This is a genomic window from Moraxella tetraodonis (assembly GCF_022359095.1).
GTDB classification, from domain to species: domain Bacteria; phylum Pseudomonadota; class Gammaproteobacteria; order Pseudomonadales; family Moraxellaceae; genus Faucicola; species Faucicola tetraodonis.
Map to the genome: position 1 here is coordinate 980,418 of NZ_JACSYB010000001.1, position 115,343 is coordinate 1,095,760.

At 43.1% G+C, this 115,343-nt stretch carries 96 protein-coding genes and 1 other RNA gene (2 of these 97 cut by a window edge); 46 read left to right on the forward strand and 51 right to left on the reverse strand.

All coding sequences use genetic code 11. The features are described from left to right. From H9W84_RS04425 to H9W84_RS04455, 7 genes are all read right to left on the reverse strand, one after another. Nucleotides 1-244, reverse strand: the beginning of a protein-coding gene (locus tag H9W84_RS04425) for a glycosyltransferase family 2 protein (RefSeq protein ID WP_239741909.1). The gene continues 476 nt to the left of window position 1, outside the view; the window shows 244 of its 720 coding nt (coding positions 1-244); the start codon lies at nucleotides 242-244; the stop codon falls past the left edge of the window. Nucleotides 245-258: 14 nt separating this feature from the next. After that, nucleotides 259-861: a class I SAM-dependent DNA methyltransferase gene (locus H9W84_RS04430; protein WP_239741910.1), complete on the reverse strand. Its 603-nt coding sequence runs from the start codon at nucleotides 859-861 to the stop codon at nucleotides 259-261. After that, the gene (locus H9W84_RS04435) at nucleotides 854-1,675 is read right to left on the reverse strand and encodes a PIG-L deacetylase family protein (RefSeq protein ID WP_239741912.1); all 822 of its coding nucleotides are present in this window, start codon (nucleotides 1,673-1,675) and stop codon (nucleotides 854-856) included. The genes H9W84_RS04430 and H9W84_RS04435 overlap by 8 nt, the downstream gene beginning before the upstream one ends. After that, complete coding sequence (locus tag H9W84_RS04440; RefSeq protein ID WP_239741914.1) at nucleotides 1,663-2,760, reverse strand: acyl-CoA dehydrogenase family protein; 1,098 nt, start codon at nucleotides 2,758-2,760, stop codon at nucleotides 1,663-1,665. Before H9W84_RS04440 ends, H9W84_RS04435 begins: the two co-directional genes overlap by 13 nt. A gap of 54 nt (nucleotides 2,761-2,814) precedes the next feature. Then, nucleotides 2,815-4,230: an alpha,alpha-trehalose-phosphate synthase (UDP-forming) gene (locus H9W84_RS04445; protein ID WP_239741917.1), complete on the reverse strand. Its 1,416-nt coding sequence runs from the start codon at nucleotides 4,228-4,230 to the stop codon at nucleotides 2,815-2,817. Beyond that, the gene (gene otsB / locus H9W84_RS04450) at nucleotides 4,218-4,949 is read right to left on the reverse strand and encodes a trehalose-phosphatase (RefSeq protein WP_239741919.1); all 732 of its coding nucleotides are present in this window, start codon (nucleotides 4,947-4,949) and stop codon (nucleotides 4,218-4,220) included. The genes H9W84_RS04445 and otsB overlap by 13 nt, the downstream gene beginning before the upstream one ends. 145 nt (nucleotides 4,950-5,094) lie before the next feature. Next, nucleotides 5,095-6,258, reverse strand: a complete 1,164-nt coding sequence (locus H9W84_RS04455) for a zinc-dependent alcohol dehydrogenase (RefSeq protein WP_239741921.1) — start codon at nucleotides 6,256-6,258, stop codon at nucleotides 5,095-5,097. 686 nt (nucleotides 6,259-6,944) lie between these two features. Between H9W84_RS04455 and clpB the strand changes: the two genes are divergently transcribed. From clpB to H9W84_RS04470, 3 genes are all read left to right on the forward strand, one after another. After that, a complete protein-coding gene (clpB, locus tag H9W84_RS04460; protein WP_239741922.1) occupies nucleotides 6,945-9,542 on the forward strand; it encodes an ATP-dependent chaperone ClpB in 2,598 nt (865 codons plus the stop codon). Nucleotides 9,543-9,648: 106 nt separating this feature from the next. Beyond that, nucleotides 9,649-10,224, forward strand: coding sequence for a dCTP deaminase (gene dcd, locus H9W84_RS04465; protein ID WP_007116249.1), 576 nt, complete (start codon nucleotides 9,649-9,651; stop codon nucleotides 10,222-10,224). 200 nt (nucleotides 10,225-10,424) lie between these two features. Beyond that, entirely contained in the window at nucleotides 10,425-10,667 is a 243-nt protein-coding gene (locus H9W84_RS04470; protein ID WP_050324225.1) for a hypothetical protein, read from the forward strand. 59 nt (nucleotides 10,668-10,726) lie between these two features. On the opposite strand, the gene H9W84_RS04475 is transcribed toward H9W84_RS04470, so the two are convergent. The 6 genes from H9W84_RS04475 to H9W84_RS04500 form a co-directional block, all read right to left on the reverse strand. Beyond that, a complete protein-coding gene (locus tag H9W84_RS04475) occupies nucleotides 10,727-12,511 on the reverse strand; it encodes an acyl-CoA dehydrogenase C-terminal domain-containing protein (protein ID WP_239741925.1) in 1,785 nt (594 codons plus the stop codon). A gap of 144 nt (nucleotides 12,512-12,655) precedes the next feature. Beyond that, a complete protein-coding gene (locus H9W84_RS04480; RefSeq protein WP_239741928.1) occupies nucleotides 12,656-14,449 on the reverse strand; it encodes an acyl-CoA dehydrogenase C-terminal domain-containing protein in 1,794 nt (597 codons plus the stop codon). 150 nt (nucleotides 14,450-14,599) lie between these two features. Beyond that, nucleotides 14,600-16,444 (reverse strand): putative bifunctional diguanylate cyclase/phosphodiesterase, encoded by a 1,845-nt coding sequence (locus tag H9W84_RS04485; protein WP_239741930.1) that lies wholly within the window; start codon nucleotides 16,442-16,444, stop codon nucleotides 14,600-14,602. 2 nt (nucleotides 16,445-16,446) lie between these two features. After that, the gene (locus H9W84_RS04490; protein ID WP_239741932.1) at nucleotides 16,447-17,301 is read right to left on the reverse strand and encodes a 16S rRNA (uracil(1498)-N(3))-methyltransferase; all 855 of its coding nucleotides are present in this window, start codon (nucleotides 17,299-17,301) and stop codon (nucleotides 16,447-16,449) included. A 276-nt stretch (nucleotides 17,302-17,577) separates the two neighbouring features. Continuing rightward, the gene (bioA, locus tag H9W84_RS04495) at nucleotides 17,578-18,969 is read right to left on the reverse strand and encodes an adenosylmethionine--8-amino-7-oxononanoate transaminase (RefSeq protein WP_338106433.1); all 1,392 of its coding nucleotides are present in this window, start codon (nucleotides 18,967-18,969) and stop codon (nucleotides 17,578-17,580) included. Nucleotides 18,970-19,352: 383 nt separating this feature from the next. Continuing rightward, nucleotides 19,353-20,528, reverse strand: coding sequence for a sigma-54-dependent transcriptional regulator family protein (locus H9W84_RS04500; protein WP_239741936.1), 1,176 nt, complete (start codon nucleotides 20,526-20,528; stop codon nucleotides 19,353-19,355). 196 nt (nucleotides 20,529-20,724) lie between these two features. Here H9W84_RS04500 and exaC point away from each other — a divergent pair, with 196 nt between their 5' ends. Next, entirely contained in the window at nucleotides 20,725-22,236 is a 1,512-nt protein-coding gene (gene exaC / locus H9W84_RS04505; RefSeq protein WP_239741937.1) for an acetaldehyde dehydrogenase ExaC, read from the forward strand. A gap of 236 nt (nucleotides 22,237-22,472) precedes the next feature. Here the strand turns inward: exaC and lldD are convergent, their stop codons facing one another. The 3 genes from lldD to lldP form a co-directional block, all read right to left on the reverse strand. Further along, a complete protein-coding gene (gene lldD / locus H9W84_RS04510; RefSeq protein WP_060994706.1) occupies nucleotides 22,473-23,621 on the reverse strand; it encodes an FMN-dependent L-lactate dehydrogenase LldD in 1,149 nt (382 codons plus the stop codon). 126 nt (nucleotides 23,622-23,747) lie between these two features. Then, on the reverse strand, nucleotides 23,748-24,521 hold the full coding sequence (locus H9W84_RS04515; RefSeq protein ID WP_239741939.1) for an FCD domain-containing protein: 774 nt from the start codon (nucleotides 24,519-24,521) through the stop codon (nucleotides 23,748-23,750). A 13-nt stretch (nucleotides 24,522-24,534) separates the two neighbouring features. Continuing rightward, nucleotides 24,535-26,241 carry an L-lactate permease gene (gene lldP, locus H9W84_RS04520; protein WP_239741941.1) on the reverse strand — a complete coding sequence of 569 codons (1,707 nt, stop codon included), beginning with the start codon at nucleotides 26,239-26,241 and terminating at the stop codon, nucleotides 24,535-24,537. A gap of 544 nt (nucleotides 26,242-26,785) precedes the next feature. On the opposite strand from lldP, the gene mdh reads away from it, so the two are divergent. The 3 genes from mdh (at nucleotide 26,786) to dld (ending at nucleotide 30,140) form a co-directional block, all read left to right on the forward strand. Then, a complete protein-coding gene (mdh, locus tag H9W84_RS04525; RefSeq protein ID WP_201664359.1) occupies nucleotides 26,786-27,958 on the forward strand; it encodes an iron-dependent methanol dehydrogenase in 1,173 nt (390 codons plus the stop codon). Nucleotides 27,959-28,099: 141 nt separating this feature from the next. Then, entirely contained in the window at nucleotides 28,100-28,399 is a 300-nt protein-coding gene (locus H9W84_RS04530) for a hypothetical protein (RefSeq protein ID WP_239741943.1), read from the forward strand. 37 nt (nucleotides 28,400-28,436) lie between these two features. After that, the gene (gene dld, locus H9W84_RS04535; protein ID WP_239741945.1) at nucleotides 28,437-30,140 is read left to right on the forward strand and encodes a D-lactate dehydrogenase; all 1,704 of its coding nucleotides are present in this window, start codon (nucleotides 28,437-28,439) and stop codon (nucleotides 30,138-30,140) included. 225 nt (nucleotides 30,141-30,365) lie between these two features. Here dld and metF read toward each other — a convergent pair whose 3' ends face one another. Both metF and ahcY read right to left on the reverse strand, forming a co-directional pair. Beyond that, the gene (gene metF, locus H9W84_RS04540; protein ID WP_239741947.1) at nucleotides 30,366-31,217 is read right to left on the reverse strand and encodes a methylenetetrahydrofolate reductase [NAD(P)H]; all 852 of its coding nucleotides are present in this window, start codon (nucleotides 31,215-31,217) and stop codon (nucleotides 30,366-30,368) included. Between the two features lie 158 nt (nucleotides 31,218-31,375). Beyond that, on the reverse strand, nucleotides 31,376-32,764 hold the full coding sequence (ahcY, locus tag H9W84_RS04545) for an adenosylhomocysteinase (RefSeq protein WP_239743659.1): 1,389 nt from the start codon (nucleotides 32,762-32,764) through the stop codon (nucleotides 31,376-31,378). A 476-nt stretch (nucleotides 32,765-33,240) separates the two neighbouring features. Here ahcY and H9W84_RS04550 point away from each other — a divergent pair, with 476 nt between their 5' ends. Both H9W84_RS04550 and H9W84_RS04555 read left to right on the forward strand, forming a co-directional pair. Then, nucleotides 33,241-34,050, forward strand: coding sequence for a hypothetical protein (locus H9W84_RS04550; RefSeq protein WP_239741949.1), 810 nt, complete (start codon nucleotides 33,241-33,243; stop codon nucleotides 34,048-34,050). A 159-nt stretch (nucleotides 34,051-34,209) separates the two neighbouring features. Further along, nucleotides 34,210-35,670 (forward strand): alanine/glycine:cation symporter family protein, encoded by a 1,461-nt coding sequence (locus tag H9W84_RS04555; protein WP_239743662.1) that lies wholly within the window; start codon nucleotides 34,210-34,212, stop codon nucleotides 35,668-35,670. Nucleotides 35,671-35,811: 141 nt separating this feature from the next. Here the strand turns inward: H9W84_RS04555 and H9W84_RS04560 are convergent, their stop codons facing one another. Continuing rightward, nucleotides 35,812-36,270 carry an Lrp/AsnC family transcriptional regulator gene (locus H9W84_RS04560; RefSeq protein WP_096488742.1) on the reverse strand — a complete coding sequence of 153 codons (459 nt, stop codon included), beginning with the start codon at nucleotides 36,268-36,270 and terminating at the stop codon, nucleotides 35,812-35,814. A gap of 164 nt (nucleotides 36,271-36,434) precedes the next feature. Here H9W84_RS04560 and leuA point away from each other — a divergent pair, with 164 nt between their 5' ends. From leuA to H9W84_RS04590, 6 genes are all read left to right on the forward strand, one after another. Further along, nucleotides 36,435-38,165: a 2-isopropylmalate synthase gene (gene leuA, locus H9W84_RS04565; protein WP_239741951.1), complete on the forward strand. Its 1,731-nt coding sequence runs from the start codon at nucleotides 36,435-36,437 to the stop codon at nucleotides 38,163-38,165. A gap of 206 nt (nucleotides 38,166-38,371) precedes the next feature. Further along, entirely contained in the window at nucleotides 38,372-38,692 is a 321-nt protein-coding gene (locus tag H9W84_RS04570; RefSeq protein WP_095355610.1) for a YcgL domain-containing protein, read from the forward strand. Between the two features lie 66 nt (nucleotides 38,693-38,758). After that, on the forward strand, nucleotides 38,759-39,214 hold the full coding sequence (locus tag H9W84_RS04575) for a hypothetical protein (RefSeq protein WP_007116910.1): 456 nt from the start codon (nucleotides 38,759-38,761) through the stop codon (nucleotides 39,212-39,214). A gap of 148 nt (nucleotides 39,215-39,362) precedes the next feature. Continuing rightward, the gene (locus H9W84_RS04580; RefSeq protein ID WP_239741953.1) at nucleotides 39,363-40,265 is read left to right on the forward strand and encodes an AAA family ATPase; all 903 of its coding nucleotides are present in this window, start codon (nucleotides 39,363-39,365) and stop codon (nucleotides 40,263-40,265) included. Nucleotides 40,266-40,317: 52 nt separating this feature from the next. Next, nucleotides 40,318-40,647 (forward strand): hypothetical protein, encoded by a 330-nt coding sequence (locus H9W84_RS04585; RefSeq protein WP_239741954.1) that lies wholly within the window; start codon nucleotides 40,318-40,320, stop codon nucleotides 40,645-40,647. Nucleotides 40,648-40,656: 9 nt separating this feature from the next. Further along, complete coding sequence (locus H9W84_RS04590; RefSeq protein WP_239741956.1) at nucleotides 40,657-41,844, forward strand: vWA domain-containing protein; 1,188 nt, start codon at nucleotides 40,657-40,659, stop codon at nucleotides 41,842-41,844. Between the two features lie 133 nt (nucleotides 41,845-41,977). Here the strand turns inward: H9W84_RS04590 and H9W84_RS04595 are convergent, their stop codons facing one another. Beyond that, entirely contained in the window at nucleotides 41,978-42,562 is a 585-nt protein-coding gene (locus tag H9W84_RS04595) for a septal ring lytic transglycosylase RlpA family protein (RefSeq protein WP_099833790.1), read from the reverse strand. A 426-nt stretch (nucleotides 42,563-42,988) separates the two neighbouring features. Beyond that, entirely contained in the window at nucleotides 42,989-44,134 is a 1,146-nt protein-coding gene (gene rodA, locus H9W84_RS04600; protein WP_050324246.1) for a rod shape-determining protein RodA, read from the reverse strand. Between the two features lie 378 nt (nucleotides 44,135-44,512). Here rodA and H9W84_RS04605 point away from each other — a divergent pair, with 378 nt between their 5' ends. After that, nucleotides 44,513-45,451: a D-Ala-D-Ala carboxypeptidase family metallohydrolase gene (locus H9W84_RS04605; protein ID WP_239741958.1), complete on the forward strand. Its 939-nt coding sequence runs from the start codon at nucleotides 44,513-44,515 to the stop codon at nucleotides 45,449-45,451. A gap of 32 nt (nucleotides 45,452-45,483) precedes the next feature. On the opposite strand, the gene H9W84_RS04610 is transcribed toward H9W84_RS04605, so the two are convergent. Both H9W84_RS04610 and H9W84_RS04615 read right to left on the reverse strand, forming a co-directional pair. Then, nucleotides 45,484-46,962 (reverse strand): M16 family metallopeptidase, encoded by a 1,479-nt coding sequence (locus H9W84_RS04610; protein WP_239741960.1) that lies wholly within the window; start codon nucleotides 46,960-46,962, stop codon nucleotides 45,484-45,486. Nucleotides 46,963-47,045: 83 nt separating this feature from the next. Next, complete coding sequence (locus H9W84_RS04615; protein WP_239741962.1) at nucleotides 47,046-48,560, reverse strand: M16 family metallopeptidase; 1,515 nt, start codon at nucleotides 48,558-48,560, stop codon at nucleotides 47,046-47,048. 320 nt (nucleotides 48,561-48,880) lie between these two features. On the opposite strand from H9W84_RS04615, the gene ftsY reads away from it, so the two are divergent. Genes ftsY through H9W84_RS04630 form a run of 3 tightly spaced genes read left to right on the forward strand, consistent with a single transcriptional unit; the run spans nucleotide 48,881 to nucleotide 51,752 of the window. Then, complete coding sequence (ftsY, locus tag H9W84_RS04620) at nucleotides 48,881-50,092, forward strand: signal recognition particle-docking protein FtsY (protein ID WP_420846646.1); 1,212 nt, start codon at nucleotides 48,881-48,883, stop codon at nucleotides 50,090-50,092. 3 nt (nucleotides 50,093-50,095) lie between these two features. Then, nucleotides 50,096-51,217 carry a DUF4268 domain-containing protein gene (locus H9W84_RS04625; protein WP_239741964.1) on the forward strand — a complete coding sequence of 374 codons (1,122 nt, stop codon included), beginning with the start codon at nucleotides 50,096-50,098 and terminating at the stop codon, nucleotides 51,215-51,217. A gap of 1 nt (nucleotide 51,218) precedes the next feature. After that, nucleotides 51,219-51,752, forward strand: coding sequence for a methylated-DNA--[protein]-cysteine S-methyltransferase (locus H9W84_RS04630; protein ID WP_065252492.1), 534 nt, complete (start codon nucleotides 51,219-51,221; stop codon nucleotides 51,750-51,752). A 19-nt stretch (nucleotides 51,753-51,771) separates the two neighbouring features. On the opposite strand, the gene H9W84_RS04635 is transcribed toward H9W84_RS04630, so the two are convergent. After that, entirely contained in the window at nucleotides 51,772-54,435 is a 2,664-nt protein-coding gene (locus H9W84_RS04635; RefSeq protein WP_239741966.1) for an AAA family ATPase, read from the reverse strand. A 303-nt stretch (nucleotides 54,436-54,738) separates the two neighbouring features. Between H9W84_RS04635 and glpK the strand changes: the two genes are divergently transcribed. The 3 genes from glpK (at nucleotide 54,739) to H9W84_RS04650 (ending at nucleotide 58,420) form a co-directional block, all read left to right on the forward strand. Then, on the forward strand, nucleotides 54,739-56,337 hold the full coding sequence (gene glpK / locus H9W84_RS04640; protein ID WP_239741968.1) for a glycerol kinase GlpK: 1,599 nt from the start codon (nucleotides 54,739-54,741) through the stop codon (nucleotides 56,335-56,337). Nucleotides 56,338-56,702: 365 nt separating this feature from the next. After that, entirely contained in the window at nucleotides 56,703-57,710 is a 1,008-nt protein-coding gene (locus H9W84_RS04645; RefSeq protein ID WP_404932301.1) for an endonuclease/exonuclease/phosphatase family protein, read from the forward strand. A gap of 20 nt (nucleotides 57,711-57,730) precedes the next feature. Then, on the forward strand, nucleotides 57,731-58,420 hold the full coding sequence (locus H9W84_RS04650; RefSeq protein ID WP_065252496.1) for a TetR/AcrR family transcriptional regulator: 690 nt from the start codon (nucleotides 57,731-57,733) through the stop codon (nucleotides 58,418-58,420). Nucleotides 58,421-58,513: 93 nt separating this feature from the next. On the opposite strand, the gene H9W84_RS04655 is transcribed toward H9W84_RS04650, so the two are convergent. Then, nucleotides 58,514-58,660, reverse strand: a complete 147-nt coding sequence (locus H9W84_RS04655) for an entericidin A/B family lipoprotein (protein ID WP_060994912.1) — start codon at nucleotides 58,658-58,660, stop codon at nucleotides 58,514-58,516. Nucleotides 58,661-58,950: 290 nt separating this feature from the next. Here H9W84_RS04655 and H9W84_RS04660 point away from each other — a divergent pair, with 290 nt between their 5' ends. After that, on the forward strand, nucleotides 58,951-59,475 hold the full coding sequence (locus tag H9W84_RS04660) for a tRNA (cytidine(34)-2'-O)-methyltransferase (RefSeq protein WP_239741971.1): 525 nt from the start codon (nucleotides 58,951-58,953) through the stop codon (nucleotides 59,473-59,475). A 9-nt stretch (nucleotides 59,476-59,484) separates the two neighbouring features. Here H9W84_RS04660 and H9W84_RS04665 read toward each other — a convergent pair whose 3' ends face one another. The 3 genes from H9W84_RS04665 to tusD are packed head-to-tail and all read right to left on the reverse strand — an operon-like array spanning nucleotide 59,485 to nucleotide 60,614. Then, nucleotides 59,485-59,805, reverse strand: coding sequence for a TusE/DsrC/DsvC family sulfur relay protein (locus tag H9W84_RS04665; protein WP_239741973.1), 321 nt, complete (start codon nucleotides 59,803-59,805; stop codon nucleotides 59,485-59,487). A gap of 5 nt (nucleotides 59,806-59,810) precedes the next feature. Beyond that, nucleotides 59,811-60,143 carry a hypothetical protein gene (locus H9W84_RS04670; protein WP_239741975.1) on the reverse strand — a complete coding sequence of 111 codons (333 nt, stop codon included), beginning with the start codon at nucleotides 60,141-60,143 and terminating at the stop codon, nucleotides 59,811-59,813. Nucleotides 60,144-60,173: 30 nt separating this feature from the next. Continuing rightward, nucleotides 60,174-60,614, reverse strand: a complete 441-nt coding sequence (gene tusD / locus H9W84_RS04675) for a sulfurtransferase complex subunit TusD (protein WP_420846665.1) — start codon at nucleotides 60,612-60,614, stop codon at nucleotides 60,174-60,176. Nucleotides 60,615-60,987: 373 nt separating this feature from the next. On the opposite strand from tusD, the gene H9W84_RS04680 reads away from it, so the two are divergent. Both H9W84_RS04680 and H9W84_RS04685 read left to right on the forward strand, forming a co-directional pair. After that, nucleotides 60,988-62,436, forward strand: coding sequence for a glycosyltransferase family 4 protein (locus H9W84_RS04680; protein ID WP_239741979.1), 1,449 nt, complete (start codon nucleotides 60,988-60,990; stop codon nucleotides 62,434-62,436). Nucleotides 62,437-62,560: 124 nt separating this feature from the next. Further along, a complete protein-coding gene (locus H9W84_RS04685; protein WP_239743667.1) occupies nucleotides 62,561-63,157 on the forward strand; it encodes a phosphatase PAP2 family protein in 597 nt (198 codons plus the stop codon). A gap of 32 nt (nucleotides 63,158-63,189) precedes the next feature. On the opposite strand, the gene truC is transcribed toward H9W84_RS04685, so the two are convergent. The 3 genes from truC to H9W84_RS04700 all read right to left on the reverse strand — a co-directional run bounded on the left by truC (nucleotide 63,190) and on the right by H9W84_RS04700 (nucleotide 66,426). Beyond that, a complete protein-coding gene (gene truC, locus H9W84_RS04690) occupies nucleotides 63,190-63,990 on the reverse strand; it encodes a tRNA pseudouridine(65) synthase TruC (protein WP_239741982.1) in 801 nt (266 codons plus the stop codon). A 70-nt stretch (nucleotides 63,991-64,060) separates the two neighbouring features. After that, on the reverse strand, nucleotides 64,061-65,449 hold the full coding sequence (locus tag H9W84_RS04695; protein WP_239741984.1) for an APC family permease: 1,389 nt from the start codon (nucleotides 65,447-65,449) through the stop codon (nucleotides 64,061-64,063). 251 nt (nucleotides 65,450-65,700) lie between these two features. Then, on the reverse strand, nucleotides 65,701-66,426 hold the full coding sequence (locus tag H9W84_RS04700; RefSeq protein ID WP_239741986.1) for a Smr/MutS family protein: 726 nt from the start codon (nucleotides 66,424-66,426) through the stop codon (nucleotides 65,701-65,703). A 175-nt stretch (nucleotides 66,427-66,601) separates the two neighbouring features. On the opposite strand from H9W84_RS04700, the gene H9W84_RS04705 reads away from it, so the two are divergent. Further along, nucleotides 66,602-67,132 (forward strand): hypothetical protein, encoded by a 531-nt coding sequence (locus H9W84_RS04705; RefSeq protein WP_239741988.1) that lies wholly within the window; start codon nucleotides 66,602-66,604, stop codon nucleotides 67,130-67,132. 119 nt (nucleotides 67,133-67,251) lie between these two features. Here the strand turns inward: H9W84_RS04705 and trpC are convergent, their stop codons facing one another. The 3 genes from trpC to H9W84_RS04720 form a co-directional block, all read right to left on the reverse strand. Beyond that, complete coding sequence (trpC, locus tag H9W84_RS04710) at nucleotides 67,252-68,064, reverse strand: indole-3-glycerol phosphate synthase TrpC (RefSeq protein ID WP_239741990.1); 813 nt, start codon at nucleotides 68,062-68,064, stop codon at nucleotides 67,252-67,254. Nucleotides 68,065-68,079: 15 nt separating this feature from the next. After that, entirely contained in the window at nucleotides 68,080-69,210 is a 1,131-nt protein-coding gene (gene trpD / locus H9W84_RS04715) for an anthranilate phosphoribosyltransferase (RefSeq protein WP_239741992.1), read from the reverse strand. Between the two features lie 127 nt (nucleotides 69,211-69,337). Beyond that, on the reverse strand, nucleotides 69,338-69,964 hold the full coding sequence (locus H9W84_RS04720; protein ID WP_095355595.1) for an anthranilate synthase component II: 627 nt from the start codon (nucleotides 69,962-69,964) through the stop codon (nucleotides 69,338-69,340). Between the two features lie 493 nt (nucleotides 69,965-70,457). Between H9W84_RS04720 and glnA the strand changes: the two genes are divergently transcribed. The 5 genes from glnA (at nucleotide 70,458) to H9W84_RS04745 (ending at nucleotide 75,300) form a co-directional block, all read left to right on the forward strand. Beyond that, nucleotides 70,458-71,867 carry a type I glutamate--ammonia ligase gene (gene glnA / locus H9W84_RS04725; RefSeq protein ID WP_065252507.1) on the forward strand — a complete coding sequence of 470 codons (1,410 nt, stop codon included), beginning with the start codon at nucleotides 70,458-70,460 and terminating at the stop codon, nucleotides 71,865-71,867. A 146-nt stretch (nucleotides 71,868-72,013) separates the two neighbouring features. Next, nucleotides 72,014-72,790, forward strand: a complete 777-nt coding sequence (locus tag H9W84_RS04730) for a DUF4124 domain-containing protein (RefSeq protein ID WP_239741994.1) — start codon at nucleotides 72,014-72,016, stop codon at nucleotides 72,788-72,790. A 44-nt stretch (nucleotides 72,791-72,834) separates the two neighbouring features. Then, nucleotides 72,835-73,515, forward strand: a complete 681-nt coding sequence (locus tag H9W84_RS04735) for a 4'-phosphopantetheinyl transferase family protein (RefSeq protein WP_239741996.1) — start codon at nucleotides 72,835-72,837, stop codon at nucleotides 73,513-73,515. Between the two features lie 272 nt (nucleotides 73,516-73,787). Next, a complete protein-coding gene (locus H9W84_RS04740; RefSeq protein ID WP_007116878.1) occupies nucleotides 73,788-74,000 on the forward strand; it encodes a cold shock domain-containing protein in 213 nt (70 codons plus the stop codon). Nucleotides 74,001-74,124: 124 nt separating this feature from the next. Next, on the forward strand, nucleotides 74,125-75,300 hold the full coding sequence (locus tag H9W84_RS04745) for a DEAD/DEAH box helicase (protein WP_239741999.1): 1,176 nt from the start codon (nucleotides 74,125-74,127) through the stop codon (nucleotides 75,298-75,300). Between the two features lie 82 nt (nucleotides 75,301-75,382). Here the strand turns inward: H9W84_RS04745 and H9W84_RS04750 are convergent, their stop codons facing one another. Both H9W84_RS04750 and ssrA read right to left on the reverse strand, forming a co-directional pair. Beyond that, entirely contained in the window at nucleotides 75,383-75,721 is a 339-nt protein-coding gene (locus H9W84_RS04750; RefSeq protein WP_065263503.1) for a septal ring lytic transglycosylase RlpA family protein, read from the reverse strand. A gap of 340 nt (nucleotides 75,722-76,061) precedes the next feature. Further along, nucleotides 76,062-76,422: a transfer-messenger RNA gene (ssrA, locus tag H9W84_RS04755) on the reverse strand. Nucleotides 76,423-76,687: 265 nt separating this feature from the next. Here ssrA and H9W84_RS04760 point away from each other — a divergent pair. After that, nucleotides 76,688-77,467: a hypothetical protein gene (locus H9W84_RS04760; RefSeq protein WP_239742001.1), complete on the forward strand. Its 780-nt coding sequence runs from the start codon at nucleotides 76,688-76,690 to the stop codon at nucleotides 77,465-77,467. Nucleotides 77,468-77,514: 47 nt separating this feature from the next. Here H9W84_RS04760 and H9W84_RS04765 read toward each other — a convergent pair whose 3' ends face one another. From H9W84_RS04765 to ilvA, 3 genes are all read right to left on the reverse strand, one after another. Continuing rightward, nucleotides 77,515-78,264 carry a YebC/PmpR family DNA-binding transcriptional regulator gene (locus tag H9W84_RS04765; protein ID WP_060994896.1) on the reverse strand — a complete coding sequence of 250 codons (750 nt, stop codon included), beginning with the start codon at nucleotides 78,262-78,264 and terminating at the stop codon, nucleotides 77,515-77,517. Nucleotides 78,265-78,409: 145 nt separating this feature from the next. Next, a complete protein-coding gene (locus tag H9W84_RS04770; RefSeq protein WP_239742003.1) occupies nucleotides 78,410-79,753 on the reverse strand; it encodes an ABC1 kinase family protein in 1,344 nt (447 codons plus the stop codon). Between the two features lie 212 nt (nucleotides 79,754-79,965). After that, nucleotides 79,966-81,516, reverse strand: a complete 1,551-nt coding sequence (gene ilvA / locus H9W84_RS04775; protein WP_239742005.1) for a threonine ammonia-lyase, biosynthetic — start codon at nucleotides 81,514-81,516, stop codon at nucleotides 79,966-79,968. 224 nt (nucleotides 81,517-81,740) lie between these two features. Between ilvA and rpiA the strand changes: the two genes are divergently transcribed. Beyond that, the gene (rpiA, locus tag H9W84_RS04780) at nucleotides 81,741-82,430 is read left to right on the forward strand and encodes a ribose-5-phosphate isomerase RpiA (protein ID WP_239742007.1); all 690 of its coding nucleotides are present in this window, start codon (nucleotides 81,741-81,743) and stop codon (nucleotides 82,428-82,430) included. Nucleotides 82,431-82,562: 132 nt separating this feature from the next. On the opposite strand, the gene phbB is transcribed toward rpiA, so the two are convergent. Next, the gene (gene phbB, locus H9W84_RS04785; protein WP_239742009.1) at nucleotides 82,563-83,336 is read right to left on the reverse strand and encodes an acetoacetyl-CoA reductase; all 774 of its coding nucleotides are present in this window, start codon (nucleotides 83,334-83,336) and stop codon (nucleotides 82,563-82,565) included. 596 nt (nucleotides 83,337-83,932) lie between these two features. Between phbB and glnE the strand changes: the two genes are divergently transcribed. From glnE to H9W84_RS04820, 7 genes are all read left to right on the forward strand, one after another. Then, entirely contained in the window at nucleotides 83,933-86,755 is a 2,823-nt protein-coding gene (gene glnE, locus H9W84_RS04790; RefSeq protein ID WP_239742011.1) for a bifunctional [glutamate--ammonia ligase]-adenylyl-L-tyrosine phosphorylase/[glutamate--ammonia-ligase] adenylyltransferase, read from the forward strand. Nucleotides 86,756-86,841: 86 nt separating this feature from the next. After that, on the forward strand, nucleotides 86,842-87,786 hold the full coding sequence (locus H9W84_RS04795) for a branched-chain amino acid transaminase (RefSeq protein WP_239742013.1): 945 nt from the start codon (nucleotides 86,842-86,844) through the stop codon (nucleotides 87,784-87,786). A gap of 94 nt (nucleotides 87,787-87,880) precedes the next feature. Then, nucleotides 87,881-88,708 (forward strand): glycosyl transferase, encoded by an 828-nt coding sequence (locus H9W84_RS04800; protein ID WP_239742014.1) that lies wholly within the window; start codon nucleotides 87,881-87,883, stop codon nucleotides 88,706-88,708. Nucleotides 88,709-88,718: 10 nt separating this feature from the next. Continuing rightward, on the forward strand, nucleotides 88,719-89,588 hold the full coding sequence (locus H9W84_RS04805) for a glycosyltransferase (protein ID WP_239742016.1): 870 nt from the start codon (nucleotides 88,719-88,721) through the stop codon (nucleotides 89,586-89,588). 15 nt (nucleotides 89,589-89,603) lie between these two features. Then, entirely contained in the window at nucleotides 89,604-90,701 is a 1,098-nt protein-coding gene (locus H9W84_RS04810; RefSeq protein ID WP_239742018.1) for a glycosyltransferase, read from the forward strand. Nucleotides 90,702-90,719: 18 nt separating this feature from the next. Continuing rightward, nucleotides 90,720-91,475: a glycosyltransferase family 25 protein gene (locus H9W84_RS04815; RefSeq protein ID WP_096488768.1), complete on the forward strand. Its 756-nt coding sequence runs from the start codon at nucleotides 90,720-90,722 to the stop codon at nucleotides 91,473-91,475. Between the two features lie 16 nt (nucleotides 91,476-91,491). Continuing rightward, nucleotides 91,492-92,589 (forward strand): glycosyltransferase, encoded by a 1,098-nt coding sequence (locus H9W84_RS04820; protein ID WP_239742021.1) that lies wholly within the window; start codon nucleotides 91,492-91,494, stop codon nucleotides 92,587-92,589. Here the strand turns inward: H9W84_RS04820 and H9W84_RS04825 are convergent. From H9W84_RS04825 to aspS, 5 genes are all read right to left on the reverse strand, one after another. After that, nucleotides 92,567-93,421, reverse strand: coding sequence for a hypothetical protein (locus H9W84_RS04825; protein WP_239742022.1), 855 nt, complete (start codon nucleotides 93,419-93,421; stop codon nucleotides 92,567-92,569). The two genes, H9W84_RS04820 and H9W84_RS04825, sit on opposite strands and share 23 nt — an antisense overlap. Further along, a complete protein-coding gene (locus tag H9W84_RS04830) occupies nucleotides 93,412-94,221 on the reverse strand; it encodes a hypothetical protein (protein ID WP_239742024.1) in 810 nt (269 codons plus the stop codon). The genes H9W84_RS04825 and H9W84_RS04830 overlap by 10 nt, the downstream gene beginning before the upstream one ends. 109 nt (nucleotides 94,222-94,330) lie before the next feature. After that, nucleotides 94,331-95,113: a glycosyltransferase gene (locus H9W84_RS04835; protein ID WP_239742026.1), complete on the reverse strand. Its 783-nt coding sequence runs from the start codon at nucleotides 95,111-95,113 to the stop codon at nucleotides 94,331-94,333. Between the two features lie 18 nt (nucleotides 95,114-95,131). Further along, nucleotides 95,132-96,076: a lysophospholipid acyltransferase family protein gene (locus tag H9W84_RS04840; RefSeq protein ID WP_239742028.1), complete on the reverse strand. Its 945-nt coding sequence runs from the start codon at nucleotides 96,074-96,076 to the stop codon at nucleotides 95,132-95,134. A gap of 22 nt (nucleotides 96,077-96,098) precedes the next feature. After that, nucleotides 96,099-97,919 carry an aspartate--tRNA ligase gene (gene aspS / locus H9W84_RS04845; RefSeq protein WP_239742031.1) on the reverse strand — a complete coding sequence of 607 codons (1,821 nt, stop codon included), beginning with the start codon at nucleotides 97,917-97,919 and terminating at the stop codon, nucleotides 96,099-96,101. A 250-nt stretch (nucleotides 97,920-98,169) separates the two neighbouring features. Between aspS and sohB the strand changes: the two genes are divergently transcribed. From sohB to H9W84_RS04865, 4 genes are all read left to right on the forward strand, one after another. Continuing rightward, a complete protein-coding gene (gene sohB / locus H9W84_RS04850; RefSeq protein ID WP_239742033.1) occupies nucleotides 98,170-99,162 on the forward strand; it encodes a protease SohB in 993 nt (330 codons plus the stop codon). Nucleotides 99,163-99,283: 121 nt separating this feature from the next. Further along, nucleotides 99,284-99,961, forward strand: coding sequence for a DUF1543 domain-containing protein (locus tag H9W84_RS04855; RefSeq protein WP_239742035.1), 678 nt, complete (start codon nucleotides 99,284-99,286; stop codon nucleotides 99,959-99,961). 134 nt (nucleotides 99,962-100,095) lie between these two features. Continuing rightward, entirely contained in the window at nucleotides 100,096-102,189 is a 2,094-nt protein-coding gene (locus tag H9W84_RS04860; RefSeq protein ID WP_239742037.1) for an AAA family ATPase, read from the forward strand. Nucleotides 102,190-102,217: 28 nt separating this feature from the next. After that, nucleotides 102,218-103,306 carry a type I glyceraldehyde-3-phosphate dehydrogenase gene (locus H9W84_RS04865; protein WP_239742039.1) on the forward strand — a complete coding sequence of 363 codons (1,089 nt, stop codon included), beginning with the start codon at nucleotides 102,218-102,220 and terminating at the stop codon, nucleotides 103,304-103,306. Between the two features lie 105 nt (nucleotides 103,307-103,411). Here H9W84_RS04865 and purH read toward each other — a convergent pair whose 3' ends face one another. From purH to mrcB, 5 genes are all read right to left on the reverse strand, one after another. Further along, a complete protein-coding gene (gene purH, locus H9W84_RS04870) occupies nucleotides 103,412-104,992 on the reverse strand; it encodes a bifunctional phosphoribosylaminoimidazolecarboxamide formyltransferase/IMP cyclohydrolase (protein ID WP_239742042.1) in 1,581 nt (526 codons plus the stop codon). Between the two features lie 151 nt (nucleotides 104,993-105,143). Further along, a complete protein-coding gene (locus H9W84_RS04875) occupies nucleotides 105,144-105,473 on the reverse strand; it encodes a helix-turn-helix domain-containing protein (protein WP_007116852.1) in 330 nt (109 codons plus the stop codon). A gap of 228 nt (nucleotides 105,474-105,701) precedes the next feature. Continuing rightward, on the reverse strand, nucleotides 105,702-106,880 hold the full coding sequence (locus H9W84_RS04880) for a DUF3426 domain-containing protein (RefSeq protein WP_239742043.1): 1,179 nt from the start codon (nucleotides 106,878-106,880) through the stop codon (nucleotides 105,702-105,704). A gap of 235 nt (nucleotides 106,881-107,115) precedes the next feature. Continuing rightward, nucleotides 107,116-108,024 carry a 50S ribosomal protein L11 methyltransferase gene (prmA, locus tag H9W84_RS04885; RefSeq protein ID WP_239742045.1) on the reverse strand — a complete coding sequence of 303 codons (909 nt, stop codon included), beginning with the start codon at nucleotides 108,022-108,024 and terminating at the stop codon, nucleotides 107,116-107,118. 188 nt (nucleotides 108,025-108,212) lie between these two features. After that, complete coding sequence (gene mrcB, locus H9W84_RS04890) at nucleotides 108,213-110,810, reverse strand: penicillin-binding protein 1B (RefSeq protein WP_239742048.1); 2,598 nt, start codon at nucleotides 110,808-110,810, stop codon at nucleotides 108,213-108,215. Nucleotides 110,811-110,997: 187 nt separating this feature from the next. Between mrcB and H9W84_RS04895 the strand changes: the two genes are divergently transcribed. After that, nucleotides 110,998-113,736 (forward strand): heavy metal translocating P-type ATPase, encoded by a 2,739-nt coding sequence (locus H9W84_RS04895; protein ID WP_239742050.1) that lies wholly within the window; start codon nucleotides 110,998-111,000, stop codon nucleotides 113,734-113,736. Nucleotides 113,737-113,756: 20 nt separating this feature from the next. Here the strand turns inward: H9W84_RS04895 and H9W84_RS04900 are convergent, their stop codons facing one another. After that, a complete protein-coding gene (locus H9W84_RS04900) occupies nucleotides 113,757-114,680 on the reverse strand; it encodes a hypothetical protein (protein WP_239742052.1) in 924 nt (307 codons plus the stop codon). Between the two features lie 352 nt (nucleotides 114,681-115,032). On the opposite strand from H9W84_RS04900, the gene H9W84_RS04905 reads away from it, so the two are divergent. Next, a protein-coding gene (locus tag H9W84_RS04905) for a DnaA ATPase domain-containing protein (RefSeq protein WP_239742054.1) crosses the window boundary here: on the forward strand, nucleotides 115,033-115,343 show its 5' portion. It continues 475 nt past the right edge of the window; only the first 311 of its 786 coding nucleotides appear in the window; it begins with the start codon at nucleotides 115,033-115,035; its stop codon lies off the right edge, out of view.

The window sequence follows — 115,343 nt, forward strand, 5'->3', positions numbered from 1 at the left end:
CTTTACCCACACAGCGAAACTCACAGCACAGCCAGTCTACGTGGGCGTTTTGTACTTTTGATAAGGTATCATCATCACAGCTATCTAGCACGACCACCGTTTGTACCGCTATGTCGCTTGATAGCTGAGCAATCGCCTGTTTTATCGCATCCAAACACGCGCTGATGCTATCGGCTTCATTATGGGCAGGGATGACTATGCCGATTTTCTTGGGTCGCCGCTGTGTGACTGGAGTATTTGCCATGATGTTTTTCTCAGTTATTCCACGAGATTTTCTTGCTCGGCAAGGCTTTGGGGATTAGCTTGCCAAATGGTCAACAAAAAATCTTGGTCAATTACATGGCTTTGCTGACGGTAGTGCAGCTGTTGTTGCAAATTGTCGTGGACTCTTTCGCCTGTCAGTTGAAACCCGTCAATCGGATAGCGCCAATGACAGGCTAAAATCACGCCATTGTCTGTCAATGCAGTGTTGAGCCAAGCGATGACTTCGGTTAGTGCGTCAGGCGCCAAGTAATATAAAATCTCACTGACTACAATCAAATCAAATCGCTCACTCGGCAAATCCTGCGGTATCAAGCCTTGCACAACTTGCACATGCGCCTGGTTTTGCAGACGCTCACTGGCAAGTTTGACTGCCTCAACCTGCCCATCCACACACCGCAAATCATCGCAGCGCTGGGCTAACTGCTCACTAAATACCCCATTGCTACAGCCTAGTTCAATCGCCTTGGCAAAATGTGGGTAGGGTAATAATGACAAGCAAATCGCGCGTTTTCGTACTTCATACCAGCGTTTTTCATATTGCCAAGGGTCGCTACTATCGGCATAAATTTGGGCAAAATACGCTGACACATCAGTCATGAAGATATACCTCAAACGGTTGGCTAAGCCTAGTTAACGTGGTATCTGACAAAATAGGCGCTGTTCCCGTTGTTGGGTCAGCATAGATTTGACTGCTAAAACAGCGCATGGCATAACTTTTTCGCTGCGTCTGCAATTCGCTTAAATCAAATCGCCATACCTTGTGCCAGGGAATACGGCTATCGCCAGGTTTTGCCCAATGCCATGCCCAAATCAGCACTTGATAGCAGGTTAAATTTAAGCGACTTTTAAACTCATGGGCAAAACGCTGTACCACTTGCCCTGTACCTTCGTGGTCGGGATGACCATCGTACGCAAATGGGGTGATTAAAATATCATCGGGCTGAATCAGCGATGTTAACTTATCAAAAAAATCTGCTTGCTGCCCAAAAACTTCGCCATCAGGAAAATTTAAGCTCGTCATCGACACATTGGGCAAATCCAAACTGCTACCCAACGTTTCAAGCGCAAGCTGGCTTTCAAGTGCTCGGATTTTTGCCAGTTTGTCGGTCGGATACAGCGGTGAGTTAGGGTGGCTTTTCTCGCCGTGGGTGACACTAACAATCAATATTTGATTACCTTGAGCCACCAACGCTTGCAGCAGCCCACCACAGCCCAAAATCTCATCATCTGGGTGCGGCGCAAAAATACACACACGCCGATGTTTGGGAAAATGGGTCGATATATCGAGTCTGGTGAGACTGTCTAACCCTTGCCACGCTTGCCAGTCTTGTGCAGATGTGCCGTCGCCAGCAATTAAACGGTCACCCACAATCGGATGCAGTGGGGCGGGCTTAGAATCTACAGTTGCCATAATGCCCCTTGTGAATCGCCTAGCTGTTCGGCAGTCAATTTGCCAATCGCTTCACTGTCAAATGCGCCATGGGTTTGACGGATAAATACCGATAAATCTGCCGCTAGCCGTGCAAAATGGGCGTTTTTGCAATAAGGCGTTGCGCCCAAGGCTTTACCAACTTTTTCAAGCACTAGCATGGCGGTAGTCTCCACTTGCGCTCTTAAGATACGGATGGCGAGTGCATGACTTTGGCTAGGCTCACTATCGATTAATTGCGCAACTTGATGAAAGTACGCTTGGGTGACACTGAGTGCTTGCGACACTTCGCCAAGATAAAGTGCTTTAAAGGCTTGGGGTTTTTGCTGATAACTGTCCAATAAAAACTGTGCCAACTGCGCTGCCGCGCCATACCAACAAGCCGCTACCCCTGCCGCACCCTGCCAAAATCCTGGGCGGTCGAGATAAGGGCTGCTACCTTTGGCAATCGCATTTGATATGACTTGGGTGGCGTTAGCGCCTTTTAGATGGAGGGTGGCTGTCGCCGTGTAGGGCATACCTACCGCATACCAACCGCTGTCATCAATGGTCACTTGCGGTTGGTTCATGGCTAACATCAGCAATTGGGCGTTATTTTGGGCATCTCGGAAACTAACCAAGCCATGATCGACAAAGGTTGCACCCGAACACCACAGTTTTTGTCCCGTGCATGTTTCGCCATCAAAACGCAGTGGGTCATTACCACCTTCTGCTGCCCATACGGCCCATAGGCCTTCAGCGATATCGTCCACGCCCAATTCTGCCAAAATCGCCAACGCATCAAGATGCGACTCAAAAAATTTGACCAAGTTCAAATCACAAGCGGCAACCTGTGCCAATACTTGCCAGCGCTGTAAAGTATTACCGTTTGCGGGCAAGGCAATTTGAGCGGACAAAAGCACCAACTGCGACAAAGTTTGCTTTAATTGTGTGACATAAGCGGCATCACTTAGTTTAGGTGATGTATCAACCGTTCTGCGAAAGTCTTGCAAAATAGTGGTGATTAATTTACTCAAGTCCGATTGGTGATAGTCGGTAGGTAAAGCATGATCCAACACTGGTGTCATTGTGAGTTTCTCATTGGCTGTTTTGTTGTCTATTTTATTATCTGCTTTATTGACTTATTTGGTTTTGTCCATGTGGGTCAAATCTGCCAAAAAATGCGCTCGCCACGTGTCAATATCGGTCTCATAAATGCCCTGTAGTAGCGATTGGTGACGTTGTTCCCGTTGTTGTTTGGTCATGGTCAATGCTTGGTGTAAGCCCTCTATCATGCTGTCGTTGTTCGTAGGGTCTACCAAGATAGCTTGCTGAAGTTGGTGCGCTGCCCCCGCATTTTTAGACAAAATCAAAATCCCTGCGTTTTGTTCATCCTGTGCAGCAATATATTCTTTTGCCACCAAATTCATGCCGTCTTTTAGCGAGTTAACCCAACAAATTTGGCATTGCCTAAATAACGGCATTAAATTGTCATGACTAACAGGGTCTTCTTGATAGATAATCGGTTGCCAACTGGCAGTAGCAAATTGGCTATTAATTTGCTCAACTAGGGTGTGTACTTGTTGTCGTAACTGTTGATAAGTCTGAATATCAAGACGGGACGGGCAAGCAATTTGATAGAGCTGAATCTGTTCAAGATATTGCGGATAACGCTGCAAAAAGGCGGCAAAAGCTTGTAAGCGTTCGGGAATACCTTTGGTGTAATCCAATCGTTCCGCCGCTAAAATCGTGGTGATGGTTGAAGTGAGATTTTTTAACACAGCTTGGTCGGACAGCGGTTGACTGGCAAGCTTATGAATATAGACAGGATTGATACCAATCGGATAGGCTTTTATTAAGGTGGTATGATTGCCATGGCGAATCAGCGTACGCCCATTTGTTTGCGTAATTTGGATGGCGTGGGGGAGTAGCTGCTCAACCACCGCGACACAATTTTGAGCGTCTTGTTGGGTTTGTAATCCAACCACATCATAATCGAGTAATTGCTGGATTAACGTTTGACCATAAGTCAAAAAATCCCACACCCATAACTGGGGAAATGGAATATGCAAAAAAAAGCCAATGCGCTGTTTCATGCCTAAGTCACGGCAATGCCTTGCTACCGCAAAAAAATGATAATCTTGTATCCAAATCATATCGTCAGGCTGCGCGATTTGCTGTAGTTGTTTGGCAAACATACGATTGACAGCTTGATAAACGCTAAAATCTTCACTACTTGATACAATTAAATCCGTGCGGTCATGCATCCCCGCCCAAAGTCGATTATTGGCGTAACCACAATAATACTTTTCATATTGCATGGGTGAAAAAGCCGTCGTGACATAGGTGACTTTATCATGCTGCTCAGTCGCAAATTGATTGACAGTATCGGGCATATCGCTGATATTTGTCACTACTTGACCGTTCCAACCGACCCAAATACCGCCATCTTTGGCAAGGGCTTCTTGAAGCGCTACTGCCAACCCGCCTGCCACGGCTTTAGGTGACTGTTTATTAGGTAAATTAACCCGATTCGATAACACAATCAACTTTGACATAGGGTCAATAATCCTTGAAGTAATGCGGTAACCGCTGAGACGTCGCTCACATAATAATGGGCATGGGTAGGTTCATAACCGACTTTGACACCAATTCCTTTAATATCACTACCTTTCTTATTTGATGTATCACCATAACTTTGTACAGCAATAAATCCTGCTTCATCGGTCACATCATCACCGATAAATATCGGACGGCAATGAGGGTGATAGTGGTTTAAAACATGGTTAATGGCACTGCCTTTATCGACACCTTGCGGCAATAGCTCATACACACATTTGCCTGCTTTAAGTTGCCAATCATTAAAATCATGCCCAATACCTTGCATGATAGTTAAAGCGTTATCGGCAAGTTCGGGATGCTCACGAAAATGCAGTGCCACACCAAAAGGTTTTTGCTCAATGCGCCAGTGTGGATGATTACCAGTGGCGTTAATGACGCTTTGATTAAGTTGTTGTAGCTGCGCTAAATCGATGTCCACCAAAGAATAGCTATCGATTAGCGTATCGCATTGCAAACCATGACTACCAATCACCGGCAGTTTTAACGGCGCTGTCAAACGTCTAGCGTCGGCAACTGAACGCCCCGTTACTAGCCAAATGGGTATATGATTTTGTAACTGCGCTAAAATTGCTAAATTATCATTGCTGATAAAACTTTGCTGGGGATCGGGGTGAAATTCACTCAGTGTCCCATCAATATCTAATAGTAGTAACAAACCAGAAACCCCTTGCACAACTTTGGCTAAATTATTAGCTAAAAGTTGTGAGGGGCTAGTGACTGAATGATTAATCAGGGTATGAAGGTGACTCACACTCATCTTATATTTTTATCATTCCAAATCTATCCATGACGAGGTAAAATTACGGCGTCAAAATCACTTTTCGACACTCTTCTTCACGTTTTTCAAAGATTTCATAACCTTTTGCCGCATCCGATAGATTCATACGATGGGTAATAATCGCTTCAGGCGATAAATCCCCATTTTCAATATGCTCAAGCAGTTGTGGCAAGTATTTATGTACATGAGTTTGACCCATTTTAAAGGTTAACCCTTTGTCAAACGCATCACCCATCAAGAAACCATGAATCGGACCTGCGTACACCCCAGGAATACTGACTGTACCACCACGGCGTACCGCTGCCATACACTGACGTAATGCCGCGCCACTTGAGCCTTCAAGCTTGAGCGTGGTTAATACGGTTTCAACTATGCTACCTTTTGCTTCGAAACCAACGGCATCAATCACCGCATCGACACCACGATGCCCCGCAGTTTGCTCAATAATGGCTTCTGCGGCATCAACTTTATCAAAATTGACAGGAATCGCGCCATACGTATCTTGTGCGTATTGCAGGCGATAGTCATTGTGGTCAACGATAAATATTTGTGCAGCACCTAACATTTTGGCACAGGCGGCTGATAGCAAACCCACAGGTCCTGCACCATAGATAGCCAAAGTCGAACCTTTGGTGACATTGGCATTCGTCACCGCTTGCCATGCAGTCGGCAAAATATCCGATAAGAACAAAACTTTCTCATCAGGCAATGAACCTGGGACTTTAAAAGGACCAAAATTGGCTTTTGGCACACGCACATATTCTGCTTGTCCACCGGGCACACCGCCATATAAATGACTAAAACCGAACAATGCCGAAGGTGGCGGAATTAGCTTTTTGTTCATCGCCGCGCCAGGACCTTCATTGGTGGTCTCACAGGCTGCCATCAAATCATTTTGACAAAAAAAGCAGCTACCACAGGCAATTACAAAGGGTATCACCACGCGATCGCCTTTTTTTACCGCCGTGACGTCAGCGCCCACTTCTTCGACAACCCCCATAAATTCATGACCAAAAATATCGCCTTCTTCGGTCGCAGGGATTTTGCCACGGTATAAATGTAAATCCGAGCCACAAATGGCGGTAGCAGTAACTTTTAAGATAATATCATCTTTGGCTTGTAACTGTGGGTCGGGAACATTGTCGACTCGAACATCTTTGGCACCGTGATAGGTTAATGCGCGCATGGGTATGACTCCTAGTTATTGTTTTGCTGTTGTTGTTTTTTGACTGTTATTTGACCAAATAAAGCAGCGCCACTGAACTAATATGATATGTTATTTGGCGTTATCATTTGATGTTTTGCAGAGTAACATGCGCCAGGCACGGTTGTTGTCTATTCATGTAGTAGATAGGTTAATATAATGTAAGCTGCCTTACAATAAACCATTGAAAATATTATATAATTTTAATTATCGTCCATAAAATTTTAGTATCAATTTTTAGCTATAGCTTAAACTTTAGTTCACGTAATTTTTTAAAAAATACGGTCAAGGTGGCTAATAAAAAACCAAAGTGCTCCTACGCTACTAATTTGCTATTAACTATTAAAAGGAAACGCATATCAGCCAACAAAAAAACTCAGTCAGTAAAACTGATTAGGTGTATCCCCTTGGAAGTTATACGATAAGCCAAAATTTATTGGTTTATGACTTTATCTACATTTTTATTGTCAATTTTTAATAGGTAACACGATAAATTTTGCAAGCTATTGATCCAAGTGAGGATTGAAAACAAACCTACATCCCATGATAAAGAAAATAACCATTGACAATTAAAAAATTTTAAAGGTGGATATTGAAACGATTTATCAAAACACCATATCAATTTTAGTTCAAAGCTAATTAGTTAAAAGCTAAAAGGAAAAATAATAATGCAATTTGATAAATTTACCAATGCCTTACAAAACGCAGTTCAGCAGGCACAAACGCTCGCTGTCACTCGTGATCATACCGCGATTGAGCCGATTCATTTGTTGTCAGTGCTACTCAATGAACCGAGTAATGCCAATGTGTATGAACAAGCAGGCGCAAACTTAAGTCAGTTAAAAACAGACGTGCAACAATCGCTAAACAACCAAGCGGTGATTGGCACACCCACAGGTGATGTCAACCTCAGCCCAAATACGGCTAAGATTTTAAATCTAGCCGAACGTCATGCGCAAAAAGCGGGCGATCAGTTTTTATCTACCGATTGGGTGCTGGTTGCCCTAGCAGAGACGGGCGACACTGCAAAACTGCTTGCAAAAGCAGGGGTCAATGAGCCAAAACTAAGACAAGTTATTAATTTTATTCGTGGGGGTGATAAAGTGGATACACAAAATAGCGAAGACCAACGTGATGCCTTAAACAAATATACCATCGATTTAACAGCACGTGCCGAATCGGGCAAACTTGATCCCGTGATTGGGCGTGATGACGAAATCCGCCGTACCATTCAAGTGTTGTCACGCCGTACCAAAAACAACCCCGTGCTCATCGGTGAGCCGGGTGTAGGTAAAACTGCGATTGTTGAAGGATTGGCACAAAAAATCGTCAATGGTGACGTGCCAGAAGGCTTGCGCAACAAACGCGTATTGTCGCTTGACTTGGGGGCACTGATTGCGGGGGCAAAATTCCGTGGTGAGTTTGAAGAACGCCTAAAAGCGGTACTTAATGACCTAGCAAAAAGCGAAGGGCAAGTTATTTTATTTATTGATGAAATTCATACCATGGTCGGTGCGGGTAAAGCCGATGGCGCGATGGATGCGGGTAATATGCTCAAACCTGCGTTAGCGCGTGGCGAGCTGCACTGCGTGGGCGCGACTACCCTTGATGAATACCGCCAATATATCGAAAAAGATGCCGCCCTTGAGCGTCGTTTTCAAAAAGTATTGGTTGATGAGCCTACGGTGGAAGATACCATTGCCATTTTGCGCGGTTTAAAAGAGCGCTATGAACTCCATCACGGGGTTGATATCCAAGACAGTGCGATTATTGCCGCCGCGCAGATGAGCCATCGCTACATCACCGACCGCAAATTGCCCGACAAAGCCATTGATTTGTTGGATGAAGCAGCTAGCCGTCTAAAAATGGAACTTGATAGTAAACCAGAAGCCTTGGGCAAATTAGAAAGCCGTTTGATTCAGCTTAAAATGCAACGTGAAACCTTAAAACATGAAGATGACGAAGGCGCAAAATCCCAGCTAAAACTGCTGGACACCCAAATCAGCGAGCTTGAAAAAGAATACGCAGATTTAAACGAAATTTGGCAAGCAGAAAAAGCCCTTGTTAAAGGTAGCCAACAGCTCAAAGACGAGCTTGATAAGGCGCGTATCGCCTATGAAAAAGCCCAGCGTGAAGGTGACTACGAGACCATGTCAAAACTGCAATACGAAACCATTCCACAACTGGAAAAACGTATTAAAGACTCTGACTTGGCTGAGCAAAAAGAGCAAGCAGGGCAAGCGCCAAGCGTCAAACTGCTACGTAACAAAGTCACCGAGAACGAAATCGCTGAAGTCGTTGCCGCTGCAACAGGCATCCCTGTTGCAAAAATGATGCAAGGCGAACGTGAAAAAATGCTGCATATGGAAGAAAAACTGCATGAGCGCGTAGTCGGTCAAGATGAAGCAGTACAAGCAGTCGCCAATGCGGTGCGCCGTAGTCGTGCAGGGCTGTCTGACCCCAATCGTCCTAGCGGTTCGTTCTTGTTCCTAGGTCCGACAGGGGTGGGTAAAACTGAATTGACCAAAGCGTTGGCAAGTTTCTTGTTTGATGATGAAAATGCCATGATTCGTATTGATATGTCTGAATTTATGGAAAAACACAGTGTCAGCCGTCTTGTCGGCGCACCCCCAGGCTACGTGGGTTATGAAGAAGGTGGGGTATTGACCGAAGCGGTACGCCGTCGACCTTACAGTGTGGTATTGTTTGATGAAGTAGAAAAAGCGCATCCTGATGTGTTTAATATCCTACTGCAAGTGCTAGACGATGGTCGCTTGACCGACAGTCAAGGTCGTGTTGTGGATTTTAAAAACACTGTCATTATCATGACTTCAAACCTTGGTTCGCATAAAATCCAAGAGATGGCAGGCGATAGCTATGAAGAAATCAAAGCGGCAGTGATGAATTCAGTCAATCAGCATTTCCGCCCAGAGTTTGTCAACCGTATTGATGAAATCGTGGTGTTCCATCCACTTGGGCAAGAGCAAATGGCGGGTATTGCAGATATTCAACTGTCACGCTTACGCAAACGTCTTCAAGAGCGCGACATGGATATTGTATTGTCAGATGAAGCCATGACTCAATTGGTCGCTGTGGGTTATGACCCTGTGTATGGTGCAAGACCGCTAAAACGCGCCATCCAGCAAGAAATCGAAAATCCGCTATCAGTCAAATTGTTATCGGGTGAGTTTGTGGCGGGTGATACCATCAAAGTGGATGTCGATGCCCAAGATAAATTGACCTTTGATAAATTGCGTATGAGTTAATTTTCTCACCAAAAAAAACGGCTCTCACTCGAAAGCCGTTTTTTTTCGCCTATGTGTAGCAAATTACAGTATAATTCTGCCTAAATTTGAAATTTGAGGAAACAAAATGTCGATCAAATCCGACCGCTGGATACGCCAAATGGCACAAGAGCATGGCATGATTGAGCCATTTGAAGCAGGTCAAGTACGTGTGGGCGAGCAGGGACAAAAATTGGTCAGCTACGGCACCTCAAGCTATGGTTATGATGTGCGCTGCGCGCGCGAATTTAAAGTATTTACCAATGTCCATTCTGCCATCGTTGACCCAAAAAACTTTGATGAGCGTAGCTTTATTGATATCGTGGGCGATGAATGTATCATCCCGCCCAACTCATTTGCCTTGGCTCGTACTGTCGAGTATTTTCGTATTCCCCGCGATGTATTGACCATTTGTTTGGGAAAATCTACCTATGCGCGCTGCGGTATTATTGTCAATGTCACACCGCTTGAGCCAGAATGGGAAGGGCATGTGACCTTAGAGTTTAGTAATACCACCAACTTACCGGCGCGTATCTATGCCGGTGAGGGCGTGGCGCAAATGCTATTTTTCCAAAGTGATGCTGATGATGTGTGCGAAACTTCCTACAAAGACCGTGGTGGTAAGTACCAAGGTCAAATGGGTGTGACCTTGCCCAAAGCGTAAACGGCAAACGATAAGCAATAAGCAGTCATATAGACCCACTTCGGTGGGTTTTATATTTTATGGCGAAAAATTGTTAATCGCTCAAATTTTACACGAGCTTACAACTGCTTTAAGCTTTCTATTTTTGAATATGTCATACTAACGATGCACTGACGCTATCGTTTTAAAATAATAATACCGCACATAAGAAGGATAACACCATGATTGAACTAAGTAATAACTATGTCGCGCTAAATTTGGCAAAATTCATCTATGAAGAAGAAGCCAAACTCACGCCAAATAAACACCAGCAAGAAAGTGATATCAAAGAATATATTTTTGAATTATATGAAGAGTGTGTTGCTGTCGTTGAAGAAAACGACTCAGCGGATTTTGAATATGAAGACTTCGATTTTGATGAAGATGAATCGTTGGCAGATGACGATGACGATATGCTTCGCTAACATGTTAATTCATAAAAAAATCGGCTCAAGTGGCCGATTTTTTTATGTTTAAGTAGGGATTAAGCAATGGTTGCCGCAAAATAATCGCGGTCAAACGCTGTGATGGGTTGGCTCGTTGCTTTTACCATCGCAATATGCGCATCTAAGCGTGGCAACATACGACCGACATAGTAGTCTGCTAATTTTGCTTTATTGGCATAGAAATCGCCTTCTTTGCCATTTGCCGCTTCAACCATCAAGCCAAACATATAAGCAAAGCTGACATAACCAAAGGCTTGTAAATAATCAACCGCACAGCCATTGATTTCGTCTTTGTTGACCGCTGCCGCCGCTACCACCGCTTTGGTTACGTCTTCAAGTTTATCCGCTGATGTTAAAATTGCTTGTTTGATGGCATGGTCTGCTTTCATGTTATTGGCAAAATCACGCATTTCTTGCACATACGTTGTCACAAACGCACCGCCGTTTTTCACCACTTTACGACCCAACAAGTCAAGTGATTGGATACCATTGGTCCCTTCATAAATTTGCGAGATACGGGTGTCACGTACGATTTGTTCCATTCCCCATTCACGGATATAGCCATGACCACCAAAGCATTGCTGTGCATCAATTGACGCTTCAAGACCACGGTCTGTTAAGAATGCTTTAGCAACTGGCGTCAAAAGAGCGACGCGGTCATCAGCGGCTTTTTTTGCTTCGGCATCATCGGTATATTTGTTGGTATCAAGCTGTTTGGCGACATACATTGCAAAGCAGCGTGAGGCTTCACTGATGGTTTTGGCATTTAACAGCATACGGCGAACGTCGGCATGAAATACGATTGGGTCAGCGGCTTTGTTTGGTTCTTGGATACCGCTATCGGCGCGGCCTTGGATACGGTCAAGGGTATAAGCTGTGGCGTTTTGATACGCTAACTCAGCGCCACCGATACCTTGTAACCCCATCGTCAAACGCTCATAGTTCATCATGATAAACATGGACGCAAGACCGGTATTTTCTGCGCCTACCATAAAGCCTTTGGCACCATCAAAGTTCATGACGCAAGTCGCTGATGCTTTGATACCCATTTTATGCTCGATAGAGCCGCAGCTTACCGCGTTACGCTCGCCCAATGAGCCATCCGCATTCACATGGAATTTGGGTACGATAAACAATGAAATCCCTTTAGAGCCTGCTGGGGCATCGGGGGTTTTTGCCAATACCAAATGGATGATGTTGTCCGCTAAGTCATGTTCACCTGCGGTGATAAAGATTTTGGTACCTGTAATATTGTAGCTACCGTCTTCGTTTGGCACGGCTTTGGTTTTGATGATACCCAAATCCGTACCTGCGTGCGGTTCGGTCAAACACATCGTACCTGTCCATTCACCTGAGTAGATTTTTTCTAGGTAGGTTTGTTTTTGTTCTTCAGAGCCTGCGTTGTAGATACACATGCACGCACCACCCGATAGGTTTGGATAGAGCGCAAATGATTGGTTGGCGGTAAATACCATCTCTTCAGCGAGCATAGTCACCATTTTTGGCATGCCTTGACCGCCATGATTTGGATCGCCGCCCAAACCAATCCAGCCGCCTTGTGCATATTCGTCAAATGCTGCTTTAAAACCAGTTGGGGTTTTTACTTTGCCTTCACCCAGATATTGTGCCGCTTCTTCATCACCCGAGCGGTTGATGGGCAGTAACGTATTTTTAGCAAATTTTGACATTTCTTCTAAAATCATATTGACCGTATCACTGTCAACATGGGCTAACTGTTCATTTTTTTGCCAAAAATCAGATGCATTGAATACATCATTTAAAATGAATTTCATGTCTTGAATTGGCGCATTATAAATAGGCATATTATTTCCTTTTATGGGTTAGCTCGTAATTCGAAATGAGACAAATCCTTAAATAGCTTTTGCTACCTAAGGATTGAATAAAAAATTATACTATCAATGATTCTATCATAATTTTATTACTACACTAGATAGCTTAGCAAAAAATTAGAATTGGAATTCGTCAACGTCCATGCTCATGTATGGCTCGAGACCTGTATCAATACGTTTGACGTAAGTTAAGGTGCGAGGCAATAGTTTTGCAAAGTAGAACTGAGCGGTTTTGATTTTGGCTTGATAGAATTTGGTCTCAGTGGTGTCGCCTTGGAGCGCTTGCTGAGCGACTAACGCCATACGAGCCCATAGGTAAGCTAGGGTGATGTAGCCACTATAGTACATGTAGTCAACCGCCGCTGCACCCACTGCATCAGGGTTTTCAGTAGCCTGCATACCAATGCGAGCAGTCAAATCGCCCCATTCTTTATTCAGACGTGCCAGTGGACGAATAAATTCACCCATCGCATCGTTGTCTTTGTTTTCTTCACAGAATTGATAAATGACTTTGCTAAAGTTAGCTAGCATTTTACCTTGTGAACCCAATACTTTACGACCTAACAAGTCGAGTGACTGGATTTCAGTGGTACCTTCGTATATACAAGCAATACGCGTATCACGTACGTTTTGTTCCATGCCCCATTCACGGATAAAGCCGTGACCACCATACACTTGCACACCGTGATTGGCTGCTTCATAACCTGTTTCAGTTAAGAAGGCTTTAGCAATTGGGGTTAAAAAAGACAACATTTGGTCAGCGTAAGCTTGTGATTCGCCTTCACCTTTAGTTACCACATCAGAGAATTGTGATAGATAGTAGACGAGGGCACGGCCACCTTCTGCAAACGCTTTACAAGTTAATACCATGTTACGCACTGCTGGATGGACGATGATTGGGTCAGCCACTTGTTCTGGCGCTTTTGCACCGCTTAATGCGCGCATCGCAAGACGATCTTTGGCGTAGCTTAAGCCACCTTGGAAAGCCAATTCCGCCGCAGTGAGACCTTGAATCGCAGTACCAATACGGGCGGTATTCATAAAGGTAAACATACAGTTTAGACCTTTGTTTTCAGGTCCAATCAAGTAACCTTTGGCTTTATCAAAGTTTAGTACCGCAGTTGCAGAGGCTTTAATACCCATTTTGTGTTCAATCGAACCACAGGTAACGGTGTTACGCTCACCGATAGAGCCATCTTCGTTGACATTGAATTTTGGTACGATGAACAATGAGATACCTTTGGTACCTGCTGGCGCACCCGGTAAACGCGCTAGTACGATATGGACAATGTTGTCTGCCATGTCGTGTTCGCCGGCTGAGATAAAGATTTTTTGACCGGTGATAGCGTATGAACCGTCTTCATTGGGTTCAGCTTTGGTGCGGGTAATACCTAAATCAGAACCTGCATGTGCTTCGGTCAGACACATGGTACCTGTCCACTCACCGCTGACGAGTTTCAATAAATATTTTTGTTTTTGTTCATCGGTACCGTGGTGTTCTAGCGTACGGATAGCACCTTCAGATAGACCTGGGTACATTGAGAAAGACCAGTTAGCCGTACCTACCATTTCACTGACCGCTGAACCCAATGATAATGGCATGCCTTGACCGCCAAATTCTTCATCGGCACATAAAGAAGGAAAGCCTAATTCACAGTATTGTTTATAAGCTTCTTTAAAGCCTTTTGGCGTATATACATTACCATTTTCAAAACGACAGCCTTCTTCATCGCCTGAACGGTTAAGGGGTGACAATTCTGCTTCAGAGAAGCTTGCACCTGCTTCTATGAAACTATCAATCGTTTCTTTATCCGTATGGGCATAGCTAGGAATGGTTTTGTAGTGATCTTCAAATTTTAGTAATTCATGCATGACAAATTTCATATCACGAAGCGGTGCTTTATATTGCATACGATATCCTTAATTAGTGTTTTAAAAAGACAAAAAAACCTACCCCATTATTAAGGTTTTATATTCCTAAGATAGGAAAATTTGGCAAAGGTGACAAGGTACTAACATGACTATAGGGTCATAAAAAAATCTAATTGGTCAAATTAAAACTTATAGCAAATAGTTTGGTTTATAGTTGGCTTTGAGCCACTCTGTGGTATCTTGACTAGACATGGGTTTAGCAAAACCAAAGCCTTGAATCGAATCACAACCAAGACTACGCAGATATTCGATTTCTTCACGGTTTGAGACGCCCTCAGCCAATGCTTGCATGGATAACGAGTGCGCCATCTCAATCACTGATTTGACAATCACTTGTTTTTTTGGGTCTTGTAAAATATTGGTGATAAATAAGCGGTCAATTTTGAGCATATCAATCGGATATTTAATCAAATATTGCATCGCGGCAAAGCCTGTACCAAAGTCATCAATCGATATGCTAAAACCATACTGGCGCAGTTTTGCTAGCATCGCTTGCGCTTTAAATTCATCATGAATTTTGCAGACTTCCGTGATTTCAAAGCTAATCAATTTGGCAAGCCAACTATATTGCTGTATCGTCCCTTCAATAAACGCAATAAATTTTTCACTAATTAATTGACGAGTATCAATATTGATACAGATGAGGCAGTTATAGCCCATCTCACGCCATGTCAAAATCTGCTCAATACAAGCTAAAACAATTTTTTCAAATAGCGCCTGCGCTGACTTATCGAGCACCTCCGCCAAAAAATCGTTGGGATAGAGGAGTCCAAGGGTGGGATGCTCCCAGCGCACCAACGCTTCAAACATCGGCAAATCAGGCTGTGCAAACTCTAACTTAGGCTGAAAGTAGGGCAAAATTTGCTGTTTTAATAACGCATTTTTAAAGGCGCTGAGCAAATGAATATCTTTAAAATTGCCTTTTTGCTGGTTGGCATCATACCAAACACAATCTTCATCACTGATGAGCCGCGCATGTTTTAACGCCGTGTCTGCTTGTAATAGCAATGTCTGAGCATCTTGGGTATGAGTGGGGAAAACCGAGGCGCCAATCGACAACCTTAAATAAATTGATTGGTCATCAATGCTAAAAGGTAAGTCAAATAACTGTTTGAGCGCTGCCACGTAGTGATGCGCGGCATCAAGGTGTTGTACCGAAATCATCGCCGCAAAACTATCACCCCCAAACCGCGAAAAAGTGACTAAACTTGCACCCGAAATTTTTAAGGATTTTACCCGTTTGACAAAACCTTGAATCAGCGTATTGGTATTTTCAATGCCAAGGCTGATGTTAAAAGACTGCAATTTGTCAATATTGATGCGTAGCAATACCCCCATACACTCGCGCTGATTATCGGCTGCCTGGTAATAGTCAATACAGCTTTTTAATTTGTCATAAAAAGTATCGTAATTGGGCAGACCCGTTAATTCATCATAATTGTATAGATGTAAGGTGTGGCTAAGCTGCGCATCTTTTTTGGTTAAATTGGTGAGTAGCCCGACATACACCACCCGATTATTATCGACTTCACACACGGAGATATCTAGCCAAACCGCCACTTCAGGTGAATTGTGATAAGAAAGCACTAAATTGGTCGAAATTGATTGTCGATTATCCAGTCTGGTAATGATGGCGGCAATCGCTTGCTGTAAGTGAGGCGCGTAGTTCTTATACGGATAAAAATAAAACGGACTACCTATCACCTGATTGCGTGGCAAGGCGGTAATGTTTAAAAATTGCTGATTGACACAGATAAAACGTAGCCGTTCATCAAGCATAAAAATGCCATCATGGATTTTTGAAAAAACCGAGGCAAACACCGCATTTTGATGTTCAAGCGAAATTTTTTTGTCAAAAAAATGGCTATCGACAATAAACCCATACTCACTTAACTGATCATGACACAACTTGTTAGCACCCATAAAGCAATCACGATGGTCTATCGGCAAGACTGGATCGTTATTCGATGACATGATTATTCCTGTGCAAGGGTCAAAGTTTGGTGTAGCGTCAACAATGAAGACAATGCGACAACAGGGGCTGTCTCAGTTCGTAGCACACGCTCGCCAATTTGCCAAGGCATAAAATCTCGCTCGATAGCTTGCGTTATTTCTTGCGCTGAAAACCCACCTTCTGCCCCAATGAGTAACCAAAATTGGGCTAAAGTACACTGTCTAAACTGGTTTGTTATATGGGGTAGTGGGTTGGCATATGGGATATATGGCGTGCTGGGTTCAATCTTATTACGTTCAATGTCATGACAAGGTGTCGCTACGCCACGGTCATTAGAAGGAACGGCTAAAATTAATTTGGTCACGTCGCTAGAAGTGGGCACACCTGCTGGCTCATCAATCCAGTCGCTAAAAGCTTTTGGTGCCAGCAATGTTGGCACAATATTAAGCCCACATTGTTCACATGCCGATACCGCAATCTGCTGCCAGTGGGCGAGCTTTTTATCGGCTTGGTCTGCTTTTAGGCGTACTTCACCATGTTGGCTTGTGAGCAGTTGAATCGATGACACCCCAAGCTCTGTGGCTTTTTGAATGGCATAATCCATGCGCTCGCCACGGCTCATAACCAAGGCAATGTTGACAATAAATGGCAAAGCTCGATTGATTGGATTAAAATCGTTGATGGTAACGAGTGCTTGTTTTTTAGTGATATCCGTTAAAGTGACGGTATATTCACCACCTTGACCATCAAAAAACAACGCTTGCTCGTCGACACTTGCTCTTAACACTTTACACCAATGATGAAAAATATCTTCGGTCAAAGGCAGCGTGCTACCAACTTGTAGCAAATTTGGTTGGTTATAAAAAAATCTACGCATAAATCATCTAAGTAAGTTTCACAATTGAGTTAAGTTAAGTTGGTTAAAATGCCTACAAAAGTTAAATATTTTTTTGACGATAATCTCATGGATTATACGTTAAACATGAGCCATGTAGGCATAAGCTGTGAATTCTAATACAATTTTTTATAATACTGTAAGAATTGAACGTTTGTAACAAATCCTAGCTTTTAAGGATGGATTATAATAACCAACATTTATTTACATTTAATTGGTTAATTAGTCAGTAAATTTCATAAGGCGTTAGTAAAGGCGTTAAGGCAAATCGATGGCCTGAGACGAGCCTTGGGGGATTTGAGGGATATGGTCACAAAGCTTTTGCAAACAACGATTTAATACGCCAAAGATGTGCCCAAGCTCTGCTGGGGTGGTGCAATAAGGCGGAATAAGATAAACATGGTTGCCAATCGGGCGAATCATCACGCCTTGATCAAGGCATAAATTGGCAAAAGCTTTGCCCAAATTTTGAGAAAAATCCAAGGTGAAAGCCGCAATCATGCCGGTTTGACGTGCAAACTTTATGGGTAAATTGGCATCAACTAATTGCTGTAAGCCATCAGCCATCGCTTGGATAAGGGATTGGTTGTGTAGCAAGACATTATCGCGTTCAAACAGTTCAAGCGATGCCAAAGCCGCGCTACAAGCCAATGGGTTGCCAGTAAAACTATGCGAATGTAAAAAGCCTTTTTCCACTTTATCATCATAAAACGCTTGATAAACATCATCGGTTGTCATGACGCAAGACATTGGCAGATACCCTGCCGTTAGACCTTTTGACAGACAGATAAAGTCAGGGCAATAATCGTCTTGTTTATCCGCATCTGCCAAGGCTAGCATTTGTTCTACCGCAAACATAGTACCGGTACGACCAAAACCCACGGCAATCTCATCATATATCACATGGATGTGATAATGGTGCGCAAGTTTGGCAACGCCAAGTAAATAATTAGCAGAATACATCGCCATGCCCGCCGCCCCTTGTACCAAAGGTTCAAGGATAATCGCACAGATATCGCGGGATTTTTCTGCCAAGATGCGTTCTAGTGCATCTAAGCTTTTTTGCTCATGCAGCTGCGCTGCGATAGCGTCAGTATTGAAAATATGCGCGGGGGAAGGAATACGAATTTGACTGACAATCAAATCTTTGTATTGCTCACTAAACAGCGGGATATCTGTCACCGCAAGACTGCCAACGGTTTCACCGTGATAACCGTGTTCCAATGAGATAAATTTGGTTTTTTGCGTTTGCCCTGATTGCTGCCAGTACTGCAAACTCATTTTAAGCGCGACTTCCACCGCCCCTGAGCCACTGTCGGCAAAAAAAGCTTTGGTTAGTGGTTTGGGCGTGATGGCAACCAATTTTTCTGCAAGCGTCAGAATGGGTGGGTGAGTGACACTAGCGATTAAAGTATGCTCAAGCGTATCGAGCTGCTGTTTTATTTTTTCGTTGATAAAGGGATGGCAATGTCCATGTAAATTGACCCACCATGAGCTAATCATATCGTAATAGGCGTTACCGTCCTGATCATATAATTGATTGCCTTGAGCTTTGACGAGGTGGAGTGGGGGAGTGTTTTCAAGGGCTTGCATCTGTGTGCAAGGAAGCCATAACGCGTTATTCATAAGGGTCTCAAAATTTTTTGTCACATTGTAGCACTTTTGACCCAAGAAAAAAGGCTTGAAATCGCAAGCCTTCTAATGCTATGAGCGATAATGATAATAATAGGAACGCTTAATAAATGAAATGCTTGAACAGAGGTTGAAGCAATCGCAATATCCATTGAGCTAAAACCATATTTTATCCCAACTTGGTTTAATACCGGCGACTTTTTTATCGTGATAGGTCGATAGTATGGCAGCAATTCTTGCACGGACAGCGGCTAGATAGGGTAGTAAAGCGGGAAGTCAAAAGTAAAACACAACCAACGGTTTGGTGAAGGTATCACCCATATCGAAAAAGCCTTGCAGCGGCTTTTTCAACGAAAAGTGCATGATTAGGGGAAAATTGATGGTTAAGTAAAAATTGATGGTTACCGATTTGACAGCACCTCTAAATGTTGGTGAATCGAAAGGTTATCTGGCATTAATTCAATCAATCTTTCTATAGCATCGCTAGCATCGGGGCAATTTGACAAATGCATGAGTAATAAGTCAACCTGATCTGAATGATAAATGGCTTGGCTCAACCGAGCTTCTAAACAGGTGCGCCAAGTGCATAAAAAAGGGCTTTCAGTTTTGCTAAAAAATATGCCTGTATATAATTTGATGGCCGCTTCTAAATAACCAGCATTTAATGATTGTTCAACCCGTAAAAAATCACCATCAATAGGCATTAACAGCCGGTACGGACGAGAACCCAATAAACCAGTAAGTGTATCACGTAACTGCGACATTTCAGTCTTTAGCGTACCTTGTGACACTTTACGCTCACCGTAGATCGCTTGGTGTAACGCATCTAAGCTCATGCCTTGGGGACAAAGTGCTAACACTGTCAATATCTCGACTTGCCGAGGGGTCAGCCGCAAGATTTTGCCATTGAATATGACACTGGGTTCGTTAAATCCTTGAATATACAGATAGTGTCTTTGGCACTCATTCAAAGCGGATTGTAAAATACTGGCACAGCGTTCAGCAGCAAATATGCCAAAATTATTGTGATTCTGCCAAGTGGTCGATAAATCCAGTACGCCAATGACCTGCTTGGTATGCGGTTCAATAATAGGCGTTGCATAACAGACCCATTCATGAACCGAAGGCATATAATGTTCATTAGAAAAAACGCAAGTTGATTGCTGCGTTTTTAGCGATAAAGCGAGCGCATTTGTGCCAACTTGGCTTTCCCCCCAGCATCCGCCTTCGATGAAGTTAACCGCTTCTGCCGCTTTTTGCATAGACTTGCTGGCAGTCGTCCAGATAATCGTACTACCGATATCAGCCACAGCCATCACCATGGAGGATTGCAACGTGATATGTTGTAATTGATTTTGACAATAGCCTAAGGCTTTTTTTAGATAATACGATTGATCGCTTTTGGTGACGTTAATGGGTGCTTGTTGGCGCTCAGTTGGAATGTTAGCACTGTCTGAGCGGTGCCATGACTGAACGATACTTTGTTGGATAAGATCTGCATTATTATCGGTAAAGGTAATGTTAAAACGCCTCTTATCAATCCGATGCCTTTGCTCTAACAGTCTATTTTTATTCATATTTTAAAATATCCTAATGCACTAACCAATCCTTGGTTTTTAAAATAAGCTATCTTCAATAGTATAATGTACATCCCTTATTGTAAAGGATAATTAAACACCTACCTTTTACCTACCGTTTCTGTAATAATATGAATGTGTAAACCCCAACTGCACGAAGCAGTTTATCTACCAACTGACAAAAGGAAATGTCATTATGCGTTATGCTGACCCTAATACTGACGGTGCTAAAATCAATTTTAAAGAAAAGTATGACAACTTTATTGGCGGCCAATGGGTTGCGCCTGTTAAAGGTGAGTACTTTGATAACATCTCACCCGTCAACGGCAAGCCCTTCGCCAAAGTCGCCAAATCAAGTCCAGAAGACATTGAACTTGCGCTAGATGCCGCCCATACTGCTAAAACTAAGTGGAATGCGGCTTCACCCACAGAGCGTTCTAATCTACTTTTAAAAATCGCAGATCGCCTTGAGCAAAATATTGAGTTATTAGCGGTAGCTGAAACATGGGAAAACGGTAAACCTGTCCGTGAAACCTTGGCTGCGGATATACCACTTGCCATTGACCATTTTCGCTACTTTGCCGGTGCGATACGCGCGCAAGAAGGCGGTGTTTCACCCATTGATGATGACACTGTCGCTTATCACTTTCATGAACCTTTAGGTGTGGTTGGACAAATCATTCCTTGGAACTTTCCAATTTTAATGGCTACCTGGAAAATCGCGCCTGCACTAGCCGCGGGTAACTGCATTGTCTTAAAACCCGCCGAGCAGACGCCTGTGAGCTTATTGGTGCTTGTTGAATTGATTCAAGATTTGCTACCAGCAGGTATTTTAAATATCGTGAATGGGTATGGCGAAGAGGTGGGTAGTCATTTAGCTAGAAGCCCACGAATCTCAAAAATTGCCTTTACTGGCTCAACCCCTGTCGGTCAGCTTATTATGAAGTATGCGACAGAGAATATTATTCCAGTTACTTTAGAGTTAGGCGGTAAATCACCCAATATTTTCTTTGCCGATGTCATGGATAAAGAAGATGATTACCTAGAAAAAGCGCTTGAAGGTTTTACTATGTTTGCGCTCAATCAAGGTGAAATATGTACCTGTCCTTCGAGAGCCTTAATGCATGAAAGTATCGCCGATGCCTTTTTGGCGAAAGCCGTAGAACGGGTAAAACGTATCAAAACAGGTCATCCATTGGATACGGAAACCATGATTGGTGCGCAAGCCTCTCAGGAACAACAAGACAAAATCTTAGGCTGTATTGCTACAGGTAAACAAGAAGGCGCCGAGCTTTTAACCGGTGGTAATGCAAGACATGAGGTGGGTGAAGGTTATTATATCGAGCCGACGATTTTTAAAGGCAACAATGATATGAAAATCTTCCAAGAAGAGATTTTTGGCCCAGTACTGTCTGTGACAACCTTTAAAGACTTTGATGATGCCATGCGTATTGCCAATGATACTATGTTTGGTTTAGGTGCTGGCGTGTGGGCACGTAGTGGCAATACTGCTTACCGTGCAGGGCGTGCTATTCAAGCTGGGCGAGTATGGACAAACTGTTACCACATTTATCCAGCCCATGCCGCATTTGGTGGTTACAAGAAATCAGGCATCGGGCGTGAAAACCACAAAATGATGCTAGAGCATTACCAAAATACCAAAAATTTACTGGTCAGCTATTCTGAAAAACCGATGGGCTTCTTCTAGAATTTGATAGGTCATAAACAACAAAAACCGCTCTCATAGAGCGGTTTTTTTATCGAAAATAAAAAATATCAATATTAAATTCATTTACCATCGCTCAATCAACCACTGATCATAAGCGGTTATTGCGCCATGAAGTTGATAAATTTATTGCACTTAGTTCAATCATCAAATCTTAGCATTTACCAAAATCAAAAATATCATGGAGACGCTAAGGTTGACTAGTCACTGTCAGTCTATCAAGTCACAGTACTAAAATCTACTAAACAGTCTCGATTGATATCTTGAATTCGGTTTGCACTGGTCAATGTCATTGCCACGCGCATTTCTTTGTCTATCAAGTTGAGTAAATTGGTTACCCCAGCCTCACCATCGGCGGCTAACGCATAGATAAACGCACGTCCTAACATACATAAATCTGCCCCCAATGCCAACATTCTCACCACATCTAAGCCATTACGGATACCCGAATCGACCAAGATTTTGATATCACCTTTAACAGCATCGGCAATTTTGGGTAGGGCAGTGGCAGTTGACATCACCCCATCAAGCTGACGTCCACCATGATTGGAAACCACAATACCATCAGCGCCAAAACGTACCGCATCTTTGGCGTCTTGTGGGTCAAGAATACCTTTGATGACCATAGCGCCATCCCAAAAATCACGAATCCATTCTAAGTCTTTCCAAGAAATCGAGGGATCAAAGTTATTACCAAGCCAACCGATATAATCTTCTAATCCGATTGCTTTACCAAGATATTTAGAAACATTACCCAAGTCATGGGGTCTTCCTAGCAATCCCACGTTCATTGCCCAGTGCGGATGGGTGCATGCTTGTAGATAGCGGCGCATGGCGGCATTGGGTCCACTCATACCAGAGTGCGCATCGCGATATCTCGCCCCAGGTACAGGCATATCGACGGTAAACACCAGCGTTGAGCAGCCTGCCGCTTTGGCACGCTCCAGCACATTTTGCATAAACTTACGGTCACGCAACACATACAGCTGAAACCACATAGGGCGATTGATTTTTGGGGTGACTTCTTCGATAGGGCAGACTGATACCGTTGACATGGTAAATGGAATGCCTTTTTTGTCGGCAGCCATGGCTGCTTGGACTTCACCACGGCGAGCGTACATCCCTGTCAAACCCACCGGCGAGAGCGCCACAGGTAAAGACAGCTGTTCACCAAAAATCTCAGTAGATAAATCAAGCTGCGTCATGTCTTTTAATACCCGCTGACGTAAGGCAATACTCGATAAATCTTCAACATTACGTTTTAGGGTGTATTCTGCATACGCGCCACCATCAATGTAGTGGAATAAAAAGGGGGGTAAACGGCGGCGAGCCGCTTCTCGGTAATCATTGGCAGAAGAAATAATCATAATATCCCTATCTTAACTATGTTATTAATGGTAGAAATAGCCACGTGCATTCAAAACTGTTTACACTAAAGTACGTTTATAAAATGCGCCTGCATTAACAGGCATCTGTATTAAAAAGCATCTGTATTAAAAAGCATCAGTGGCCAACCGGGAAACTCGCTGTCTGCGAGCCGTTGCCTCATCAATCTTGGCAACCTGTTTTATCACAAACTCAATATGTTCACCCACGGCTTTGCGAGCTAATTCACTATCACGCGCGATAATCGCATTCATCATTGCCATGTGCTGCGTATGTAAAGTTTCAAAGCCATAATGCTCGGTGTAAATTTTTCGCCGAGCTAATACCACGTTATGTCTCATTAGGTGAAAAACATTTTTCATCATCTGCAACAATACCGCATTTTGGGAAGCTTCGGCAATCGCTAAATGAAAATTGGCATCGGCAATAGCGGCTTGTTCGGTATCGCCATGTGCCTGACTATTTGCTAACTGCTCGTAGTAAAAGCGGATTTTCTCAATGTCTTGTTTTGTAGCTCTTTTGGCAGCGTACCAGGCTGTACCGCCTTCTAGTACAATTCTTGCTTCTTGCACATCAAGTCGATACAGTGGATCAGCATCCAATAGCGGGGTTAGGGTTTGTAATATCAGATTATCAGACAGCGCTACAAGGGGTTGGTTCTGTTTGATTTTTTGCACATCTTTGACAAACGTTCCCGACCCAATACGACTTTCGGTAATACCGACACTATTCATCTGCTGTATCGCTTCACGCAGTGCGGTACGAGATACGCCTAGTCGCTCACACAAATGGCGCTCGGCAGGTAATCTATCGCCATTTTTTAGCCCTTCACGGTCTATTAGCGAAATTAATTGTTCAATAACCTGCGTTGCAACCTTCATACCTTACCCATCATTATCCGTGTGGAATCATCCAAGGCACAACATACGCTTGTAGCGTGATGAGCACGCCCATCATAATGGTAAAAATAATACTATGTTTGACGGTAAATCTGAACAAATCTGACTCTTTACCGACCAAACCTGTAGCGGCACAGGCAATGGCAATGGATTGCGGGGAAATCATTTTACCGGTCACCCCACCCGAGGTGTTTGCTGCCACTAACAACACCTCAGGCACCCCAATTTGCTGAGCGGTGGTGGCTTGAAGTGCGGCAAATAACGCATTGGCTGAAGTGTCTGAGCCTGTCAAAAATACCCCTAACCAACCCAAAAATGGTGAAAAGAAGGTAAAAGCTTTGCCCGTGTGCGCCAATGCTAATGCTAATGTAGCAGATAAGCCCGAATAATTGGCGATAAACGCAAACGCTAACACCATACCAATAGAATAAATCGGGGTGCGTAGTTCTTTAACGGTCTCGCCAAACGTCGATAACGCTTCTTTGGGACGCATTTTTAGCATCACGATAGAGATAATCGCCGCGAGCACGATCGCAGTACCCGTTGCCGAGAACCAATCAAATTTATAAATGGCCGCATAGTCGGTAATTTTGGTGACGACTGGGGGCAATTTTTGTACTGCATTGTGCAAATACGGCACATTGATACTCATCACCATATCGACCAATGCGCCATCAGGATGACCATCTTTGCCTTTGATAAACAAATCTTTAAACGGCTTAATACTCCATAACGACACCATCGCTGTCAAAATGGCAAACGGCATCCAAGCTTTGATGATTTGAGCGGGCGAGTAATGGGTGGTTGGCAACGGTGCTGATACGCTTGTGGTATCACCCATCTGATTTTTGCCATCGACTTGATTTTCAAAACGGAACACATGCTTGGGCTGCCACACTTTAAATAGCAACGTCAAACTAATTAACGAGGCAATAGCAGCGGTAATATCAGGCAACTCAGGTCCAATATAATTTGAGGTCAAAAACTGCGCAATGGCAAATGACCCACCACCGACCACAATCGCTGGAAAGGTTTCACGAACCCCGCGCCACCCGTCCATAATCGCCATAATCCACACTAACACAATCGGCACAATAAAAGGCAACTGACGTCCGACCATTTGGCTGATGGCATGGGTTTCTACCCCAGATACTTGTCCTGCCACGATGATAGGAATACCCATCGCACCAAAGGCAACAGGGGCGGTATTGACGATGAGGCAAAGTCCAGCCGCATACAAAGGCTTAAACCCTAATCCTACCAATAATGCTGCCGTGATTGCCACAGGGGCACCAAAGCCTGCTGCACCTTCCAAAAAAGTACCAAAGGCAAACCCGACCAGTAACATCTGTAAGCGTTGGTCTTCGGTCAGCGATAAAATACTGGAGCGGATAATATCAAATTGCCCTGTTTTTACCGTGACTTTGTATAAAAACACCGCCCCGATAATAATCCAGGCGATGGGCCAAAGCCCATAGAAGAATCCATAAATCGCTGATGATAATGCTAACGTCACCGGCATTTGGTATAAGAATAGGGCAACAAGCAGCGCCAAAACAACGGTAATAGTGCCTGCAACACTACCTTTTAAACGAAATACCGCCAAGGCTAGAAAAAAGAAGATAATTGGGATGAGGGCAATGGCACTTGAAAGCCAAATATTACCCATGGGATCATAAATTTGTTGCCAATGTTGCATCATTATTTCCTCCGTGAAATAATTGGTATTACCAAAATAGTCGAGGTGTCATTAATGGGTGAAATAATAAAGAATATTACACCTTAATTCAATTAAATTCAAAAAAAACAGCGATATTTATAAGGTTTTTTGTAAATTGGTAATACCAATTTTGATAGTAATATGACTTGTTGTGTGACCGGATACAAAAAAGCTTTGTGTTGAAGTGAGCAGGGATTCAAGACTTTTGCTGTCAGGGTGCGTGATGAAAGCTACCCAATGTTTTGCTGTATGGTTGACAGCATAAGCCATGAGGGACATAGCGCAAGTAGCGTGCTTTATTTTTTCAAAAGACATTAACTCTAGTAACTTTTTGACTAAGGTAGGTTAATAGTAGGTAGAGCGCATTGGATGACTGAACTAAAATCAAGTCATAGTGATTTTATAAGAATATATTTTATAAAAATATATTGGTACATCTTATCTAGTTGTAATGATGACAAAAAACTAGGCGTGCGAATAAAATTACTATATACCCTAACCATAAAAGATTAAAAGGAATTTAATCATGGCTTATAAGCAAATCTCCGATCAAACCAGTGGCTTTTTTATTCCCTGCGTATCATTATTTGGACCTGGCTGTGTCAAAGAAGTGGGCTCAAAAGCCAAAGATCTAGGTGCTAAAAAAGCGCTTATTGTAACTGACCAAGGGCTGAGCAAAGCAGGTGTTCCAGACATTATCATTAAACATTTAAGCGAACAAGGTATTGATAGCTACGTATTTGCAGGCGCAGAGCCAAATCCAACTGACAAAAATGTCCACGATGGCGTCACAGCGTATCAGGATAACGGCTGTGATTTTATCATCTCATTGGGTGGTGGTTCGTCACATGACTGTGCAAAAGGGATTGGTCTAGTGACCGCAGGCGGTGGTCATATCCGTGACTATGAAGGTATTGATAAAAGTAAAGTGCCAATGACGCCATTGATTGCTATCAATACCACGGCAGGCACGGCATCAGAGATGACACGTTTTTGTATTATTACCAATACCGATACCCACGTCAAAATGGCGATTGTAGATTGGCGTTGTACCCCGCTTATTGCTATTGATGACCCTCGACTGATGACTGCTAAACCCGCATCTTTAACTGCGGCAACAGGTATGGATGCGTTAACCCATGCGGTAGAGGCGTATGTATCGACTGCTGCAAATCCGATTACAGATGCTTGTGCTGAAAAAGCCATTCGAATGATTCAACAATGGTTGCGTCAAGCGGTAGCGAATGGCGAAAACATTGAAGCGCGTGAGGCTATGAGCTACGCCCAATACTTAGCAGGCATGGCGTTTAATAACGCCTCGCTAGGCTATGTACATGCAATGGCGCACCAGTTAGGTGGATTCTACAATCTGCCACATGGTGTCTGTAATGCGATTTTGTTACCGCACGTCTGTGAGTTTAACCTGATTTCAACCCCTGAGCGTTATGCAGATATTGCACAATTTATGGGCATTGATATCAAAGGCATGACTCGGGCAGAAGCAGGTAAGGCAGGCATCAATGCAATTCGTGAGCTATCTCAATCGGTAGGTATTCCTACCGGACTCACTGAACTTGGTGTTAAACAAGAAGACCTTGCCATCATGGCAACCAATGCCCAAAATGATGCTTGTATGCTCACCAACCCACGTAAGGCAAATCATGAACAGGTCGTAGCAATCTTCGCAGCTGCGATGTAACATTGTAACAATCTAACATCAAACTAAAACAGACTCACAGCAGTGAAAAAGGGGACTTTAATAGTCTCCTTTTACATTGAGCGCTGATACAAAGCGCATAAATTTTTGCGTAAATTGATTAAAATATAGTAGCATAAAGGGATGAAACAAAAACCCATCACTCGCTTAGACCACTGCCAATACTTACGGGTAACCCAAGTAAACTACACACTTAGCCACTATGCCAAGCCTCATCTAGCACAAAATCTCGTAGTAAAAAATCTCCTAATAAAAAATCTAGTACCACAAATCAGCGATAACCGCCTCTACAATCGAGTCACCGATGGTAAACGCACACTTGACCATATTAACGCTATGCGTAGCTCTACTATCGAACACAATCCTATCTTTGATAAAACCAGACCGGTTCAACTATCGAAAATTCAATACAATCGCCAATAAAGCCTCATGACCCATTTAAGCAATAAGGATATTTATCATGTTAAAACAGTATAAGCCGACACTCGATAAATTAACGAAAATCGTAGGGAAGTCTTATGTACTCATCGATGAACAAGATACCCGTCATTATCGACAAGGTATACGGTTTGGTGAGGGAAAAGTGTTGGCTGTGGTATGTCCAGGTACCTTACTTGAACAATGGCAGGCACTACAAACCATTATTGAGGCAGATTGTGTGGTAATTATGCAAGCTGCCAACACAGGATTGACAGGCGGCTCTACCCCTTATGGGGATGACTACGATCGTCCAGTCATCATTATGAGTACTCGGCGTCTACAAGGCATTCAAGTGATTTTAGATGGCAAACAAGTCGTGTGTTTACCAGGCGCTACTTTAGATAATCTTGAGCGTACTTTAAAGCCTTATAATCGTGAACCGCATTCTGTGATTGGGTCGTCATGTATTGGCGCTTCAGTTTTAGGTGGGGTCTGCAACAACTCAGGGGGCGCGCTGGTACGTCGTGGACCTGCTTATACTGAAATGGCGTTGTATGCCCGTGTTAATGAATCGGGTGAATTAGAATTGATTAACCATCTAGGTATTGATTTAGGCACCACCGCCGAAGAAATACTCACCAGACTTCAAACACAAGACTATAAAACCAGTCAGATAACCACGCAAACCACTCAGCTGGCATCAGACAATCGTTATGCCCATGACGTTAAACAAGTCGATGCAGACAGTCCTGCTAGATTCAATGCAGATCCGACACGATTATACGAAGCATCGGGTTCAGCGGGTAAAGTCTGTGTGTTTGCGGTAAGACTCGACACCTTTGAAAAAGTTGAGAGTAGGGTTTTTTATATTGGCTCAAATGATCATGATGACTTAACGGCCATACGTCGTTATTTGCTGACATCGTTACCCAGCTTGCCGATTGCTGGAGAATATATTCATCGGGATGCCTTTAGTATTGGCGCAAAGTATGGCAAAGATACTTTCTTGTTTATTGAGCGTTTTGGCACGGTTAATATACCCAGAGCATTAGCCCTCAAAGATCGCATTGACGGCTGGTTGGAAAAAATCAAGATACGGGGGTTGACTGATCAAATTTTACAAGCTATCACTTTTTTCTTACCCAGTCATTTACCGCGGCGCATGCTAGCGTTTCATCAGCGTTTTGAGCATCATTTGATTCTACGAGTAGATGAGCAAAGCGCAGAACAGACACAGCAGTTTTTAAATGAGTATTTTGCCGTTCATTCTACTGGCTCGTATTTTGCCTGTACGGAGGAAGAAGGTCGCAAAGCTTTCTTACACCGTTTTGCTGTTGCCGGGGCGGCGATACGATATCGTGATACCCACCGAGCAGAGGTTGAGGATATTGTGGCATTGGATATTGCGTTACGACGTAACGATAGAGAATGGGTAGAAAAAATCCCAGCAGATCTCGAACAACATATGTTACATAAATTATATTATGGGCACTTTTTTTGTCATGTATTTCATCAAGATTACATTGTCAAAAAAGGCACTAATCCACTGGATATTGAACATCAGATGTGGCAGCTGCTAGACGAGCGTAGAGCAGAATATCCCGCAGAACACAATGTGGGTCATTTATATGTTGCTAAGCCAGCATTAGCCAATTTTTATCGCAAGCTAGACCCTACCAACACCTTTAATGTGGGAATTGGTCACACTTCAAAGTTAAAATATTGGCGCAAACCTAACGCATGAAGACATTTAACTAGGCAAGCATAATTAGGTAAGCATCCGACTATCAGGGCAATCGCACTATAAAATTTTATCGAACAGTAACTGCTCAAGATAAACTGTTCCAGATAAATTGTTTAAGATAAGCGTTATCTTGCGATGCCCCAATTTTACGATGTTGAACAGACAATTTAACATCGTCATGCTCATTTTTTTTGCTATCAGATAGTGCTTAAGGTCTATCCTCAATTAAACCAATCCGAGCGCTTCAATCAGTTGTTTATTTGGGCTGACTTGGTTCATGCTATAAAAATGCATGGATGGCACGCCTTCGGCAATCAAACGCTCACATAGATTGACCATCACTTCAAACCCAAATTGACGAATGGCTTTTTTGTCATCGCTATAGTCGGCAAGCTGTTTACGGATAAAACGAGGAATATCTGCCCCACAGCCATCGGCAAACCGGATCAAATTTGACGCATTGGTGATAGGCATAATGCCTGCGATAATTGGGAACTCATCTTGAGTCACCCCTTTTTTGGCAAGGGCATCCCGCAGATATAGATAGCTGTCAGCGTTGTAGAAAAACTGGGTAATCGCTTCAGTCGCGCCTGCGTGGTATTTATTGAGCAAGTTTTGGATATCGGCATCAAAGCTTTTGGCTTGCGGGTGCATTTCTGGATATGCAGCCACTTTGATACGAAAATAATCACCGCTATGCTCGCGTATGTATTTAACCAAATCGACAGCAAACGGCAGCTCGCCAAGACCCACCATACCCGATGGCAAATCACCGCGCAGCGCCACCAAGCGATTAATGCCTAACGATTTATAATAATCCAATAACTCGCCAATTTTGGCTTTATCATCGCCAATACAGGATAAATGCGGGGTAATGGGCGTGTCACTTTTTTCACTCAGTGCCTTAACAATGCCTAAGGTGCGCTCACGGGTTGACCCACCTGCGCCATACGTGACGCTAAAATATTTAGGTTTTAAAGCATTTAATTCATCAAAGGTTGTCAATAATTTGGTTTGACCGTCATCGGTCTTGGTGGGGAAAAACTCAAAAGAAAACGGCGTTGTCAGGGTGGTCATAAAAGTATCCAAAATGATAAAACATAGCACCATTATAACGGGTATAACAGTGAAAAAATTGAATTTTTTGGCATAAATATTGAGTTAAACTGCATAAAAAAAGCCATGTCCATTGGCATGGCTTTGATTGAACCTTTAACAAATAGTAGTTATAGCTATTAGTATTTATAGCTATCAGGTTTGAACGGACCTTCAATTGGCACACCGATATAATCGGCTTGTTGCTGCGTCAATTTAGTCAGTACCCCATTAAAGCCTGCGACCATGGCTGCTGCCACTTCTTCATCGAGTTTTTTCGGCAATACTTTGACATATAAATTGTCCGCTTTCTTATCCGCAGGCAAATCGGCAAATTTTTCTTTAAATAAATGCATTTGCGCCAATACTTGGTTAGCAAAAGAGCCATCCATAATACGTGATGGGTGACCTGTGGCATTGCCCAAATTGACCAAACGACCTTCAGACAATAAAAGCAAGTAATCGTTTTCATCTTCTGATCGATAGACTTGGTGTACTTGAGGCTTCACTTCCACCCATTTCCAGTTGTCACGCATAAACTGGGTATCAATCTCGGTATCAAAGTGACCAATATTACAAACCACTGCGGTGGCTTTTAAGGCTTTTAACATATCGCTATTACAGACATGGTAGTTACCAGTGGTAGTGACCACCAAGTCAGTATCTTGCATAAGGGTGTTGTTGACACCTTTGGCAGGGTCACCTTCCACAAATGGCGAAACCAATTCATAGCCATCCATACAAGCTTGCATACCACAAATTGGATCGGCTTCCGTCACTCGTACCACCATACCTTCTTGACGTAGGCTTTGAGCAGAACCTTTACCCACATCGCCATAACCGACAACAAGCGCACGACGACCCGCTAAAAGCATATCGGTACCACGTTTGATGGCATCGTTTAGGCTATGACGACAGCCATATTTGTTGTCATTTTTTGATTTGGTCACTGCGTCATTGACATTAATCGCGGGTACTTTTAAGGTGCCTGCATTGAGCATTTCAATTAGACGATGTACCCCTGTTGTTGTCTCTTCTGAGATACCGTGAATGTTGTCGAGCATTTGCGGGTAGTCGTTATGAATCAGCGCCGTCAAGTCACCGCCATCATCTAGAATAATATTGGCATCCCACAGCTTGCCCGTGGCTTCACCGCCTTCAAAAATCTGCTGGCGAAGACACCATTCGTATTCTTCCTCAGTTTCGCCTTTCCAAGCAAACACAGGAATACCGGCTGCTGCGATGGCAGCAGCGGCATGGTCTTGGGTTGAAAAAATATTACAAGAAGTCCAGCGTACTTCTGCACCCAGCGCCACGAGCGTTTCAATCAATACCGCTGTTTGGATGGTCATGTGGATACAGCCCACAATCTTGGCGCCTTTTAAAGGCTGCTCGGCTTGGTAGCGTTGGCGTAAGCCCATCAAAGCAGGCATTTCAGTCTCAGCCAGTTTGATTTCTTTGCGACCGTAGTCGGCAAGGCTAATATCGGCAACTTTATAATCAGAAAAATTTGAATCAGTAGAATTGATAGACAGGGACACTGCGTCCACTCCTTAAAACCGGTAAAAAAAGTTAAAGTAAAAACGCAGATGCCGTTATTTATTTTGGATTTATTTTGGTTAAAACACAAAAAACGAGCCTAGCGCAGGCAAGCGAATATAAATTAAGCAAACCTTAAGCTGCAGCATCTCTCGATAGACGTATTGTAAAAAAAATTAACATAAAAGTCATTCTCTTAATTGCAACATCAACTTAAGTCTTTTAAAAAAGCAACATTTTTGATAAAATATTACACTTCATACTATGTAATTACATAAACATATAGAAAAGTTATACAAAATTAAAAGACATTGCTGAAAAATTACGTTTTAATATACCTAAGAGAAACGTAACAAAATATGTCAACTAATTTACTTTTTCTTTATATGTCATTCATCGCTTGAAAGTCTTTTAGATTTTTAAGAGAAATGGTAAATTTACTTTATCTTGTCCTTAGGAGATTTATATGAAAGTTTTAAAATTAGCTGCTATTCCTGCTGCTTTAATCGCAACTTCTGCTTTTGCCGAAACTATCGCTGTTGATCAACAAGTTGTTGTACAGCCTGTTGCCGTATCTACTACCACCTACGATCCAAACTTAGGTGTAGTAAAAAACACAACAACTCAATTGGTTACTGGTACTAGAACGTTTTTTGATACCGTAACAAATCCTGCTGCTATCAGTGCCGAAGTAGGTACTTTAGGTTATGGTGCTAATATTGGTTGGGCGCTAAACGATAAAACTGAACTTGTAGCTGGTTGGGCTGGCGGTGATATCGGTGATTTAAAAGACACCATTGAAATTGAAGATGTTGAATATGACTTAGAAACAGATTCAAGCAACCCGTATATTGGTGTAAATTTACGTCCAGCTGGAAATTGGTTTACTGTAGGTGTTGGTACCATTTTTGGTGATAACGAAATCACCTTGAAAAAACAAGCGACTGAAACCAAACCAGTTAACATCAATGGTAACTCTTACTATGGTAACATTGAAGCGTCAGCTGAAAATAAAAACACTATGAACCCATACTTAACTATTGGTTTCCGTCCTAATATCACTAATAACTTTGGTGTATTTGGCGAAATCGGTGCAGCTTATACGGGTGGTTTAAAAGTGACTGATGCTAACACACGAGTTCTAGATGACAATGGTGAAGAAATTACAAAATTTGACAATAATCGTTTAAAATCTGACTTACAACAAGATTTGGATGATTCAAATTATTCAAAATGGTACCCAATCGCTAAAATCGGTGCAACTTACCGTTTCTAATTTGTTAACGTAATTTGTAGAAAAACGACACTTTTGGTGTCGTTTTTTTTTGCTGAATCATTGCCAAAAGTTTGCTTTATTGATACTATCCGCTATCAATTTTTGAGGCGGGATTTGTTGATGTATAACAAAGATTTAGCTTGCTTGGCGCAAGCAAGTATGATGGATAGCATTCATTGTAGTGTCAATCTTGTTAGTTCACCCATGTGGGATTGGTTGGTGTGGATTTTGATTTGTATTGGTGTGTTTTTTACCGTCATGACAGGGTTTGTTCAATTTCGTTTATTTGGACATAGTGTCAAGAATTTGCTGGCTAGTCGAAGCACCGAACATCACGAGCATAGTGAGAGTATCTCATCGTTTCAAGCGTTTATGACAGGACTGGCGAGTCGTGTCGGTACAGGGAATATCGCAGGGGTTGCTATTGCCGTGAGTGTTGGCGGACCGGGTGCGGTATTTTGGATGTGGTTTATTGCCTTGATTGGGATGGCATCGGCGTTTGCTGAGTCGTCATTGGCACAATTATTTAAAGTGCGAGATGCCAATGGCCATTTTCGAGGTGGACCTGCTTACTATATCCGTCAGGGTTTAGGGCAAGGTTGGCTAGGTGTGGCTTTTGCCGTGAGTCTGATTTTGTGTTTTGGTTTGGTATATAATGCCATTCAAGCCAATACCATCGCCCAAGCGGTACAATCGGCGGTTGGCTGTACGGGCGATAATACCTGTGCTTCATGGGGGACTGGTAAGCATGTGGTGGCGCTATTGTTGGTTATTATTTCTGCACCGATTATTTTTGGTGGGATAAAACGCGTTGCCACTATTTCAGAAATGCTAGTACCTGTGATGGCAGGGGTGTATCTGCTAATGGCGTTGTATATTATTGTGACCAATATCACCATGATTCCGCAGGTATTTAATTTGATTTTGACCGATGCCTTTACTTTCAATGCGGCAGCGGGTGGGGCGCTAGGTGGTTTGGTGTCGCAGTCGATGATGCTTGGGATTAAGCGGGGTTTGTACTCTAACGAAGCAGGTCAAGGCTCTGCCCCCAATGCCGCTGCTGCTGCGGATGTACCTCACCCCGCCACACAAGGACTGATTCAAAGTTTGGGCGTTTTTGTGGATACCATTATTGTCTGCTCTTGTACCGCGTTTATTATTTTATTATCAAAACTACCCACCGCTGATTTGACAGGGATTCAATTGACCCAAGCGGCGTTAGAAAGTCATGTGGGTTCGTGGGCGCAAACTTTCTTAGCAGTGGTGCTGTTTATGTTCGCTTTTTCAAGTATCATTGGCAACTACGCCTATGCCGAAACCAATGTGCAATATCTTAAAAATCATCCAATGATTTTAAATATATTTCGTATTTTAGTGCTTGCCTTTGTGTATTTTGGTTCTGTGGCTGAAGTGCCTATGGTATGGGATATGGGGGATTTGATGATGGCGATTATGGCGTACATTAATCTTGTCAGTATCGTCCTGTTGTCAAAATATGTGTTTATTTTGGCAAAAGATTATTCTGCTCAAATCAAATCAGGTGTTAAGCATCCTGTTTTTAACATCAATAAATACCCCGCCATAAAAGCTAAAGTCACATCGGGAATTTGGGAAAAATAGCGATTAGACAATAAAAAAGCCGTTGGTTATCAATGGCTTTTTTATTGTTTGGCTGGGTAACATAAGCGAGACCAATAAATAAAATAGTGCGTTTTTTTATAGATTTTTAAAATAGGCTTTAAAACAGCCTTTAACACCCAATCAGATAATTGATTTTTCAAACACTTGCCGTAATTCAAAACTGGTATGTACTTGTGCGATACCTTCAATACGGTTTAGACGATGCAATAAAAATTCTTCATAATGCGCCATATCTTTGACCAAAGCTTTGATAAGATAATCTTCGCTGCGCCCTGTCACAATACTACAGCTGACCACTTCAGGAAATTCTCGTAGTTTTTTTTCAAAATTTCTAAAGTGTTCTGCGGTATGTTTATCCATGCTAATGGCAATATAGACTGACAGTTGATAACCTAATTTTATAGGGTCGGTTGTGACACTATAACCCGTGATAACACCTGAATCCTCTAATTGTTTGACTCTGCGCGCACAGGGAGTAGGGCTTAAGTTTACGCTTTCTGCCAATTCAAGGTTACTCATGCGCGCATTTTCTCGTAATAGCGCTAATATTTGTCTGTCTATTTTATCTAATGAAGCCATCATAAATTCTCAATATTAGTGATTTTAACTAAACAATATAATTATAGTAGCCATAAATATCAAATTCTGTGTTTTTTATAGCAAAATTTAGTTACTTCAACTACAAAAAAATGGATATAATTTCATCATAGAATTTTAAGTAAAATTAAATGTGGAGAATTAGCATGTCAATACAACCCAAAAACGCGGCTTTTAATCATAAAAAATACCAACCCTTTGCATTTGCACCAAAGATGACCCAGCGTACTTGGCCCGATAAAACCATCACCAAAGCGCCCATATGGACGTCGGTGGATTTGCGAGATGGTAACCAAGCCTTGATTGAGCCGATGAGCATTGAACAAAAAATGCGCTTCTTTGACTTGTTGGTGCAAGTGGGGTTTAAAGAAATTGAGATTGGTTTTCCATCAGCGGCGCAAGTTGAGTATGACTTTACCCGCAAATTAATCGAAGGCGGACACGTACCCGACGATGTGACCTTGCAGGTATTGGTGCAAGCACGCGAACATTTGATTCGCCGTACCTTTGAGTCGTTGAAGGGTGCCAAACGTGCCATCGTCCACGTGTATAACTCAACCTCAAAAGTGCAACGCGAAAAAGTGTATCAAAAAGATTATGATGACATTATTGCCATTGCGGTTGAAGGTGCGACATTATTGCGTGAGTTGGCGAAAGAATACCCTGAAACCGAATGGATTTTTGAATATTCCCCTGAAAGTTTCTCACAAACCGAGGTCGATTTTTCGGTCAAAATCTGTGATGAGGTGTGTAAAGTTTGGCGCCCGGACTTAGGTCAGAAGGTAATCTTTAACTTACCATCAACTGTAGAAAGCTCAACGCCTAATATTTATGCCGATCAGATTGAATATTTTTGCCAAAACTTACCCATGCGTGAGCATGTGATTGTGAGCCTTCACACCCACAATGACCGTGGCTGTGCCGTGGCTGCCAGTGAGTTGGGTTTGATGGCAGGGGCTGACCGGATTGAAGGCACGCTTTTTGGTAATGGCGAGCGCACAGGCAACATGGACATCATGGTTATGGCGATGAATATGTACAGCCAAGGCGTAGACCCACAGCTTGATTTTAGTAACATGAGCGAAATCGCCCAAGTGGTAAGTGAGTGCAATCAGTTACCGATTCATCCACGCCATCCTTATGTGGGCGAATTGGTATTTACCGCTTTTAGTGGCTCGCACCAAGATGCCATTAAAAAATCGTTAGATTATAACGAGAAAAATGCCGAAACCACCCAAGGCTTATGGGATGTGGCGTACTTGCCGATTGACCCTGCTCATATCGGACGCGGCTATCAGGATGTCGTGCGTATCAATAGCCAGTCAGGGAAAGGCGGTGTTGCTTATATCTTGCAACGTGACTTTGGTTTTCATTTGCCGCGCTGGACGCAGATTGACTTTAGCCGTGTCATTCAGCAAGAAGCCGAAAGCCGTCAGACAGAATTGACATCAGATGATGTCATTAGCGTGTTTGAAGACACCTATTTGAACCAATCTACTTTGGCGTTGCAAGATTATGAAATCAAAAACACCGCTGGCTCAGTGAGCTTTTCAGGCTCTGTACGCATGGGAGATGACATCATAGACGTTGTTGGTAATGGCAATGGTCCGTTGTCTGCCTTTATCAATGCCATCTCTGCCAAATTGAACAAAAATATTCACGTTATCAACTATGCAGAGCATGCATTAACGGTTGAAAGTCAAAGCCCGCTCACCCAAAATAACAGTGATGCCAATGCCGTTGCTTACTTACAGTTGAATATTGAAGGTGAGATTTATTCAGGTATCGGCACTTGCTCAAGCACCGTATCAGCAATGTTAAAAGCCGCATTGTCTGCGTTGGCACAAGCGCAGATTGCCGATACTGAGCATCATTAATTAGCTTTTATAAAGCGCAAATTTATCAGTAGCTTTTATCCCCAAAAGAGCAATTGCCCTAGTTGCTCTTTTTTTATGGGCTAACATGTGAAATGCCTAGATTAATAGTAAACAGGGCTAATAGCAAAAGGGGTGCAATTCCAGACATACTATTTTATGGTATGATAGAGGCACTTTAAATTTTACAGTAATAATAGAGTTGTATGATGCATTGCGATATTTATAAATTTAGCAAAAAAGATGACCTGTATGTGTACATTGCTCGTCCAAATTATCCCAATGACACTGACGAGATTCGTGATTGGCTATCGGTGTTACCCAAGGATTTTCGCCAAGCGATTGGACGCGAAACCTTTGTGATGCATTTGGATTTGGCAAATACGCCAAAGCTTGCACGGGTCAATAAAGCAGAAGTGTTAGAAAAATTACAAAGCCAAGGGTATTTTGTGCAGATGCCGCCTGAAGACGTGTTGTTACGCCAAGCAAAATTGAATATGGCAGAAGCGCAGCAGAGCAAGTGGCAATAGCAAAACTTTAACCAAATGATTTGAATCATGCTAAAATAAGCTATCTATTTTTGGCAAGGCAAAATTATGTTTGCATTTTTATCACTCGACCAAATCGGTAATGTGCTAGGCGAAATCATCATTTGGTGGGCGCAGCTGGTTCAAGGTGTGCCGCCAGACAAATTACCCTTATATGCTTATGTGGGATCTTCCATTGTCGTATTACTGCTTTGGATTTTAGTGGTACGGATTTTGCCAAAAACGCTTGCAGGCTTGAGTTGGATTATTCTATTTGCGATTTTGCTCACGCCCACCACTTCCCTTGGCACCCCGCCTGACATCGCACCAGCGAGTATTTCCGTGGTGTATGGGATTTTACTCAAAGATCCAGCAATTATCTTTAATGGGTTGCTACCAATTATGGTTGTCATTACAGTGGGCTGTATTTTGGGTTTTATTTGGCAAATTCTTCGAATGGGCATCGATAAAACCAACAAAAAACATGCGCTAAATAACGCCAATATCAGCCAGCCTAGCCGCTAAGCTATGATAGTGATAAGCCAGCAAGCTGTAACCGCTTAACTTTTTATAGCTTAATCTTTTACAGCTTAACCTTTTACTTATAGCTTAACTTTCCCTAAAACTTATGATAGTCTGAAACTCATTTTTGACGATTATCATAGGTTTTTTTATGTCTGACCATCAGCAAAATGCTGCCATCCAAAACAGCGCAACCCAAAGCAGTTTTGCAAGCACCGATAGTTATATCGCCACTGACAACCTAAAACTTGCCGTCAACGCTGCGATTCAATTGCAAAAACCGTTACTCATCAAAGGGGAACCTGGCACGGGTAAAACGCTACTGGCTGAAGAAGTGGCAAAAAGTTTAGATATGCCACTGTTAACTTGGCACATCAAATCAACCACCAAAGCTGAACAAGGCTTGTATGAGTACGATGCGGTATCACGCCTGCGGGATAGTCAATTGGGCGATGACCGCGTGTATGATATTGCTAACTACATCAAGGCAGGCAAGCTATGGCAAGCATTTACCAGTCCTGAGCGTGTGGTACTGCTCATTGATGAGATTGATAAAGCGGATATTGAGTTCCCCAACGACTTGCTACATGAGCTCGATAAAATGTCATTTTATGTGTATGAAACTGGCGAAACGATTACCGCCGATCATCGTCCTGTCGTTATTATCACGTCAAACAATGAAAAAGAACTGCCTGATGCCTTCTTGCGTCGTTGCTTTTTCCATTATATTGATTTTCCTGACCAAGCAACCATGCGTGAAATTGTGGATGTGCATTTCCCCAATCTACAAGCAGACTTGGTGGATGAAGCACTCAAGGTGTTCTACGGTCTGCGTGAAGTCAAAGGCTTAAAAAAGCCGCCATCTACCTCTGAGTTGATAGATTGGATTAGTTTGCTCATGGCCGATGATTTGCAAGCGGGCAGTCAAAATGCGATTGAACGGTTGACAAATCCAAGCGATAACTTACCGCCCATGGCGGGAGCGTTGCTCAAAAATGAAAATGACTTGAGTTTACTTGAACGTATAGGCTTTATGCTTCGGTTAAATCGCTGATTGTATTCTCTTAAAAAATTTAAATAAATTTGATTAAAATAGGATTTTGACTATGCCAAGCGTTTCAGAAGTTAGACCCAAAATTTGGGAAGACGTTTTAGATTTATTCGACAATGGAGATTTTTCAGCCATTTGGGGCAGAAGAGAAAGTAATAATTTTAGAGAATTGGCAATTCGTTGGAATGGAGATGAAAATTATGTTGGCTATCCAAATCAAGGTAGAAACCCTACTTGGTTTAGCCAACCAGAGTTTTTAGAAGAATCTATTTTATTAAGTTTACTAAAGCAAATAGTGCAGAATGATGTTAATCAAAGACGAGAAGAATTTATAGATAATATTTTACAAGCGATGAAAGAAAGCAAACAGAAAATTAAAAATTGAGTAAAAAAAGTGTTTCTTAATTTATTTTACACCTTACGCACTTATGGCGTGCCAGTTTCTACCCGTGAATTGCTAGACCTTTATGCCTTACTAGAAACAGGCATTGTGTTTGCCGACCGTGAACAATTCTACGAGCTGATTCGTCTGTGTATGGTCAAAGACGAAAAATACTTTGATAAATTTGACCGTGCCATGGCGGATTATTTTGAAGGTATTGATACACTCGATATCGACGAGCTGATGGCAAAATTGGGTAATATCCCCAAAGAATGGCTGGAACTTAAACTTGACCCCAACAATCTCACCGAAGCCCAGCGGCGCCTACTCAAAAAATATGGTTCGCTTGAAGCACTCATGAAAGCCCTAGAGGAACGGCTAAAAGAACAAAAAGAGCGACACCAAGGCGGTAACAAATGGGTTGGTACAGGCGGCTCATCGCCTTTTGGTGCGTATGGCGACCATCCTGAAGGTATCCGCGTGGGTGGTGAAAGCCGAAAACGCTCAGCGGTCAAGGTGTGGGAGCAGCGCAAATACCGCGATTTGGACACGGATAACCAGTTAGAAACCCGCTCCATGCAGATGGCACTGCGAAAACTGCGTAAATTCGCCCGTGATGGGGCGGCTGATGAGCTTGATATTGGCTCAACCATCAAGAAAACCGCGCAAACGGGGATGCTCGATGTGCAGCTGCGTCCCGAACGCCGCAATCGTGTCAAAGTGCTCATGCTATTTGATATCGGTGGTAGCATGGATAGCTATATCGAAGCGTGTGAGCGCTTATTTGCTGCCGCTAAAAACGAATTTAAGACGCTTGAATTTTTTTATTTTCATAACTGTGTGTATGAATATGTTTGGACAGAAAATGCCCGCCGTAATGCCAGTGCCGTGCCCACATTGGATGTGCTACACAAATATGGCAGTGATTATCGGGTGATTTTTGTTGGTGATGCCGCAATGTCGCCTTATGAGTTGCTATCTGTCGGCGGTAGCGTTGAGTATATGAGCCAAGATACGGGGCAGGCGTGGCTAAAACGTATCACTAACCACTTTGATAAAGTCGCATGGCTCAACCCTGAGACACCAAGCTACTGGCAATACACCCAGACCATCGGCTTAATCAAAGATATCATGCAAGGGCATATGTACCCGATGACCTTGCATGGTATTGAAGATATGACCAAGTATTTGGCGCGGTAGTATTGTTAAGGCAATTAAAAAAGCATAAATCAATTTCATGCTTTTTTTTGTGCTGATAGGCTGCTAGTTTACCTAAAATCTGCTAGTCACCTAAAAGTTGATATTAAGCTAAAAGCTGCCTAGTCAGCTAACATTAGTTTGGACCGGCCACACGCTCAATAACGACGTTGCCTGTACCTGTGCTGGCTAAGCCAATTTGTTTGGCGGCGGCATACGATAAATCTAAGACGCGATGGCTTGAGAATGGACCGCGGTCATTGACTTTTACCACAACGCTTTTGCCGTTTGATTTGTTGGTTACTTTGATATAACAGTTCATTGGCAATGAGCGATGGGCAGCCGTCAACGAATTGGAATCAAAAGTATCGCCGCTAGCAGTTTTACGACCTTGAAATTGACGACCATACCAAGAGGCGACACCCGTTTGGCTAAAACGATTGACCGTATTAGATGCAACGGCAGAAAGACGCTCTAACACGTCTGCATCTTTGCTAGCTTGTGAAGTGTCTTGGCTGATAAGTTGGCTTTCTAAGGCAAGGTTGCGAGGTTGACGCGCGGATTTGACTAAGTCTGATGCATTGTTGTGCTGGCGGGTTAACTCATTAAGTACGTGATCTAAATTGCTCGTGGCTGCTTGGGTAGTTGAGCTAAGCGCCGTTACGCCACAAAAGCAAAGTAACGTCGCTACATTAGCTAAATTCGATTGACGCTTTGACATAATGACCTCTGAACAATCGCTCTTTACAATGAGCGCCTTATATTTGGGAGCACATAAGCCTTGATATGTCATGCATACAAATCGCTTATAGGGCACCAAGAAAATTTATTAGATTTAACAATTAGTTTACAAATTTTACTTTGTTTCGGTATGTAATTGTTCAATCTTGATGACCCACAATAAGCAATTACGCGATTAAAATCACGATTTATTTAGATAAACGGTATAAAAAAATAGATAAACGGTAAAAATTATTAAGTTTTACCATCATAATTGTTTAAAACTACTCATAAAAAGGATATCTTTTATGCTAACTCTTTTACGTTTTTTACATTTAAAAATACCAAGTTACATAAATAGTTACATAATGAATTGTTTATAAATAGGCTATTTACAAATAAAATAGTTTTGCAAAGAGGCTGATAGTTATTTAACATTATGTGAGGCAATTGACATCACTAAACCAAATCCTGCCATCAAAGTAATTAAAGCAGTACCGCCGTAGCTGATAAATGGCAAAGGAACACCGACAACTGGCAAAATACCTGCCACCATGCCTGCATTTACAAACACATAGACAAAAAATGACATGGCAATCGCGCCAGAGAGTAATTTGCTATAGACAGCAGTATTGGAGTAAGCAATAAATAAGGCGCGGCATAGAATACAAAAATACAGGAACATCAGTAAAATCACACCAATTAAGCCAAACTCTTCAGAAAAAGCCGCAATGATAAAATCGGTGTGACCTTCTGGTAAAAAGTGTAGATGAGATTGTGTGCCTTGCAAGTAGCCTTTACCTGTGAGTCCCCCTGAGCCAATCGCGGTTTTTGACTGCATGATATTCCATCCAGCCCCCAAGGCATCGCTTTCAGGGTCTAGCAAAGTTAGCACGCGTCTGCGCTGGTAGTCGTGTAGCAGGTATTCCCAAGCCACAAAAACAAAGGGAATAAACAGCGCCACTGCAGAGCCAATCATCCACCAAGGTAAACCCGATAAAAACAGCACAAATAAGCCACTAGACGCCACCAATATAGAGGTACCCAAGTCGGGCTGCTCAGCAATTAGCAGCACTGGAATACCAATCGCCACCAGCGTGATAAGCACTGTCGATAAACTTGGCGGCAAGTCGCGTTTGGATAAAAACCAAGCAGTGAGCATCGGCATGCCAAGCTTCATAAACTCTGACGGCTGTACACTACCAAATCCAGGAATATCAATCCAGCGCTGCGCACCCAGACGCACCTCACCAATAATTTTGACCAGTATCAGTAATCCCACGCCACCCACATAGAAAAACGGGGTAAAATCACGGTAAAGACTGGGCGGGATTTGCGCCATGACAATCATCACTACAAACGCGATGGTAAAACTAATGGTTTGACGGATGACCATTCCCATGTCTTGAGTAGAGGCACTATATAAAATGGCTAAACCAAACAAAGCTGTGACAAACAATAGCATCAATAACCAAGGGTCTAAATGCACGCGCTGCCAAAAGGAGGGTAGACTGTCATTACCAAAGTGATGAGCTTGCCTAGAAAAACGGTACTGTCCAATCTTATCTACCATACACACCAAACATCAAATTAACCCGGTGACAATAAGTCTGTAAAAAGACACAAAAATAGGCTCAATAGTTTATATGGCTTAATGTGATTTTGGTAGTCTTAATAATGTAATAGTTTATAACACTTGTTTCATAGAAATAAGTCACTATATTAAGTGAGCTATTAATTAAGCTTAATTATGAAATGAACATAACTATTTAAGTAAGTGAAAATTTAAGTAAGTGTTAAGTAAGTGAAAATTTAAGTAAGTGAAAATTAGTTAAGTAAAAACAATTATCAAGTGGGCATGATTAGCTAAACATATCAAGCCTACTTTTTTGACAGTTGCTCATAAGTCCGTGGTGTTTTTCCATTTTGACGAAACGTGAATAGGCAGTCCATGACACATCAAAACAAGCCCAAAAATGAACCAACCATTATCGAAGACAACGCGCAAACAGCAAAGTATGCCAATACCAAGAGTGCCAATACCAAGAATATCAACACTACTAAGACTCAAAATACCAAAACCAAGATTTTAACAGGCATTGTTGGCTCAGGGACGATAATGACATTGCTTATCGCGTGTAATCATCCCGTCACACCCGTCGATAACCGAAAACCTACTACGACCATCGTTCATCAAACCCAGCCAAACCCTGAAAATACCACCGTGACACAGACTGATAATATGCGCGGTCTTATTCTAAACCGTCAAAACACAACCCGACCTACAACAGACTATCGCGCACTCAAAAATAGCACACGATACAATAGTAACGTTGTCTATACCAATGATGCAGATTTTAAAGATTGGTTAGCTAGCCACAGTTACCAGCAATCAGAAGTGTTGGCGTATCAAAATTACTTGCAAAGCCAATTAGGCAGTATTCCGCCGATGGATCAGTTAATCACGAGTGCCAGAGATGCACGGCGCTGCGGTTTTGAGCCGTATGAAGTGCCGCCTGCATCACTATGGCAAAATATCGTGCCCACCCTGCAAATGCTGCAGCAACTGCAAAAACAAGGTTATTTGCCGTATTCGACAGTGATACGCTCCGTATATCGAAACCCTGCATTGAATGATTGCGCGGGCGGTGCGGGTGAGAGTAAGCACATGACCAATGGCGCGATTGATATTTGGATACCTGAAAACGAAGCCAACAAATGGGCGATAGAAAGTACCTTTGATGGGCTTTGCCAGTTTTGGCAGTCCAACGGGCAAAGCTATAATTTTGGACTTGGCTTGTATCCGACAGGCTCAGTGCATCTTGATACGCAAGGCTTTCGAAAATGGGGCGCAAGCCATAGCTCAAGCTCATCACCCTGTCGTTTTTAATCCTGTCGCAACTGTTAAGCTGTTAACATTGGCTATTTAGCGGTTTTTGTTGCGGTTGTGTTTGGCGTGGCGTTCCCAACCGTCACAATCAAAAACTTGTTAGGGTCAATGAGGTCTTTATAGCTTTGATTGACAGCGTGAAGGTCGGCGCGCTGCACGCGTGTCACGTACTCGGTCAAGTAACTATCTGGCAGCTGATAAAACCCCATCATAGCAACTGTGGCATTCATGGCGGCATTGCTAGCAAAGCTGGTGGGAAAACTGTTGATTAAACTGTCTTTGGTTAAAGCCAATTCGTTTGGCGTTACCCCTTTTTCTAGCGTATTTTTGATGACTTGCTTGGTCGCCTCAATTGCTTCTTGCGACTTTTGGTTACGGGTAGAAAAACTAATGGTATAGCTACCTTGGGCAAGCATCGGCGTGGTGCTGCTATAGATGCCATAGGTGAGTCCGCGTTTTTTACGGATGTCTTCCATCAATCTGGCTTGAAAATTGCCGCCCCCGATGATTTCATCGGCAATGGCAAAGTTGGTTTGATGCTGCAAGCCTAAAGTATCCACCACGCGTTTTTGACCCAATTGCCCCATCAAGACGGTGGTTTGGGTGCTGTCAAATGGGATATGAATCGTTTTAGCGGCGCTCAAAGGTTTGGCATCGGCAAGCTTTGGGGCAGCTGTGCCAACAGGCATTTGAGCGGTTAGCTGATTGGCAAGCGCCCGCGCGCGCTCAAGACTGATATCGCCTGTAATGGCAATATTTGCGTTCTTCGCTACCAAAAACTGCTGGCTAAAAGCTTTAAGATCGGTCGCATTAATTTTGGCAATGCTCTCTTCCGTGCCTTGGGTGGGGTGGGCATAGGGATGATTGCCATAAAGCGCCGCAGCAAAGGCGTTGCTTGCGATGCTATCGGGGTCTTCTTTGGCCTGTTGCAGGCTGATTAGATACTGGGCTTTGGTACGTTCAAAATTTTTGTTTGGAAACGTAGGCTGGGTCATCATATCGCTCATTAAACCAAGCGCAGGGGATAAACGCGCTTCATCGGATAGACTGCGCAAACTCACGATAAACATGTCTTTATAAGCACGGGCAGATAAATCAATCCCAAGCTGCTCACTGGTTTCGGCAATCTCATCTTCACTTTTATGGCGTGTGCCCTGATCCAGCATACTCGCGGTCAGACTGGCAATCCCAAAACCGCCTTTTTTAATGGCTTCATCACGAGCCGAGCCTGCATTAAAATACACACTGACATCCACAATCGGTAAATTGTGGGTTTGTACCAAAGCCACTGGGGTACCCGAATCCGTCGTAAAGTGGATGATATCGGGTAATGTCACTTTTAACGGTGCCGTCGTTTTTAGACTGGTTAATTTGTCTAAAGCGGCAATAGGTGCGGTGGGGTCAACATTGCCACTACTGTGAGCATCGCTATGGGTGGCAGGTTCGGCATGGCCTCCTTGCGTGGCAATGGTGGTCATTAGTAATAAGATTTTAGCTAAGCGTGGTTTCATTTTTTTTCTCAAAATTCTAAGGATGGTCTGACAAGCAATGTGGGCAAATTAAGTCAGGATAAGTTAAGTTACTGGTTTTATAGTTATTTATTGGGTTTGTTTTCTTTTACCACATTGAGCACGGTTAAATTGTCGTTAACCAAATATTTGCTAGCGGCAGCGTGTAAGTCACTTTCTGTGATGGTATCTAAGGTTTTGGGTAGGTTAAACACCATTCGATCATCAAGCCCAATGCTGTTTAGACTGCCAATCATCTGCGCTTGTCCGCTGATACTATCTTGGCTATAAATCAAGCTGGTCATGGTGTTGGTTTTGGCACGGGTCAGTTCACTTTGTGCAATCGGTTGGGTTTTGAGCGCGTTAATCTCAGCAATGATTGCTTGTTTGGCTTGGGCAAGCGTAACGCCATCTCGCGGGGTAGCTTGGATTAAAAATAGCCCATCGCCCCGACTAAAGGCACTGTAACCACTGCCGACTGAGGCTAGTAGCTGTTTTTCCCGTACTAGGCGTTTTTCTAGGCGTGCAGATAGACCACCATCGAGTACATCGGCTAGTAGCGATAGACTATAGGCGGTTTTGGGGTCTTTTGCTGTGGTAAGCGTCGGCACGTTAAACGCCATCATAACCATAGGCACTTGTACCGGTAATTGGGTGGTTTTTTCTTGATAACCACGAAAGCCTGGCTGTATCACGCTGGGGCGTGTTGGCAGGGTTTGCGGTTTTTTATTGGCAAAGTATTTTTTGACTTCATTGATGGCCTCTGTGGGATTGACATCGCCCACGATCACCAAGGTCGCATTATTGGGTGCATACCATGTTTTATACCAATCGGTTAGGTCTTTTAATCCAATGGATTCGATTTCTGCCATGGGACCAATGACCGATTCCCCTTTGGGGCTATTGGGATACGCCATTTTGCTAAACTGCTCATAGGCGCGGGCGTTTGGGTTATCATCGGTCCGCTGGCGGCGCTCTTCCATCACCACTTGGCGCTCAGCGGTAAAGTCGCTGTCCTTTAGCTCTAAATGGCTCATCCGATCGGCTTCAAGCTCTAGGGCGAGCGCTAAACGATTGGCAGGGAAAATTTCATAATATGCGGTGTAGTCATAGCTGGTAAAGGCATTATTGCTACCGCCAAATTTGGCAATAAGGCGTTCAAAATCTGCTGAGGACACATTTTTTGTTCCCTTAAACATCATATGCTCAAGCAAATGCGACATACCGCCTAAATGAGTGGGTTCATCCGCGGCACCCACGCGATACCATACTTGGCTTATCACCACAGGGGAGCGGTGATCTTCTTTGATTATCACCTTTAAGCCATTATCCAGCGTATATTCATGGCGCGTTGCTGCCTTATCGCTGTCAAAATCGGTGGGGCTCGGCGTTTGCTGGGTTTCATTAGGTACCGCGTTAGCAGTTGGATGCGCGTTAATAGGCGTATTCACTACAGTCGGGGTCGTTTTGGTCGGCATGGTTTTGGCTGCAATGGTCTGCGAAGTGCTGCAACCTGATACACAGAGCGTACAGGTCAGGGCGGCAGCGAGGAGGGTAAGGTTAAAAAATGTGGGTTTTGACACAGTGTTTCGGTTTAACATAGTTTCTCTTTAACTTTTAATCTTTAATCTGGTTTTTCTGATTGTGGGGAAATGGGGTTTGCAGGCATTATAAAAGATAAACCATGATAACGGATGTTGGCATTGATTGCTATTTGAAAGGCCACTGCACAGTTAAATGTGACTAAATACCACCTGCAAATTTTTAGCGCAGCAAGCTGTAAACGGACAGTTTTTTCCCATACCACACATCCTATGGGTTTAAGGGATTGACAGCATGTTTATTTCAAACTGCGAACAAACACTGTTATAATTTTATACATCTCAATATTTTAATGACAAATTTAACCATAGGCGATGATATGAGTAGCAACCAATTTAATAACAATGCTTCTAATAAGGTGGTAATTAATTTTAATAACCAACCGACTAATTTTGATGATGCTACGATGCCCAATCTGCCTGTGCAAGATGTGCCAATTATTGAAACGCCGCGTATCGCTGAAGCCGCCCAAACGTCAACGCTGCAAGCACCTGTGGAATCCCAATCTGTGTCACCAATGCCGCAAAGCCAACATCAAGGGCAGCCTGCAGCCACACAGCAGCCATCTGCCAATACGGCTGAGCCAACCGCAGAACCTGAACAAAAAGGGGGCTGGTTTAGCCGCATGAAGCAAGGCTTGTCAAAAAGTCGTAAAAACTTGACCGAAGGCTTAACCAATATTTTGATTGGTGGTAAAGAAATTGACGATGAGCTACTTGAAGAAGTCGAAGACCAACTGTTGGTCGCCGACATCGGGGTGAATGCCACCAATCGCATTATCAAAAACTTGACCGAAGCCACTGCCCGCGGTGATTTGATTTATTCGCATTCACTGTATAAAGCGCTACAAAAAGAGCTAACCGATATCTTGACACCCAAAGTTGCGCCGCTGGTGGTGGATGCTAGCACAAAACCATTTGTCATCTTGGTCGTGGGGGTCAATGGCGTGGGTAAAACCACCACCATCGGTAAACTTGCCAAACGTCTGCAAGGTGAAGGCAAATCAGTGATGTTAGCAGCGGGTGATACGTTCCGTGCGGCAGCCACCGAGCAATTGCAAGTTTGGGGGGAGCGCAATAATATCCCTGTTGTCGCCCAAGGCCATGGCTCAGACAGTGCCTCGGTGATTTTTGATGCCATTCAATCTGCCAAAGCCCGTGGCATTGACGTGCTGATTGCCGATACCGCAGGGCGTCTACAAAATAAAACCAATTTGATGGAAGAGCTGAAAAAAGTGATTCGCGTCATGCAAAAAGCCGATCCGACAGCACCGCATGAATCCATGATTGTGCTCGACGCGGGTACAGGACAAAACGCCCTAAATCAAGTAGAAATCTTCAATGAGGCAGTGCCATTGACAGGCGTGACCGTCACCAAATTAGATGGTACGGCAAAAGGCGGCGTGGTATTTAATATCGCTGAAAACACCAATGTGCCGATTCGTTTTATTGGCGTGGGTGAAAAAATTGATGATTTGCGCCCATTTCAAGCCGATGATTTTGTCAAAGCCCTGTTTGAAAAAGATGAGTAACTCATGTATCACTTAAATATTGCTAATAAGCAGATGACTAATATTGATAAAATTCAATTTAGTGAAGTGGGTTTTAGAGAGCGCCAAGATTTGCAAGAATGGATTGTGAGCAATCCAGAATGTCTTGGCGAGCCATTATTAATTATTCAAAAAGAATTTAACGGGTTTGACAATACGTCTGAAAGATTAGATTTATTGGCGTTAGATAAAAGTGGTAATTTAGTCATTATTGAAAATAAAACGGATAGTTCTGGTAAAGATGTTGTATGGCAGTCTGTGAAATATGCATCTTATTGCTCTCGACTTACAGATGAGAAAATCATAAATATTTTTGCTGACTATCTTAGAAAATATGATAGCCAAAACTCTGATGATTATATTGCAAGCGCTAAACAAAAAATAAATGAATTTCTTAGCGATAGCACAGAAGATGATATTGGATTAAATCCCAATGAAACTTCGCAACGAATCATTTTAGTCGCTGCTGAATTCCGTCAAGAAGTAACATCAGCTGTATTATGGCTGATGAATTTTGGTATTAATATCCGTTGTATAAAATGCCAACTTTTTAAATTTAATAATGACTTTTTCTTTGATACTCAGCAAATTATTCCTGTACCCGAAGTTGAAAGCTTTATGATAGATATTGCGGAGAAAAAACAAGAAGACATTCAAATCAAAAATAATAAACAAAGCGTACTAATGAGTTTTTGGTCGCAATTTATCGATGCGACTTTATCAAATGCTGAAAATTTATATGCTAATAGGACACCAAGTAAAGATAATTGGTTAGGTACTAAATTAGGAAATGGTGTCGGAATAAGTGTTGTAATTACAAAGGAATCTGTAAAAATTAGAGTTGAAATAAAAGGTAATAATAAAGAAGACACTTTAAAAATATTCGACTATTTATATCAGCATAAAGAAGAAATCGAATCAAAATTTCAATATCCTGTTAATTGGGAGCGTTGTCCTGAAACTGTATATAGTTTTATAATTATCACAAATGAAGCAGTTGGATATTCAGACAAGTCTGAATGGCGGGGTGCAAACGAATTTTTGATTGAAGAAAGTTATAAAATGCAGAAAATTCTTAAATCACTTCTAGATAAATTTGTCTTATAAAATGCTTACCACAAACTACCAACTATCAATCAAATTACCAACAATTACCCTTGTCGCACATAAGGGTTGTCTTATCGCGCTTGATTGGCAAACCCAAAAAACGCAAAAAATCCTACAGCAATTAACTGCACAAGCGCACTATATACAAAGCAAAGATTTGGCTGACTCAGTAGATGACGATGCCAAAGTCTTACGAAATACCATCAGTCAACTTGACGAATATATTAATGGACAGCGACAAGTGTTTGATATGCCCATCGCCCTCTACACAGGCACACCCTTTCAGCAAAAAGTATGGCAAGCATTACGACAAATCCCTTACGGTCAAACAATCAGCTATGCACAGCTTGCGCTACAAGTGGATAATCCCAAAGGCTTTCGCGCAGTCGCGCAGGCCAATGGTCGCAACCCACTAAGTCTCATCATTCCTTGCCATCGCGTGATTGCCAGCGATGGCAAATTGGGCGGTTACACCGGTGGGATTGAGATTAAGCAAACATTGCTTGATATAGAGCAAGCAAGTTATCAGCGATAAACAATAACCCAATGAGGTGTTATTCTTTGTCATCTGCGTCTTTTTCTTCCCAAGTTTCTAAGCGTTCATAAATACGACCATAAACGGTATTTTTACGATACTTGCCTTTTTTGGTCATCTCATCCGGCGCCAGACCCGTCAATAGATACATGGCTTCATTGACATGCTCTACGGCATAGATGGTAAATTTACCTGCCGTCACGCTATCGATGATATCTTGACGCAGCATCAATTGCGCCAAATTGGCTTTGGGCACAATCACCCCTTGTTTACCCGTTAAGCCTTGCTCGACACACGCATCATAAAACCCGGCGATTTTGGCATTGACGCCGCCGACCGCTTGGACTTGACCAAATTGGTTCATCGATCCTGTGACCGCAAAGCTTTGATTGATGGGGGTTTGCGATAGGGCAGACAGCAGCGCGCAAGTTTCAGCTACTGTCGCGCTATCGCCATCGATACCGCCATAACTTTGTTCAAAAGCCAGCGATGCGGTAAAGTTGAGCGTGTGGTCTTCGGCAAACAGTGCTTTTAGGTAACTGCTCATAATCAGCACGCCTTTGGCATGGATAGAGCCGCCTAAATCCACATCGCGCTCGATATCAACAATATCGGCGTGCGCGGCACTGTGATGCACTGACGCTGTCAATCGCGCAGGCATGCCAAACTCACTATCGGCGTAGCTGATGACCGTTAGCGCATTGATTTGACCAATCGCTTTGCCTTGGGTGCTAATCAGCTGTTGCCCTTTTTCTAGCTCTTGCCAGAACAATTGTCGTAAATAACCCGAGCGATGGCGAATATCATCAATGGCTTGGCGGACGTGGCTAGCGGTTACTGTGTTTTCAGGGCTAAGCTCTGATTGATTGATGATGGCATGACGATTGGCTTCGAGTAAGAGCTGCGCCAATCTGTCCCCATGTAGGCTTAACTCATGTTGGTCTTCTGCTTGCTCGCTGAGATAATCCAATAAACACGCCAACGCGGTGTTATCAAATGTTAGCAATTGGTATTTGCTTATCATATCAGCAATTTTGGCGGTCATCGCTTGTTCGTTGGCGTGGCTGCGTACCACGCGATCATGAAAATCTGCACGGATTTTGAATACGGCATTAAATTCAGGCTCAAAATCTAGCAGGTCATAATACAAGTCTGGCTCACCGAGTAAAATGACTTTGACATCAAGCTTAATCGGTTGTGGCTCAAGGCTGATACTGCCGGTCAGTGTCAGCATTTGCTCAAGGCTCGACATCTTGATTTGGCGGCTTTGCAGCGCGCGTTTGAGACCTTGCCACGCATACGGATATTCAAGCAAATTAGTTGCTTCAAGCACCAAATAACCACCATTCGCACGATGCAGTGAACCGGCGCGAATCAGACTGACATCCGTTGATACAGTACCTAAATGGGTAATTTGCTCGACATGCCCGAGTAAATTTAAATGGGTGGGTAAGTCTTCAAATACAATCGGTGCGCCTTGATCGGGCGCATGGCTTGCAATCACATTGACAAAATAGCGCGCTGGCAATGGCGAGAAATGGCTGGGCAAAAACTCTTCATCATCTTCATTGATAATTCGCTCTACATGATTGACGATATCGTCATGCACGTCTTGCAAATACTTACGAACCTTTGGTAAGGCTTGATACTTGTCAAATAACGGCTCCATCAATGGTTTTAAGGTACGCCGAGTCAATGAGTGGTGTAGCGCTTGTAGGGTCTGATTGGCTTCATCTTCAATTTGCTCAAGCTCAACGGTCAGTTGGCTCAAGCGTTTTTGCATGTGGTTTTTATCTTGATAATTGGCAACATACGGCGATTTTGGGGTTAAGCCAAAGCTGGCTTGATTGGTTGCGCTCGAGGTATTATTAGAGGCGCTAGTTGTGGTACTAGAGGTTTGATTGGCTTTAAGTGGTAAAACTGGTGCTTTACCACTGGATTTTTGGCGACCCAATTTATTAGCAGGTTTGATTGATAAATAACCATCGCTTGGCTCGATATCATTGTAACTGTCATTGTCATTGCCATCGGCTCGGTTGTCACTAAAATCTGATTTGATAAAAATCGGTTTATTGTCCGAAGGTCGCAGCGCTAACGCAAGTGAATATTGTTTGCCTTCTTCATGCAGCGCATGATAGACCTGCTCTTCTCGAAGGCTAATTTCATTCTTTATGGCTTCTACTTTACTTTGATAGTGCTCACTGCGAAAACGCTGATTGAGCTGACGTTTGGTGGTCAGCCAAAAGGTTTTGACATCTTCTGCTAATTGCTTGCCCATGCCAGCAGGAAGGTCAAGTGCAATCGGGGTACGCGCATCAACAAAATTATGCACATACACCCAGTCATTGGGTGTGGGTTTTTGTTTGGCGTGTGCTTGTAGCAGGCGAGTGATTAAGGTGCGTTTGCCCAGTCCGTTTTCACCTGCAGCAAAGATATGATAACCATTGGCATTGATATCAAGCGCAGTGGCAATCGCTTTACAGGCGCGCTCTTGCCCAAAGCCAATTTCAAGCGTTTTGGTATGGTGGCTATCTTTTGGCAAGGTCGCTGGGTCGGTATAACGGCGCAAGTGCGAGATTGCAACAGGCTGTAAATTGTCAGATTTGATGGTATCGGTAATGATAGAAGAGGATTTTGAAGTCACAGGGGTAGTACGAACAGATTTTGCAAGGGTATTTTTCATAAAACAAGTTTCATCAACGCATTAAAAAGCGGTAGTGGAAAAGATAAACAATGACAGTGACAGTTAGAATGACAGTGCTTAGGGTCTGAAGTCTAAGGTTTAGGGTCACTTATAGTTAACAGATAGGTTTTGGTAAGTAGTAATAAAGTATCAGTATGATGTGGTTTTTTGTTGATAAAATCAATGGCTATTTTTTCGCGAATCGTTGCCTTAAGGTTTCAGCCGCAGTAATATAAAAGTTGATGGGTAAGTATTTGCTAAGATAACATATTGACGCTTAACACAATCGTTTGAGACAACAACATGGCTAAAACAGAAAACGGATTTATTTTAGCGCTGGATCAGGGCACTACCTCAAGCCGCAGTATCATCTTTGATAACCAATTAACACCCATCGCCATCGCCCAAAAGCCACTGGGTATCATCACCCCAAAAGCCGGGTTTATTGAGCAAAATGCCAATGATATCTGGCAAACCCAAATTAGTACTGCCCAAGAAGTGATTGCCAAAGCAGGATTATTGGCGACAGATATCTCAGCCATCGGTATCACCAACCAACGTGAGACCACCATAATTTGGCATAAAAAGACCGGTAAGCCTGTCGCACCTGCCATTGTCTGGCAAGATAGACGTACCCATCAGTGGTGTAGAGACTGGCGTGATAAAGGCTTTGACGCCAAAATCCAGCAAATTACCGGACTACGTATAGATCCGTATTTTAGTGCCAGCAAAATCGTATGGCTGTTAAACCAAAACCCTAAGCTTCGCCAACAATCGCTAGCAGGTGATTTGGCTTTTGGTACCGTGGATAGCTGGCTACTGTTTAACATGACAGGCGAGCATAGCATTGATATCACCAACGCGTCACGCACCATGCTGATGTCTTTGCAAACAGGCGACTGGTCTGATGAATTATTGGAATTGTTTGATATTCCCAAAACCATGTTACCTACCATCAAGCCATCGGATGGCGATTTTGGGGTCACCAAACAAGGGATGTTTGGCAAACAAATCCCAGTCACGGCAGTGCTAGGCGATCAGCAAGCCGCCTTGTATGGGCAGGGCTGTAACCGAGCAGGCATGGCAAAATCCACCTATGGCACCGGCTGTTTTTTATTAATGAATACCGGTGATAAACCCTGTGTCAGTCATCAGAAATTACTTACCACCGTCGCTTGGCAAACCACACAGGCGAATCACGCTCGTCAACCTAACCGGCATGAACCTTCAGGTAAATTGCCCAACTTGTTAAAACCTTTACAAAATTTACAACGAAATAAAAAAACAAGCGTCACACAAACACAATATGCGCTTGAAGGCAGTGTGTTTATGGCAGGTGCCATCGTGCAGTGGCTACGCGATAACTTAGGTATGATAGCGCGCAGTGAGGACGTTGAAACCTTGGCGGCGCAAGTGCCGGATAGCCAAGGGGTGACCTTGATTCCTGCTTTTACCGGGCTTGGCGCACCTTACTGGCGAGCAGATGCCACCGCAAGACTTATCGGGCTGACACGCGGCACTACCAAAGCGCATATCGCTAGAGCCGCCTTAGAAGCGATTGCGCTGCAAGCTTATGATGTGTTAATCGCCATGCAAAAAGATAGCCCTGTGCCATTGCACGAACTGCGCGTGGATGGGGGCGCTGCCAATAACAATATCTTAATGCAATTTCAAGCCGATATACTCAATGTGCCTGTGCTGCGACCGACGACCACAGAGAGTACCGCAAAAGGGGTGGCATTATTGGCAGGGCAAGCGGTGGGACTGTATGATGACACTAGCATTGGTGAAAGTTGGCAGTTAGATCGTATCTTTGAGCCTAAGATGGCATCGTCTGAACGCCAAGCCATCGTTGAGCGTTGGCAGTTTTATATTAATCAACTATTAAACGAACAAAATTAAAGCAAGAGAATCATTAACATAGCTTTAAAAAAATAAAAATAATGTAAAAACAAATGGTTAACTATATGACAAATTTTTTGAAAGACTCGACACGAGAGTGATTTTCGTTAGCAATTAAGTACATTAAGTAAAAAAAAGCACTTTATGTACCCAATTTTTAAACCCTGCTTAAAAATGTCAGCGAATTTTGGCTAAAAATAATGATTTTTTGTGTAGAAATTGAATAAAAAAATGTATAATGCTTCGAAATTCGACACTGTGTTGACAGTGATGAAAATTATGAAGATGAAAGTCAGGAAATTTTTTGGACAATGTTGCTACAAGCAAGCAGGGATAACTGGTAACTAAACATTAAGGATATGACAGTGGACAATCAATTTGTTATCGCTACGGCAAATTTACTCAACTTTGCACTGCCCAATCGGGTTTTTTATCGAAACCAAGACGTGTATACGCCGCAGCAATATCAACAAAAAATCAATGCACTTGCCCCCATCTTTCGGCAATTGCAAGCTGATATCATTGGTTGCCAAGAAATTTGGGATGAGCAAGCACTCATTGACTTATGTCGTGCGGCCGGTCTCAATGACTATCATGTCACTGTGCCACTAGCCAGTAATCAGCCAGATAGTCCATTAACCCAAGGGCGAGGCGCAGTTGGCACCCCTAGCGTAGGTTTGGTATCGCGTTTTGAAATTATTAACACCCAATTGCTCACGCAGATGCCTGCGATTGCGTTGTTGGACGTTCCTGATGTTGGGCTTTATCAACAATTTAACCGTCCCCCGCTGATTGCCGACATCAGATTGCCAAATGGCATGGTGGTCACCGTGATTGTGGCGCATCTAAAAAGTAAACGCCCTGAGTTTTTAGAAAACGCGCAAGGCGAGCCGTTAGAAGATCGCAATGATCCGCTAATTCGAGTCCGCGCCAAGCTGCGCAGTCTGTGTATGCGGGCAGCGGAAGCGGCAGGCATTCGCCAAGTGGTCATCGAAAAACTGTCACACAACAACCATCCGCTGATTTTGTTAGGGGATATGAATGATGTGATGCAAAGTGTCACTTGTCAACTTTTAAGCGAATCGGGTGAAGTATTTTATGATAAGTCGATGCGGGATATCGTGCTATATGATGCCTCTACGATACAAAGCCGTATGCACTGGCTGAAGGATGTGGCGTACACACATATCCACCAAGGTATGCCAGAAGTGCTTGATCAAATTTTGGTATCTGAACAGTTTTTAGCTGATAGTAAATTTAACATCGGCGAAGTATTACAAGTTGATTATTTTAACGATCATCTCAAATTTATTGTAGAACAACGCCCAACCGATCATGGATTGGTACGGGCACAAATTAAACTTTATTCATAATCAGTCGATAGAGAGGAAATATGTCAAGCGCTTATGATGAAAAAATTGAGGATGTGTTAGTGGACTCTGAGCTCGCTCGCCGCTTGGTCCCTAACAAATTCAAGTTCACTAGCCAGCAAGGTCGTTTACGTCGCCAAAAATTATTAGCCGCTGCCAAAGAATTGAGCGCGACCCGACCTGTCAGTGAGATTAGTTTGGCTGATGTATGTGAACGAGCGGACATTCCCAGAGCCTCAGCCTATCACTTCTTTCCAAACGTTGAAGCGATTTTTTTGGCATTGCGTTTTTTAAATGCGATAGAAATTTTTAACAAGCTTGAAAAAGTCGATGCCAAACAATTTAGTCGCTGGCAGGCTTATATCACCACAGTCATTGAGACAGGCGTTGATATTATTCAATCCGATTTAACGGTTGCCCGTTTGATTTATGAGACCAATACCCCAGATTTTGAGGGCAATGCGTTTGGTAGTGAAATCGAAAAAAGCCTCGCCCAAATGGTGTATGATAAGCTGTCTGAGCATTATAAAATGCCGGCTTTAGAAACCATTCATCAGCAATTGTTAGTCGCATACGGTATCATTAATGGTATTTTTATTTTAGCTTATCGCTCAGAAAAAGAAATTACCGATACCTATCGTCAAGAAGCGATTACAGCGGTGATTGCTTATCTACGTTGTTATCTACCTGAAAATTTGCCAAAAAACGGCTAATTTTATAACCTACTAGGGTTTTAAGCGATAGGCAATACAAGAGGTAATAAAAAACCCATCAGCGAGATGGGTTTTTTTACTTAAACAGAAAATCTACGACTTGATTTTATTTTGAGTATTTTGTGCGGTATTGGTTACTGCGTCACCTGTTTTTGATACGTCTTTACCAAAACCTTTGACTGTATTACAACCTGTGACAGCAAACATAACAGCGATTGATGCAGCGATTAATTTTTTCATTTTAAATTTCCTCAGATATATCCATTATTTTTTAACAGTTTTTAGCTACCAGATTAAATCATGCGACTTTATTGACTTATAAAAGTTAAAATAAAGTAAAACATGCTTGGTAGAGTCATGGTAATGCAGGTTAGTCTAACGTCGCTATAGCGTTAATGTAACCAAAACTATCAAGTTGTAAAAAAAACTTAAATTTACGCAATAAGTATAGGTTTTTTGTAAATTAATCTTCGCATTTAGCGCTTTTTTATTTCGATCTGTTCTATTTTAATCCGGTTAAGGATGTTGACATGATTCATGTGGTATTAGTTGAACCCAAAATGCCAAGCAATACAGGCAATATTATTCGGTTATGCGCCAATACGGGCGCAACGCTACATTTGGTTGAGCCACTAGGGTTTGAGTTAGAAGATAAAAAATTACGCCGAGCAGGGCTAGACTATCATGAATGGGCAAATGTCAAAGTACATGCCAATTGGCGGGATGCACAGGACAGTCTAAGCCAAAGTGGGGTACAAAGAATTGTTGCCTTGACCACCAAGCTTAGCAAACCTTTATATGATGAAGATTTTACGCAAGTGGCAAATATCGCTTTGGTATTTGGGTCAGAGACAGCCGGATTACCCGAGCCAATTCGCGCGGCAATTGGGCAAGACAACTGGTTGCGTTTGCCTATGTTGCCGACCTCTCGCAGTTTGAATTTGTCTAACAGTGTGGCAATTACATTATTTGAAGTTTGGCGTCAGCAGGGGTTTGGCGGTGATAACGGTCACAGTATCGGTTATGACAATCTCGTCCCTTATGACCCCAAATAAGGTCAAAATTTATAAGCAATTTGCAGGTTTGGGCAACCCTGCAATGCGGTTGACATGGCGCGCGACAAGACCCGTGTTAAACATGGCTTGCAGTTTGGTGTTATTAATCGCCAATGAGGGCAATTGCTTAGATAAAAACTTGATTAAAGGACGGGTCGTCGGTGGATGGCTGTATAAATCATAATATTGACGTACTGCGTCTATGATTTGATAGTGCTCAGGGGTTAACGTGACATCCAGCGTGTTCGCCAATTGTTGCGCGATATCTGGTGTCCAGGTTTGATGAGCTATCAAATGACCGTCTTGGTCAAGTTCGGGAAGTTGGGTCATAGTATTTATAAGTCAAAAGTGGTATCAAAATGAGGCGGTGTGGTTGGCTGTAGCGCGACTTGAGCACACCAATCGAAGGTTGTTGATTGGTTCGCTTGCCATGCTTTGAATCTATCAAAATCCGCTAGCGCCAGCCAAGCGGACGGGATATCATACATATCAAGGGATGCTAGCATATGGGCAAGCTTGCCCGTAGGCTCATCAAGTAGTAAGTTTAGCATGCCATCACCGATAATCAGCTGAATTTGGTGATCAAACGCTGCCAGCGCAAACGCCATTGATAAGGCTTCATGACAAAGCAAAAACGTGTCAGCGTAAATATTAATGACAATTTTCATAGTAAACCGCTATCGCTAAACCTATCCCAATTAAAACTGATAAACCGTTTTTGCACTGTGTAGATGCATGGCTAATTCACCCAAACCGACTAATTCAAAGCCATCTGCCAAATTGTCACCTTGTAGCTGATGTCTAGTCGCATTGTCAGCATCTGTTACCCCGCGAGCCAAAGCGGCACTCACACACACTTGAATGGTTAAATTATGACTCATAGCAAAGTGTTGCCAATTTTTTGCCAAATTTTCGATATCATCGGGCAGCCAAATTAATCGGTTTGCCAACATCACCGCATCACTATATAAGAAAATTTTAAAATCGGTATTAGTTAACGGGTTTTGCTCAACGGTTGTTTTACTGTCGTTTGCACATAGCGATTGGGCGCATTCAAGCGCTCGTTTGGTAAGCGGATGACTAGGCGCATGTGTCATCAGCATCACAATCGGTGTATCCAACGTCGAAGTATTTGGCATAGCGGTATTATTCGATGTATTTATCAAATCAGTCATTTAACCATCTATAAATTAATCTATAAAGCTGCAATATGCTCGTTATTTTAGCAAAATCGATCCCTATTTGCGATACTTGTAATAGCTGCGATAGGTGTGACAGTTGTAATAGTTACCAAGCAATTGTCATCAAATTGTTATCAAATTGACATGAGGTTGTCAATGGCGGCTTATAAGCTTAACCCATACAAAGGATTGATTTAATTTACCGAAACGGCTTTCGTAGTCAAACAAAGCAGTCGGTTGTAATGGTTGATAACATACTATGAGTGACAACACTGTAAACACTAATTTGTACCAGGCTTCGTCTGACACTCAGACGACGTCAGCAAATCACATGAATCCCTCAACTCAAGTTGCAGGCACGCCTTTTCATGACAATAGGCCATCATTGCATATCGCTTTGGTGACTGAAACTTGGCTGCCAGATATCAATGGGGTAGCCTCAAGCGTTTATCAAATCATGCGCGAACTCAAATCGATGGGGCATCGCATTACGTTGATTCGCCCCAAACAAAGCGATGAAGTCGAACAACATACCCTAACGACAGGGCTTAACACTGCGGCTGTTACCACTGATTTGCAAGTGCCAAGTTTGCCCATTCCCTATTACCCGCATCTGCGCATGGGGCTACCTTGTTACCGATTTTTAACGAAGCAGCTGCGCAAGCTTCGTCCTGATATCGTGCATATCGTGACGGAAGGTCCTTTGGGGCTTGCGGCGTTGATTGCTGGCAAACAGCAAAGAATTAAAGTCTCATCAGGTTATCACACCGCGTTTCATGATTTTAGCCGATATTTTGGTTGGAAAGTAATCTCACTACCTTTGCTTGCGTATATGAAGCGTTTTCACAACAATTGCAATGCCACGTGTATTCCAAGCCAGACCACCCAACATCAGCTGGCTAAATTTGGTTTCAAGCATTTGTACCAAGTCGGTCGTGGCGTTGATACAGCGCGCTATGCACCGAGCAAACGTAGCCAAGTATTACGGCAAAGCTGGGGCGTGGGCGAGGGTACCACAGTGTTAATGTGTGTGAGCCGTGTTTCCCCTGAAAAAGGTATGGATACCGTCATTAAAAGCTTCAAAGCGCTACAATTACAGCAGCTGCATCGTCATGTCAAATTAGTGATTGTCGGTGATGGACCATACAAAGAAGCGCTCGTTAAACGCCATGCCAATGATACAAGCATTATTTTTGCAGGCTTTAAAACAGGTGAGGCGCTGGCAAGTTATTATGCCAGTGCCGATGCTTTTGTCTTTGCTAGTCAAGTAGAAACTTTCGGTAATGTCGTCACCGAAGCGATGGCATCGGGTTTGCCAATTTTTGCCTATAATGACGCGGCTGCGGCGCTGTTGGTGGATGATAGTTGTGGTAAAACCGTACCGCTTGGGCAAGAACAACGCTTTGTAGCGATGATTAGTGAATTGCCTAAACAACAACAGCTTGATCAGATGCGACTAGCCGCGCGGCACAAGGTAGCTGCTTTTTCTTGGCAAAAACCTGCCCAAGAAATGTTGACCATGTTTTATGAGGTGCTATCAATCCAGACTAATTCCCTAACAGCCAGCACAGTGACGCCAGCCATTTTGTCTTCTCAAGCGCCAGCTCAACATCCGCTAGCGGATTCAACAATCGCCCTCACACCTGAGTCAGTTCACCCGACTGTCGTGGCAAAAAACCACCCACGATATAGTCATTCACCCCAAAATAGCCACTCAACCCATAATAGTCACCCAACCCAAAGACCTGCTGAATCTGCCGCGTTTTTTTCCAAAACGTGAGGTTCAAATAGGCAAAAAAAAGGATGGCGCCATGAATCAACCCATAAAAAATCCCAATCTGTCACTTGCCAATTCAGAATTCACCTGTACCTCTGCTAGCCCTGTCGAAAACTTACCCAATTTAATGCGCAATTATTATCAGTTTTTGCACAGTAAACCTAAACTACATCATTTGCAAAAGCGCGTGCTGCAATGGGACACCCGCTTATGTTTACGGGTAAATTTGCTGTCACAATTGAAGTTTTTTGCCCAGTTCTTCAAAACCATCAGCCGCTTAGGCGATGGTTGGTTTTGGGCAGTATCGACGGTAGTGATGTTAGTAGCGTTACTATCGCAAGGACTGGTCGCTAGTATCGTCGCTGTGAAAGTGTGTGTGGTGTTACTCAGCAGTTTTTGTGGTTACTTGCTGTATAAGTATTTAAAAGTGCACACAGTGCGTCCACGCCCTTACCAAGTACACCAGACCATTACTTTAGGCGAACGGCCTTTAGATGTATTTAGTTTTCCATCGGGGCATACACTGCAAGCGGTATTGTTTACCACCATGATAGGGCATCAAGTGCCGATGATGTTATGGGTGTTGCTACCATTTACGATGCTGGTGGCATTATCGCGCTTGGTGCTTGGGTTACATTATCCCACCGATGTGTTGGTGGGTGCAGGCATTGGCGCAACATTTGCGACCATCGGCAGTAAAGTGAGTGATTACTTGGTTGCGTAAAGGATGTCGCCAAATAATGATATCGCAAACTATTAAGGCAAATGAAAGCCAAACTGTGCACACATCGTTAACCAATCTGTATCCACGGGTGCAGTGATATCAACACGCCGATTGTCGGTCAGTCTATTAAAAGCCAAGGTATGCGCATGTAACATCAATCGATGTACGCCGATGTGTTGACGGATGGCACGATTTTGGTGATGATCGCCATAGCTGGTATCACCAATAATCGGATGAAACACATGCTTCATATGGCGACGTAGTTGGTGTTTTCGTCCAGTAATGGGCGTCAATCTAGCCAGGCTAAAGCGTGAAGTGGGATAGCGGCCGCGCGCTTGAAACGGCTGTTCAGTTGTTGCCAAGCATTGCCAATGCGTTTGCGCAGGTTGCAGTAAGGTTAATTCTGTAGGGTTTCTAAGGGATTCATCAAACATGTCTGTCGAACTAACCTTTCTTTGTTGTAGCGCCTGCAAACTTGGTTTATCGCCAATTTTATCCAAAATTTGTGCGAGTGGGTAATCAATCAGCCCAGATGTCTGCGCATTCACTGTCAAATATCCGCGCACGATGGCTAAGTAAGATTTTTGCACTTGCCTGTTTTCAAATTGCTCACACAGTTGCCGCGCTGATTCGCTCGATAAAGCAAACAGTAACACCCCCGATGTCGGCCGGTCTAAGCGATGAATCGGATAAACATATTGAGCCAATTGATCGCGCAGGGTCTGCATCACAAACTCGGTTTCATGACGGTCAAGCCAGCTTCGATGGACAAGCATACCCGCAGGCTTATTGACTGCCACACAGTGTTCATCTTGATATAAAATTTCTAACATGCCGTTTTCCCAAAAGCCACAGACATAAAAAAGGTCAGAATCGTATCTGACCTTTTCACCACCTTAACCATTATTCATGTTCATTGTGCATCGGTGGAAGACGCTTAAAGCCACCGGTTTTAAATGCCAAGTAAATTATACCGATTACTGCCCAGCCTAAGCCCATTTTGATGGCGATAGGCTCACTTTCTTTCCACATCAGCGCAACACTGATAAAGCCCAACAGCGGCACAATCAAATACATAAACAAATCATAGGCACTGTGGTAGCGTTTTTCACGGATGATGTAGGTCGCAATCACGGATAAATTAACAAAACTAAACGCCGTCAATGCTCCAAAACTAATCAAATGCGCGATGACATCAAACTCAATAAAACCCGCGGTTAATGCAATCACACCCGCGATATAGATATTGTAGGTTGGGGTCAAGTATTTTGGATGAATATGACCAAAAATACGTTTATTAATGACCCCATCACGCCCCATTACATACATCAAACGAGAAACACCGGCATGTGCAGAAATACCTGACGCCATCACCGTGACAATTGCAAAGCCCAGTACAGCGGCTTGAAACGCAGAACCACCGACCAACATCAAAATATCTGGCTGGGTAGCAGCCACATCTGGGAAATATTTGTCAGGGGTTTGTGGGAAATAAATCTGCATAAAGTAAGTACTAATGATAAACACAATACCTGCAATCAATGCGGTCAAGAAAATTGCTTTTGGTAGGGTTTTTTGCACATCTTTGGTTTCTTCTGCCAATGAGCTGAGTGAGTCAAAGCCTGTGAAAGAGAAACATAAAATCGTTGCACCACTGATAAGTGCCGTCATGTTGGCAATATCACTCCAAAACGGCTTTAAGCTCCATAATTGGTAAGCTGCATCATTGATAGTGCCATCCGCATTGGTGCCCGCCATCAATTTGCTGTACACCAACCACGTAAATACACCAATAATCAATAGCTGAATAAACACAATCCAACTATTAAAATAAGCCACGACTTTGGAGCCATGCACATTAATCCAGGTCATAAATCCCGTCAGAATAAATACCCAAATCCATTTGTTGACATCAGGGAACAGTGCTTCAAGATAAATCACCGCTAGGATAATATTGACCAAAGGTGACAATAAATAATCCAACCAAGAAGACCAACCCACCATAAACCCGACATTGGGATGAATCGATTTTTGCGCATAGGTATATGCCGAACCCGCCGAAGGATAACGACGAATCATGCTACCGTAACTTAGCGAGGTAAGCAAAATAGCAATCAAAGCAATAATATAAGATGTTGGAACGTGCTGATGACTGGCTTCAGAAACCAAGCCAAAGGTATCAAATACGGTCATGGGCTGAATATACGCCAAACCAATAATGATAATGTGCCAGAGTGCCAATTGACGTTGCAATTTAGCGGGCGAATTAGTCGCAGTGGTGGTATTGTTCAAAGTTACCTTTCTCCTATACCCAGTGGTGTTAAAAACAGTCAGCTGTCAAAAGACAAATGGGCGCTGTTTTTAGCCAGTTGAGAGTAGATTAATGCAGAGCATTTAATCCATGAAAAAAAAGAGCCTATTATAAACAAAAACTAAGAATAAACTATTAACAATTAAAAAATCTCGTTAAAAAAATCATGCATCGTTTGTTCTATGCATGATTTTGTAAAATTTAACCTATAGTCAGAATAGCAGTACAATGGTTATTGGTCGCGATTGGCTTTTTCACGTTTTTTGAGTAATACCAACACTGCACCATTGCCACCTTGTGCCGCAGGCGCTGAGCAAAAAGCAAGCACTTCAGGAATCTGACGCAACCAGCCATTGACGCAAGTTTTTAAGATACTATCAATGCCTTTGCCATGAATGATTTTCACGCAATTTTCATTGTTTTTTTGAGCCTGTAAAATCAACTGACTCATGGCTTCACGGGCCTCTTCAATGGTGGCACCGTGTAAATCTACGGCATCATACCAGCGAATCTTGCCTTGTTTGAGCTCATTAAACACTTTGTTTTGTAGCGTTGCGGTTTTATAACTTAAATAAGCATCGCCAGAGACGGGGTTGAGCAGCGCTTGCATATCAGACAATACATGCCCGCTATCATCGTCACCACCGACTGCCGCCGCGCGTTTGGCTAGCGTCGTCGCATCAAGCTTATTGCCAGCGTTGTTTTTATCCGCCAAGTTTTTATCTTTGATTGGCTGCACGCCTGACATGGCTTGCATAAATAGCAATTTATCATCATCAAGATGTTCGCTATTATATTTTTTAACTTGTTTGGCGACTTGTTGCTTGCTCAATAAGCCCACGGTTTCAGTCGGTTTGCCGTTTTCATCGGTTTCTTTAGTTTGGCTGCGACCTTTACCCAGTTCGGTTTTAAGCTGCTTTAACTGGTCTTGCATTTCTTTTGAAAATAAATTTGCCATTTTAGAAGTTCTCGTAAAGAAAACGGCTATTATATCAAACTCAAAAAATTTTATGGTCATTTTGTAAGATGCGTCTTATACGCTATAAAATTACTCATAAAATTTCGTTGCTAAGAATAAATATTGTAAAATATTGTTTGTCATTCTGAGGCAACTAGTATTAGGAATTTTAAATATGGCTGTAATACAAGTATATAGTTGTCCAAAGGATATGCTAGGAAAATTAGTTAGAGAAGGCAGAAGAACTTGGTTATCACAAGATTTAAGGGAAAAAAGTGACCATTTTTTTAACTTTTGCGTTACATCCGTCTCTATAAGAGACTGGTGTATATCCTACTTGGGATTAATTGATTCACATAAACGTGATTTTTACAAAGAGCATTCTAATAATCAATGGTTGAATTACTGTGCTTCAATTGCAAATTCATCTAAGCACCTTAAACTTCATACTGACAGAATTGAACATATTACTTCAGTCGATGGTCAAGCATCAGAACATATATTAATAGATTCAAATGGAAATCCTATCAAAAATTCTAATAATGAAAGGTTAACATTTAAAATAGAAACAAAGGATGGAGATGCTCTTGAACTTATGTCGTTCTTAGGTAATGTCGTTGATAGTTGGGAAGAAACATTTGAGAAATATGGTATGAAAATAAGCGAAGAAAATTTAAAAGTTTTAATGTTTGTAGAATATATGTGAGCTTGTAATAATCTTTATCTAATTTCTAAAGATTAAAAACTGTTTAATACTCAATGGTAGGGTGTTTTTATGCACCCTTTTTTAAGTCATACATAATATAAAGATATTAGAAGCTTACACTATAAACTATCTGCCAATAACTTTGCTAAAGCACTACCTGCATCGCCTGTTTTCATAAACTGCTCACCAATCAAAAACGCATGGATGTCATGGTCAAGCATCAATTTTACATCCTCTGCCGAATCAATCCCGCTTTCTGTCACCAGTAAGCTATCTTGTGGAAACAGTGTTTTTAGACGTAGGGTAGTGTCCAAACTCACATCAAAGTTATGTAGATTGCGATTATTAACCCCATACACGTTTTGATGATGGGCGGGCAAGCGTAACGCGCGTTCCACTTCTATTTCATCATGACACTCAATGAGTACACTCATGCTAAGCTTTAGCGCCAACTCATGCAGCTCAGCGACTTGCGCATCTGATAAACACGCCATAATCAGCAAAATACAATCTGCCCCAAGCGCACGTGATTGCAAAATGTGATACGGCTCAATCATAAAATCTTTGCGTAGCACAGGTAGGCTGACCGCTTGGCGCACTTGCAATAAATACTCATCCGAGCCTTGGAAATAATCCGTATCCGTCAATACCGATAGGCAAGCGGCACCCGCTTGTTCATAGCCGACTGCGGTAGCGACAGCATCGAAATTGGGCGCGATGATGCCTTTGGATGGCGAGGCTTTTTTGACTTCCGCAATGACACGGATGCCTGCTTTGCGCAAACTGCCGGCAAAATCACGGATGTCATCGCGGTTCGTTGCGGCAATTTGCTCAAGGTCGTGCCAAGATTGTTGTTGCTTGGCTCTGACTAGTTCTTGGCGTTTGGTGTCGACAATCTTTTGTAATACCGAGGGGACTGCTTGATGAGGCATGGTTTTTCCAAAAATTTAATGAGAGGTGAATTGCTGAGTAAAGCTTGCTAATGCTGCCATTTTTTGCAAGGCTTTGCCACTACTGATGATATCTTGTGCCATGGCTACGCCTTGTTTTATGGTATCTGCTTTACCTGCTACATAGATGGTCGCACCGGCGTTCAAGGCAATCATATCCGCTGCTTTTTTGGCGATGGGGGTTTTATTGGGATTGTTGTCGAGTGCTTCGCGGATGAGGGCTAGGCTTTGGCTTGGACTGTCAATGATTAAGCCTTTGAGCGTTTGCGATTCGATACCAACATCTTCAGGTTCGATATCATATACGCTGACTTTGCCGTCTTTAAGTTCAGCCACGTGGGTATAAGTCGCTAGTGAGATTTCATCAAGGTTATCCACTGAGCCGACGACTAGCACATGCTCTGCGCCAAGGTTTTTGAACACATTGGCAAGCGGTTCGCACAGCGAAGGATTAAATACCCCAATCATGGCATTTTTGACGCCCGCCGGGTTGGTCAAAGGTCCTAAAATATTAAACACCGTACGCGTTTTTAGGGTGCGGCGAATGGGCATCGCATGTTTCATTGCTACATGGTGATTGGGCGCAAACAAAAAACCGATGCCATGGGTCTTAATCGACTGGGTAATCTGCTCGGTATTTAGTGCCAAATTGATACCCGCTTGCTGCAGCAAATCGGAACTGCCCGATTTGCCGGAAACGCCGCCATTACCATGCTTGGCGACATGACAGCCAGCTACTGCTGCGACCATCGTAGCGGCGGTAGATACATTAAATAGATTTGCGCCATCGCCCCCCGTACCCACAATATCGACGACATTGGGCACATCCGATAAATCCACTTTAATCGCCAGCTCCCGCATCACTTGGGCGGCGGCAGTGATTTCTTCGATACTTTCACCTTTCATACGCAGCGCGGTGAGCAGCGCGCCCATCATGGCATCGGGGCATTGACCTTGCATGATAGCTAGCATGACGCCGCGCATTTCTGCATAGGTCAGGTCAATGGTATTGATGGCGCGATCAAGTGCCGTGGTAAGCAGTAGTTGGGTTTGCTCTGGCGTTAATGGTTGGTTGTTTTCAATAGACGTGGTAATGTCACCAAGATAGGGCGTTACAGTATGGGTCATGTCAGTCTCGTATGAGTTTTATGGCTTACACTTTATATATCATTGTACTAGTATACTATAACAAAGCCAGGTTTTAAAGCCAAGTTTTAAAGCCAAACTTTAACCCGCAAAACTCAATTATCCCAGTCTAAGGGTTAGCGCTTTGATAGTTTTCATGGTTTTCATAATTAGCTAAAAAATTTTTCAAAATTGCATACCCATGCTCACTTAAAATAGATTCTGGATGAAACTGCACCCCTTCAATCGGCAATGTTTGATGCCTAATGCCCATCACAGTAGCGGATGGCAGCAAATTATGTGGGTGAGTATCATCACACCATGCGGTAACCTCTAGACAATTAGGCAAACTGTCTGCCGCAATCGCTAAAGAATGATAGCGAGTGGCGTTAAAAGGTGAGGGAAGCCCGGCAAATATCCCTTGGTGGTGATGAAAAACTTGCGATACCCGCCCATGCATAATCGTTGGGCAACGGATGATATGGGCACCAAATGCTTGCCCAATGGCTTGATGACCCAAGCAAACGCCTAATATAGGAATAATGCCGGCACAGTCTTTGATAAAACTCAACGTATTGCCCGCATCGCTTGGCGTGCAAGGTCCGGGACCAATGACCAAATAATCGGGATTTAAACGAATGATATCTTCACTGCTGCAAGCATCATTGCGCCAGACTTCAACGGGTTGCCCCAATTGCTCAAAATACTGCACCAAATTGTAGGTAAAACTGTCGTAGTTATCAATAAAAAGTAGCAATCCAGAAACCCTATGCTGTAATTGTTGGACGGTGGTTAGCCAATGAAAAAACTTCACCGTTATTTTAGTTAATTATTTTACCACAACCATTATACAAGTGAATGAAACCGAATACATGAAGCCGAGTCGGAGAGATCAATGTTAATGATTTTCCCTAAAATAGTTAAACGTATAATTAACGCACTATAAAAGTGAATATAGATGAAATTTTCATTAAAATGGTGCAAGTATTACAGCCCCATAGCGATTTGAAGGTCATCTAGGCAGATAGTCATATCAGCCAACTTCATAATTAAATACACTCTCAAATAACTCATTGAATTTGATATAAAAATTTAATCTTTAGCATGATAGCGCAAAAGTTGGCACATAACTTGAAAGTTTAACTTCAACAAGCACTACTTTGTTTATCTCTTGTCACAGCACCGAAAAGAGTATAAAGTGGCGTAACGTTTTTTTAATCATTTTTTGCGTAAGTAAAAGGAAACGAGCAATGTCGAATAAATTTTTAGATTTAATCAAATCTAGCGAAGCAAAGTGGGTAGATTTTCGCTTTACTGACACTAAAGGTAAAGAGCAACATGTAAGCTATCCAGCTGACAGCATGGACGAAGACATTTTTGAAGAAGGTAAAATGTTTGATGGTTCATCAATCGCTGGTTGGAAAGGCATTGAAGCGTCAGATATGATTTTGATGCCAGATGCTGATACCGCATTCGTCGATCCTTTCTTTCGTGAAACGACCGTTGTTGTGACCTGTGACGTTATCGAGCCATCAACCATGCAAGGTTATGACCGTGACCCACGTTCAATCGCGCGACGTGCTGAAGAATACCTAAAATCAACGGGTATCGGCGATACCGCATTCTTTGGTCCAGAGCCAGAATTCTTCGTATTTGATGATGTAAAATGGTCAATCGACATGTCCGGCGCCCGTCACACCATCTCAGCTGATGAAGCCGCTTGGTCAACTGATAAAGAAATGGAAGGCGGTAACTATGCGCACCGTCCACGCGTCAAAGGCGGTTACTTCCCAGTACCACCCGTTGATAGCTCACAAGATATGCGCGCTGATATGTGTGCCGCGGTAGAAGCGATTATGGGTGAAGGCCGTGTTGAAGTCCATCACCATGAAGTTGCCTCTTGCCAGCTAGAAATCGGTGTATCATTTAATACTCTAGTCCGTAAAGCGGACGAAGTACAACAGTTCAAATATGCAGTACACAACGTTGCACACGAATATGGTAAGACCGCGACCTTTATGCCAAAACCGATGGTTGGTGATAATGGTTCAGGTATGCACGTTCATTTGTCAATCCAAAAAGATGGCAAAAACACCTTTGCCGGTGATGAATACGCAGGGTTATCAGAAACTGCTTTATACGCAATCGGTGGTATCATCAAACATGCTCGTGCATTAAACGCCATCACCAACCCATCAACCAACAGCTACAAACGCCTAGTACCGCATTATGAAGCGCCTATTAAACTGGCTTATTCAGCGCGTAACCGCTCAGCGTCAATTCGTATTCCATACGTGGCAAGCCCGAAAGGCAAACGTATTGAAGCACGTTTCCCAGACCCAGCAGCCAACCCTTATCTTTGCTTTGCCGCATTATTGATGGCAGCACTTGATGGTATCCAAAACAAAATCCATCCAGGTGAAGCCGCAGACAAAAACTTATACGACCTTCCACCAGAAGAAGAAGCATTGATCCCAACGGTGGCGGAGAACTTGGAAGTTGCGCTTAAAGCGTTAGAAGACGACCATGAATTCTTAACCAAAGGTGGCGTATTTACCAAAGAAATGCTTGACGCTTACATTGCCTTGAAAAAAGAAGAAGTAGAGCGTTACAACGTATCAGTTCATCCAATCGAATTTGATATGTACTACAGCTGCTAATAAGTTCGCTTTTCAAAAAACCCAACTTTACATTAAGTTGGGTTTTTTTATGTGAAATTTTTAGGCTAATAGACAAAATTATTTAGGGATTAATTATCAAGCTTGCTAAAATATGCACAATAATGGGTTTTGAGGGGAAGACTTATATGATTTTGACAAAATATAGTACGGGTAATAAATATAGTACCGATAATAATAGTAGTTTACGCTATAGTTATAACCTTGCACTCACGGCTGTCGTGTTATTGTTGTCACAGTTAAGTCATGCTGAAGTGTATAAGACGACCACCTCAGAGGGTCAAGTAGTATATACCGATAATATCAATACCGCTTATCAATACAATAAAAACAGTAATAATATCAGCGTGCTCGATAAATTACCCACCCAATCACAATTATCATCGACGACCAATCAACCGGCAACGACATCCACTAGCTTGAACAATGAAGTTGATAATGCAGCGAGTACGGCTACTGACAATCGCTTGCGTGATAGTTTAGGTGATAGCTTAACTGGTCGCTTATCGACCCAAGCCATCTTAGCAAGCCAGCAGGGGGATTATGTCATAAAAATTGTAGCGCCTGCAGCCGGGCAAACACTGCGACGGGGTAGTCAACCCATTGAGATTAACGTTGCTTTGACACCGAGTTTAAAAACAGGCGATAGAATCGTCTATCAACTCAATAACCAAACCTTGGCGACCATAAAAGATACCAGCTATACTATCGCAACCACCACGCTCGATCCTAACCCTTATACCATTACTGTAAGCGTTGAAAACGTCTTAGGGGAAGTCATCGCGCAAGACACTCGCGCTATCACTCTCATCAGTAATAATGTACTGTATCAAAAAAAACGTAAAGCAATTGCGCAAGCACAAAAGAAGAAAGCCAATCAACCTTGGTATAAAAAAATACTTTAAGGCGTGATTAAATTTGCTTATCCCATAAGGCACTACCATAACCGATGCAGTTTTATCCAATCGAACACCATAGCTGGGTGGCTATTGATATTCACCATAATTTGGGTGAACAGGCTACGCTATCAAGCAATAAAATAAGGTTAACCCATAAAGCAGGGTCAATCAATAAAGCAGCGTCAACCCATAAAACAGGGTCAATGTATTGTCGTCAATTACTAAAAAAGCTACAGCAAGCGCTCAATGTGACAGGCGAGTTAATGGATACAAACTTTCCTTATCATTTTATAACCGCTGACGGTTACACTTGGTATGTCAGTTTTAGCCATAGCCGCCAACATGCTGCAGTATTGATTTCGCCCTATGCCAATATCGGCATTGATGTTGAAGACAGCGCAATTAGTCATCAGGTTGCTTCGCGCTTTTTTTCACCCCATGAATACCAATGGTTAAATCAAAAACCTGCAGTCAATCAGGCAGTTTTACGAAACTTACTATGGCGACTTAAAGAATGTGCCATCAAAACCCATCAAAATGCCGACAAGCAATTAATAAAAGAATTAAAGCATGATGTGCTAGATGAATGGGGCGAGGAGGTTATCAATCAGCTCATTGGCATCGATGAGATAAATGCTAAAGATAAGCCCATACAATGTGTGCAAGCCGACGCTAAAATAGTTGGCAATTTTATTAGCAAACCTTGCAGTTTTATTATCGTAAACCGTTAAATAAGGCTAAAAAATCGCTGTTTAAAAAAATAACCAATTCTTACGAAATTACTTTTTTTTGTAAAAAACCCATGCTATGATTGCTATAAGAACAATTTACTATGTAAGCGACATTGTAGAGAAATGTTTTAACAAACTATTACAAAAGCTTAACTAGTACATTATTTAGCAGGCGTAGGTGATGGGTAGTTAAACTTAACTAGGCTTAACTAGCCTTGGTTAAAAAACTACTTTAAAAACCTACCATTAATAGTGTTAAAGGAAGTTATAATATGTCAGTTCGTGAACAAGGCATTGTAAAATGGTTTAATGATTCAAAAGGTTTTGGATTTATTCAACGTAACAGCGGTGAAGATATTTTTGTTCATTTCCGCGCGATTCAAGGTGACGGCTACCGTTCACTTCAAGATGGTCAAAAAGTTGAATTCATCGTGGTTGAAGGTCAAAAAGGTCTTCAAGCTGAAGAAGTTACCAAAGTCGAATAAGTTAAGCCAAAAAGGGGTTAAAGTGTTATTTTTGACCTTTTTGCAAACCAAGTTGAGGTAATTAACTTGGTTTTTGTTGTTTCTCATAGCCAATGATTGATTGGTCAAAATAGGTTAACTCTCTGTGTTTCAAACTTTCTCACAATTACCCCTTCATCCAGCGCTTAAACAAGCGATTGATCAATTAGGCTATCAAACGCTAACCCCTATCCAAGCGCAAATATTGCCCAATACACTCGCTGGGCAAGATGCCATCGGGCAGGCACAAACAGGTACAGGTAAGACAGCAACGTTTTTACTCACCATCATCAATGAATTGCTGAATAATCCTCTAAACCCTGAGGTTGATGGCGATCGTTTTTTGGGTGAAACCCGTGCGCTGGTGCTCGCGCCGACTCGAGAACTGGCTCAACAAATTTATCAAGATTGCCTTGAGCTCACCAAGTTTACCAAACTGCATACTGTTTGTTTGCTCGGTGGCACAGACTATGACACGCAGTCAAAGCAGCTGCATCAAAAGTTTGTCGATATCATCATCGCCACCCCAGGTCGTTTGATTGATTTTTGCTTTCAGCACCATGTGTATCTCGATCGTCTTGAAATTTTGGTATTAGATGAAGCGGATAGAATGCTAGATATGGGGTTTATACCTGATATCAAACGGTTGATTCGTATGATGCCTGCCAATACGCATCGGCAAACCCTGCTTTTCTCCGCTACCTTTAACCAAGATGTGATGAATTTAGCTTATCGCTGGTTATATCAACCGATTTTTGTAGAGATTGCGCCCGAGCAGAAAACCAGTCAAAACATCGAGCAGCTGTTTTTTACCTTGATGGAATCGGATAAACTGGCGGCGTTAGAGCAAATTATTGAAAAAATTTCTCCCAAGAAAATGATTGTCTTTGCCAATCGTAAAGACCAAGTCAAGCGCCTGTATGACAAACTTAATCGTCAGTATAAAGTAGTGATATTGTCAGGGGATGTCATCCAAGCAAAACGCGAGAAATATTTGGCACAATTTCGTCAAGGCGATGCCAATATTTTAGTGGCGACTGATGTCGCAGGGCGAGGTATTCATGTGGATGATGTGGCTTGTGTGGTCAATTATACCTTGCCAGATAGTCCTGATGATTATGTTCATCGTATCGGTCGTACAGGTCGGGCAGGCAATAAAGGTATGAGTATTAGCTTTATCAGTGAAAACGACGGGTTTAATTTGCCGGCTATCGAGCAATATTTGGATGAAACTATCAAAATGCAGCAATGGTCGAATGATACCCGTTTTTTAGAGGATTAAATTTTTTAATTAATAAAACATCAAGGGCGCTATCAATCAATAGCGCCCTTTTTTACGGCAAAATACATTAATAAAAATAACGCTATAATCTAACGATATCGACTTTAGCAAGGCCGTTTGAAAGATTAGCAATTCTACTAAAAGCACCTTTTGACAAATCTAGGGTACGGCCATATTTGCCAAATCCCCCTGTGTCAGTCACGCGTACCACTACACTTTTGCCGTTGGCTTTGTTGGTAACTTTGAGCCGGCTACCTAATTTGTGCACGTTGCTAGCTGCAGTCAGTGCATGTTGATTGAATTTCTCGCCAGACGCCGTGGTACGACCATGATGCTTGCCACCATACCATGAAACAACAGCAGCATTAGCTTGCTGGGTGACTAAAGTAGTAACAAACAAACTGGCAATGATATATTTCATCGGATGTTCCTTTTATCAATTAAAGCGGTCAATAATCTGACTACTTAAAGGTATCAAGGGGCATTTCCCGTGATTTACATATTAAAAACAAAGTAATATTGTTTAATATCACTTAAGGGATGTGTATTCTAATTACAAAGTTATGTTATTTCAAACATTTTATTGTAAACAAAATCTTTAATATCGAATGTATTTTGCTAAACATATAAGTTGTGTAACTATATCGGCTAGTTTTTCTAACCTGTTGATTTTATGTAAAAATGCTATCTTGAGTAGCTTATTAGATATAAAAAATGCAAAAAAAAGAGAATGCAGTAATCTGCATTCTCTTTTTTATATATGGTGGAGATGGCGGGAGTTGAACCCGCGTCCGCCAGCACTACGCCCATGACTCTACATGTTTAGATTCTGTCTATGGCTTTAATGGTAGGCGAACCGACAGTCAGGATGCCAACCACGAGTCTCTTAAGTTTTGCTCAAATTGGCGAGACAACAATTTAAGCTATCCATCGTGCGTTCGCTTCAAGGAGAGCAACCAGACCAATGGCAATCTGTGCCGTCCCAAGCAGCCCTTAGGCTGCTAGAGCGTAAGTTTCGTCGTTTGCGACTAGTTTAAAATGTATATTTTATTTACGAGTGGACATACTCACTCGACATGCATCATTGAGTTTCATTACCAGCGTCGAAGCCAGAACATCCCCAAATGAACTGTTAATTATATAAGGTTAGTAGCTTAAAATACAAGGCTAAACGTCATAATAGTCAGATAAATTACTAAAAACACACACAGACCCCAAAACCGTTCAGATTATTGTCATGTATTTGACGTATTGAGCTGATAAGCTGAGGGGTTAAAGTAAGTAAAATTTTTTTGATATATTTTAGTCAAAGAAATAATAGGCTGGGTAAATTAAAATAGGTAAGTTAGACTGAGTCAATTGAATAAGCTAATCGGATAATTAATGGATGACAGGAAATAAAAAAAATTCGCCAAGCATCATGCGGATGTCACAAAATCAGCTCAAACGCCAGCGCGAGTGGGTATATTTGGTACATTTTTTAGCCATGCTGCATTTACATCCTGCCAAGACCATCTCAGGTACGGATGATGGTAATGAGCCTGATTTTACCTGTATTTTTTATTGTGACAAAAGTGAATACGCAATTGGCATCGAATTAACCACTTTGCCAAGACTACGCGATAGACTCGGTAATGACAATTTAATGCTAAAACGTTGGTACTGGCAGTCACTGCTACAGGTATCAACCAAATTTACACCAACGCGGTTTAATTGTCACGGTGAGATATTAGGTGTCAAGGGCGATTGGCAAAGCATTGATAACCGAAAGATTGTCAATGTGTCGCAGCAATTTATCGAGCCATCGAGTGATTTGCCACATCCTACGCTCAGTAGTAAATTACAAAACGGTATCGCAAAAACCATGCGTTGGTTACCCAGTGCGTTTTTTACGGATATGGCAGATGAAAACGAAGATTTACCGATTGATTCCTACGTCAATCAAAGTGATATTGATGCGGTGATGAGCAAAAAAGCGCATAAAGTCCAAGCGTACCGCAAAAAAAGGGCGTTGGATGAAGTGTGGTTATTGATTCATACCAATGAACAGCAAGAAAAGGGCGTATTAACTTTTGATACAAATGAAGCCTTGCATCACGGTAGTGAGTTTAATCGAGTGTTTTTAACCTTATATCCCACCACAACACTGCTACAAGTTGCTAAATAAAAAAGGCTAAATCTATCTTTAGCCTTTTTTATGCTGAAAAATTTCATTTAATCATCGAGTTGTTCCATGACATCATCAGTAAAGTTGACGTTGGTATAGACTTCTTGTACATCGTCCAAATCTTCTAGCATATCAATCATTTTCATGATTTTTTTAGCATCTTCGACATCAGTGACATCCGCCATGGTTGAAGGGGACATGGTCACTTCTGCGTTGTCGGATTTTAAACCGGCTTTTTCTAAGGCATCCATCACGTCACCGAAGTTCTCTGGCTCAGTGACCACGGTGATGCTATCACCGTTATTTTCAATATCGGTTGCCCCTGCTTCAAGCGCCACTTCCATGATAGTATCTTCTAGCGAAACATCGTCAAAGGTAATCTCACCGCGTTTGCTAAACATATAAGCCACTGAGCCTGATGTACCCAAGTTGCCACCATTTTTGCTAAAAGCATGACGCACTTCGCCAACGGTACGGTTGAGGTTATCCGTCATGGTCTCGACAATCACCGCAACACCGCCCAAGCCATAGCCTTCATAAGTGATTTCTTGCATATTGTCATTATCACCGCCGCCTGCACCACGTTCAATCGCCCGTTTTACAGTGTCTTTGGTCATATTAACTGAGTTGGCTTTTTCCACCGCCGCACGCAAACGTGGATTACTTGCTGGGTCTGGGTCGCCTTGTTTGGCAGCAGAGACCAGCTCGCGAATGATTTTGGTAAATACTTTACCTTTTGCCGCATCTTGTTTGGCTTTACGGTGTTTGATGTTTGCCCACTTGGAATGTCCGGCCATGAGTGTATCCTTTATCTAACTATCTAACGTAACAATCTGATTTTCAAAATTTTGCGTGCGCTATTATAAACGAGCAACCCCGATTTTTGATAGGGGGTTGCACCTATGTCATCGCAGGAAATGTTATTGAAAGTTAAAATCAAACCTAAAGGCGAGGCGAGTCGTCAGGTCGTGGCAATGTCGGCAAATCAATATAGGGGTGTATCAACTCACTTAAATCAATTTTTACCTTTAAATTGACCAAGTTCCAGTACTGTCCAGAAATGGTTCGATCAAGCATCATGGTCAGTGGGGCAGGTTGAAAGCTTTGCCAGTACTTAAGGGACTCTTTTGCTTTGGCAATTGCTTGAAAATGGGTTTGGCTGGTGGCAAAGTCATAAGGCGCATGTTTGGATAAATCAAACAACTGCGTAAAACCATACGGGGTCAAACCAATCTGCAACCAATCGTTATAAAAGTCTGGGGGCAGTGGTTCATCATTGTCTTTTTTGATGCCAATGCTGACCAAATCTTGCTCAAGCGCTGTCACATCGCCGCTCAGGCAATGAATGGCAAAGCGTTTGAATAACGCAACTTCGTCATGACTGTAAGATTTGATACCACCAAAGTCATAGGCAATGACTGAGCCATCGGGGCGAAACGCAAAGTTACCTGGATGGGGGTCACAATGCAGACGATACAGTTTGAACAATTGACCGGCACTAAAATCAAATAAGCGAGTGGCGATTTTTTGTTTGATGTCATTGTCCCAAGTGGCAGCCACTTCGAGCTTTTCACCCAGTTCTTGTGATAGGGTTAAAATCCGTTTGGTCGAATGGCTATGAAAAACTTTGGGAATAATCAGCCCATCATCCTCACTGTGAAAACTGCCAAAAATTGCCAAATTATGGGCTTCTTTGGTGTAGTCAAGCTCGTCATATAGGCTATCACGGATTTCTGCAAAAATTTTATCTTGCAAGGTTTTATCCATATTGAGCACGCCCGTTATCTTAAGCGCCAAGCGAACGTGTTTTAAGTCACTATCGATACTGGTATCAACATCGGGATATTGTACTTTGACCACGACCGCTTCACCGGTTGGCAACACGGCTTTATGAACTTGACCGATAGAGGCTGCCGCAAAGGGTGATTGCTCAAACTGGGCAAACAACGCCTCAATCGGTTGTCCCAATTCTTTTTCAACCTGCTGTTTGATGACGGCAAACGGCATGGGCGGCGCGTCTTTTTGTAATTTCTCCAACGCTTTTGAGACTTCAGGGGGAAACACATCTTTATACTGCGAGGCAATTTGACCCACTTTCATTACCGCGCCTTTCATTTCGCCTAAGGTGTCGGCGATTTGCAGCCCTATGGTTTGCAGCATTTCGCTACGGGCTGTGAGTTTATCTTCTTCAGAGCCTGCAAAAGACTTAATAGAATTTTTAGCTGCTTTACCTGCGATACTGGCAGTCATACCGGCAAGTTTTAAAAAACGTTTTTTTGATGACATAGTGGTTGTCTTATAGCAGAATTTTTTAATTAATTTATCAGTGAAACTATCAGGTAAATTATCAAGTTTTAAGTATTGAGATTAGCAGAAAATGGCCATTTTTGCTATGTACCGTGATGAAATTTAGCGAATTTTGTGCATAGCTTGGCATAAAAAACTTGGCACAAAAAAAGGCGCCACGATGACACCTTTTTTGTCCAAACCGTTAAAAATTATTGTAAAAATAAGCGATACCCTAAGTTATCGGTGAGGTTTTCGCACTCATAGCCAATGTCTTGCAGTTTGGCAAGTAATTGCTCGGCGGTTTGCTCACCCATTTGAATGCCTGCTAAGATACGCCCTTCAGCCGCCCCATGATTGCGATAGTGGAATAAAGAAATATTAAACTGTGAGCCCAATTTTTCAAGGAAGTTGAGCAGCGCGCCAGGACGCTCGGGGAATTCAATGCGAAATAATTGCTCGTCTTTTAATCCCGCGTGCCCGCCGATTAAATAGCGAATATGGGTCTTGGCGACTTCATCATCGGTCAAATCAATCGCGGCATCATCGGCTTCATTGAGTAGCTGGTGGATTGCTTTGCGCTCTTTTTCTCCTTCTTTGAGGGCGATACCGACAAAAATATTGGCAGCGTGATGGGCGTAGTTCGGGTTGGTGTTGATACGGTAGTTAAATTCGGTGATGTTGCGACCTTTGAGTGAGCGGCAAAAATCCAAGAAGGCGCCTGTGCGCTCAGGAATGGTCACCCCAAAAATCGCTTCTTTTTTCTCACCAATTTCGGTACGTTCAGCGATATAGCGTAACCGGTCAAAATTCATGTTGGCACCACATAAAATCGCCACACAGTTTTTGCTTTGTAGGTTATGATCTTCGATGTATTTTTTCATACCTGCGACAGCAAGCGCGCCTGCAGGCTCGACGATGGTGCGGGTTTCATCATACACGTCTTTAATCGCCGCACACACTTCGTCATTGCTACAAGTGACCACATCAGGTTCGACCACGGGACCTGAGTTATCGCTTTTTGGCATACGGCAGACGTCAAACGGTATTTCACCCAGTTGCGCGACTGCCACCCCATCGACGAACAACCCCACTTGGGGTAAGCGCTTGCGTTCATTGGTGGCTAAGGCGATTTTGAGACAGGCTGCTTCTTCTGGCTCGACCGCCACGACTTTGACATGCGGTGCGACTTCCCCCAAAAACGCTGCCACACCTGAAATTAAGCCACCGCCACCAACCGCAACAAACACATATTCCATTTTACGCCATTGTTGCACCAGCTCCATGGCAATGGTACCTTGACCTGCGATGACCAATTCATCGTCATACGGCGGGATAAAGGTCAAGCCATCGGTTTGGGCGCGTTCAATGGCATAGCGGTTAGATTCATCAAAACTATCGCCATATAGCACCACATTGCCGCCCAAGGACTTGACGGCACTGACTTTGATGTCGGGTGTAGTTGTCGGCATCACGATAATGTTATTGAGTCCCAAGCGGCTAGCCGAGAAGGCGACGCCTTGCGCGTGGTTGCCGGCAGAGGCACAAATCACGCCTTTGGCTTTGTCTGCTTCGCTCAACTGGCTAATTCGATTGTAGGCACCCCGCAGCTTAAAAGAAAACACTGGCTGAAAATCTTCACGTTTAAAACGAATATCGTTGTTAAACCGTTCACTGAGTTTTTTGGCGGGTTCAAGCGGCGTTTGAATAGCAGCATCATACACGGTCGCTTGAAGGATAAGGCGTACCCAATCTGATAACATAATAATGACCTAAGTTTGAAAAATACGTTTGAAGATTTATTTTTACCCTCTATGTGCTTTTATAACCAAAACACAGCAAATCGTTAGAGAAGTAAAAAATAAGTGATTAGATTAGGACTTTAGGGTTTAGCTTGCAAGTGCTTTTACGGTAAAATAAGTTGGGTAATTGATAGCATTAAGTTTTCTATCTGTTTTTTTGATAAATTCCTAACAAGGCTGGGTCTATGAGTACGATGAATGCAAGCACGCAACAACAACAAAAACAAGCCGTGGCAGCAGACGCGTTAAAATATATCGAATCAGGCATGATTTTGGGCGTGGGGACGGGCAGTACCGTCAACTGCCTCATTGAATTATTGCCAAAAGTTAACCTAAAGGGCGCTGTGGCAAGCTCAAAGGTCACCGAAGATAAGCTCAAAGCCCTCGGTATTGAGGTGATGGATTTAAACTTCACGGGTGAGTTAGACTTATATATTGATGGTGCCGATGAAGTAAACGAGCACTTACAGCTAGTCAAAGGCGGTGGCGGCGCTTTAACCCGTGAAAAAATTGTTGCCGCCGCATCTAAGCAGTTTATTTGCATGGTGGATGAAAGCAAATGGGTGCAGCAATTAGGCGTTGGCTTTCCACTACCGATTGAAGTATTGCCACAAGCGCGCTCGTATGTGGCGCGCGAGTTAGTACAGCTTGGCGGTGAGCCAGTCTACCGTGAAGGATTTGTCACCGATTATGGCAATTTGATTTTGGATGTTTATGGCTTAGATATCGGCTTGGACAGTGAGAAGGTAGCAGCGTTTGAAGCAAAGTTAAACAATATCGTTGGGGTGGTGTGTAATGGGTTATTTACCGCACAGCACGCTGATATCTTGCTTATGGCAACGGCAGATGGCGTAAAAAAATTAATAGCCAAGTAAGTTAGCATTAAGTTAACGGTCGTTAGTAATGTTGTCATTCAACAAAAAAGACCAAGTCACGATGACGGGTCTTTTTTAGTTCATAACCAATTTAGTTTATAATCGCTAATGGCAAGCTTGATGGCAAGCTCATTAGTGCATGTATTGACCACCATTTACGTTGATGGTCTCACCTGTGATATAAGCAGCCCCATCGCTTACCAAATACATCACGGCAGCGGCAATCTCTTCAGGTTGGGCGATACGACCCATTGGGATGCCGGCTTTGATGCTTTCCATCACTTTTTCAGGCACTGCCATCACCATTTTAGTACCCGTATAACCCGGTGCAACCACGTTAACGGTCACCCCAGATTTAGCGCCTTCTTGTGCCAACGCTTTACTAAAGCCGATGATACCCGCCTTGGTGGCTGAGTAGTTGGTTTGACCAAACTGACCTTTTAAGCCATTAATTGAGCTGATACTCACAATACGCCCAGATTTTTGCTCAAGCATTTTGTTAAATACGGGTTGGGTGACCGTGAATAGTGATTTTAAGTTGGTATCAATCACCTCTGACCATTGCTCATAAGTCATTTTTTTGAAAGTCGTATCACGGGTGATGCCTGCGTTATTTACCAACACATCAATGTGACCTGCTTTTTCAATTGCATCAACAATAGCTTTGGTGGCTGCTTCATGGTCGGTGAGATTGGTCTCAACAAAGGTGAAATCGCTGCCATTCATGCCTTCTTCTTTTAACCAAGCTTCGCCGCGGTTGACCGTGCTATCCGCTTTGTGGGTGTAGGTTGCAATGATGTGATAGCCAGCTTGGATTAGCGCATGACAAATAGCGGTGCCAATTCCACCTAGCGCACCTGTTACGAGGGCAATTTTTTTGTTTGCAGTTGAGTTGTCCGTTGTCATCACAGTACGCTCCTTGTTTGTTGTGATTGTTAGTTGTAATAAAAAATTCAATGATTAGGATAGTTTATAAGATAAATGCGTTGGTTTTTTTACAATTGAATATGCGACTAAAAAATCAGTCACACACGATTGATATCAGGGTCAAAAAAAAATATAAACCGAATATTCACATAAATTTATTGACTTTTACTTCCTTGTTTTTTTTCATCATATATGAAGATTTGATAACTACCAATATTTTTTACGTTTTTATTTTTATTACAAACATTTTGCTACGCGCAAACGAGTATTTATAGGTTTATGTGCTAAAAAAATTTGCAACAATAGCGGTTTGTGCTAGGCTATAAGGATAACTTTAAGCAATGTAAGGTTGAGCAAAATACCCTGTATCAACTGCACTTAATCAAGCCTAATTGCTAAATTTCTTGCTTAATTGTACAAACTTGGCTTAATTGTACAAACTTGATTGGACAAGATTGATTGTACAAGATTGATTGTATGAACACGCAAGCGTGAATGCTTAGTACTTATATATACCACGATGAGGTGGGTCTGTTTATTTAGTCTGTTTATTTATTTGCCACACGGAAATTAGAATGCCGCAACTCTTACCGACGATAGAACAAATCGCTGTATTACAGCAAGCTAGTAATTTTGGCTATCAGTATTGGCAGACTAAAACAAACGTTGCACAAAGCTTTTTAAAAAGCTATCCGCTTACCCAAACGCTTGATGTCCAACATATCAAAGATTTAATACGCGATTATACGCTGGATGAAGATTACCAATTGGCGGATGAAGCAAGCGTGATGCGGGGGCTGCGTCATCTACGCAATTTGTTGATGGTGCGCTGGATTTGGCAAGATGCATTAAATCTGATTAGCCTAGAGCAGCTGACATGGGAGCTATCAAAATTTGCCGATTATTGTCTCATCTTTGCCAAAGACTATGTGTATCAAGATTTAATTAGTCGCTATGGCGAGCCGTATTTTTTTGATGAAAAAAATAAACCACATAAAGATGATTTAGCCATCATCGCCATGGGTAAAATGGGGGCAGAAGAGCTTAACTTATCAAGCGATATCGATTTGATTTTTGTCCATCAGGGGCAAGGTGAGACGGTGGTTGACCCGTTAAAACCACCAGGGTCAAAAGCTGCTAAATCCATCGACAACAAGAAATTTTTTACCAAATGGGGTCAAGGCATCATCAATCTGCTTGATAAAAATACCCAAGATGGTTTTGTATTTCGCATTGATATGCGCCTGCGTCCTTGGGGCGATGGCAGTGATTTGGCAATTCATTTATCGGCACTGGAAAAATATTTTGCCCAACATGGACGGGCGTGGGAGCGATTTGCTTGGCTAAAAGCCAGAATCGTCAACCCTGTCACCTTTAGCGATAGCTTAAAAGCCCTTATCAAGCCGTTTGTATTTCGTTATTATGTTGATTATAGTGCCTTTGCCGCACTGCGTGAGATGAAATCGCTGATTCAAAACCAAGTCGAACAACGTCAAGATACGGACAATGTCAAGCTTGGGGCAGGTGGTATCCGTGATATTGAGTTTATTGTGCAGTCATTTCAGTTGATTTATGGCGGGCGTGTCAGTGATATCAAAGTAAAAAACTGCCTACAAGCGATGAGCCAACTGGAAAAACATGGCTTTATCGATGCTGTGACCCATGAGCAATTGGCACAATCCTATCGTTTTTTACGCAGATTAGAGCATGGTATCCAAGCCATCAATGATGAACAAACCCAGCGACTACCCCAAGACGCCATGCAGCGACATCAGCTTGCCCAAGTATTGGGGTTTGCCGATTGGGCGGCATTGTTAGCCAAACTCAATGAATACCGCCAAATGGTAAAAATACCTTTTGATGAGCTGGTCAGTGATCGTCAGCAGTCTGATGAACAGCTACAAGTGGATCATCAGCACAATTTATCTGAGCTTGAGCAAAAATTAAGTGCTGAGAATAAAGATAAATTAAGCCAGTTTTGGCAAAGTAAGCTCATCACAGGACTCAGTGAAGAAGCCAAGACTCGCCTAAATGCCGCCTATCCGATTTTAATCAATGGGTTGTTACATTCTGATTTAAGCGAAGATGCAATCAATGTGGCGTTACCTAGAATGTTGACATTGCTAGAGGCGGTAAGTCGTCGGTCAATTTATTTGGTCATGTTTGTCGAAAACCCAACGGCAGCCGCCAAATTGATTCCTATGCTAGCAGCAAGCCCTTGGATTGCGAGCGAATTGGTCAGTTATCCTGTTTTGCTAGATTCATTTATCCGTGAAAAATACCGTCATTTACCTGATAAGGCAGAACTCAGTGACATCTTGCGTCAGCAGTTGTTACGGGTAGAGCCTAATGATGAGGAAGGGCTACTCAACGCCTTTCGTTTTTTCAAAAAAACCCAAGTCTTGGCAGTGGCGGCGAGTGATGTGTTGGCCGATAGACCGTTGATGAAAGTCTCTGATTCACTCACCTTTATCGCTGAAGTGGTGCTTGAAAAAGCGTTGCAACGGGTATTTGGTGAATTGGTAAAAAAACATGGCTATCCTGTCAATGCCCAAGGCGAGCCTGTGAGGGAAGCGTATAATGGCTTTGCGATTATCGGTTATGGTAAGCTTGGCGGGCTTGAGATGAGTTATAGCTCAGATCTTGATCTTGTGTTTATTCATGACATTGATGAAGAAGCGATGACACTCGGTGAAAAACCCATCAGCGGTATGAAGTTTGCCGCACGCCTTGCCCAAAAACTGATGAATTATTTGACCACCCAAACGCGCGATGGCCGCGTCTATGAGATTGACATGCGCCTGCGTCCTTCGGGTCAAGCGGGTATGATGGTGGTATCTACCCATGCGTTTGAACTTTACCAAATGCACAAAGCTTGGGCGTGGGAACACCAAGCGTTGGTTCGCGCTCGTGCCATTTGTGGCGATAACCGCGTGATGACGCGATTTGACCAAATTCGTAAAGAAGTATTGTGTCTGCCGCGCGATAAAGATAGTGTCCGTATCGAAGTGTCCACCATGCGGCATAAGATGCAAGACCATTTGGGCAGCAAACCACATACCAAGCAGCAAGGGTTATTTCATCTGAAACAAGATGCAGGCGGATTGGTTGATATTGAATTTATTGCCCAGTTTGCTGTCTTGGCGTATGCTAATAGTTATCCTGCGTTGGCCGTTTGGAGTGACAATGTGCGTATCTTTGAAGCGCTTGCCAAAACAGGTATTATCGAAACCGAAATATGCCAACAGCTAACGCACGCTTATCTTCGCATCCGCAGTATGACGCATCAGTTGGCTTTGGCAGAGCAGCCGATACTGGTAGATGAAGCCCAGTGGCATGAGCTGCGTAATTTTGTTGATGCGCAATGGCATCGCTTAATCGGGCAACGACCAGAATAGATGTAACATCAATTTTTATTTCAAACAAAAACTTTTTATTTCAAACAAAAAATTTTTTATCTCAAACAAAACACTAGGAGTAATCAATGGCAACAATTCCCAGCATGGCAGACCGTGATGGTTTTATCTGGATGGATGGCAACATGGTAGACTGGCGTGATGCCAAAATCCACGTATTAACCCACACACTGCACTATGGGATGGGCGTATTTGAGGGGGTTCGAGCCTACAAAACCCATGATGGACGCACGGCGATTTTTCGTCTAGAAGACCATACCCAGCGTCTGCTAAATTCCGCTAAAATTTTCCAACTTGCTGTACCCTATTCGTATGAAGAAATATTACAAGCACAAAAAGCCGTGGTACGTGAAAATAACCTTGAATCGGCGTACCTTCGCCCATTGATTTGGGTCGGTTCTGAAAAATTGGGTATCGCTGCCAAAGATAATAGTATTCACACCATCGTTGCCGCTTGGGTTTGGGGTGCTTATCTGGGGGAAGAAGGTATGGCAAAAGGTATCCGTGTAAAAACCTCAAGTTTTACCCATCACCATCCAAACGTCACCATGTGTAAAGCCAAAGCCGTCAGCAATTACCCTGTTTCTATCATGTCAAACCAAGAAGTCACCCGTCATGGCTATGATGAGGCGGTATTGATGGATACCCAAGGCTATGTTTGTCAAGGCTCAGGGGAAAACTTATTTTTGGTCAAAGATGGTGAGCTTCATACCCCAGATTTGTCAGGGGGTGCATTGGACGGCATTACCCGTCGTACGGTGATACAGTTTGCACAGGACTTGGGCATCAAAGTCCATGAGCGTAGAATCACCCGTGATGAATTTTATATCGCGGATGAAATCTTTATGACAGGTACTGCTGCCGAGATTACCCCAATTCGTGAATATGATGACCACGTCATTGGCTGCGGCGCGCGTGGTGAAATCACCGAAAAACTGCAAAGTCTATTTTTTGACGTGGTGCAAGGCAAAAATGATAAATACGCGCATTGGCTCAGCTACGTGGATGAGTAATCGGTAAAATTGTAGATAAGTGAAAATAAAAGGATAGTTATGTTAAAATGACTATCCTTATTTTTTGAAAAATTATCGGTACTTTGGAAGTGATATGACAACATCGAGTGCAACCACCCCGCTTAAGCAAATTATTTGTATCAAATGGGGCACCAAATATGGCGCAGATTACGTTAATAAACTCTATGGGATGGTAAGCCGTAATATCACCCCGCCGTTTCGCTTTGTCTGCTTTACCGACAATACCGATGGCATTCGTCCTGAAGTAGAATGTCAGGATTTGCCGCCCAGCGATATTGTGATGCCTACCAATACCCTTGGTAAATGGCCTAAGTCACGGCTTTGGAATGCACAGCTTGGCAATGTCACAGGAACGGTATTGTTTTTAGATCTTGACGTGGTCGTAGTGGGTAGCCTTGACGACTTTTTTAGTTTTGGCGATGACAATCAGACGGTTTTATCTTATAACCCAAGTAACCCCTTAGAGAAGCTAGGTCAAACCTCGTGTTTTCGCTTTAAAGTCGGTAGTTTGGTTAGTTTGCTAGAAAAATTCCGTGCCGATCCACAAGGCGTGGCGGATAAATATCGCTTTGAGCAGCGTTTTGTCACTCGCAATGCCCCTGGTGGGGTTAAGCTTTTTCCAAAGGAGTGGGTAGTGCATTTTCGCCGTAAATGCCGTCAGCCATTTCCGCTAAATTATTTTATCCCACCAAAACTGCCTCATGATGCACGAATTATTATTTTCCCGGGGGATTTGTATCCGCAAAATGCGATTGCAGGGCAATACAACAAAAATTCTGCCGATAACGCTAAAGAACATTTAGGGCAGTTATTCACTGCTGAAAAAATCAAAAAACCGATTTCGCATTTACGCCATTTTATTTTGCCGACTGATTGGGTGGCAACGCATTGGCGAGAATAGAGGATAAACTATGGCGAACTTAGACCAACCTATCAAAATCTTTATCGGCTGTGACCCTAATAACAGCGACCTTGAGCAGATGATGGTGCTAGATTATAGCTTGCACAAACATACCAGCGAGCCTGTCGAGATTATCTGGATGCAGTTAAGCCGTGACCCAAGCAGTGTATGGTACTCTAATCCGCAAACAGGCGAGGGCTGGCATACCGAAAAATGGGCGACCCCGTTTTCGGGATTTCGTTGGGCAATCCCCGAATATTGTGGCTTTAGCGGACGGGCGATTTATATGGATGCCGATATGGTAGTGTTGGACGATATCGCTAAATTGTGGCAGCACCCGATATCCGATGAGGCGATTCTTGCGGCTAAAGGCGATGGCGATTTGATGCGACTGTGCACCTGCGTATGGGATTGCCAAAAAGCCAAAGATTATCTTGAGCCTGTCGCCCAGCTACAGGCCGATCCTGAGAGCCATAGCAAAATGATGGCAAAATTTAAAGCCAATCCGCAACTAATACAGCTCTACCAAGACAGCTTTAATTGTGTGGATGGCGAAGAGTTAGCGATTGAGGATATTCGGATTTTGCATTATTCGGACATGGGAACGCAGTTTAGCCATAAATATTCCTTACCGCGCTTACAAGCCGAGGGCAAAACGCATTGGTTTGATGGGCAGATTTTGCCGCACCCTCGTCAAGATTTGGTTGAGCTTTTCGATACCTATTATCAAGAGGCGATACAAGCGGGCTATAGTATTGAAAACTATCGCACTACGCCGTTTGGTGAGTTTCCAAAAAGAACTTATAAAAAAGGTTACAGAGGTAATGCGGTTACTCGTCCTGCGAAAAAACCTTCTTTATTTAGTCGTTGGTTCAAATAGTCAATAGAGTATTAAATGGCATTGGTTCAGTCACAAAAAATCGTATTAGTGATTAATTCACTGCAAGGCGGTGGGGCAGAAAAATTTGTTTTGACCTTGGGGGAAGCCTTTTACCAGATGGGCTATGAGGTGCATATTGTCCGATTTGACCCGATTGTCGAACATACATTAAGCGAAAATTTAATCTATCATCTTATCCCTTTTCGCAATTATCGACGCTTGCCGAAAGGTAAAATTCGGCATTTCTTTTTTGCACGGGCGGTTGATGGCTATATCAGTAAACATATTGGTCAGCCTGTGGCAATATTCGTGAACTTGTACCGTGAACATGAGGTGTTTTATTATTCAAAGCAAAAAAAGGTGGCGTATGTCATCCATAATCAACTGAGTGAAAAATTAAAACTTGCTACCTTGCCGCCCAAGCAGCTTTCTTACTTTCAACGAATTTATACCAAATACCCTGCTATTTGTGTGAGCGGCGGGGTAGAGCAAGATTTTGCCCATCAATTTGGCGAACCGACCAAAACCACCACGATTTATAACCCCATCGACCGTGATAACATCCGTGTGTTAGCTGAGGCAGCTAGCCCAGATTTACCCGCCATCACCCGACAGGGTTATCTTATCCATGTGGGCAGTTTTAAAGCGCAAAAAGGGCATGAAATTTTATTGCAAGCTTATGCCAATTCGGCACAGACATTGCCCTTGGTATTGGTGGGTAAGGGTAGTCTGCAAGCGCAAATTGAACAAAACATTATCGCGTTAAACTTGCAAGATAAAGTGATTTTAACTGGGTTTCAAAAGAATCCTCACCCATTGCTAAAGCACGCCACAGGGTTTGTGTTATCCTCGCATTTTGAGGGCTTTGCATTGGTATTGGCAGAATCATTGGCATTGGGCGTGCCTGCGATTAGCACCGATTGTCCCTCAGGACCTAGTGAAATTTTGCCGCCGCAGAATTTGGTGGCAGTGGCAGATATCCCTGCTTTAACTGAAAAAATCAACCAATTAATGAGCCATCCTAACCAGTTTAACGTGCCATTTAACGAAGCTTTTTTGCCGCAAAATGTTGCCCGTCAGTATTTGGCATTTATGGGGGTTGGCTTTGAATAAATCCAAGCGAGAAAAGTGATGCTAAAAAATTATGTGATTAGTCTCGCTCATCATAGCAAGCGGCAAAGCCATATCCAACAAGAGTTTGCTAAGCAGCACATACCTTTTACTTTTTTTTCGGCGGTCACCCCGGATAAAAATACCCAAGTCGCTCAGCGACTGGCGATTGATATCACAAAGTCGGTATCTAGTGACACCGAAATTGCCTGTTTTTTAAGTCATGCTAGCCTGTGGCAACACTGTGTGGATGAAAATCTTGATTATATCGGTATTTATGAGGATGATATTTTTTTAGGTCAGCAGTTCGAGCAGTTGATTCGTCAAATTGATGTTTTGCAAAGCCAAGCTATCGATATTTTAAAATTAGAAAAGGTAAGCCCAAGGGTGCATTTGGCTCATCCGATAGTCTTACCTCAGAGTAAACGGACGATTTATGAATTAAAGTCTCGCCATTTAGGCGGGGCAGGTTATCTGCTATCCCATCGCGCTTGTCAGTATCTATTACAATATATTAGAAACCTACCGCAGCTTGAGGCAGTCGATGTGATGCTATTTGATGTGGGAAAATACCCCAAAGCCCTGCCTGTATATCAGCTTGTACCTGCTATTGTGATTCAGGAGCATCATCTATTACCTCAAGTTGCTTTGGCAAGCAGCCTGCAGGCAACCAGAAGCCGAGAAATTAAACGACCTTTAACAGGGCTACAAAAAATCAAACGTGAAGTCCTGCGTGCGACACGCCCGCTCTATATGACCAACCTTACCTTTGAATAAACCTAAGGAGCCACTTGTGAGCTGCAACCCCTCAAATATCATTGTGTTGGTTATCAACTGCTTGCAGGGGGGCGGGGCAGAAAAGTCAGTATTGACGCTCGCGGAAGGCTTTTATCAACTAGGCTATAAAGTCCATGTCATCCGATTTAAAGCCACCACAGAATATGAGCTTAGCCCACACATTGATTTTCATATTGTCAACTTTAAGTGGTTTAAATTAATCCCCAGTGATAGGGTGCGTTACCAACAATTTGCCAAACATTTAGATAACTATATTTTAACGCATATTGGTCAGCCATGTTTGACGATTGCAAATTTGGAACGGGCGGACAAGGTGTTAAGCTATAGCCAATTACCCAATGTGATTCATGTGATTCGTAATACCCTTTCTCAAGAACTGAAATTAGCCCAAGCTCGCAATAAGCCTATCGATATAGCGCAGCTAAAGACGACCTATCATGCGCAGCCTTGTGTGGCGATTAGTGAAGGGGTGGCGGTGGATTTTAAGGCAACATTAGGGCTGACGAATATTACTACGATTTATAACCCGATTGATAACAAACTTATTGAGGCAATGGCAGAGGCATACCCGCTAGAGATTGCGGAGTTTATTGTGCATGTGGGCAGCTTCAAGTACCAAAAAGCCCATGATATTCTGCTAAAAGCCTATGCCAAAACCTCGCAACGCTATCCGCTGTATTTGGTGGGTCAAGGCAAACTGATGGCAGAAACCAAACAGCTTGCAGTTGATTTAGGCATTAGCGACAAGGTGGTATTTACTGGCTTTAAATCCAACCCCTATCCGTATATCAAACACGCTAAATGCTTAGTGTTAAGTTCTCGATTTGAGGGCTTTGGGCGAGTGATTGCCGAAGCATTAGCCGTGGATACGCCTGTGATAAGCACCGACTGTCCGTATGGTCCTAGTGAGTTGTTACCAAGACAAAATCTTGTCCCTGTTGATGATATTGACGCCTTAGCCCAATTATTAGAACAAGCAATGGCAAATCCATCGGCGTTCGCCGTGCCGTTTGATGAGCAATTTTTACCCAAAAATATCGCTAACCAATACATTGAGCGATTCGTGACCTCTAATCTGCAAGATACGGAATAAATCTAAACAGATCCTTAGAGATAGGCGAGTGGTTATAAATTTGCACGCCTTTTTGCTGATAGTTGTGGGCTACCCAATCAAACGATGGGACGATACGGTGGGTGATAGCCTTATCAAGTTTAGTCGGGGCAGCATTGTCTTGGCTTTCATAGAACCTTGGCTGCTGGCTATTGATTAAATCAATGCCATACAGATGTATCATTTGAAATCCTAGAGAATAAGCAAGCTGTAACGCCACCAACGCTACCGTTCCCCCTTCAACAAAGCCGTAACGAATATCCCAAGACACCCCAATTTTTTTATTGATGCTATGATAAGGGCTATGTTTTAGGTGTTTTAGTCGGGTACGTTTATTGAGTGTGACAGCTATTTTGCCTAAAAGGCTAGTTTGCTGAAGGGCAATCAAACTATCATCAATCGGTCTATCAACTGGATAGATGATATAGATATGGTCGGCATATTGAACTAAAAAATCGGGCGCATCTTGCCATAGTTGTTCTGCTACTAACGCACTGATATACAGCGGATAACCCCCCTGATAATACTGCAGCGGAATACTACAGTTATGTTTAATAAAGCGTGGGTCGGTGATGACATACGCCACAATCTTATCAAATTTATAGTGTTCGGTCAGGCTAATACTGCCATTTACAAATATAACCGACTTACCACCAAGCAGGTCAATGGCATTGGTTTGGATGCTCGGTCCTGACGCCAAAATATGTACTGTCGTATCAGAGACTTTTGGTAGCACAAATGCAGGATTGACAATACGTAGGGCGATTGTCTGAGTAGATCGGGTAAATATCAAAGAATGATTGGCTACCACCATGCTGATTTTTCATCCTTATGTAGTTGTTTTAATGTGGTGAATGCGCTAGGTTGGTCATGCAATCTAGCAAACGCTTTGAGTAAGAGTGTGGTAGAAAAAGGGTCTTCAGCGTAAAAACGCTGATACCGCTCACGCATATGTTTTAGTGTATCGTCCTTACCTAGCCTAAAATAGGTCAAACCAGCATACAGCGGTTTATGATGCGCGTACAAAATAGCGCATTTTTCCTCATCTAGACTGGCAGATGAACGACACAGATATTGCTGGGTTTCGTAGACTTTTACCGTATTAATCAAAGTAATAATATTGAGTAACATTGCCTTTCTAGTCGGTTTTGGATCAAAATCAATAAAGGTATCGCAGGCAGAGGCAATCCACCGTAAACTTAAATTATCCATTAAATAATCAGTCTGCGTTTGCCAAAGATGGGTAAAGGTTTGAAAAGTTTTTTCAGGTTGAAACCGACGGCGTAATAGTACAATCAGTATCGCATGATAAAAACTAAGTTCAGATTGTCCTATAAACTCGTGTTGCAACGTGGTTAAATGCGTGTATAAATTGCGAATACGTCGTGGCTCATAGTCCACAAGCGGGTTTATCGGTTCATCCACTTGGGTATCATCTAATAAATGAGGGTGAGCTTGAATAATCGTGTCAATGATAGAACAAGAATCACTATCAATCACACGGCTTTTCATCGCCTCAATATTTTGCCCGGCATAGTGGTCAATAATTTGATTCGCCCCAAGGCGTTTTTCACTTTTAAATAATAAAATAAACTTACGATACCAGTTTGCCATTTTTTATTATTCCTAAAACCGCAAGCTTATGTGAAATTTCTTCTAAGTTTAATTATCCAATGCTTAACTATCCATTAACTATATTAAGGCTTTACTATCGAGGATTGAGTTATCGCCAATAATCCCTAATCCAGTCAGTTGGTAATACCTTACGATACCACTTACCGCTTCTGCCAATGATGGCATCGGGTGGATTTACTTCACCATGAAAAATCACCATTTTTGCCCCTTTAGGCAAAATCGGCGGTTTGACAAAACTTAAGGGAAATGGCTGCACACATTGGTATTTAAAACTCACGCACCAAGAGGCATCCCAATATTCAAGGTGATGATGTTCACGCAAATAATTTGATAGGTAAGCTTGCTCATGGCGCACTTGGCTACGAATCGTGTCAAAATTTTGCTCAAAGTTAGACAATAAATTTGGGTAGGTGTTTTGTCCAACCTTGAAACGATACACCGATGAATTACCCACCATGCGCCACGGTTTTTTCCAATCACGGATTATCACCACACTGTCATCGTGCTGCGCTTGATAAGTAAAAAAGCAATCAATATTATCGACAATCACAATATCAATGTCCAAAAATAACGCCGTGCCTTTTAAATCATATAATTCAGGGCTAAAGGTGGTCAGTTTTTTCCAGCCACGTTCAGGAATATTACTGGGTAAATTGAGCTCAGGAATTGGGTAGCATTTGACGTTGGCATCTATCCCTGTGCTATCATCGGTCAAACATACCATTTGAAAGGGCAACGTTAAATGTCTGTTAACCATATTGTACAGGCGATTAACGTACTCAGCACCATATTTGGTACCCCATTTCATACAAATAATGTAACGGTTTTCATCGGGCAAAGCAGGCGCTGAAGTATAATTTGGTAAAGTCATAAGTAAATGATTATCATATTAAGTAAGTGAATTGATAATATCATGATTGCTAAGTTTTGGATAACGCTGGCGAACCGCTACTGCGATGGATGGCTTGGCATTATAAATAACCGGAAATCCTGGCACACGTTTAAAGCGCTTATAGCCCCACATATATTGACTGGGGAAACGGTCAATCATTCGCTCGATGGCGTGGTTCATCGCAGTTGTCGCTGTCACCATGTTTTTGTCATACAAGGCGGGGTCAGTTAACTCATCACAATAAATATCAAAGCCTTGTCCATCATCACGGCGTACACAGGTCAAACCTACCAAGCTACATTTGGTTTTACTGGCTAATTTGCTAGCAAGAGTACTGGTCAAGGTCGGAATACCAAAAAACGGCACCACTTCACCGCCAGATGGGTCAGGGACATGGTCAGGTAATATGATACTAAAACCGCCTGCTTTTAGGGTTTTAAAAATCGCTTTGACCCCAGTCGCATCAGTTGGTACCAAAGTTGCGTTTAGGCGCTGACGCCCTTGTAGCACAAACTGATTGGCTTGTTCACCTTTCACGGGTTTATACATGATGGTGGGTGCACCAAACTGGTTGAGCCACGCATTCATGATTTCCCATGTTCCCAAATGCGGTACAATTGCAAGCATGCCATTGGGATTTTGTAAGCCTTGCATCAAAACTTGTTGATGATGCACGGTATGGATTTGTTTGACCGACCATGCAGGTGGCATCGCCCAGCTTTTAGCCGATTCCACCATATTTTTGCTTTGATTGGCAATACAGGCTCTGGCAAGCTGGTCACGCTGGGTTTCGGTGAGTTCAGGATAGACAAGTCGTAAGTTAGTATCTACCGTTTTCATGATACTTTTGTCACAACGAAGTGAAATGATAAAGCTTGCGATATGTGCCAATAGATATAGCATCCACATTGGCACATATTTGAGGAGAGTAAAGGCATTCATCTAATTAAAGGTGTGACCTTGATTAAGATTGTGGCGCTTTACTGTCTTTTTCGCGTATACGGATACCCAATTCACGCAGTTGTTTGCCATCCACAGGCGCAGGGGCTTCAGTCAGCGGACATTCAGCCGTTTTGGTTTTTGGGAAGGCAATGACGTCTCGAATCGATTGTGAGCCTGTCATTAGCATAATTAAACGGTCAAGACCGAATGCCAAACCACCGTGCGGTGGCGCACCGTATTTTAGCGCGTTAAGTAAGAATGAGAATTTTTCTTCGGCTTCGGCTTCAGAAATACCCAAGGCTTCAAATACCGCTTTTTGCATATCCAAAGTATTAATACGCAGTGAACCACCACCGATTTCAGTACCGTTTAATACCATGTCATAAGCGATAGACAGTGCGGTTTCTGGGTTGTTTTTCATCGCTTCAACCGTGCCTTTTGGCTTGGTGAAGGGGTGATGCACCGACGTCCATTTACCCCCCAGCCCATCACCACTGTCGGTTTCTTCAAACATCGGGAAATCCACCACCCAAAGCGGCGCCCACTCACAGGTCAGCATATTTAGGTCTAGACCCAATTTGACACGCAGCGCACCCATGGCATCATTGACGACTTTGGCTTTATCCGCGCCAAAGAAGATGATATCACCGGTTTGCGCCTCAGTACGTTTAATCAGCTCGACTAATACTTCATCGGTCATGTTTTTGATAATCGGTGATTGCAGGCCTGATTCTTTATCGACACCGTTGTTGATGTTGCTCACATCGTTGACTTTGATATAAGCCAGACCTTTTGCGCCATAGATGCCGACAAATTTAGTATATTCGTCAATTTGTTTACGGGTGAGGTCGCTACCCTGTGGTACCCGAAGCGCCACCACACGACCTTTTGGATCTTGAGCAGGGCCTGAAAATACTTTAAATTCCACAGACTGCATGATATCAGCCACGTCAATTAACTTCATAGGAATACGCAAGTCTGGTTTGTCAGACGCATAATCACGCATGGCTTCAGCGTATGTCATACGCGGGAAGGTATCAAATTCAATGTTCATCATGGTTTTGAACAAGTCTTTTGTTAGTCCTTCGGCAATGTTCATGATATCTTCATCACTTAAGAATGAGGTTTCGATATCGATTTGGGTAAATTCTGGCTGGCGGTCAGCACGTAAGTCTTCATCACGAAAACACTTAGCAATTTGATAATAACGGTCAAAACCTGCCACCATCAATAGCTGTTTAAATAGCTGAGGCGACTGTGGTAGGGCATAAAATTCACCGTTTGACACGCGGCTAGGGACCAAATAATCACGCGCGCCTTCTGGGGTGGCACGGGTCAAGATGGGGGTTTCTACATCCAAGAAACCTTGGTCATCTAGGTAACGGCGAATGGTCGAAGTGGCTTTGGCACGAAACTTCATACGCTCTTGCATCTCTGGACGGCGCATGTCTAAAAAGCGATATTTTAGGCGCAGCTCTTCAGAAACGTTGGTGAACTCATCATTGAGGGGAAATGGCGGCGTCTCAGAAGTGGCGATTGTTTCGATGTCTTTGGCCAATAACTCCACTTGACCGCTGGTCATGTTTTTGTTTTCAGTACCGGCATAACGCTGACGCACAAGGCCGGTGATTTTGAGCACATATTCAGAACGCGCGCTATCTGCTGTAGCGAATGCTTCTGGAGTATCTGGGTCGATGACCACTTGCAGTAGGCCTTCACGGTCACGCATATCCAAGAAAATGACCCCACCGTGGTCACGGCGACGATGCACCCAACCGCAAATAGTGATGGTTTGATCGTTTAAGTTTTCGGTGACAAGCCCGCAATAGTGTGTACGCATCATAATGAAGCAATCCCAATATTTTTCGTAATGTAAGAAGTAGCAAAAATTTTTATAAACGAATATTATGCCTTGTTTACTCAAATTTCACAATATGAAACACGGTTTATCATGCATATCTACTAGCCATACCTGTCACAGACATTTCGCGAATATTGTGTGGATAAGCGATTGAAAACAGCAAAATAAACGCTATATAAAACCCATTGTGTGAATTTTTTCCTTAATTAGAGCCCTTAATTAGAGAGTTATTATGCTATTTCAAAATGCCAAACATCCGCTTGAAATGAAAGTCACCCATTTAAATAAAGTCAAAGCCCAGCGCAAACAACAATTACAATTGCAAATGGTGAATGATAAAGGGTTAACATCACTCATCACCCGCGCATTTACAGACTTGACGAAAAAAGACAATCCCAAAAAAACCCCCTCAAAATTTGGTCTGTTCAAAAATAAACCCGTCAACAAAAATTGTTTTGTGCTTGATTTTCATGGCGATATAAAAGCCACTGAAGTACAGCAACTGCGTGAAGAAATCAGTACGCTACTGACGGTTGCGCAAGCTGAAGATGAAGTCATTGTGCGCCTTGAATCCTCAGGTGGCATGGTACACGCGTATGGTCTCGCTGCTGCCCAGTTGGCACGTATAAAAGAAGCAGGACTAAATTTAACGGTCTGTATTGATAAAGTTGCCGCCAGTGGTGGCTATATGATGGCGTGTGTGGCTGATAAAATTTTGGCGGCGCCGTTTGCGGTGGTGGGCTCGATTGGTGTGGTGGCACAAGTGCCCAATTTTCATGATTTATTAGAAAAACATGACATCGATGTCGAAGTATTTACCGCAGGTAAATACAAACGCACAGTAACCGTTTTTGGTGAAAACACCGAAGAAGACAAACAAAAATTCCAACAAGAGCTGGAAGAAACGCACAAACTATTTAAAGACTTTGTGCATAAATACCGTCCAAGTTTGGATGTTGAACAAGTGGCAACCGGTGAGCATTGGTACGGTGAAGATGCGATAACGCGCAATTTGGTCGATGCCCTGCAAACATCGGACAGTTATATCTTAGAAAAAATGACAAATAGCGAATTGTATGCCATTCAATCTCGCCAAAAACCGACCATCGCGCAAAAGCTAGGCATCTCGCAAGCGGCACAAGCGGTGGTAGCGACCGCGATTGATAAACTACCAGATGCCTTGGTAAAGTTAGAAAGCGCTAAAATGCCGATGGTTAAAAAATAACCGTAAGATAAAATAATAAAAACCTGTGGTGATAAAACCTGTGACAAAAACCCGTGACGAAAACCTATGAGGCTTGGCAGGTTTTTAACTTTTTAATGGCGACACATTTGGGCGTATAACTATGAAACTATTTATGTTAAAAATCGGGGCGCGTCCCCCAGGACGACTCATTGAACAACATGATGTGATGTTTGTGATTGCAAATAGCCTAAGTGAAACAATTAAGACTGTCAATCAGCACTGGCCGGCAGTCAAAAACAATTGGCACTTAGACGCATGGCGAGAAGTGAAGCGGGTGGGTGATTATCAAATTTTGTTGTCGACAGATAGCTTTTCAAAAGATGGATTGTCAAAAGATGGATTATCAAAAGATAGCGCGCTTGCAGATAACATATTGGCAGATGAAAGGGTAGATAACAAATTAGATAGTAAAGGCAAACAACTTTATTTTGTCAATTTAGGCGGTTATCTACCGGGTCAATTTGAAGAATTCCATTATAAAACACTTGTGGTAGCTGAGACGCTAGGTAAAGCAACAGCGCAAGTTAAAAAAACGGCATTTTATCAAGACTATACATTTGATAATGTCGATACCGCCAAAAGCGGCGTGGCAACCAGTCATGTAGATGATAAGTATCAACTCGACTTGGATGATATTCACTGTGTGGCTGATTTACTGCCAAATGACGTGGCGTTAACCATTCAGCCATTAACCGAGCCTGAAAAAAATCAGTTACCTGACGATGCGCTACATATTGGTTATTTAAGTCTCAAGCAAATCAAAACCATGATTGACTAACCGGTGAAGCGTTTGATGGCGTATTTTGGTGCTGTCAATCATTGCCTTTCATAAGCTTTGCCTTTATAGTAGGCTCATTTTTAACTCGCTTTTTTTAACCCCTTCTTTTTATCTACAAAAGCTCTTTATAACCAATGAAACAAGCCACCGCCCTTGATATCCTTAAAACTGGTAAAAATGTATTTTTAACAGGCTCAGCAGGGGCGGGCAAGACCTATACCATCAATCAGTATTTGCATTATCTGCGCGCAAGGGATGTGGCGGTGGCGGTGACGGCAAGCACAGGTATTGCTGCTACCCACATGAACGGCATGACCATTCACAGCTGGGCAGGCATCGGTATCAGTAATGAGTTAACCGCCAAAGACATCGCCCGCATCAAAAAACGCACGGTGGTTGTGGAGCGCATTGAACGCACCAAAGTATTGGTGATTGATGAAATCTCAATGCTGCATCGACAGCAATTTGAGCTGATTAACCAAGTGCTACAAGCCATCAAAGAAAACACATTGCCATTTGGTGGGATACAGCTATTGGTCGCCGGAGATTTTTTTCAGTTGCCGCCGATTGGTGAGCCCCATGAGAGCAACCGCGATAAATTTGCCTTTATGGCGCAAGCTTGGTTGGATGCAGATTTTCAAATTTGCTATTTATCTGAGCAGCACCGGCAAAAAGCTGACAAAACAGCGGTGGCAGGTAACACGTATTATGGTTTGGATTTAAATGCGATTTTAAATCAGATTCGTAGCCAGCAGTTTACCCCCCATATCATGCCTGCTTTGACTGCGACGGCTGAGCATGTGCTAGCCGACAACCGTACCCGACTGTTTACCCATAATGTCAACGTGCAAGCCATTAATGAGCAGGAACTTGGCAAACTTACCACAGCGGCGCATACTTTTCGCGCTTGGGGAGAAGGTGATGAAAAGCTGGTCGAGACGCTAAAAAAATCCGTGCGCAACACCCCAGAACTCGTGCTCAAACTTGGCGCAAAAGTGATGTTTATCAAAAACAACGCCGAACTCAATGTGTCAAATGGTACCATGGGCAAGGTAGTTGATTTTGTTGCCACCACCCTAAATAAACAACCAAATAAACAAACAGACGATAGTCCATCAAAAAACAGCCCATCAGACAATCACCCATCTGAGCCGCTCGATGAACAAGCGCTGGCAGCAGATGCAAGTGCCTTGCTCGATGCCATCGAACAAGAACAACAAGCCGATATGGCAGACTTGCTGGATGAAGCCAATGGCGGTCAATCACAACAAACTCACCCCACTGATGAGGATAGGGATGAGGATGATACCGCCGCGATAGACACAGCTGATGATAAATTATCGGAGTTACTGTACCCCTTGGTTGAGCTCAATGACGGCCGCAAAGTCATCGCCGAATATGATTCATGGCGTATTGATGATGAAGAGGGCGAAATACTGGCTGCCTATTATCACATCCCCTTGACGCTGGCGTGGGCGATTACCATTCACAAAAGCCAAGGCATGACGCTAGATGCAGCAGAAGTGGATTTGTCGAAAACCTTTGAAAAAGGGCAGGGCTATGTGGCTTTATCACGGTTAAAGCAGCTATCTGGACTACAATTACTGGGCGTCAATGAATTAAGCTTACAGCTTGATCCCTTAGCGCGCGGCGCCGATCAGCGATTTCAGGCGATCAGTGCAGAACAAGAATGTGAATTTTTGAAGCGCAGTAAAAAACAGCTCAATGACCTTCATCGTGAATTTATCATTCAATGCCGGGGTACGCTGGATAAAGAAAAAATCGCTGCGTATGAAAATCGCGCCAAACAACAGCAAAAACTGATTGAAAAACGTCGCCATGCTGTACAGCAGCTGCAATCTTTGGCGGATGATGCGGCAGGCGTTATCACCCCCACGGTGCTTGAAACCAAAGCCCTGCTGGATGAAAGTTTGACCATCGCAGAAATTGCGCAAGCCCGTAATCTAGCCCAATCAACCGTGATGGGGCATATCGAGAAAATTGCTGAGCATTTTCCCCGCGCCAACATAGCGCATCTACGCCCTGAGGACGAATGGCTACAGCCGATTGATAAGGCGTATCAAAAAATAGCCAAACGTGATGACAAACGCGATAAAGATAACGATGGCAAAATCAAAATTCGCGCGATTGTCGAAGAATTAAGAAACGCCTATTCTTATAATGATGTGAAACTTGCCTTGTTGTTTTTAAAACCGCATGGCAATTGAGCGCTTGTTTAGTAAGGAATATCCCTGATTGAATGCTTCTACCATCAAACCTTTTAACATCGCTATTAATGGCTTTGGTCGTATTGGGCGCAACGTGCTACGTGCTTATATCGAACGGTTTTGTCAAAATCCTTTACAATTACAGCCGTTAAATATCGTCGCCATCAATGATATTGCTGAGCCAGCAACCCTGCTACATTTACTCAAATATGACAGTACCCACGGTCGATTATCGGCGGTCAGTGATATCCATATTGAATTAAAAACGCTGGATTTGGGGGAAAAACAACAGCATTTTTTGCTATTAAGCCAAGGGGAGTTTCGGCAAAAAATTGCATTGATACAGCAGCCCCTTGCCACTAAATTACCTTGGGAAAAACTGGGCATCGACATGGTGCTTGAGAGCACAGGTCATTTTCGTAGCTATGAACAGGCGTCACAGCATATTATCGCGGGCGCCAAACAGGTGATGATTGGGGCTGCCCCGTTTGATTATGTAGATGCCAGTATCGTAGTGGGCGTCAATGACCATGAGCTTAGCCGTGATAAAAAGATTTTATCCAGCGTGTCGTGTACCACCCAAGCGCTCGTGCCTTTACTATATGTATTGCATCATGCCTATGGTATCGAATCAGCAATGATGACCGAAATCCATGCGGTGACCGCTGACCAAACTGTGCTTGACCAAGTCCACCGTGATTTGCGCCGTGCACGGGCTTCTGGGCATAACATTATCCCAACCACATCAAGTAGTATCGCTGCGGTCAATCGGGTGATGCCGCATATGGCAGGCAAGGTGAATGGGTATTCTATCCGCGTACCGACCATGGATGTCGCGGCAATTGATGTGACATTTACCTTTGACAAAGCCACGGATGTTCCCGCTATCAATCAGCTGTTAAAACATGCCAGTGAACAAGATTTATCGGGTATCATGGATTACAGCGATGAGCCATTGGTGTCCAGTGACTTTATCCATGATGCGCATTCATTGGTGATTGATAGCTTACAGACCATGAGCGTGGGGCGGCAGTTTAAAGTGTTTGCTTGGTATGACAATGAATGGGGCTACGCCAATCGCATGCTCGATATTTGCCAAACCTTAGCCAAACTCTAAACCTAAGCTCAGCTATAAACACTAACGAAGCTATAAAAAGAAAAAAATTATCAATTAAAAAAGGCGAAACTGACTAGGTTTCGCCTTTTTTATGCCTAACAAAAATTAATGTCTAAAATGACGCATACCGGTGAACACCATCGCAATGCCATGTTCATCGGCTGCAGCGATGGTTTCGTCATCGCGCATGGAGCCACCGGGCTGAATAATCGCCTTAATTCCCACCGCTGCGGCATTGTCAATACCATCACGGAATGGGAAGAAGGCATCTGATGCCATTACCGCACCCACAGGCGATAGACCAGCGTGCTCAGCTTTAATCGCGGCAATACGTGCTGAGTTGACGCGGCTCATTTGACCTGCGCCTACCCCAATGGTACGCCCATCTTTGGCATACACAATCGCGTTGGATTTCACATATTTGGCGACTTGCCAAGTAAATAGCAAATCATCGAATTGTTGCTGAGTCGGCTGTACTTTTGTCACCACTTTTAAATCATCTAAAGTAACTAAGCCCAAATCTTGCGCTTGCACCAATAAACCCCCAGTGACGCGTTTGAAGTCAAATTGAGCTTGGCGCTCACTTGGGTTTGGTAATTCACCGCAGACTAGCACACGCACATTTTTCTTGGCAGATGTGACATCGAGTACGCCGTCGGCAACACTTGGGGCGATGATGACTTCCACAAATTGCTGATCCACAATCGCTTTTGCCGTTTTGATATCTAATTCACGGTTAAAGGCAATGATACCGCCAAACGCAGATTCTGGGTCAGTGGCAAAGGCTTTTTGATAAGCATGGGTTAAGTCGGCATCCACGGCCACACCACAAGGATTGGCGTGTTTAACAATGACACACGCAGGCAAATCAAACGATTTCACGCATTCTAATGCCGCATCGGTATCTGCGATGTTATTGTAAGATAGTTCTTTACCTTGTAATTGCTTGGCGGTGGCAATACTGGCTTCTTTTTGAGCATTTACCTGGGCTTTTTCGACATAAAAAGCGGCTCGTTGATGCGGGTTTTCACCATAGCGTAAGTCTTGCGCTTTGTCCATTTGCACGTTAAAAGTACGCGGGAATTGGTCAGCCGATTCAAAGCTTTGCAGGCGGTTGCCTAAAAAGTTGGCAATCATACCATCATAATGTGCGGTATGCTCAAATGCTTTTACCGCTAAATCAAATCGGGTGGTATCACTGATGCGGCCGTTTGCTGTTAGCTCGCCCAAGATTGCTGCATAATCGTTGGGGCTTGTCACAATGCTGACATGGTCATGATTTTTTGCCGCGGCACGCACCATGGTAGGTCCACCAATATCAATGTTTTCGATGGCGTCTTCTTTGGTGACATTCGGGTTGGCAACGGTTTGGGCGAATGGATATAAATTGACAACGACCATGTCAATGCGGTCGATACCATGTTCTTGCATAATGGCATCATCAGTGCCGCGGCGACCTAAAATACCGCCATGAATTTTTGGATGCAGGGTTTTTACCCGACCATCCATCATCTCTGCAAAACCTGTGTATTCTGCGACCTCAGTCACTGCTAAGTCATGTTGTTTGAGTAGTTTGTAGGTGCCGCCTGTTGATAGTAGACGAAAACCGTGGGTGATTAGACCTTTGGCAAAATCCACAATACCCGATTTATCAGAAACAGAGAGCAATGCATAAGATTGATTCATAATTGACTCGACTCGTTGACAAAAAAATACTGGGTGCAGAAAAAACAAAAAGTCAGTTATGACGAACTGACTGATTGGCTTTCATACCCCGACTCTATTAATCCCAAAATATGGCGATATCTTATCATAAAAAAGCGGGTATTTTTATCAATTATAATAATTGGTGGGTTTTGAGTTTTTTCCGCAATGTACCGCGATTAAGTCCCAAAATCTCGGCGGTTTTGGTTTGATTGCCGCGGGTGTGTTCAAGGACGACACTGATTAGCGGTTTTTCAAATTGTGACAACATAAGCTCATAAAGTTGGGTCGGTTGTTGTTCTTTTAAATTATCAAAGTACTCTCGCACCACAAGCTCAATGTGATGAGCTAGGCTTGCGCTGGGAGAAGTTTGCGATGGGGTATGGGTAGTGTATGGGTTAGATGGGGTATCTGACATATTGGAATACTTGGCGCGATTTTGTAAAGCAACAGAATTGGGCATAACAGATTCTCAAACTAAAGTTGCTGACAAATTTATTGAATAATTCGTGGTTTATAAATTAAATAAAACTTAAATATACGGACGAATAATAAAGTTATCGATACTTATACTAAAACAATTATAAAAGCGATAGCAAGTTTAAGTTGTTTGTAATATGTAAAATTCTGCGCTAAATCGTGGGTGCGATAGGGACTCAATTTAGCACCGCTGTAATCAAGCCAAAAAAATTTAATAAATCAGCTCAATATTAGCGGCTTGAACTTTGGTTTTTGGAAAGTCAATACGCAATTTGACGGGTTTTATTTGATGCGGCATCAAATAGTTGTTACCCGCTTCTAGATAGTCTGTAGGGGTAAGTAGCGTCTGCGCGAGTATGGTGTTGCCACTGCGTAGTGAAACCTTAACACTCGGATAGACAATATTATTATCCGTGGTATTGGTCAGAGTAAATACCAAGTCAGTTTTCCCCGCTAGTTTGGATGAATGGGCAAGCGCTAGCATCTGCACATCAATAAGACCCGTATCAGCGATAGGCAATTGACAGGCAGGGATTTTATGGCAAATAGTTGAGAGCAGGGCGGCGTTTGCTTTTGAAGTGATTAGGGTGTCGATGTTAAAAATAATATATTGCGCGGCTAACAAAAAGACTAATAATAAGCTACCTAATCCCCAAATAATGCGCATATTAAAAATTTTTGCATTCGCCAATTGCTGCGAGGAAACTTGTTGTGACAAGCGTTCATCAATCTTTTGTTGATAGGCTAACAAATCTGCTTGTTGCTCACTACGAGTATCAATCGGAATTTGGTCAAAAATATCTGTGTTAAACACCCCATCCATGCTTCGCTTGGCGCCGGCTGTGTCGTCCGCTGCTTCGTTGTCATCCGCTTGTGCCATTAAACTTAGCAGCCAAGCCTGCTCATCGCCTAACGTCTCGTTATCTTGGGCGAGGTCTATCGCTTCAACGGCGTCCTCATCGCCAATCAATACTTTGGGGTTGGTATTTTTGGCTATGGGCAGTTGGTCAAAATTGTCTATAATCTCTAAGTCATCTATGGTGCTGTTTGATTTAGCTTTGGCTGATGTGGGCGAAGATTTTGACAAGGCATACGGTGAAGTGGGTTTAACGGGTTCATTGACAATGAGATTACCGGCTTCATCAAGACCTGACTCATCATCAAATAAAATACCCTCAGGTTTATCGTCGATGAGCGCCGAAGACGTCTGAGGGTTTGGACTTGAGAGCGGATTGTTGTTAGCAATTTTTTTTTGTTCTAGTTGTTCAGCGGCTGAGAAAATGGTTTTGCAATGGGAACAACGAACGTACCCATGTCTAACGGCTAACTGTTCATCGTTGATTTTAAATGCATGTTGGCAGTTTGGGCATTTGGCATTGTACAAATTCATCGCAACATCACTTCCCTTTTAGCATTTTTAGTTTGCGTCTTTGATTGTTAATAATGTCGTGTGTTAAATCATTTAATGACGAATAAAAAATAAAGTCAACAAATTTTCTAGAATTTATGCTTACTAGGCTGCTAGGGAAGTTACTAGCTATGTTGTTAGGCTGTTACTAGGCTTTGACGAGCAACCTGACAGCCTTACCGCCTTGTAAGGCTTTTTATACCAATCGCGACTTGTTCTACTCGCGGCGAAAACCCGAGAGGCGATGCCAATGTCTATCTTCCTGCGCGCTAAAGGTGAATTCACCATCCATCTCAAAATAAGGCTGATAGGCAGCTTTTACGTCTTCCACTTGGTTTTCAATCAGACCTGCCAACACAATACTACCTTGAGATTTCAATAATGTCGCAAAATAAGGGGCAAGGCTCATTAGCGGTTTGGCTAGAATATTGGCGGTAATCAAATCCACGGGCAAAATAGCCTGCTCTTTACAATAGTCACTAAATTGCTCAGGTAAAAATGCCTGAAGCTGATTTGCTACCTTGTTGCGCTCGGCATTTTGATGGGTAGCTAATACCGCTTGGGGGTCAATATCGACCGCATACACCTGTTTTGCCCCTAGCAAAAGCGCCGCAATGCCCAAAATACCTGAGCCGCACCCATAGTCAATCACCACTTTACCTTGCAAAGGTTGTTCTGTCAGCCAATCAATGCAAAGACGGGTGGTTGCATGGTAACCTGTGCCAAATGCCAAGCCTGGATCCATGATGATGTTAATCGCATTGGGGTTCGGCGGTGACATCCATTTGGGCACAATCCAAAGTCCATTGGCACATTCAATGGGATGGTAGTTCTTCATCCACTCACGTTCCCAATCTTTGTCATCCACTCGGCTGGTCCACACGCGTGTTGCCACCACATCATTGGCGATATCTTGACTCAAAGTTTCCAAATTACAATCGCCATCAAATAGCCCAGTCACAATCACATCATCCCACAATGGCGATTCACCGGGCAATGGTTCAAATAGCGGTTGGTCACCTGCATCATCTAAGCTGATACTGAGCGCATCGGCTTCTAGCATCAAGGTTTCCGCCAGTTCGGCTTGCGATTTTTCGCATTGAATATGTAATTGCTGCCAAGGCATAAACAGTCCTTAAAAATAAAAAGTAAAATAAAAAGCTAAAGGGTATGGCTTGGTAGTATAAACGCATTCAGCCAAAAATGCGATGTGACTCAAAAATGAAAACGCCCATGTTATTGCTTGGCACACCTAAGCCAAGACACCTAACGGCAAGGGCAAGGGCAAATAAGAAGGTTTGCCTGTTATCGTCCTTAAAACATTTCTTTGACCGATTTTTCTAACCAAGACTGCGAGCGCGGCGCTGCATTGAGTGGTTGGTTGGTATGGGTCGGGTCGCCGCCGTTATTGGGGGTATTAGGGTCAGTCTGGGTATTTCCCGTATTGGCATTCTCATTTTGGTAGCGATTGGCTGCAGGTGGCTGATTGCCAATGGTATCTTCATCGGTTTGTCTGCGCTCAATATTGTCATACCGCTGTTGTTGGCTTTGTCCAAACTCACTCATTGCCTGTTGTTGCTGGGCGGCAAATCTTGCTTCTTGCTCACTTTGGTATAGCTGTACCGCACATTCACTACTATCTTGCGGTAGATTTTCGGTATCAACAGGTACATAGATGGCATTTGGACATTTTTCATTGGATAATTGTGATTTGCCGTTTTCCATCCATAGCCATTCGATATTGCCTGGCGCGATGAGATTAACCGGGGTAAGCTTTTGCTGCTTCATAAAATTCATCCACATCGGCAAAGCGCCATTACCGCCACTTAGACCGGTGGGTTTGTTGTCATCTAAACCGACCCAAACAACGCTGACCACATTGCCACTATAGCCTGCAAACCACGCATCGCGATAATCATTGGTAGTCCCTGTTTTACCTGCAAGATTGAGGTTGTCACCGAGCGCTAGCGCCGCTTTGGCGGTACCTTGCTTGATGACCTGCTGCATTGCATAATTGGTGAGATAGGCAGCCGTGGGGTTGATGACTTGTTGATTTTTTTGTTCCATGCCCTGAACCACTCGTCCTTGATCATCAATAATCGTGCGAATGGTATGAATTTCATGACGCAAGCCACCTGTTGCCAGTACTTGATAAATCCCCAACATATCCATGGGCGATAGATTTACCGCGCCAAGCAAGGTAGAAGGATAATTGGGCAATGGGCTACTGATACCCATACGGTACAATTGATTTAAAAAATTGGGAATACCGACTTCCATGCCTACACGCACCGCGGCTTGGTTATAGGAATTGGCTAAAGCGCTGGTGAGGGGGATAATACCATGACTGCCGCCACCGTAATTGCTGGGTGCCCATGTCTTACCATCGGTCATTTTTAGCACAATCGGGCTGTCATCGACACTGCTTGATAAATTGTAACGACCCTGCTCAAATGCGGTTAAGTAAATAATCGGTTTGAGTAAAGAGCCAACTTGGCGCTTGGCATCGACGGCGCGATTAAAACCGGTAAAATCACGACTACTTCCCACCACAGCGAGCAGTTCACCGGTGTTGGGATTGGCGCTGACTAGGGCAGCTTGCAAATTAGTGAGCTGTTTTGGATTACTTTTTTTTAACTGATTGATGCTTTGAATGACCGCATTGGTCGCGGTTTTTTGAACATTGGGGTCAAAACTGGTAAATATTCTTAACCCTTCGTTTTTGAGATCGTTGGCATCATAGGTACGGGTGAGTTCTCGCTTGACCACGTCGAGATAATCAGGAAAACGCGTTTTACCAATCACAGGATTGTAAGAGACGCTCAGTGGCTGTTGCACCGCTTCATCATATTGCTGTTGGCTGATTTTACCGGTTATCAGCATATTACTCAGCACCACGTTACGGCGTTTTAGGGCAGCATCGGGGTAGCGTAGCGGATTGTACTGGGTAGGACCTTTGGCAAGCCCTACGAGCATCGCCATTTGGTCGAGTCGAAGCTCTTTTAGCGGACGGTTAAAGTAAAACTGCGAGGCAAGTCCAAACCCGTTAATGGAGTGATTGCCATTTTGACCTAAGTTAATCTCATTCATATAGGCTTGCAAAATCTCACTTTTGGTGTAATGCATTTCAAGCAAAATCGCCATCACCGCTTCATTGGCTTTACGTTTGATAGTACGGTCTGAGTTGAGATAGAAGTTTTTAATCAGTTGCTGGGTGATGGTGGAGCCGCCTTGGCGTGAACCGCCCATAAAATTGCTATAAACCGCACGTCCTATCCCGCGGATAGACACGCCGTGATGCTGATAAAAACTGCGGTCTTCAGTTGCCACCAGCGCATCAATTAATGGCTGGGGATAGTCATTGATGGTTAAAACGATGCGATCTTCATTGTTGTCTGGATAGATACCGCCAATAAAAATGGGCTCAACCCGCGCCACGCCCGATGGATTGGGATGGGTACTTTGTAATTTTTCAATTTGGTTATCTTTGAGCGTGACCTTAATAATTTGCGATGGCTCAGTATCGTTGGCGGCAAATTTAAATTCGCGGGTATGAATATAGTACTCGCCATTTTTTTTGGTGAAAGTGCCGGCATTGTCATAGTTTTTGTCAGGGGCATAGGTGAGTAAGTTTAACCAATTTTCTAATTCATCATCGCTAAGGGGATTACCCACCGATAACGTTAACGGTTGCGAGTACACTTTTGCAGGGATATTCCAGCGTTTGCCCTCAAATTTTTGGGTGATGATGTTATCTTGGCGCATCAAATATAACCCAAGCAAGACCAAGCCGCCCAATACTGCCACCACAAAGATGAAGCTCAGGATAAACATCCCTTGTTGGTTTGAGTTATGCTGGAATTTAGGCGAGTTTTGGTGATTTTTAGCGGCAGAGATAACGGTTGAATTCATACAAAAATGCGTCACGATCAAGGGTATAAAAAAGTGCTTTATCATGACCCAAAATACGCCAAAATACAATGTTAACATCGTGCTATTTTGCCACGTTTATACAGGATTTTTGAACTTTAATACACGGTTTTGGAGTACAATAACAGTCATTTTTGGGTAAGTTAGGGTGTTTGCCCTAGGGGTTTTGATGATGCTAAACAATAGCCAATTTGGGGCAAAACAATCGGATATTGAGCGGTCGGTTGTGACCGATGTGCCTAGCCGTACGCTTGTTGAAGCAGATAGCAAATTTACTACCACATATCAAGATGTGGAGCTGGTGTTGCCAGAGGAAGGGCATTGTTTTCATTGTGGCGACCCGCTACCAAGCCCGCCATTTTTTACCCATGTATTGGGTGAAGATCGGGCGATGTGCTGTATGGGCTGTCAGCTTGCTTCGCAAAGTATCATCGAGGCGGGGCTTGAGCAATACTATCTTGACCGCAGTGAAATCAATCGTACTGCCAGTCTCCCTGATTCGTTATATCAGCTACAAGCCTATGATCACGACGATATCAAATCGCAATTTATCTATCATCAGCAAGGGCAAAGCGTTGCTGAGCTGTCAATCAGCAATTTGCGCTGTGCTGCCTGTAGTTGGCTGATTGAAACCCAATTGTATCGCCTTGATGGCATGGACACTTGCCAAGTCAACCTTACCAATCAACGGATGCGCGTGGTATGGGATGACAAAAAACTGCCGATTAGCCAAATTTTGGCAAATGTGCAAGCCATTGGGTATGATGCCAAACCCTATCGGCAAGATACCCATGAGGCGATGCTCAAGCGAGATAATCGCCGTATGTTGTTTCAATTGGGCATTGCGGCATTGGGTGCCATGCAAGCGATGATGTTTGCAGTGGCGCTATATTTTGGGGAATATTCAGGTATCGGCGTCAACGATCGGCAATTTTTACGCTGGGTATCGCTGTTTGTTAGTATTCCTGTGTTTTTGATTGCAGGGTTGCCATTTTTTCAATCGGCGTGGTCAGCGATTAAAGCCCGCCAAGTCAATATGGATGTGCCGATTAGTATCGCTATTGTCATTACCTTTTTGGCAAGTCTATATGCGACATTGACTAGCACAGGCGAGACCTATTATGACTCGGTTAGTATGCTGATATTTTTCTTATTGGCGGGCAAATTTGTCGAGCACAATGCCAGGCTAAAAGCTGCCAATTTAGCCAATGATTTGGTGGTCGTCGAACCTGTGTTGGTCGCAAAGCTGGGTCATGAAGCGCCGTTAGCGCTAGAGAATATGGATACCTCACAAGTAGCGCTATATGCCAGTCAATATAAAGACCTTTTTTATCAGTCACTTAGTGCAGACCCTGCCAATAGGGGTGATAATGAGCAAATGGTCTCGGCGCAGTCGCTAAAAGTTGGTGATATTGTCCGCATTGATGCCGGTAGCAGTATCATCAGTGATGGTATTTTGCTGTCGGATAGTGCCACGGTGTCCGAAAGTCTATTGACCGGTGAGAGTGACTTAATCATCAAACGCTTGGGCGATAACATTGTGGGCGGTAGCCAAAATGACAGTCAGCCGTTTGTGATGCAAATCACCACATTACCCAATGACAGCCAAATGGGCGTGATTGATAGGCTAGTGAATCGCTCGCTCAGTGAAAAACCGCAAATCGCCTTAAAAGCAGACAGACTGGCACGCTGGTTTGTCGCGCGGGTACTGGTGATTGCCAGTATGGTGTTTTTGGCCTGGTATTTTATCGAGCCGAGTCATGCCATTTGGGCAACGGTTGCCGTATTGGTCGCTACTTGTCCCTGTGCCTTGTCATTGGCCACACCCATCGCATTAACCGTTTCTACCAATCGATTAGCGAGCCTTGGGTTTTTGGCGACGCGCGGGCATACCATTACCACACTCGCTGAAGTCACCCATGTGGCGTTTGATAAAACCGGTACATTGACGTACGGTCAACCCAATTTGATGGCGATTGAAACGCTGGATATGCCGTATAGTGTTAAACAAAATCCGTCAGTGGATTTTACTGAAGATGACGCCAAAAACGAAGACGAGATAAAAAACCATTTTTTAAGTATTGCAGCGAGCCTTGAAGTGGGTAGTCGTCACCCCATTGCCCATGCGTTATTGACAATGACTCGGCAAATGCATTTGCCCACTACCAGCGATTTGGTACACATTCCAGGGGGCGGCCTGCAGGCCACGATTGATGGGCTAAGTTACCGTCTAGGTCATCACGGTTTTGCAGTGCAATCAGGATTAGACGATGGGTTACTGCCAAATCTTATCAAGCACCAAGCCAGCACCAGTGTGACCTTATCAAGACAAGATAGCCTAAGTAAAAAATGGCAGCCACTGGCGCATTTTTATTTTCATGATAAAGTCCGTGAAGGCGCCTTAGCTAGCATTAAACATCTCAAAGACCAAGGCGCGCAGGTATTGATGCTCACCGGTGATCCCAGTGCTCAGGCGTTTGAAGTAGCGCGCGAGCTTGGTATTGACACAGTTTATAAAGGTCTTACTCCGAATGATAAGGTACAACATTTAAAAGCCCTGCAGCAGCAAGGACACATCGTGCAAATGGTCGGGGATGGGGTAAATGATGCGCCGGTACTTGCCGCTGCCAACATCTCAACTGCTATGGCGGGTGCGGCAGATTTGGCGCAAGTCTCCAGTGACTCCTTGGTACTCAATGGTCAAATCCAAGCCGTGGCAAAAGCGCGTGAAGTGGCGTTCAAGACCGATCGCATTATTGCCCAAAACTTCAAATGGGCGCTCGGGTATAACTTTATCGTACTGATACCCGCTGCGTTAGGCTATGTGCCGCCTTGGTTGGCTGCGATTGGTATGTCATTGAGCTCACTGTTTGTGGTGCTCAATGCGTTACGTCTCAAACGCGCTTAACGGCGCAATTTATCAAAGCTTTATGCTTTTGGCTTACTAAAATCATACGCCGTGACTATTTGCGCGTTTTTGGCAAAATCGATGAAATAGTAGAAGTATTTATCATTCTCATCAATTACCCGATCGCCATTGGTATCAGCTTGGGTTGAAAAGTAAAAGCGTTTGGTCTCAGGCAGCCATTTATAATGTTTAAAATATTGATTATTAGGGGTGAGTTTCAATAAATTTTTGCCATTTAAATCGCTTAAGTACAAGGTAAGCTGCTGATCAAGATTGGTTTTATTGTCATTATCATCAGCTATCTCTTTGACTTCATAGATAAAATAGCCTAGCAGTAAGGTATTGCCGACTTTGACTGCCAATGGGTTGGTTGCTTCTTTAGCGGCTTGTGGTTGGTTGGGTGCAGTTTGCGTGATGGCAGCTTTTTTCTGCGCTGTTTTGTCATCTTGGGTTAAATCTACCAAGGGCGTGTGCACCGCTCTTATCACAAAGTTATCGTGTGGAAACAGCCGGTGTACTTGCCCCGTTTTTAGCCCTTCAAACACAATATTGTAAACACTGCTTTGAAAATCATAGGGTGCAACTTCTTGAAAGTAACTAACGGGTGATTTTTTAGCATCACTGGCATCGCTGTCATATTTGCGATTGATAGGCACTGACGGAATAATCGGATGCAGTAGATTGGGCACACCTGCCAAATACACCGGAAAATCCATGCGTTTTAACCCGACTGTGGCAGGTGGGATACTGGCTGGGGTTTGGGCAATGATGACTTCAGGTACGTTAGAAGGTGAAGGGGCAGTGTCGCCGGCTTGGTTATTTGTCTCAGGGGTGGGTTGGCAGGCGGTAAGTCCCAAGCCTAGCCCCATAGCGCTCAAGGTGCTTATAGTGATATGTAATGGTCTAGAAAAATTCGCATCACGCCATTGGTTAACAAAAGACATAGGGGTCTCCATTACAAAGATAATCAAATATACTACTAAAATGATAAGACATGTACAATCTTTGGTTATATCATCGCATTCAGTCCTATAATGGTATTGACTTTTTTTTTCTTGAGTGTTTTAAAAAGTAAATAAGAAAGGTAACTAAATTTGAAATAACCCGACACGGGGCAAAAGGCGCGTGAGTAGCTATTTCATAAATTTAGGTTATAATAGTCAAAATTTAGTTAGACGCTTGAATTTTTTGCTTTTAAACTTTCAAACATTGGGTGGCTAACTGGGCAGCACTATATGTATAGTGGTTTATGATTTATTTTCAAAAAGGGATATCTTACCGATTGCGAGTGCATGAATGTCGGAACAATTAAGTCTAAACTTAAATATCAAGCAGTCCGCGAGTATCAGCGACTTTAGTGGTCCAGGCTGGGTATCCATCATCGATGTGGTGCGCCAAATGCATGTAGGACTGTTGACGCAGCTGTATCTATACGGCGAGCGCGATACAGGTAAAACCCATCTACTCAACGCTATCTGCGAATCCTTCCGTGATATCGACCAATCTGTTATTTATCTGTCGCTGCGTGAACTGATAAACGCCAATATGGATGCCATGGTGTTGTCATCGCTAGAGAATACCACAGTGATTGCGCTTGATGATATGGA

Excerpts from the sequence above, each read along its gene's own strand:
- H9W84_RS04430 (WP_239741910.1), bottom strand. The coding sequence starts at position 861 with ATGACTGATGTGTCAGCGTATTTTGCCCAAATTTATGCCGATAGTAGC.
- H9W84_RS04435 (WP_239741912.1), bottom strand. The coding sequence starts at position 1,675 with ATGGCAACTGTAGATTCTAAGCCCGCCCCACTGCATCCGATTGTGGGT.
- H9W84_RS04440 (WP_239741914.1), bottom strand. The coding sequence starts at position 2,760 with ATGACACCAGTGTTGGATCATGCTTTACCTACCGACTATCACCAATCG.
- H9W84_RS04445 (WP_239741917.1), bottom strand. The coding sequence starts at position 4,230 with ATGTCAAAGTTGATTGTGTTATCGAATCGGGTTAATTTACCTAATAAA.
- H9W84_RS04455 (WP_239741921.1), bottom strand. The coding sequence starts at position 6,258 with ATGCGCGCATTAACCTATCACGGTGCCAAAGATGTTCGAGTCGACAAT.
- clpB (WP_239741922.1), top strand. The coding sequence starts at position 6,945 with ATGCAATTTGATAAATTTACCAATGCCTTACAAAACGCAGTTCAGCAG.
- dcd (WP_007116249.1), top strand. The coding sequence starts at position 9,649 with ATGTCGATCAAATCCGACCGCTGGATACGCCAAATGGCACAAGAGCAT.
- H9W84_RS04470 (WP_050324225.1), top strand. The coding sequence starts at position 10,425 with ATGATTGAACTAAGTAATAACTATGTCGCGCTAAATTTGGCAAAATTC.
- H9W84_RS04475 (WP_239741925.1), bottom strand. The coding sequence starts at position 12,511 with ATGCCTATTTATAATGCGCCAATTCAAGACATGAAATTCATTTTAAAT.
- H9W84_RS04480 (WP_239741928.1), bottom strand. The coding sequence starts at position 14,449 with ATGCAATATAAAGCACCGCTTCGTGATATGAAATTTGTCATGCATGAA.
- H9W84_RS04485 (WP_239741930.1), bottom strand. The coding sequence starts at position 16,444 with ATGTCATCGAATAACGATCCAGTCTTGCCGATAGACCATCGTGATTGC.
- H9W84_RS04490 (WP_239741932.1), bottom strand. The coding sequence starts at position 17,301 with ATGCGTAGATTTTTTTATAACCAACCAAATTTGCTACAAGTTGGTAGC.
- H9W84_RS04500 (WP_239741936.1), bottom strand. The coding sequence starts at position 20,528 with ATGAATAAAAATAGACTGTTAGAGCAAAGGCATCGGATTGATAAGAGG.
- exaC (WP_239741937.1), top strand. The coding sequence starts at position 20,725 with ATGCGTTATGCTGACCCTAATACTGACGGTGCTAAAATCAATTTTAAA.
- lldD (WP_060994706.1), bottom strand. The coding sequence starts at position 23,621 with ATGATTATTTCTTCTGCCAATGATTACCGAGAAGCGGCTCGCCGCCGT.
- H9W84_RS04515 (WP_239741939.1), bottom strand. The coding sequence starts at position 24,521 with ATGAAGGTTGCAACGCAGGTTATTGAACAATTAATTTCGCTAATAGAC.
- lldP (WP_239741941.1), bottom strand. The coding sequence starts at position 26,241 with ATGATGCAACATTGGCAACAAATTTATGATCCCATGGGTAATATTTGG.
- mdh (WP_201664359.1), top strand. The coding sequence starts at position 26,786 with ATGGCTTATAAGCAAATCTCCGATCAAACCAGTGGCTTTTTTATTCCC.
- H9W84_RS04530 (WP_239741943.1), top strand. The coding sequence starts at position 28,100 with ATGAAACAAAAACCCATCACTCGCTTAGACCACTGCCAATACTTACGG.
- dld (WP_239741945.1), top strand. The coding sequence starts at position 28,437 with ATGTTAAAACAGTATAAGCCGACACTCGATAAATTAACGAAAATCGTA.
- metF (WP_239741947.1), bottom strand. The coding sequence starts at position 31,217 with ATGACCACCCTGACAACGCCGTTTTCTTTTGAGTTTTTCCCCACCAAG.
- H9W84_RS04550 (WP_239741949.1), top strand. The coding sequence starts at position 33,241 with ATGAAAGTTTTAAAATTAGCTGCTATTCCTGCTGCTTTAATCGCAACT.
- H9W84_RS04555 (WP_239743662.1), top strand. The coding sequence starts at position 34,210 with ATGATGGATAGCATTCATTGTAGTGTCAATCTTGTTAGTTCACCCATG.
- H9W84_RS04560 (WP_096488742.1), bottom strand. The coding sequence starts at position 36,270 with ATGGCTTCATTAGATAAAATAGACAGACAAATATTAGCGCTATTACGA.
- leuA (WP_239741951.1), top strand. The coding sequence starts at position 36,435 with ATGTCAATACAACCCAAAAACGCGGCTTTTAATCATAAAAAATACCAA.
- H9W84_RS04570 (WP_095355610.1), top strand. The coding sequence starts at position 38,372 with ATGCATTGCGATATTTATAAATTTAGCAAAAAAGATGACCTGTATGTG.
- H9W84_RS04575 (WP_007116910.1), top strand. The coding sequence starts at position 38,759 with ATGTTTGCATTTTTATCACTCGACCAAATCGGTAATGTGCTAGGCGAA.
- H9W84_RS04580 (WP_239741953.1), top strand. The coding sequence starts at position 39,363 with ATGTCTGACCATCAGCAAAATGCTGCCATCCAAAACAGCGCAACCCAA.
- H9W84_RS04585 (WP_239741954.1), top strand. The coding sequence starts at position 40,318 with ATGCCAAGCGTTTCAGAAGTTAGACCCAAAATTTGGGAAGACGTTTTA.
- H9W84_RS04595 (WP_099833790.1), bottom strand. The coding sequence starts at position 42,562 with ATGTCAAAGCGTCAATCGAATTTAGCTAATGTAGCGACGTTACTTTGC.
- rodA (WP_050324246.1), bottom strand. The coding sequence starts at position 44,134 with ATGGTAGATAAGATTGGACAGTACCGTTTTTCTAGGCAAGCTCATCAC.
- H9W84_RS04605 (WP_239741958.1), top strand. The coding sequence starts at position 44,513 with ATGACACATCAAAACAAGCCCAAAAATGAACCAACCATTATCGAAGAC.
- H9W84_RS04610 (WP_239741960.1), bottom strand. The coding sequence starts at position 46,962 with ATGAAACCACGCTTAGCTAAAATCTTATTACTAATGACCACCATTGCC.
- H9W84_RS04615 (WP_239741962.1), bottom strand. The coding sequence starts at position 48,560 with ATGTTAAACCGAAACACTGTGTCAAAACCCACATTTTTTAACCTTACC.
- ftsY (WP_420846646.1), top strand. The coding sequence starts at position 48,881 with ATGAGTAGCAACCAATTTAATAACAATGCTTCTAATAAGGTGGTAATT.
- H9W84_RS04625 (WP_239741964.1), top strand. The coding sequence starts at position 50,096 with ATGTATCACTTAAATATTGCTAATAAGCAGATGACTAATATTGATAAA.
- H9W84_RS04630 (WP_065252492.1), top strand. The coding sequence starts at position 51,219 with ATGCTTACCACAAACTACCAACTATCAATCAAATTACCAACAATTACC.
- H9W84_RS04635 (WP_239741966.1), bottom strand. The coding sequence starts at position 54,435 with ATGAAAAATACCCTTGCAAAATCTGTTCGTACTACCCCTGTGACTTCA.
- glpK (WP_239741968.1), top strand. The coding sequence starts at position 54,739 with ATGGCTAAAACAGAAAACGGATTTATTTTAGCGCTGGATCAGGGCACT.
- H9W84_RS04650 (WP_065252496.1), top strand. The coding sequence starts at position 57,731 with ATGTCAAGCGCTTATGATGAAAAAATTGAGGATGTGTTAGTGGACTCT.
- H9W84_RS04655 (WP_060994912.1), bottom strand. The coding sequence starts at position 58,660 with ATGAAAAAATTAATCGCTGCATCAATCGCTGTTATGTTTGCTGTCACA.
- H9W84_RS04660 (WP_239741971.1), top strand. The coding sequence starts at position 58,951 with ATGATTCATGTGGTATTAGTTGAACCCAAAATGCCAAGCAATACAGGC.
- H9W84_RS04665 (WP_239741973.1), bottom strand. The coding sequence starts at position 59,805 with ATGACCCAACTTCCCGAACTTGACCAAGACGGTCATTTGATAGCTCAT.
- H9W84_RS04670 (WP_239741975.1), bottom strand. The coding sequence starts at position 60,143 with ATGAAAATTGTCATTAATATTTACGCTGACACGTTTTTGCTTTGTCAT.
- tusD (WP_420846665.1), bottom strand. The coding sequence starts at position 60,614 with ATGCCAAATACTTCGACGTTGGATACACCGATTGTGATGCTGATGACA.
- H9W84_RS04680 (WP_239741979.1), top strand. The coding sequence starts at position 60,988 with ATGAATCCCTCAACTCAAGTTGCAGGCACGCCTTTTCATGACAATAGG.
- H9W84_RS04685 (WP_239743667.1), top strand. The coding sequence starts at position 62,561 with ATGCGCAATTATTATCAGTTTTTGCACAGTAAACCTAAACTACATCAT.
- truC (WP_239741982.1), bottom strand. The coding sequence starts at position 63,990 with ATGTTAGAAATTTTATATCAAGATGAACACTGTGTGGCAGTCAATAAG.
- H9W84_RS04700 (WP_239741986.1), bottom strand. The coding sequence starts at position 66,426 with ATGGCAAATTTATTTTCAAAAGAAATGCAAGACCAGTTAAAGCAGCTT.
- H9W84_RS04705 (WP_239741988.1), top strand. The coding sequence starts at position 66,602 with ATGGCTGTAATACAAGTATATAGTTGTCCAAAGGATATGCTAGGAAAA.
- trpC (WP_239741990.1), bottom strand. The coding sequence starts at position 68,064 with ATGCCTCATCAAGCAGTCCCCTCGGTATTACAAAAGATTGTCGACACC.
- trpD (WP_239741992.1), bottom strand. The coding sequence starts at position 69,210 with ATGACCCATACTGTAACGCCCTATCTTGGTGACATTACCACGTCTATT.
- glnA (WP_065252507.1), top strand. The coding sequence starts at position 70,458 with ATGTCGAATAAATTTTTAGATTTAATCAAATCTAGCGAAGCAAAGTGG.
- H9W84_RS04730 (WP_239741994.1), top strand. The coding sequence starts at position 72,014 with ATGATTTTGACAAAATATAGTACGGGTAATAAATATAGTACCGATAAT.
- H9W84_RS04735 (WP_239741996.1), top strand. The coding sequence starts at position 72,835 with ATGCAGTTTTATCCAATCGAACACCATAGCTGGGTGGCTATTGATATT.
- H9W84_RS04740 (WP_007116878.1), top strand. The coding sequence starts at position 73,788 with ATGTCAGTTCGTGAACAAGGCATTGTAAAATGGTTTAATGATTCAAAA.
- H9W84_RS04750 (WP_065263503.1), bottom strand. The coding sequence starts at position 75,721 with ATGAAATATATCATTGCCAGTTTGTTTGTTACTACTTTAGTCACCCAG.
- H9W84_RS04760 (WP_239742001.1), top strand. The coding sequence starts at position 76,688 with ATGACAGGAAATAAAAAAAATTCGCCAAGCATCATGCGGATGTCACAA.
- H9W84_RS04765 (WP_060994896.1), bottom strand. The coding sequence starts at position 78,264 with ATGGCCGGACATTCCAAGTGGGCAAACATCAAACACCGTAAAGCCAAA.
- H9W84_RS04770 (WP_239742003.1), bottom strand. The coding sequence starts at position 79,753 with ATGTCATCAAAAAAACGTTTTTTAAAACTTGCCGGTATGACTGCCAGT.
- ilvA (WP_239742005.1), bottom strand. The coding sequence starts at position 81,516 with ATGTTATCAGATTGGGTACGCCTTATCCTTCAAGCGACCGTGTATGAT.
- rpiA (WP_239742007.1), top strand. The coding sequence starts at position 81,741 with ATGAGTACGATGAATGCAAGCACGCAACAACAACAAAAACAAGCCGTG.
- phbB (WP_239742009.1), bottom strand. The coding sequence starts at position 83,336 with ATGACAACGGACAACTCAACTGCAAACAAAAAAATTGCCCTCGTAACA.
- glnE (WP_239742011.1), top strand. The coding sequence starts at position 83,933 with ATGCCGCAACTCTTACCGACGATAGAACAAATCGCTGTATTACAGCAA.
- H9W84_RS04795 (WP_239742013.1), top strand. The coding sequence starts at position 86,842 with ATGGCAACAATTCCCAGCATGGCAGACCGTGATGGTTTTATCTGGATG.
- H9W84_RS04800 (WP_239742014.1), top strand. The coding sequence starts at position 87,881 with ATGACAACATCGAGTGCAACCACCCCGCTTAAGCAAATTATTTGTATC.
- H9W84_RS04805 (WP_239742016.1), top strand. The coding sequence starts at position 88,719 with ATGGCGAACTTAGACCAACCTATCAAAATCTTTATCGGCTGTGACCCT.
- H9W84_RS04810 (WP_239742018.1), top strand. The coding sequence starts at position 89,604 with ATGGCATTGGTTCAGTCACAAAAAATCGTATTAGTGATTAATTCACTG.
- H9W84_RS04815 (WP_096488768.1), top strand. The coding sequence starts at position 90,720 with ATGCTAAAAAATTATGTGATTAGTCTCGCTCATCATAGCAAGCGGCAA.
- H9W84_RS04825 (WP_239742022.1), bottom strand. The coding sequence starts at position 93,421 with ATGGTGGTAGCCAATCATTCTTTGATATTTACCCGATCTACTCAGACA.
- H9W84_RS04830 (WP_239742024.1), bottom strand. The coding sequence starts at position 94,221 with ATGGCAAACTGGTATCGTAAGTTTATTTTATTATTTAAAAGTGAAAAA.
- H9W84_RS04835 (WP_239742026.1), bottom strand. The coding sequence starts at position 95,113 with ATGACTTTACCAAATTATACTTCAGCGCCTGCTTTGCCCGATGAAAAC.
- H9W84_RS04840 (WP_239742028.1), bottom strand. The coding sequence starts at position 96,076 with ATGAATGCCTTTACTCTCCTCAAATATGTGCCAATGTGGATGCTATAT.
- aspS (WP_239742031.1), bottom strand. The coding sequence starts at position 97,919 with ATGATGCGTACACACTATTGCGGGCTTGTCACCGAAAACTTAAACGAT.
- sohB (WP_239742033.1), top strand. The coding sequence starts at position 98,170 with ATGCTATTTCAAAATGCCAAACATCCGCTTGAAATGAAAGTCACCCAT.
- H9W84_RS04855 (WP_239742035.1), top strand. The coding sequence starts at position 99,284 with ATGAAACTATTTATGTTAAAAATCGGGGCGCGTCCCCCAGGACGACTC.
- H9W84_RS04860 (WP_239742037.1), top strand. The coding sequence starts at position 100,096 with ATGAAACAAGCCACCGCCCTTGATATCCTTAAAACTGGTAAAAATGTA.
- purH (WP_239742042.1), bottom strand. The coding sequence starts at position 104,992 with ATGAATCAATCTTATGCATTGCTCTCTGTTTCTGATAAATCGGGTATT.
- H9W84_RS04875 (WP_007116852.1), bottom strand. The coding sequence starts at position 105,473 with ATGCCCAATTCTGTTGCTTTACAAAATCGCGCCAAGTATTCCAATATG.
- H9W84_RS04880 (WP_239742043.1), bottom strand. The coding sequence starts at position 106,880 with ATGAATTTGTACAATGCCAAATGCCCAAACTGCCAACATGCATTTAAA.
- prmA (WP_239742045.1), bottom strand. The coding sequence starts at position 108,024 with ATGCCTTGGCAGCAATTACATATTCAATGCGAAAAATCGCAAGCCGAA.
- mrcB (WP_239742048.1), bottom strand. The coding sequence starts at position 110,810 with ATGAATTCAACCGTTATCTCTGCCGCTAAAAATCACCAAAACTCGCCT.
- H9W84_RS04895 (WP_239742050.1), top strand. The coding sequence starts at position 110,998 with ATGATGCTAAACAATAGCCAATTTGGGGCAAAACAATCGGATATTGAG.
- H9W84_RS04900 (WP_239742052.1), bottom strand. The coding sequence starts at position 114,680 with ATGTCTTTTGTTAACCAATGGCGTGATGCGAATTTTTCTAGACCATTA.